The following is a 115029-nucleotide window of genomic DNA, read 5'->3' on the forward strand; positions in this document are numbered from 1 at the left end:
GACTTTATTTTCATTTTTATTTAGGTCATTTTCTAAACCTTTTATACTAACTTCATTAGTCCTTAGTTTTTTATTATTATCTTCTAATAAGATTTCATATTTATTTTTAGTCGATTTTAATTCTCCTAAGTCTAAATCGCTAGCTTCTTTTTCTACTATTTCTAAACTTTTACTTAAGTCTTTCTTTTGACCTTGTAAGTTTTGTAGTTTATATGATAGGTTTGCTATTTCGTTATTAGTATCATTAATTAACTTTTTCAGCCCTTCAAAATCTGTTTGATATTTTTTCTCTTTATTAGCCAGTGCATTTTTAGATGATATTATCTCGTCTAATTTTTCCTTTGCCTTGTCATTTTCACTCTTTAAGAAATTTATTTTTTCCTTAGTTTGATCAATTTTTTTATTACGATTAAGTAAGTTTGTATTGGTCTTTTTATTTTTATTTGATCCTGCAACCATAGAGCCCCAGCTATTTATCACATCTAGGTCTAGGGTTATGATGCGATAGCCCTTTATCTTTTTTGATAGATTTGTTGCATCATCTATATTTTTTACAACTACAGTTGAGCCTAAAAAGTGATTTATAATACCTGCATATTTAGGATCAAAATCTAAAAGTTCATTGGCCATATCAATTACTTCTGACTCATTTGGCCTTGATTTTTCGTAGGATTTTATGGAATCTACTGGTAAAAATGTTATGCGACCAATGTTGTTTTTATTTACAAAATTAATAAGTTCTTTACTATCATCCTTGGTACGAGTCACAATATTTTGCACAGCTTGGCCCATCAAATTATCAATAATTTCTTCATAACCATTTTTTACATTTATAAGGTTTGCTAGGGTATCTTCGTACAAGTGGTCTAGCTTATTTGCCTTTGTTTTATTTAAAAAATTTTGTACCGAATAAAAATATCCTTCGTTAGACTCTACCAAATTTTTGTTAAACTTATATTCATTTATAGCTGTTTTTAAATTAATATTGATATTATTTAATTTTTTTTGATAGCTTGATATTTCCTTATCAGCCTTGGATAAATCAGCTTGGATATTTTCTAAAGACTTACTTAACTTATCACTAGCTTCTAAGTCTTTGATTTTTTTTACTGAGAGTTGGTCAATATTTTTATTAACATTTTCTATTTCTAAGTCTAAATTTTTAATTTTTTCTTGATTTTCACTTAGTTCTTTAGATCTTCTTTCTTTTAAAAGCTCATTTGTCTTAGCATTTATTTCTAAATCGTAAATTTGCCCAGCTATTTTTTCACTTTCTTTTTTTATAGTTCTTATATCTAAGCCTAGCTTAGTATTTTTTTCTTTTAAAGACTTTATCTCCAAATTTAAGTTTTCTATATTTCCCTTAGACTCATTTAAATCAATTTTTTTATTTTTTAAATTTTCCTCATCAGCAGCTAATCTTTCATTGAATGTTTCATATTTTTTTTCATTTAAGGAAAGATTTTCTGTAATTCTTGCTAGGTCTTTTTTATTATAAGTTAACTCTTTTTCGTTTAGTTCGATCTTATTTCTATTATTTTCAATTAACTTTTTATTTTTGGATAATTTACTTTCTATATTTTCCTTTTCACTTGATAAGGATTTGAAGTGTTCGTTAAAGGGATTAAGGTCTGCTTTTATATTTTCTAGGCTATTAGTTTTTTTATTTATATCATCAGAAAGATTTTTAATTTCTGTGATTAACTGCTCTTTTGAATTAAGCAAGTTTGTAGATTTTTCCCTAACATAGCCGTAGGCTTTTTTATCCAATTCTGTACTTAACCCCTGCCATTTTTCATAATTTTTTGCCTCATTGGCAAGTTTTTCTAAATCTTTGGACTTGTATTCCCACTCACGTTCTATAATTTCAAGGTCATCAGTAACTTTTGTAAGTTTTTTACTAGCTTCATCTCTTCTGTACTTATGTTTTGAAATTCCACTAGCTTCTTCAAATAAGGCCCTTCTTTGTAGGTTTGATGAGCTAATTATTTCATCAATACGACCTTGACCTATTAAAGAGTAGCCTTCTTTACCAATACCAGTATCTAAAAATAGTTCTCTAACATCTTTTAGTCTTACTTTTTTACCGTTAATCTTGTATTCATTTTCTCCATCACGGTAAATTCTCCTAGAAATGACTACTTTTTCATAATCTAGGGCTAGGGCATGATCTTCGTTTGAGAAATTTAAATTTACCTCTGCAAGATTCATCGAATTTTTACCGCCTGCACCTTGAAAGATTACATCATTCATTTTTGATCCACGAAGGGATTTTACGGATTGCTCACCTAAAACCCACCTAATGGCATCAGAAATATTTGACTTTCCAGAACCATTTGGGCCTACTATGGCTGTAATTTGTTTTTCAAAAGGGATTATTGTTTTGTTTGCAAAGGACTTGAAGCCCTTAAGTTCTATACTTTCGAGTCTAATAGTAAATCACCGCCGTAGTTTTCTCTTACATAATCTTCTATAAATTTATCTATATTAAAATCTATTTTTATACCTTCATATAAAATATAATTACTATCACTTGCTTTAAAGTTTAATTTTATCCTATATCTATCATAAAAATATTTTTTATTAGCCTTATTATTTCCAGCTATTAAAGAAATATTTCTGTTATTTGTATAGATAGTAAATTCATTAGATATATTATTTTTATTTATAATTTCTTCTAGGTATTTTTTATAAATTTCTGCTTCAACCAGCTGCCTAAAGGCTGGGTGGAAGGGGCCTGCTACCACATCCGCCCCTTCATTTATATTTTCTGTTGGTTGGAGACCTATTCTTATAATATTAACTCCCGCATATTTATAAAGCATAGCAGCTTCAGCAGAAACTTTAATCGCCTCATCTATGGTTAGTGGATGATAAATCCCGGCATCATAGAGCATTTCTAGTTTTGTATCTTTTATCACAAGAGTTGGATAAATTCTCACTAGATCTGGTCCAATGTTTATAGATTTTAAAACTGTATCTATAGTTTTTTCGTAGGTATCATTAAAAAGTCCAGGCATTATTTGATGACCTAGGGTAAAACCATAATCTTTTATAAGCTTTGAGGCTTCATAACTTGCCTTTACACTATGGCCACGCTCGTTGGCATCTAAAACTTTTTGGTCTAGAGACTGAATACCTAATTCTATGATATCAACCTTATATTCTTTTAATGTATCAAGAATGAAATTATTTATATAATCAGGTCTGGTTGAAAGTCTGATTCTATCAATAATTCCCTTCTCTTTATATGATTTTGCAATTTCTAGATAACCTACCATTACATCATAATCAAGCCCTGTAAATGATCCTCCAAAAAATGCAATTTCTTTTATATTATCATTTTGAGGAAAATAAGAAAGATTTTTCTCTATCTCACCTATGACCTTGCTAGGATCCATTTTGTCCTTATAGTTGGTAATTTTTATCTGATTACAAAAAGCACAATCATGGGGACAACCTAAAAATGGGATAAATATTGGTATAATATATTCTTTTTTAGTCATTTTTTATTCTTTCATAGGCATTTTTTGCTGCATCTTGTTCTGCTTTTTTCTTATTTTTGCCAATACCAGTCGCAAGAACTTTATTACCAGCTTTTACTTGCATAGTAAATATTTTATCGTGTTCTGGCCCTTCTTGGGCTATCAAAGTGTATTTTAATATTTTTTTATCGTGGGCATTATGGTATTCTTGTAGCTTGGTTTTATAATCGTTAAATATAGTATCATCATTTATAATTTCTTTGGCATCTTCGGTATAATTTTCTACTAAAAAATTATATAAATAGTTAAAACCCGCATCAAGATAAATTGCTGCACATACTGCTTCAAAAGTGTCTGCTTTTACATGTTTTTTAAGCTGACCACCGTGTTGTTTTTCTCCCCTACCAAAATTTAAATAGTTAGTTAAATTATATTTTTCGCTAGCCTTTGCAAAGGAATCTGTACACACTAAACGAGATCTAGTTTTTGTAAGCCAGCCTTCCGGTTTGTTGTTGTAATTTTTAAATAAAACCTCACTTACAACTAAATCTAGGACACTATCTCCTAAAAATTCTAAACGTTCATTTGATTTTGCCTTAGTTTTTGCTTCATTTGTGTAGGAAGAATGAGTAAAGGCTACATCTATCAATGATTTGTCATTGAATGTGTAGCCAATCTTATCTTCAAATTCTTTAATTTGTTCTAAACGTACTTGTGATATCATCAAAGTTTGCTCTCTATAAGACTTGCTATATCATCTAAGCTTTCGATTTCATCTAGCTCATCTTCTTCAAATTCTATGTCGTACTTTTCTTCTATAAGCATGATAAAATCAAGCATATCAATAGAATCTATATCAAGGTCTGATAATTTTGTATTTATATCTAAATCACTTGTATTTATGTCAAGATTTTCACTTGCTAATTTTGTTAACTCATCAATTATCATGTAATTCTCCTTCAATTTTTTCTATTACATTCATATCTATATAGTTTAATAGGCCTAGGATAGCATTTGAAAATGCAGTTTCGTTGGTATTACCATGGGCCTTATATACATAAGATTTTACCCCAAGTAATGGTGCTCCTCCAACTTCATCTGGGTTAAATTTCCCCGCTAATGATTTGATATCATTTTTTAACATAGCACCTGCAAGTTTATTTTTTGTAGAACTATAGATGAGATTTTTTAGCTCTAATCCTAGGGTCTTTAAAACACCTTCAGTTGTTTTTATTGCAATGTTTCCATCAAAACCATCTGCAACTATTACATTAACTTTGCCTGTAAATAAGTCCCTAGCTTCTAAATTTCCTGTAAAATTCATATCAGAATCATTTAAAATCTTGTAGGTTTCTTTAGTTAAAGCATTCCCTTTATGTTCTTCTACCCCTACATTTAATAGACCGATTTTGGGATTTGAAATATGCATAGCATTTTCTAAAAATACCTTACCCATTAGGGCAAATTCGTATAAATATTCTGGCTTACAGTCCATATTTGCACCTGTATCCATTAATAAAGTTATATCATCATTTATTGATGGGATACTTGCAGCAAGGCAGGCTCTTTTTATGCCAGGGATTCTACCTGCTATAAATAACCCACCAGCTAGTAAGGCTCCTGTAGATCCTGCTGATATTAGGCCATCATAGCCTTCTTCCTTTAATTTATTATAGGCTAATACTATAGAGGCTTCTTTTTTCTTTCTTATAGCTCTAACAGGATCTTCATTATTTGAAATAAATTCATTTGTAGGAATTATTTCATAATTTTTTATCCTATCACGTACTAAGAGTTTAATCTCCCTATCATTTCCAACAAAAACCGGTGTAAAATCTCTTTTTTCTAAGGCTTTTATAGTACCTTCTATAATAGGATTGGCTCCAGCATCTGCTCCAAAAGTGTCAATTAATATTCTCATATTTTTCCTCATTTTTTGTATAAAAAAAGATAGTGCATTAACACTATCTTATTCTACATCAATTCTTGCTTCGCCTTTATATTCTCCACAGTTTGGGCAAACTCTGTGTGGAAGTTTTGGCTCGTGGCAATTTGGACACTCAACATAGTTTGATCTGTTCAAAGTATAAGCTGAGGCTCTTCTTTTATTTTTTCTAGTTTTAGATGTTCTTCTTTTTGGTACTGCCATCATTACACCTCCTCTTATCAGATTTAGCAATCTTTTATATTATATATTGACTTATCCTCTATGTCAAGGTAATTATTTTACTAATTCTTGTGTATCCCTTGCAATCATAAGCTCTTCGTTTGTAGCGATTACCATAACTTTTACTTTTGAGTCATCTGTTGAGATTATGTGTTCTCCACCGCGTACTTCGTTAGCTTTTTTATCAATTTTGATACCGAATTGTTCAAATCCTTTAAGGATGTCTTCTCTCATATCAATTGAGTTTTCACCAATACCACCTGTAAATACGATAGCATCTGTATTTTCTATTTCAGCCATATATCCTGCAATGTATCTTTTAGCTCTTGTTGTAAACATATCAAGGGCAACTTGTGCTCTTTCATTGCCATCTTTAGCTGCATCTTCTAGGTCTCTAAAGTCTGAGCTTACGCCTGATACTCCAAGTACACCAGATTCTTTATTTAAAATGTTATTCATATCTTCTGGAGCAACTCCATCTTTTTCTTCAATGTATGTTACTACAGCTGGGTCTAAGTCACCAGATCTTGTTCCCATTACAAGACCTTCTAATGGAGTAAGTCCCATAGTTGTATCAAATGATTTACCTTCTTTAACAGCTGTAATTGATGAACCATTTCCTAAGTGAGCTGAGATGATGTTTGTATCTTCTACTGATTTTCCTAATAAATCAGCTGCTCTACCTGTGATGTATTTGTGGCTTGTTCCGTGGAAACCATATTTTCTAATAGCATCTTCTTCATAGTATTTGTAATCAATACCGTAAAGATATGTTTTTGCTGGCATTGTTTGGTGGAAAGCTGTATCAAATACTGCTACATTTGGTACACCTGGTAGTAATTCTTCACAAGCTTTAAGTCCCATTAAGTGAGCTGGGTTATGAAGTGGTGCAAATTTAGCAGCTTCATTGATTGCATCTTTTACTTCATCTGTTATTAGAGCAGATTTAGTCATTTTTTCTCCACCGTGAACGAATCTGTGTCCTACAGCATTGATTTCTTCAAGACTATCGATTACTCCGTTTTCTTTGTCTAAAAGTGCATCAAATACATGTGATACTGCTTGTGTATGGTTTTCCATAGCTTCTTCGATTACAAATTCATCTCCGTTGTTTTTTTGAACTAAACGGCTCCCTTCAATACCAATTCTTTCTACAAGACCTTTTACCATTACTTCTTCATTTTCCATGTTGAATAATTGGTATTTAAGTGATGAACTTCCGCAATTAATTACTAATATTTTCATTTTTTCTCCTTATAATTTAATACATACATTATTATACCTATACCCTAATATTATAAAAGTTAGTAGGTATATTTTGCCATTAATTTTATATCTTTTTGACCTGAATTTCCCTCAGGATCAATTACTTTAAAGATAGCCTCAGCTCGTGCAATGCTATCTCCTACTTCTATTTTACTAGTTTCTATCCTATATACATCCGAAAGTTTCGCTTCTTCTTTTCTATACATATAGGCTATTTTAAAATAATAAGTTTTTCCATTATAGATTACCATCTCATCTTCTGAAATCCAGTAGGATTCATTTTTATTACTTCTATATGATTTTTCATCATTTAAAATTTTTTCTTTTATATTTTCATAATTTTCATCTATATAGATATTTAAAACAGTTTCTGCTAGGTACTGGGCTTGTTTTTTATTGTATAGATCACTTATATACTGGCTAGTATTTTCATTTTGCTCGTAGATAAAACTTGTAGTTAAAGTTAGAGCTAAAAATATTAACAAGGTAAGGATGGATATAAAACCTTTTTTCATAGCCTATCTCCAAGAAAAATTTTACTTTCTTGTTTAAAATTTGTATCCTTATTTAAAATCACAGTAACTATATCAGTTCTCCTGTCATAATAAAGATATAAATCATTACAATTAGCTATTCTTATAGTACCATTTCTTACACTTTTATTACTAATATTGTCTCTAACAGCCATTAAATATTTTTTCTCATTCTGAGATTTAGATGTTTTAAAATATACACTTGATATTTCATGACTGTTTTTATCTAGAACATAGGCTTTAAAATTAGTTTCCCCAGTATCATCTATAAATTCTATTTTATAAGCACTTTTAATAATATTATCTATATACATCATAGCAATACTAGATTCTTTATAGTCAATTTCTTTTTGAAAAATATTTTTATTAGCTTTTATATTTATAGAAAATATACCCATAGCAGCTGTAACCAGCAGAGATATTATAGCAATAGTTGCTAAGAGTTCAATTAGAGTGAATCCCTTTTTTCTCATGATTTTCCTCTATAAATTCTAGCTTATAACTATTATAACTTGCTGTGATTTTATCCAAACTCTCACTATAAGAGTGCCTATCTATTCTTATATCAAAATCATTTATTTTTTCTATTTTAGTACCATACAAAGGGTAGTCATTTGCCTTTTCATTTTCGATAGCTGCTTGTATAGCAAATATAATTTCACTCTCATTTTTCAAACTATTTGAGCTAACAATTAATGTATTTAAAGATGGCAAAAGAAAACTTGCTATCAAACCTAAAATACCAAGGGCAAATATTGTTTCAATCAAAGTAAACCCATTCTTTATTTTTTTCAATTCTAGAATGTCCTCCTGCCACAGTTACTACAAGTTTGTAAACCTTATCTATATCAAGCCCGTCTTTTCTTTTTATAAAAACCGTTCCAGCATTATTTACACTTCCACTTGCCGTATAGGTAATTGTTTTTGAAAAGTTATTTTCATCAAAACCTATATCAAGATATTTTAAATCTTTTCTTATAACCTGATCTTTACTTTCTTCTCCTAAGGGTTTTATTATGTAAGAATTATTAGTTAAAACTAAATTATAGGGTCTACCCGTAGATAAGGCTTTCATCTTAGCAAAGTTTACATCATTTATCATAGTTTGGATTTCATTTCCTGCTTTAAAGTTATCGATAATATTAAGTTTAAAAACTCCTATACCCATAAAAATCGACATAATAGCTAAAACTGCTATTAGTTCTATTAAAGCAAAACCACGTTTTTTCATAAGTTAACCCCAAGGTAGAGAAAAAATAAGAAAGGCCATAAAAATATAGATACAAAATGGGATTTCTATTTTAGTAGACTTATTTTTTATAGCTATAAATATTCCAGATATTGCCCCAAGCCACAAGGATGTCAAAATAAACCACAAAAGTTTGTCATTTGGCAAAAATAAGAATAAAGCTAGGTAATAGTAAATATCACCATCGCCCAAGCCACCCTTAGAGAAAAAATAAATAATCTCATAAATAAGGATAAATATTAAAATGTTTTGGATAAATAAAAAGTCTAAGCCTATAAATATTATCCTATATATAAACCCAATAATTGCTAAATATAAAATTTGTACCATATAAATATCATAGGTTTTAAAATCTATTACTGCTATTACTAAAGCAAGTATTATTCCAAAATATAGAAAGCTAGACTTTAAAATATTGCTAGGATCAAAAAATATAAGCAGAAGTAAGCCAGAAATAATTTCTACAATCAAATTTTCTCTAGAAATTTTAGCCTTGCAATACCTACACTTACCTTTTAAAAATAAAAAGCTAAAAATAGGTACTAAATCTAATGGATATAGCCTGTGTTCACAGGAATCACAGTGGCTGGGTGGACTTACTATGCTTTCTTCTTTGATAGTGCGATTTATTACTAGATTTATAAAAGATCCGAATATTGTTCCTAAGAAGAATATATAAATATATATCACTATTATTTTGTTAAATCCTCTTCTGAAGGGCTTATTTCAATGTTTGTAGAAGAGATTGTTACAGTGTAAGTTTCAGGAACATCTTTATTATTTGTCGATTTTAAACCAGCTGGAACTTTTGGCCATTTTTCTACATAACCTTTAGAACTTTCTACACTATTCCAAGTTATATCCGGATCACTAGAACTCATTTCATTTTGTTTAACAAGTGCAGCAGATTTTAACATCTGCACATTGCTCTTATGGGCTGCTTCTGCTGCTGCAAGTCTTGAGTTATTGTATTTTGGCAGAGCAACTGCAGCTAAAATTCCTATAATTGCTATTACTATAACAAGTTCTATTAAAGTAAATCCCTTTTTCTTTTTATTTTTCATATTTTCTCCTAAAAGCCGACCCCATTAACAGATTCAAAAATCGGTAGGGCTATGGCAAATACTACAAAACCCACTACCACACTCATAATAATTATCATAAGTGGCTCGGCCATACTAGCTATATGTTTTAGTTTATAGATATAGTCAGTTGCAAAATAATCACGTGATTTTTTTAAAGCTTGTGTCATTTCACCCGTATCTTCGCCGATTTTTACCATGGATATTAGGAGAGGTGAAAATATGCCTTTGCTAGCTAAACTATTACTTAGCCTATAACCTTTTTCTAAATCATAGCTGATTTGACCAAAAACCTTTTTTATATATGTATTTTTAAATGATTCTTTAATAATCTCAAGACTTGTTACAATATCAATATCTCCTGCTTTTAAAATATATAGCAAAGAAGTAAACTGATATTCTAGACTTAACCTCCTGTATTTTAAAAATGGAAAATGTAAATAGTTAAACTTATCTAGTTTAAGACGGACAACCTTATCTTTTCTTAAAATAAAAAAGCAAATTATAGACAAGAGAACCACCAAAAGAAGAATAACTCCATAATTTGTAAAAAATTCTGCTATCTTTAAAAGTATTTGGGTTATAAGTGGCAAATCTTTACCATACGAGTCAAAAATACCTACAAAAGTTGGCAAAACAAAGTTAATTACTATTATATTTATGATGATCATTACAATTACAATCATAATTGGATAAGTTAATGCTTGCTGGATTGTCTTTTTGTTTTTACTTTCCTCATTTATATAAGTTGAAAGCTCGTCTAATACCTCTGCCATGCGCCCACTTTTGCTACCACTTTTTATAAAAGCTACTAGCATTGGATTAAAATATTTTTGATGACGAATAAATGTCTGATCTACCGCCATTCCCTTTGCTAAATCTAAATTTATTTTATGTAAGGCTTGGCTTAACTTTTTATCTAATTTTTGCTCTTCTATTATCTTTAAACTCTTATCAAGAGGAAGTCCTGTTCCAATTAATAAAGATAATTGCTTTAAAAATAAGGACATAATCCTACTATTAATTTTGACAGAGGATATATCCTTATTTAAAAAGTCTTTTATTTTATTTAAATCTAAATTAGCCACATTACACTGTAAGTAATTCTTGATTTTTCTTATCAGCTGCTTGTTCTAATTCGTTGATGTATTTATCTGTGATATTTTGAAGTTCTTCTTCAAGTGAAAATCTATCATCTTCAGTGATATCTCCAGATTTTTCACTTTTTTTCACTTCATCCATAGCATCACGTCTTTTATTTCTTATAGAGATTTTTGCATCTTCAGCGTATTTGTTTACTTCTTTTGTATATTCTTTACGTCTTTCTTCAGTAAGAGCTGGGAATGGAAGTCTGATTACTTCCCCATCATTTTGTGGGTTTATACCAATATCAGCTTTTTGAATAGCTTTTTCAATTGGTCCTATATTTGTTTTATCCCATGGCTTGATTACTAGTAGTCTAGCTTCTGGGATAGTTACAGTAGCTGCTTGGTTGATTGGTGTTTCTGTTCCAAAATAGCTAAATGTAATACCATCTAAAACTGATTCTGAAGCACGTCCAGCCTTAATATTTGCAATTCTTCCCTCAAATGATTTTACAGCTTCCTGCATCTCGTTATTTGCTGTTGATTTAATTTCTTCGTAATTCATTTAAAATTTCTCCTTTACAATTGTACCAATGTCTTTATCGTCAGTAAAAATCTTCACCATATTTTCTGGCTCATCTATACCAAAAGCAATAAGTGGCATCTCATTATCCATAGCCAAGCTTGTTGCAGTAGTATCCATAATTTTAATTTCTTGTTGTAAAATTTCTTTGTAAGTTAGCTTATCATATTTTACTGCATCATCAAATTTATTTGGATCCTTATCATATATTCCATCAGTACCAGTCTTGCCTAAAAGGATTACATCTGCATCAATTTCTAGAGCTCTTAAACTAGCTGTGGTATCTGTTGAAAAATATGGTAAACCAGTTCCAGCAGAAAATATTACTATACGATTTTTTTCTAGGTGTCTTATAGCCCTGCGTCTGATATATGGCTCTGCTACTTCTTTCATATCAATAGCAGTCATAAGTCTAGTATCCATACCCATTTCTTCAAGGCTACCTTGGATTCTTAAACCATTCATAACTGTTCCAAGCATCCCAATAGTATCAGAGCTTGCTCTTTCTATTTCTACCCCAGAACGGCCTCTCCAAAAATTACCTCCACCAACGACTATAGCTATCTCGACTCCTAGTTCGTGAAGTTCTTTTATAGATGAACAAATCTTTTCTATAACTTGATCATCAAAACCAAAACCCTTATCACCTGCAAGGGCTTCTCCACTTAATTTTAATATAACTCTTTTAAATCTTTGCAAAACTTCCTCCTATTAATATAAATTATAACCTATTTTAAATTTATAATAAAGATGGGTGCTAAGAGTTTTTTAAGTTTTTCTAAAAACTTATCTATTATTAATTATAACATACCCCACTTAAAAAGACAGAAAAAAAGAAACCTTCTAAATGGTTTCCAAATAATTGCATCGTTAACTGGTTGGTAACAATAAAAAAAGAAACCGTTGAACTAACAACGGTTTCTAATATCTATTGGTGCGGGATAAAGGAGTTGAACCTTCACGAGAAATTCTCACTAGATCCTAAGTCTAGCGCGTCTGCCAATTCCGCCAATCCCGCATGGGGTGAGTAGTGAGATTCGAACTCACGGCCTCCTGGGCCACAACCAGGTGTCTTAACCAACTGGACCATACCCACCAGGTCATTACCCTATATATTATATAACATATAATTTGTTTGTCAAGTTTTTTTAATATATTTTTTACAAGAACTTAACATTCAGATTATAGCCATATTATAAGGCCTTCCATGCATTTCTCAACTGCAAGAACTATTATAATACTTCCTGCTATACCTTGTCAAGCTTTTTTTTGAATTCTTTTAAAAAAGTTTTTCTAATGTATTTTTTTGTTTAAATAGTAAAATAAATTAGAGGTGAATTTGATGAAAAATAATAAGACTATACTTAAAATTTTTGCTATTATTATAGCTATTGCCATGGTTGCCCCAATTCTTTATAGCGCTTATGCTTCATTTGCTGGTCTATGATTATTGAGGCTATTGATTATTCGGATAAGTACAATTTAGTAATCCTGACCATATCTGGTGAGGATTTTTCTATATCCTATGATTTATATAATGATTTACTTTTAAATATAGATGATGAGCTAAGCTTTGATACTTATAAAGTAATTTTAGCTGATGATGAGGTTAATAGGGCCAAAAATCTTGCTCTTAGTAAAATATCCTATGCCCAAAAAACAAGTTTTGAAGTAGAAAAGCTTTTAAAGGAAAATGACTTTTCTGCTGATACTATTGAAAAAACTATAGATTTTTTAAATGAATATGGGATATTAAACGATGAGATTTATGTAAAATCATATGTGGCTGATAAGCATAATATTTCTAGATGGTCAAAAAATAAAATAAGATATTCTCTAAAATCTAAAAAAATAAACGAAGATTTAATAAATATATATCTAGATCAGATAAGTGATGAGGATGAATACGAAAATGCCTATAACTTTGCAGTAAAAAAGGCTCGTAATGATTTTTCTATAGAAAATAAGCAAAAAGTTTATAGGTACTTAGCTGGTAAAGGATTTGATTTTGATATTATAAATAAAGTTGTAGGTGAACTTTTCAAATGACTTATGGATATGTTTATATATTAAGATGTAAGGATAATTCTTTATATACTGGCTGGTGTGTCGATTTAGAAAAAAGACTAGCCTTACATAATTCTGGAAAGGGTGCCAAATATACTAGGGCCAAGGGACCTTGTAAGCTAGTTTACTACGAAGAAATATCAAATAAATCTGAAGCCTTAAAAAGAGAAATAGCTATAAAAAAATTATCTAAGGCAAAAAAAGAGGACTTAGTTAGAAGTTTTAATCTAACTTAGTCCTTATTTTTATTTTCTAAAGCTTGCTTTCAATTTTTCAAAGAAACCTAATTTTGGTATATCTACTGCCCTATCAGCAACTAGATTTTCAATAATATTTTTAAAGTACTCACCATTTTTAACAGAGCCAAGATACTTACTATTTTTACCATCAATGGTATCTTTGTAATTTCTTATATCAAAATCTTCGCTTACTTTATTTATGAAAAAAGCATCACTGTCATTTACAAGGTTTAATTCATTTTCCCCAATTATATCTACTGAGGTTTTATTAGAGATGAGATTTTTATCAACCCCATCTATAATTACATAATCATAAGCTACATTACTTAAAAGATTGTTAATATCATTACCTGTAATTTCATATTTGTCTTCTAAAAGTGGACTTATAATGAAATCTAGGTTTTGGTTTTCATGGACTATAACTGTTTCAAGCGGTACTAGTTCTGTAAAATAGTCTGCCAAATCATACGTTATCATCCCATCTTTTTGAAAATAATCTTCTATATTAGATGTTGTAGCTCGTTTTCCTTGCAATAATAAAACTTTATTATTTTGTTGTAAAAATTCAGCTAAATTCACTGAAAAATCTGTTTTACCAATGGCTTTAGGGCCATTTATTACATAAACTTTCATTTTTCTTCCTTTAATTTGGAGTGCCGTCAGCTCCAACATTTTCTTGTTCTTGATTTGTTTCAGTTTCTTTTTCTTCTTCTAAGACTGCTGGCAATTCCTGATCATCATTTGTTACAGAATCTCCAAGTTCTGCTATATCAGCATCTTCTGGAGTATCTCCTGAATTTGTGATAAATACATCTAAGTCAAAGTATTTAGAAATCACATCACGCATAATTGGTGTTGCATTGTAAGATGTATCTCCTTGAGTTAGTACAATACTTATTGCAATTTCTGGATCATCATATGGTGCAAAACCTACCATCCATGCATAAGAATCGTAATCAGAACCATCTAGATTTTTACCTTCTACTTCAGCTGTACCGGTTTTTATACCAATATCTACTGGCATTTGATTTAAAATCTTATTATTTTGAGAAACTAAAAGTGTACCGTATTTGATATCTTCTAGATATTTTCTATCCTTTAAATCAATTCTTTCTCTTTCGGGAACATTATTAAATAATACATCACCAGAATCATGATTAGTTACCTTATCTACTAAGGTAAATTTATTTAAATAACCACCATTTGTAAGAGTTGCAATAGCCCTATTCATCTGAATTGGTGTATAAGCGTTTTGTCCTTGCCCGATAACTATATTTAGCATATCTGTAACATCCCATTCAGCTTGGTTAAGATAAGTATATTTTATAGTATCTGCAAGTCCAGCTTTGTCTTCGCCTAAGGCAGCTTCTGCGTTATATCCTTTTTCATCTAAAAATTCTATGATATTCTTTCTAGTCCATTCACTAGGATTTGTGGTCATTTTGACTATTTCTAAAACATCATTTTCAAATTCGCTTCTGGACTTTTTAATACCATCTTTTAGATAAACTGGTAATTTTTCTTCTAGGTAAGTTTGTAACATCATTTTGGTAATTTCTACTTTTTTACCAACTGATGGAATATTACCAGTTGTTTCTTTTGGTATATTTACTTCAATACCTGTTGGTTGATCTAGTCCTAATTTTTCTGCTGCAATCCTAATATCATTTAGGTCTAATTTTGTACCTATAGACCTACCATCATGTGGGTTTTCTCCAAGAGCTAATACATAAAAGTAATAGTTACATGAATCTCTAATAGCTCCGTATAAGTTTTCTTCCCCGTGGGTTGTTCCATATTCTGTCCATACCAAATCGTTGAATCTTCTATTACCTACTTCTACATAACCATAATCTGTTATAACTGATTGTGGATCAAGGCCGCTTTCTAAAGCTGCAAGGCTTGTTACAAGTTTAAAAGTAGAACCTGGCATAACTGCTGTTTGACTAGCTATATTTAGCATAGGACGAGGTACAAGTGGTCCACTATCTTCTTCAACTTGTAAACTCTCCCAGTCTGATTGGGAAATACCGGTTGAAAATAAGTTTGGATCGTAATCTGGGAATGATGCCATTGCTAAAACTTCACCAGTTTTTACATTTGAAACTACTACCGCTCCACTTGATGCATGAGGAGCTGGTCTAAGTGGCATAAAGCTTCCATAATCTGATTCGTATTGGCGACCTTTGCTAATAGCTTCTAAAACTCCTTGAAGGGATTTTTCAGCTTGTTCTTGTAAATCAGCATCAATCGATAAGTATAAATCATCGCCTGGCTCAGATGGAGTTTGAGATATGGTTTGACGTCTGTTACCAGCTGAGTCAACTGTTACTAATGATTTACCATTTTTTCCTTTTAGGTTATCTTGGTAGGATTCTTCTATACCAGTTTTCCCTATAATTTCATCGCGCAAATAATCACGCTCATTTACATATTTATCAACTTCTTCTGTAGTAGCAATAGGTCCCATATATCCTAAAATATGACTTGCAAGATATCTATTTGGATATGACCTAATAGGTATAGTATCTACCTGAATACCTGAAGTTGCATCTATATTTTCTTCTATTTTTAAAACGGTAGATTCATTTATATTATAAACTAAGTTTATAGGGCGATAGCCATAGTTTCCTTGGCGGTTTATTTTATTATCTATAGTTAAGATACCTACCGCTTCCGCATCTGAATATTTTTCTAAGTTGCTAATCTTTTTTAGATAATCTAAGATAGCCTTAGCATCTTTTTCATTTTCTAATACAGATACTACTTTCTCAGTATCATTTACCTTATCTTTTGAAGCATAATAAGTATAAAAATTATGCTTTTCAATATTAAAAGTATAATCCCAATCCTCTGGATCTTCTTCTGAGATATCTATAGATGGATAAATATTATTTAAAGTATTGGCATTTTGAGCCATATACTTTATATCTTCTGATAATATTAAAGGTTTTAGTAAGCCATTTTCATCGGCAATTCTTGCTAATTCATCTACAGGAGAACCTGCTTGAGGGTTTTTGAAATTTATATTTACAGTATATGTATTCCTATCATCCTCAGTTTGTGTTATTACTTCTGTCTCAAAGTTTGCATATATACCCATATTTTCAAGTTGTTGGATAAGAATATCCGCAGGGATTATATAAGATCCATCTTCATTTATATTTGCTTTGGTTAGAACATCATTTATAGTAGAAGTTTTTACAATTTCATAAAAATCATCGCTTGGTTGACTTTTTAGAGAAATTTCTGGATATACTTTGGAAAGTTTTGCCTTTTTCTCTATCATATCCTCATTAGCTTTTACTACATAAGGCTGCATAGTAATACTTCCAAGCAAATTATTAGCCTTTAAAATATCATAGGCTAGGATTCTAGCATTTGAATTTTGTAAGATAGATAGTAAAACTGACCTATCATTTCCTACTGATTGCACTACAACATCTATTGGATTATCATTTTCATTAAAGCCTACTGCTTCTAGCTTACTTTTTGAGTTATCTCTATAAGATACTTTTAATTTGCCATCTTCTTGGCTAACGTTAGCTGGAATATCTACTCCACGTTTTTTTAAAGCAAGAAGGGCTGTACTCATAGTCTCATATTCTATATTTTCATCTTTATAAACTGATGTTAAAAATTCATCTACTAAACCGTTATCTATTAAGGTAGAGACTACAACTTCTGTAGGCATTTGTCCTAAAATAAAGTAATCTTCATCTCTTTTGTATACAAATGAATTTAATTTTAAAGCAAAATCATCTGTATAATTCACTCCATCAGCCTCTAGAATATTTACTAATTTAGCTAGATTTTGAGTTTTTTCTTCTGGTTTCTTTTCTAATAACTGGTCTTTATAAATTTGAACAGCAAAGGATGGGATACTTGTTGCTAGGATTTTTCCATTTCTATCATAGATATTTCCACGGCTTGCTATCTCATCTACTTCTTTAACTTTTCTATTATCCGATAAGTCCCTGTAATAGTCTCCCTGGCCTATCATAACTGAAAAAAGCCTTCCAATTATTATAGCCATTAGGAGGATAACAAGAACTTGTATTGCTACTAAACGTCTTTCCTTTTGTTTTTTCACAGATTTTACTCCTAAATTCTATAAGTTGGAATATACATTATCTTTTTAATCAATCTGTAATAAATAAAATAAATTAGTGTATTTAGTACAGATTCTACTAGAAGTGGTAGTGGAAAATAATTTGTAAAATTATTAACTCTAATAAAGATATAGTAAATTAAACTTAAAAACAAAAAATTAAATATACTTGCTAAAAATGTCATAATAAGTCCAGTGGATCTATCTTTAGAAAAGTTAAATCTATCACTGGATACAAAGGATCCGATTAAAAAATATGACAAGGCACGAGGACCTATTAAGCTTGTAAATAAAAAATCTTCTACTAAACCTGTAATCATAGCACCATAAGGTCCTATTTTATGGCCGAGTATTTGTGACACGGCAATTAGTGCAGGCAGTATAATATTTATATTTGCACCAAATATATCAATTTTTGAAAATATAGTCGTTTGAAGGATAAAGGTTATTAAAAATACTAAAAAAGTTTTAAATTTATTCACTTACACTCTCCTCCCCTTCAATTTCGTTAGATTTCTCATCAGTTTCATAATCTTGATTGCCTTTTAAAACTAAAACTCTGTATATGTGTGAAAAATCTACTGGTGAATCTACTGTAATATTTTTTCTAAGACTATCTTGGCTCATAGAAACATTGCTAACTGTTCCTATATAAATTCCGTATGGATATACTCCTCCTAGCCCACTAGTCATTAATACATCTGAATTTTTAGCTTCACTTTCTACATCTAACATATATCCTTGAATAGTTCTTGATGTAAATTTATCAATAACTCCATAGTCACCACTACGAGTATTTATAAAAGAAACATCATTGGCTTGATTATTTATTGTTTCTACTCTAGCAGTTGTATCATAAACTTCAGTAACTTTTCCAACAAGACCTGTGTAGTATTTACTATCTCCTATTGCTTGAAGGATAATATCATTTTTCTTAATTCCATCTTTCTTGCCCTTATCAATAGTAAAATTGCTGGTTAAAGATGTAACATCAGAATTTACGACACTTGCCTTTATAAATTCATTTGGAGAATTTTCTATAGCCTTGGCTTCATTTTTTAAAAAGTCTTCCTTGTTTATAACAGATAAAAGTCTAGCATTTTCCATAACTAGAGATCTATTTTCTGATTCTAATCTCATAACCTCAGATCTAGTTTCTTTAGAACCTACTGTTCTTTCTATTTGATTCATTATTTCTGATGAAACAGAATAGGTAAGGCCTTCTATTGATTTAAATATAGTATTAGCAAGATTAGATCCAGCTCCTGATAGGGATTCAGTTTGAGATGATATGCCTATGGTTAAAAGTAATGCTAAAGTTGTTATTAAAAATGATTTATTAGATTTTTTTCTTCTTCTATATGCCATTTTTACCTACTTACGATATTTAAAAAATCTATCTGGATTATCTAAAATTTGTCCAGCACCTAAGATTGCATCTGTTTGTGGATTATCAGATGTATATGATGTTAAATGCAATTTATTTTCTATATACTCACGTAGACCCTTTATCTGGCTAAGACCACCCGTTAGAGCAAAGCCATCTTTTTTGATATCTGCTGTAAGTTCTGGTGGTATTTTTTCAAGAACTTCATAAATCATATTTACAATTTCATCTGAATATGGCATGATGCATTCTACTAGGTCCTTACTTTTTATTTCTACTGACTTTGGTGCAGCTGATACTAAATCTCTACCATCAACTGTCATAGAATTTTCTGCATCTTTTACTCTTAAGCTTAGCAAATTATTTTTAATCTCTTCTGCTGTTGCCTCTCCTATGTCCAATTTTCTTTTTTCTCTAAATAAATCTATAATAGCATCATCTATGTAATCTCCACCTTTATTGATAGTTTTGCTTGTTACAATGCCATTTAGAGAAATAACACTTATCTCACTTGTGCCAGCACCTAGATTTAATAATAAAATACCACTTGGATCTTCTGGAGTAAGGCCCATGCCAAAAGCTGCTGCTAGGGATTGTTCTACTAAAATAATATCACGGCTACCAGCATGTAAAGCTGCATCTTCTATTGCTCGAGATTCTATGTCTGTTATTCCACTTGGAACACAAATTACTATTTTAGGTTGGATAATAGCAGTTCCAGAGTTTACTTGGTCAAAAAAATGTTTTAATAAAGCTTCTGTAAGGTTAAAATCTGTTATAACCCCATTTTCTATTGGTTTTACAACGTGGATGTTTCCAGGAGTTTTTCCAATCATTTCCTTTGCTTCTTTTCCGATAGCCAAGACCTTTGTATTATTTTGGTCTAGAACCATCATAGAAGGTTCATTTATGATTACTCCTTCATTTTTTTTGTAAACTAAAATATTGCTAGTGCCAAGATCTATGGCAAAGTCTGTAGCAACCATTTTTAATCTCATTTGTAGTACTCCTATAATAAATTCTCTTTTTTAAAGCTATAATAACCATCCTTACCGATTATTATATGGTCTAAGACTTTTATATCTAAAATATCTCCTGCTTCTACAAGTCTTTGGGTAGTTTTAAAATCATCATTAGATGGAGAAAAGTCTCCACTTGGATGATTATGAACAAAAATAATTGATTTTGCCGATTTTTTAACAGCAGGCTTAAAGGCTTCTCTTGGATGGACTAGGGATGCATCAAGAGTACCTATACTTATTACTTCTTTAGATATTATAACATTTTTAGTATCTAAAAGGATAGCATAAAAGTATTCGTTTTTCTTATCAGCAAGTTCATTTTTAAGATAATTATAGATATCTTCACTAGAAGAAATCTTTGTTATCTTTTTTTCAATTGTCTTTTGAGCAATTCTTTGACCAAACCTAAGCGAAGCTACAATAGAGCTTGCCTTTGCAGATTTAATTCCCTTGATCTTTATAAGCTCGCTAACCTCGATATCTGAAAGATTTTCATAAGAAAATGTTTCTAATATTTCTCTTGATAGTTCTATAACATTTTTATCTCTAGTTCCTGTTCCAATTATAATAGCAAGAAGCTCCTCATCACTTAAACTAGCTGCTCCCTTGCTTATAAGTCTTTCTCTAGGCCTATCCTCTAAATCAAAATCTTTAATCGACTTTTTCATTTTTTTAATCCCCGATACCAATTTTTTCCATATGACTAGCTACATAATTTACACTAAGACCTACAAAAAAACTTGTAAATACTCCCATCATTACAAGGGCAGGAAAGTAAATTAGCATTTTTATATTGCCCATAAAGACTGCTGCAACTAATATTTGACCTAGGTTATGAAAAAATGCACCTATTTCACTAATACCTATAAAGGAAGAAAATTTATTTAAAAGCTTCATAGAAGCCGCCATACCAATTGATGCTAATACAGCTCCTGCGAATGAATAAAAGAATGCAGTAACAGATCCTGTTATAAGCATTAGTAAAAATGATTTTAAAACTCCAACTAAAAGGGCTGATTTAAAACCATAAAAATATAGACTTAGTAAAATTATCATATTAGAAAAACCAAGCTTGGCTCCAGGAATAGGAACAGGTATAGGAATCATATGTTCTATTAAAGAAATAGCCAGGGCCATAGAAGTCAATAGTGCAATACTTGTTACTTTTTTTAAATCTTTCATCTATTACCTACTTATTCTATCTATGTCATCATCGTTTGATTGGTCAGTATCAATTACTTCTAGAAAAACTCTATTTGGCAAGCAAATTATAGTCTCTCCATTAATACTTATCGGTGGCATATGAGTACAAATCTGATCTCTACAATTTGCCTCTTCCATATAAGCTTCACCATCTTTTATGACTACCTTATTGTAGTGAACCCCATCATCTATTTCTATTACTTTGTCTTCATTTAAGGAAAATTCCCCATACAATTCAGAATTATGTTCAATTCTTACTATTTTCCCACTTGTTTTTGGTCTACTATTTGAAATCCCAAAGGCCATTACTATACTTAAAAGTAATAGACTCAGGGAAATAATTATATCACCTTTTTTAATTTTCATAAAAAACACCTCATTATATGAGTTTACATTTAATAGTTTTTATTGTCAATTTAGGGCAAAATATGAGTTTATAAAAAAATAAACCGGCAAAACCGGTTTATCTTTATACTATTAATTAAAAACTTCTATACATTTGTTTGGACATTTATCTGCTGCTTGTTGTAATAACTCTACATCAAGATTTGGATCAATGTTTTCAACTGATAGGTTTTTCTTCATTTCAAAACCTTCTGGATAAGTTTTGGCACAAAGTGTACATGCTATACATGCCTTATCACATTTTTTACGTGCATCCTTACCTTTTTCTTGATTAGAACATAAAACAACAGCCTTTTGGTCGTATGGTACTAAAGTAATGATATCTTTTGGACAAGCTGCTACACATTTTCCGCAAGCTACACATTTATCACGGTCTACTTTAGCTACTCCATTATGTACGTGTATAGCATCGAATGGACAAGTTTTTTCACATGTACCACATCCAATACAACCGTAATTACATTCTTTTTTACCACCAAATAATGCAATTTGTGCCCTACAATCTTCAAGTCCTGAATACTCAAATAAATCTTTGGCACTTTCGCAATCTCCATTACATTTAACAACTGCTACTTGTCTATTATCACTTGAAACAGCTTCTACTCCCATAGCCTCAGCCACTGCTTTAGTTGTTGTTGGTCCACCGATTACACAAGCACTAACTGGAGCTTCACCTTTTGCAATAGCTTCTGCACAGCCATCACAACCTGGATAACCACAGGCTCCACAATTGGCACCTGGTAGAGCATTTCTAACTGCTTCTTCAGTAACTGATGTTTCTACCTTAAATTTTGAACTTATAAGTCCTAGAGCTACAGCAAATATAAAACCTAATGCTCCAAGAACTATAACTGGTAATAATATTTCATTCATAAATGACTCCTATAATCCTGCAAAGCCCATAAATGCTATAGACATAAGTCCTAGAGTAATTAAACTCATTGGTGCACCTTTAAAAGCTTGTGGAGTATCATTTTCTGCAATTCTTTCTCTTATGTATGCAAGGATCATCATAGCTAGCATAAATCCTAGTGATGCTGCTAGAGCATAAACAATCGTTTGAAGCAAATCATATTGGTTTGTAATTGTTTTTATAGCTACGCCCAGTACTACACAGTTAGTTGTAATAAGTGGTAAAAATACCCCCAAAGCTCCATATAAGCTAGGCATATTTTTCTTCATAACAGATTCTACTGATTGAACCAGAGATGCTATTACTAAGATAAATACTACGGTTTGTAAATATTCGATGTTTAAAGGTTCAAGTAAATAATATTGAATAAACCAAGTTACTGTAGAAGCAAGTGTTATTACAAATATTACCGCAAAACTCATTCCTCGCGCTGTTTCAACTTTACTTGTTACACCTAAAGTAGGGCAAATCCCTAAGAATTGTCCTAATACATAGTTGGATACAAATATTGCTCCAATAATTATTGAAATTAATTCTGACATATTCCCTCCCTATTTAGCTAAAGCTGCTTTACGTTCTTTTTTATTATTATAAGCTGCATATGCTGCGAATAATAATCCTAGAACTATGAAAGATGAAGCGGGTTGTTGTAAGAATCCAATTGTGTATTCTGCTGGAATAATAGTTTTTCCAAATACTGTTCCTGCTCCAAATAATTCTCTTACAAAAGCTAAAACTGAGATAGCAAGAGTATAACCAAGTCCTTGACTAAGTCCATCCACAATAGATGCGATAGGACCATTTTTTGAAGCAAATCCTTCTGCACGAGCAAGAATTACACAGTTTACTACAATTAGTGGGACAAATATACCTAAAGATTTATATAAAGAAGGTACATACGCCCTAAGTACTAGCTGAACTATAGTTACAAATCCTGCAATAATTACGATAAAAGCTGGGATTCTAATTTCATCTTTAATAAAATTTCTAAGTAAAGATACTACTAGGTTACTCATCACTGTTACAAATATAACTGATAATCCCATACCAATAGCATTTTTCATAGTTGATGAAACCCCTAGGACTGAGCACATTCCTACTAATTGTACAAAGACTGGATTATTTTTAAATATACCATCGGAAAATACCTTACCTAGGCTTACTTTCTGTTTTCTTTTACTATCTACCTTTGTATTTTCGTCTACAAGAGGTCTGTCTATTTGTTGTTCCATAATAACTCCTAATTTAGATTAGCTAGTACTTCTCTAGCATCATTTATACCATTTACAATAGTTTGAGTTGAATATGTTGCTCCAGAAATACCTACTATTTCATTTTCGCCACCAGCTTCTGAATAGCCAACTTCATTATCCATATTTACTCCAACCATTCCCTCTTTAAAGAAATCTTGTTCCATTTCAGCACCAAATCCTGGTGACTCTAAGTGAGCTAATGGAGCAAATCCTGTTATGTTATGGTCTGGATCAACACCAATTAGGTATTCGATGTCCCCACCATAACCACCTGGAGAATTGATTTGGAATACATACCCTTCTCCATCACTTGTAATTGCTTTATAAACATTTTCTATTGTTTCTGGTTTATCCACTTCTAATTCTTCATAAGAATCTGCAGGATAAACTACAGATAGAGATTCTTTTAATTCTTTTGCTTGATTTTCTGCAACTACTGGAGCTGTTAGACTATTTGTAAAAGCAAGTGCTAAAGCTACTACTGCTGTGATGGCAAATAATCTTAAACCTAATTTAAAATTATTCATTTTCCACTCCTTTTTGTTTGCTATAATCTACACCAAATACTTTTGGTCTAGTATATTTTTCTATAATTGGTACAACTAGATTTGCAAGTAAGATTGAATAACTTACCCCTTCTGGATATCCACCAAAAGCTCTAATAATCGCTGTTAGTAAACCTGCAAGAACTGCATAAACTATTTGTCCTTTTGGTGTTACTGGGCTAGTTGTATAATCTGTTAGCATGAAAAATGCTCCTAGAAGCATACCACCTGACAAGATATATTTAAGTATATCATCAAATCCTTGGAATAATCCACCTAAAACTGTTGCTGTCACTATGTATATAAGAGGCATTTTGATATTTACTACTCTTCTTGCTAGTAAGTATATAAAACCAATTATTAAAGCTAGGGCTGAAACTTCACCTAAAGAACCTGGGATATTTCCTAAAAATAAATCCATAAGAGAATATGTTCTTGGTTCTGCAAGTGGTGTTGCAGCTGATAGAGCTGAAATTGTGCTAACTGATTTTAAGGTTGCTACTCTTTGTGGAGGTACAAATGTAGACATAGTTTCTGACCAAGAAGCAAGTAAGAATGCTCTTGCAGCTAAAGCTGGGTTTACTATATTTTGTCCAAGACCACCAAAGGCCATTTTTGCAACAACAATTGCAAATATTGCACCAATTACTAATTGCCATACTGGTAATGTAAATGGTACGTTAAAAGCAAGTAATATACCTGTTACCACTGCTGATAAATCTTTTATAGTTTGTTTTCTTTTTGTAGCTTTATTAAATAAATATTCTGATAGTACACAAGCGATTACTGAGGCTAGTATTAAAACTAGGGCTCTGTAGCCAAAGTAATATACTGCTGCAATACCTGCTGGTATTAAGGCAATTATTACATCTCTCATCTCACTTTGAACGGTTTTTTTGCTTCTCACATGAGGAGAAGATGTGACTAATAATTTTTCTCTAATTTCCATTTATCTACTCCTACTTACCTTTTCCTGCTTGTCTTATTTGTCTTTTACCAAATCTAATAGCTTCTACTAGTGGTCTTTTTGAAGGACAAATGTAAGAACAAGATCCACATTCTATACAATCCATAATTCTATAATCTTCTGCTTGGTCAAATTTCTCATTTAACGCAAATTTATGGATATATAAAGGCATAAGATTTACTGGACAAACATCCACACATCTTGCACATCTGATACATGGTTCAATTTCTGCTGGTATAGCTTCTTCTTTTGTTTGTACTAGGATACAGTTAGTAGCTTTTTCTACAGGATTACCAGAATTTGGTTGGGCAATACCCATCATAGGTCCACCACTTATAAGTTTTCCTATTTCTCCGTTAAGACCACCTACCGCATCAATTGCATATTCAAAAGAAGTTCCTACTTTTACAACCACATTTTGTGGATTTTTTACATTATGACCTGTAACAGTCATCACTCTTTCATAAAGAGGTTTATCATAGTAGATTGCTTCATAAACTGCATTTACAGTTGAAACATTGGATACTATAACTCCTGCATCCATTGGAAGACCACCAGATGGGACAACTCTATTTAATGTTGCATCAATTAATCTTTTTTCATCCCCTTGTGGATATTTTGTAGCAAGTTTAACTACTTTTAGATTAGGTTTGTTTGTAGAATTGTTTGCGTAAGTTTCTAGATATGAAGAGATTGCTTCAAAAGCTTTTGGCTTGTTATCTTCTATTGCGATAATTCCTTCTTTAGCTCCTGATGCTACTACTAATATCTCTAAACCTTTTACAATATTTTCTGGTCTATTTTTTAATATAAAATCATCACATGTTACATAAGGCTCACATTCTGCCCCATTTACAATAACTGTATCGATTTCCTTTGCAGGTGTATATTTGATGTGAGTTGGGAATGCAGCTCCCCCCATACCAACTATGCCTGCTTCTTTTATCTTCGCTACGATTTCTTCTTTATTTAAGCTTACGTTTTCATTTAATATGTACTCTTTTTCTTGATCGTAGCCTTCTGTGTCTATAACAACTGCTTGAGAATTTTTACCAGATGCTGTTTGAATATCTATTATGTATTTAACAACCCCATTTACTGATGAATGGATATTTGCTGAAAAGTTACCAACAGCTTGGCCGATTAAATCTCCAATATGTACTTCATCTTTTTTGTTTACAAGACATTTACTTGGTGCACCGATATGTTGAGTTAGTGGGATTACTACCTCTTGTGGTGTAGGAAGGTTGAGTAATTCACTGTTTTCAGAAAGTTCTTTAAACTCTTCAATGTGGACACCCTTTTTAAATGTCAAAGCATTTCCTGCCATATACATCTCCTTAATATTTTTTATGTTCTTTTTTATTATAAATGAAATTTAGACATTCATCAACAACTAAGCTATATTAAAAAATAGCTCGTTGATGAATGTCATAAAATTATTATAGCTTAATTGTCCTAAATCAGATAACTCAGTATTTGTAGGTAGCCCGTCCTTATAAAAAGTTTTGTAAACATCATAGGTTGATTCTACCTTTGTCACATATTGTCTTGTTTCTTCAAAAGGAATTTTTGATATATCTGGATTTTCTTTATCAAGGATACCATCATTAATCCATTTATCGACATTTCCTACACCACCGTTATAGGCTGCTAGGGCTAATTTTTGGTTATTATAATATTTTATTAAATAATTATAATAGCCTACCCCTAGTTTTAGGTTGTAATCAATGTCATTTAATTTTTCTGGATAATAATCCATGCCTATTACTTCTGCTGAGTGTCTGGCTGTATCATCAAGAAGCTGCATTAACCCTTGAGCTCCTTGGTGACTTTGGGCATCATTATCAAAGTCTGACTCAACTTTTACAATAGATGCTGTTAAAAGCGGATCTATATTAAAATTTTCTGAAGTTTCAGTGATCTGATCTTGGTAATTTATTTTCGTTCTTGAAGTCTGGTAGGCAATTATACCATAGGATAATACTATTGCTAAAAGTATAGCAAGGAGAATATATCCTATAACTTTTCCTATAAATTTTAAAACTTTCATAATAAATCCTTTTGTTTTAAAACAATTTCTAATTCTTTTCTTAGATTTTCTATACTTGTACTATTGTCAAAGACTACATTACTATTTTCTTTCATAGTAAGCAGTTGGTCTTGACTTTCTATTTTCGATTTTGCATACGCCCTATCAATATTATCGCGTGTCATTAGCCTTTGTAGCTGAGTTTCATAATTAGCTACTACCAGCCAAACCTCGTTAGCAACAAACTTTTCTTCCATTTGAAAGAAAAGTGGAATTTCGATAAAAACTACACTTTCATCTAGTTTTGCAATTTGATTTTCTATCTCATCCAGGATATTCCTATGGGTTAGCTGGTTTAATTTTTTTAATTTTTGAGAATCACTAAAAATTATTTGAGCTAGGGCCTTTTTATCAAAGCTTTCATTATTAAAAGCTTCATCAAATTCACCCGAATTTTTAATTGCTTCAAAATTTTTTGACCCAGGTTCTAGTAAAGCTCTATTTACCTCATCTGCGGAAATAACCTTATAGCCCATTTCTTCTAAAAGCTTACACAGGGTAGATTTTCCGGAAGCAATTGTACCTGTAATTACAATTTTACTTGGACTCATACATGCTTTCCCCAGTATCAATATCAACTAATAATGGTACTTGTAGTTTTGCCGCTGACTGCATAGAATCTCTTAAAATTTCCATGGCCTTATCCTTATCTTCTATAGATGATTCTAGGATAATCTCATCGTGGATTTGTAGGATTATTTTTGCATCAAGGCCAGCATTCTTTAGATTTTCTTCAGTCTTTATCATAGCGATTTTTATAATATCTGCTGCTGTTCCTTGAATTGGTGTATTTAAGGCAACTCTTTCACCAAAGCTTCTTACATTAAAGTTTTTTGAAGTAATTTCTGGTATATATCTTCTACGGTTAAATAATGTATCGGTGTAGCCAAGCTCTCTTGCCTCTTTTATGATATTATCCATATATTTTTTTACATTTGGATAACCTTCAAAGAATCCTTCTATATATTCTTTGGCTACAGGTCTAGGAATATTTAAGTTTTGAGATAAACCATAATCACTTATCCCATAAATTATACCAAAATTAACTGCCTTAGCATTATATCTTTCTACTTTTGTGACCTCATCTAGGGGTCTATCAAATACTTCCGAAGCTGTTTTTGTATGGATATCAACACCATTTATAAAGGCATCTATCATATTTTGATCATTTGATAATGAAGCAAGGATTCTAAGTTCGATTTGAGAATAATCCGCATCTATTAAAATTTTCCCCTCACCTGCCTTAAAGGCTTTTCTAATTTTTCTGCCTTCTTCTGTCCTAATTGGTAGATTTTGTAGGTTTGGCTCTGTTGATGAAAGTCTTCCAGTTGATGCAATACTTTGCTTAAATGTTGATCTGATTCTGCCATCTTCATCTATAGAATTTTCTAGCCCCTCTATATAAGTAGAACGAAGCTTGTACATTTCCCTATATTGTTCGATTTTTGGGATTATTTGATGTTCATCACGTAGTTTTTCTAAAACTGACGCATCAGTGGAAAAACCGGTCTTTGTTTTTTTGATAACTGGTAAATCTAAGTCCTTAAATAAAACTTCTCCTAGTTGTTTTGGAGAATTGATATTAAATTCTGATCCTGCAAACTCATAGATTTCTGTAGTAAGGCCTTCTAAAACATCATCAATTTCAGCCTTTAGTTTTTCCAAAACATTAATGTCAGTTACAAAACCACTTATTTCCATATTAGCTAAAACTTTTGAAAGCTTTATTTCTATATCTTTATATAAATCATACATTTCTAAGTCTTTAAGTTCTGCTACTAATTTTTCCTTAGAATTTTCTATGGTATAAAGAATAGAGGCAAAATAAGGATTTAACTCGTCTTGGTCAATTTCTTCATATTTTTTAGTTTTTTTGCCTTTGCCAATTAAATCTGCTTCACTAATCACTTCAAAATTTGAGTAAGTTTGGCTTAATGTTCTTACATCATAAGATGATCTAGATGGGTCGATTAGATAATGCATCAACATTAAATCATCATAAGGTAAGGCTAATTCGATACCTAATTTATCAAGTAAAACCACATCTTCTTTAATATCAAAAGAATTTTTTATAATATCTTTATCAGCAAATATTTCTTTAAAACTAGCTATAAAGTTTTCATCTGGTTTTATGATATAAGTATCTGTGTCAGCTGTTTTTATTGCTAGTTTGTAAATTTTAGAATGGATATAGTTTTCTCCATCATAAAATGATTTAAAAGTAAATTCTTTATTTTTCTTTATAGAATTTATCAAATCATCATAACTATTAGCTTCCACAAAATCAAAGTCCATATCTATGTCGGTATCTGCTACATCACCCTCTATTTTTTCTAGAAATTTATTAAAGTTATACTTAGAAAATTTTTCTTTAAGGGCTGGATAGTCTGGTTCAGTAAGTTTTAAATCATCTAACTCTATATCAACTGGAGCATTTTTAACAATAGTTCCTATTTTTTTACTCATATAGGCAATAGCTTCACTATCAATTAAAGTTTGCTTGGTTTTTTTACCAGAGATTTCATCTATATGCTCATATAGACCCTCAATTGAACCATATTGTTGGATAAAGCCAATAGCTTTTTTAGGCCCAATTCCATCTACACCTGGGATATTATCTGATTTATCTCCTTCAAGACCCTTTACATCTATTAATTGCGCTGGAGTAAGTCCATATTCTTCCTTTATAGAATCAAGATTATACTCAACCATATCAGAAATACCTTTTTTGGTTAGGTAAACTGTAATATTTTCATCAACAAGTTGTAAATAATCACGGTCTCCAGTTATAACAACTACTTCATAGCCTGATTCTTGACCCATTTGTGCATAAGTTCCTACAATATCATCTGCTTCAAAACCATCAAGGTCAGTGTAGGCTACTTTCATAGAATCTAATATGTCTTTTAAAATTCCAAACTGGTAGGAAAGCTCGCTTGGCATCTTATCACGAGTTGCCTTATAATCTTTAAATTCCTCATGGCGGAAGGTCTTACTTGATCTATCAAAGGCCACCAGTACAGAATCCGGTTTATATTTATCAAAAGCATTTTGGTACATAGTTAAAAAGCCATACACACCGTTGGTCATGACTCCATCGTTATTGGTAAGGTTTGGCAGGGCAAAAAAAGCCCTAAAAATTAAACTAGAACCATCAATTAGCATAAGTGTTTTACTCATTTGTCACTCCTTAGTTATAGTATAACGTAAAATGGGGATATTTGAAAGAAACAGATGAAAAAAGCTTATGGTCTTTAAGAGGATAGAAAATTTAGAAAAATAAAAAAAACTCGCATTCTAAATGACTACGAGTTTTTTATATATTAATTTTATACACTTTTAAACCTAATCTATTTTGGTCTTGCCATAACTTCTAGACTATAGATCACAAGAATATATCTAAGATGAACTGAAAAAATATCATCAAGCACGGTTGGTAACTGATTGGTTACAAGCAAAAAAGAAACCGTTGATAGTTCAACGGTTAAAGTTAGCTTTTGGTGCCGGTGGAGGGGATCGAACCCACACGCCCTAATGGACAACAGAGTTTGAGTCTGTCTTGTCTGCCAGTTCCAACACACCGGCTTAATGGTTACCCATTAATTATAGCACAGTTGGTTAATTTTGCAAATATTCGACTGGCAGCATTTTCCTTAAGTTTTTATTAAAATATATCTTTATTGCAAGGATACCGAGGAAAAAACCTATGATAGAGCCCACTAGGACATCTGTTGGGAAATGGACATATAAATAGAGTCTACTAAAAGCTATTAAAAAAGATAGAACCCCTGTAAATATTTTTAATGATTTTGATTTTGTCATAAATAAAATTATGGCAAAAAATGTAAAGGCATAGGAGCTATGGCCTGATGGAAAAGACCCGTCTTTTAAAGGTGGTATAAGCAAGTCAAAGTTTCCCACCACTACAAAGGGTCTTGATCTATCAAAAATATTTTTTAATAATAGATTTACTATTATGATATTTAAAATAAAACCTATTATCATCACCTTGCCCACTCTTTTGTACTCTTTAGTGGATAAAAAGATAATAATAAAGGCTAACCATAGGATGGAAAAATTACCCAAGCTTGTTATATCTACCATCGTTCTATCTAAGATTGGCGTTGATATTTTTTGAATGGCATCTAAAATCCCTAATTCAAAGCTAGTCCACGGCCCCATTAATTATCTACCTCGCTTGTTATAGTTGCTGTGGTCGCATCATAAGCTTTTTGTATCCTATCCCTTTGATTTTGGTCTACCTCATCATAGTATTTTCCACCTTCTAGGAAGTCTTCTGCAATATAAGTTCTTACACTGCGTCCATAATCATCATAGGTCATGCCAACCCAAAGTGGGTAAGCCTCAAATTTATCTATAGATGTTGATCCATCAGCAAAATCTTTGCTAAGTTCAAATTTATACGCAACAGATTGCTCAGTTCTAATATCATTTACGGTTTCTAGATTTTGTATACTAATGAAATTTCCACAAGCATACGCTATAAAGCCTTTTCTACCATCTTCATTCTCATATTCTTCATATGGCTCTACAACGTGCGGATGATTTCCTATTACTAAATCTGCACCCCAGTCTATCATTTTATGACCCAGTTCTACTTGGCTAGGATCTGCTTCAGAACGTAATTCTATGCCCCAGTGAGGATAAACTACTACAAAGTCTGCCCCTTCGTTTTTAGCATCTTCTATATCTTTTTTTATTTCATCTTCGTGTAGATAATTTACTTGATCCACTTCCTCACGAACTTGAAATAAGTCTTCTATGCCATTGCAACCATAGGTATATGATAAAAATGCAATATTTATATCATTTACTTTTTTTATTATAAATCTACTATCATCACCCTCAGCACGTGTACCAACATGGTCTAAGCCTGCATCTTCAATTGCAGCAATAGTTGTATCTATTCCCTCGAGATCTGTATCTAAAGAGTGGTTGTTGGCAGTTGTAACCACATCAAAGCCCGCCTCACTTATAGCTTCCAAATACTCTCCCGGTGCATTAAATCTTGGATGGCCTGCGTAAGGTACATTTGGATTTGTAGTTGTTTCATAATTTGCAATAGCAATATCAGCATCTTTTATAAAATCAGAAACGTACATAAATGAGTCAGAGTAGTCGTAATTTACTCCACCCTTATTGTAAGCATATTCAGTTTGCCCCATATTTGCCATCAGGTCTCCACCTGCTATTAAAGTCACAGTTTCAGTTTTTTCTTCTGGCTGGTCCTTATTTTCTGTATCCTCTGTTTTTTCATTTTCCTCTATGATTTCATTATTGTCTATGTCATTTTCTTCACTAACAGAGACTTTTCGATCACCATTTGTCCTAATATTTTCTATTAAGTCTACTGTTCTTAAAGGCTCTTTTGCTACTTCCTCTTTTACTTCATTTGCCCCACAAGCTGTTAGGGCTGCTAGGCTTAATAGTAAAGTAAAAGTTATTTTTATCTTTTTCAAGGGTTCCTCCTAATTTATTACTCCTTCTATTGTAACCTATAAACTTAAAAATAAGCAAAAAAAACACCTATTACTAGGTGAATTTTTAAAGTAGATTGTTATAGGCTTCTTTTTTACCCTTGCTATAAAGAATAATAAATACTGCAATAGCTAATATTAAAATCAATATAGAATTAAAATATTTATTTGAATTATCTGGTATAAGACTTGCTTGTGTGTGGATTAGATAATAAATAAATGGTACGAGTATGATTAGTAGGATAGATATAATTACATCTTTCCTAAAGTTTTTCCTAATAGATTTTTGTTCTAAATCTATAAATTCTACTGCTGCTACTGTGTACTTGCTAAGTTGCTTTTCTTTTAATTTGTTTCTTGCTATATTGCTAGAAACTGCCATTACAAGTCCTACAATAGCAATTATAATAGAAGGTAGTATCCTATTTTCTACTTTTGGAGCGGATATAAGTAGGTATGGTATTATAGAAATTATAATAACAAATATGCCTAGGGCAAATAATAAAGAATAAATATTATACTTACTTACATATTTTCTTACCGCTTCGGTATCTTTATAATCAGATTTATAATTATCTTCCATTTTTATCTCCTTGAAGAATTTATACCCCAAACAGAGCTAAATCTTAATTATAAACTGCAATTTTCCCGTAAGGACCATTTACTATATTGATACTTGTATCAAAAATTCTGCTAAGTCTTTTACCATCCATAACTTCATCGACAGATCCTTCACATATCAATTTCCCATTTTTCATAGCAAATATCCTATCAGAATATTGGGCAGCTATATTTATATCATGAATTACTAGGACAAAAGTTTTATTTAAAGTATCACATGCGCGTCTTAAAAGTTTCATCATTGAAACTGACCTTGCTACATCAAGATTATTTAAAGGCTCATCTAAGAGGACATATTCTGTTTCCTGAGCTAAGACCATGGCAACATAAGCCCTTTGCCTTTGCCCACCAGATAATTCATCTAGGTATCTATCTTCTAAACCTCTTAAATCGAAAAAATCTATATATTTATCAATAATTTTTATATCTTCTTCTGTAAGCCTACCTTGACTATAAGGAAATCTCCCAAAGCTGATAAGCTGTTTTACAGTAAGTTTGCTAATAAAATTATTTTCTTGTTTTAAAATAGAAACAGTTTTAGCCATTTTATTTGGATCTGTATCATCGATATCCAAGCCACCTATAGAAATTTTTCCACAATCTTTTTGCAGCAATCTTCCTATCATCATAAGAAGGGTAGACTTACCGGCACCATTTGGGCCAATAATAGAATTGATCCCACCTTCTTTTATATCAAGATTAACTGGTCCTATACTTACTTCATCATTATATTTCTTCTCTACATTTGTTAGACTTATCATAATTTTTCTTCCTTAAATATTAAAATTAGGAAGGCTATTCCTCCTATAAGTTCAATTAAAACAGAAACCACTCCATTGGCATTAAATATGTGATTCATTATAAAATATGATCCAGATAAAATTACAAAAGCAAGTAATATAGCCATTATAAAGATATATTTGTGGTCATAAGTTTTTGCAATTTCATAAGTTAAAGTAGCTATTAAAAATCCATAAAAAGTCATCGGTCCTACTAAAGCAGTTGAAATACTTATTAAAATTGCGACTGCAATTAAGGATAAGAAAGTAACTTTTTTGTGGTTTAAACCAAGATTTGTAGCAACATCTTTACCAAGGCCTATTACATTTATCTTGTTAGTATTTAAAAATACAACTGTTATAACTACAAAAATAATAGCTATAGATAGGGTGAAATATTCTGGATCTGAGTTATTTACTGATGCAAAAAGTTTTGCTTGTAATATATCAAACTCAGATGGTGAAAGAAGTCTACGCATAAAGGCTGATATAGACCTTAACCCTTGGCCTAAAATCACTCCTATTAAAAGCATCAGCTCAATATTACCATCTCTTTTATTAAATATTCCTATAAAAAGTAAAAGACAAATGCCTACCATGAGGATAATTTGAAATATAAAAAATTCTTTACCGCCTATAGCCATAAAGCCGCCTATACCTAAAATATACATGATAGCAGTATTTACAGTAGAATAAATAGCTTCAAAACCTAGGATAGATGGAGTTATTATTTTATTATTTGTTATACTTTGAAAAAGAATGCTACCAACTGCCTGGCAAATAGCTGCTATGGCCATGGCAATGATTGCATTTTTCCTACGTTTTACCACTGGTAAAAATGAGGGTGAATCAATGGACACTGGATTGTTATATACTAAAAGTCCGTAAATAATTAACATGGAGAGTAAAGATAAAATTATTAAAGCTAGTATATAAGATTTTCTTTCCTTATCCGATCTAAAACTACTTACCATCAAAGATTTATCTTTCATATTTTAAATTTCCTTTGGTTTAAAAGAATTATAATAAATATAATCGAACCTGCACTTCCTAAAATTAGTGAAACTGGCAATTCAAAAGGAGCGATGATTATCCTAGATAAAATATCAGCAACAAGCATTACTATCATGGATACTAGACATACCCAAGGGATATTTGCCCTTAGATCATCTCCCCTGTAAAGAGAAACCAGATTTGGTACAATGAGTCCTAAAAAAGGAATATTTCCTATAACTGCAGCAACTATTCCACAGGCTATGGCAATTAAAATATTAGCCCTTAAAATAATTTGATTATAATTAAGACCAAGGTTAGTTGTAATATCTTCTCCAAGTCCTGCTATAGTTAGTTTATCAGCATACCTATAAATAGCGATAGTTATAAGAATTATTACAAATAAATACTCATAACGTCCGCGCTGAACTGGGGCAAAAGACCCTTGAAACCAAACTTCAATAACTTGGGTCATATTAAACTCAAGCCCTATAAATGTAGATACTGCTGATATTACTGCGCCAAGCATAATTCCAACAATTGGGACAAATAGAGATGATTTGAGTTTTATATTTTTTAATAAATAAAAAAATACCATTGACCCTATAAAGGAGGCTATAATTGCACCAGTCATTCTTTGAAATAAGCTAGGACTTGGGATTAGAATGTAAATTAAAACTAAGCCTAAGCCCGCCCATTCGATAGTACCTGTTGTAGTGGGCTCTACTAATTTATTTTGAGAAATTAATTGCATCACTATACCGGATAAGCTCATAGCAACTGCAGCCAGCATTAAAGCCAGAGTTCTAGGAATCCTAGTGATAAATATCATCTGAGATGAATTGCCCTGTTTAAAAATGTCATAAGCTCCTATAAATATAGAAGCTATGGCAAGGACAATCACAGTAGCAATTGCTGCAATAAATGGTTTTGTAAATATTTTTTTCTTAGTATCTTCCATTTTATTTACTAAATAATTCTGCTAGGCCATTAAAGATTTCTGTGTAGGTTATGATTGATTCATTGGTATAGGTGTCATTTGGAGCGTAATAAATCTTGTCATTTTTTATAACATCTAAATCCTTAAGAGCTTGTGATGCTTCTAAAACTTCTTTGGCTGGTTTTGCACTTTCTTCAGTGCTTATACCTGCATCCCTATCTAAAACCATTAGATAGTCTGGTTTTGATTCCGCTATTGCTTCTACAGAAATATCATCACCCTTGTGGTCTGAAGAGTCATTATTTACTTCTAAAGAAGGTTCTAGGTTTAAGATTTCGTAAATAGGACCCCATACTCTGCCGTATTTTGGAGCTGAATATCCAATTTCACCACCTGATGTTATAACTCCCATAACAGAACCACCTTTATAGGCATTTTTAGCTTTTTCTATAGATTCTTCTAAATCTGCAATTAATTCATTAGCTTTTTCTTCTTTATCAAAGATTTCTCCAAGGATAGTAGTTGAGTTTATAAAGCCTTCTAATAAATTATTGCCTGGTGATTCTGCTTCTTCTGATACATCAGTATTTAGATCGATTACAGATGCATTTGGAACAAGCTCTTTTATATCATCATAGTAATCACCAAATCTTTGACCGACAATAACTAAATCTGGATCAGCTGCTGCAATTAACTCTAAATTTGGCTCTCTATGGTTACCAATATTTTCAACTTTTTCATCATTTATGTATGAACTAGTTGCTGGCATTACATCTTTTGGAGCTGCTACTAAGTCTACACCCATAGCTTCTAATACTTCATAATTTCTACTATCTAAAGCAACTACTTTTTCAGGGTTTTTTGGAACTTCTACTTCTCCATGGATATCAGTAATTGTAACTTTTTCTAAGTCTCCCTCATTTGTTGTAGAAGTTTTATCCGTAGAGTCATTTACTACCTTTTCGCTAACTTCATTTTTATTTGTAGCCTGATTTGCCACTTCACTAGTTTGGCTTGCGTTATTTCCACAAGCTGTTAAAGCCATTAAAAATGCGGCTGTTAAAATAATTTTTGTTTTTTTCATACATACTCCTTAAATATATTATTGATATTGATTATCGTTAGCAAAGTATAACATAGGCTAGCAAACTAGTCAAGATTAGTAGTTAAAGATAAACAATATTATTAAACAAGTATTTTTATTAATATATTTTAAATACAACTAAAATTTTACATAAAAAAACTTCTTAATCCAATTAAGAATTAAGAAGTTAAATTATTTATTAATATAATTTTGCCCCTGCTGGGATATTGTTACCTACGATAAGAACATTTAGTTTTTCTTCACCATTTTGTTCGTGAACTGCTGAAAGAATCATACCTTGTGACTCTTCTCCCATCATAGCTCTTGGTGGTAAATTAACTATAGCAACTAGGTTTTTGCCGATTAGTTCTTCTGGGCTATAGTGTTTTTTGATACCAGATAGGATTGTTCTTGGTGTGTCTGTCCCATCATCTAAAGTAAATTTAAGAAGTTTATTTGATTTTGGAACTTCTTCACAATCTATTACTTTTACAACTCTAAAGTCAGATTTTGTAAAGGTATCAAAGTCAATATCATCATAGAAGTCTTCTGTTTCAACTCCTGTAAAATCTACTACTTCATTTGTTTCTTTTACAGTTTTTGTTGGTGCTACTTCTTGACTTTCACCAGCATTTTTACCAGTTGGTTTCATAGTTGGGAATAATAATACGTCACGGATAGAGTGTTGGCCTGTAAGAAGCATAATTACTCTATCGATACCTATACCAAGTCCACCTGTTGGAGGAAGTCCTACTTCTAGAGCATTTACGAAATCGTGGTCCATCATTTGTGCTTCATCATCACCTTTTTCACGTTTAGCAACTTGTGCTTCAAATCTTTCTCTTTGATCTGCTGCATCATTTAGCTCTGAGAAGGCATTTGCCACTTCTTTACCATTGATAAAGGCTTCAAATCTATAGGTTAATGACTTATCATCATTTTTTCTTTTAGCTAGTGGTGATATTTCTACTGGATAATCTATGATAAATGTTGGTTGGATTAGTTTATCTTCTACAAACTCTTCAAAGAATTCTGAGATGATTTCACCACGAGTTTCTTTTACTTCAACGCCTTTTTCTTTTGCAATTGCTACTGCATCCTCATAAGATGTAATTTCATTAAAGTTTATTCCGGTTTCATCTTTGATAGCATCAATCATTGGAATTCTTGCCCATGGAGCTTTTAGTTCGATTTCTTGCCCATCATATTCGATAGTTGTTTTTCCTAGAACATTTTTAGCAACTGTTTCTATCATATGTTCTGTAATTTCCATCATATCTTCATAATCAGCATAGGCTTGGTATAATTCCATAGCGGTATACTCAGGGTTGTGAGTAGCATCCATACCTTCGTTTCTAAACATTCTGCCCATTTCATAAACTTTATCAAAACCACCTACGATTAATCTTTTTAGATAAAGTTCGTTGGCAATTCTTAGATACATATCAATATCTAGAGTATTGTGGTGAGTAATAAATGGACGAGCAGTTGCACCACCTGCAATTGTGTTTAGGATAGGGGTTTCTACTTCCATAAATCCTCTACCATCTAAAAATCTTCTGATTTCAGAAATAATTTGGCTTCTTAGGTAGAATACTTCTTTTACTTCTGGGTTTACGATTAAATCTAGGTATCTTTGTCTATATCTTAGGTCTGGGTCTTTTAGTCCGTGCCATTTTTCTGGTAATATTTGTAAAGATTTTGTTAGTAATTGAGGTGTTTGGGTTTCAATAGATATTTCACCTTGGTTAGTTTTAAAAACATTACCTTCAATACCAACTATATCCCCTATATCGTATTTTTTTACTTGTTTGAATTCATCACCGATAACATTTTTACGATTTACTATTTGGATTGTGCCAGACTCATCCTGGATATCCATAAAGCTCATGTTTCCATGGCCACGTTTGGCTCTAATACGTCCTGCTATTCTTACTGATTTGCCATCGTAATTATCAAAATTATCTTTAATTTCACTTGCAGGTATACGGTCTTTAAAATTTACAATTTCGTGTGGATCTCTGCCTTCTTGCTTAAGTTCTTCAAGTTTTTCTCTTTTTATCTTAAGCATTTCATTTAAATCTTTATTGTTATCAGTCATCATTTCTCCTTATTTAATGTCTTTAATAGTAAAATACATTTTGCCATTTGGAGTAGTAACTTCTACTCTATCATTAACTTTTTTTCCTAATAATGCAGCACCTACTGGTGATTCATTTGATATAAACCCTTTTACAGGATCTGACTCTGCAGTTCCTACGATTTTGTAATCCATTGTTTCATCAAATTCTTCATCATATACTGTCACTGTATTTCCTACCCCAACTTCATCAGAATTTAAGTCTACTTCGATAGTTTTTGCATTTCTTATCATATCTTCGACTTTTGCTATACGACTTTCGATTTCACCTTGTTCATTTTTAGCTTCATCGTAGTCAGCATTTTCTGATAAATCACCAAAACTTCTTGCAATTTTAATTTTTTCTGCAATCTCTGGTCTTCTTTTAGTTTTTAGGTACTCTAATTCGTCTTCTAATTTTTCTAAATACTCTTTTGAAAGTATTACTTCTTTATTTTCTGCCATTTCATCCCTCTAAAACATTCTTATATTCATCTAATAAATCAAATATTTTTTCTTTTGTTTTTAATTTATTAACTTCATCACGGACCTTGCTTGAGTCCTTAAGTCCTTTTATATACCATCCTACGTGCTTTCTCATCTGATTTACTACTAGCTTTTCATCTTTAAATTCTAAAGATAGGGCATACTGCTCTTTGATTTGATCAATTATTTCACTCGGGCTTACCTTGCTATAAGTTCCAGTTTTTAAATAATCTTTAATATATTTAAACAAGAATGGATTGCCCATAGCACCCCTTGCAAGCATAACTCCATCAGCATTAGTAGTTTCTATGATTTTTATAAAATCATCTACAGAAAAAACATCTCCATTTGCTATTACTGGTATAGTTAAAGCTTCTTTTAATTTTTTAATATCATCCCAGTTTGCGCTTCCGCTATATTGTTGCTCACGAGTCCTGCCGTGTAGGATGACATAATCTACACCATTATCCTCGCAAATCTTACCAATTTCAACAAAATTTCTACGTGTATCATCTACACCTGATCGAAATTTTACATTTACTTTTTTATTAGTAGAATTTACCAGCGTTTTAGTTATCTTATCAACTAAGTCTGGTTCTTTCATAAGAGCTGAGCCTTCTCCATTTTTATATATCTTTGGAGCAGGACAGCCCATATTAAAGCTTAAGTCAGTAATAGTATCAATTGGATTTATCTTTTCTTTTATAGCTCTTTCAATTTTTTCTGGGTCTCTGCCAAAAATTTGGATATTTGCGTGTTTTTCTTTATCAGCTATATAAAGAATTTCATCGGTTTGTTTGTTATCATAAATCATGGCATTTACACTTGCCATTTCCGTAAATGTTTTATCCGACCCGTATTTTTCGCAAATTATCCTAAAGGCTACGTCTGTAACTCCTGCTAGGGGAGCTAACATGATTTCTTTATTTTTTAATTCTGTCATAAATAATTTTTAGCCCATCTAACATCAAATCAGGTTCGATACGGTTAATATATTTTGATTCACTTGCAATTAATTCAGAATAGCCACCAGTTGCTACTACCTTTATCTCATCTGTTATCCCATAGTCATTTATAAGTTCATTTTCAATTTGACTTATAAGACCATCTATTAAGGCAATATATCCGTAAACAATCCCAGCATTCATACTTTCTGGTGTAGTTCTTGCTATTGCTGTTTTTGGATTTCTAAGTTCAATTTTTGGTAACTGAGCAGTCATGCCAAAAAGACCATCTTGGGCGATGCGGATACCTGGTGCTATAGATCCACCTAAGTATTTTGCATCTTTTGTTATGACATCAAAAGTAATAGCTGTTCCCATATCTACTATTATAGCTGGTCCGCCATATTTATTGTAAGTTGCAACTGCATTTACAATTCTGTCTGCCCCAACATCTTTTGGTGACTCATAGTCATTGGTAATACCTGTATCAGTCATATAATCAATAACTATAGGGTCCTTATCAAAAAGTTTGCGGTTACATGATTGCCATGCATACATGATATCAGGAACTACTGATGAAATAATGGTATCATCGATACATTCTTTATCAATTTCATGAATTGTAAACATATTAAAAAGGGTAGCTACTAATTCATCGCTGGTGCGTTTTAAATTTGTAGCCACTCTATATCTGAATTCTAATTTATCTTTGTTGAAAACACCTAGAACAGTATTGGTATTTCCTACATCTACTACTAGCAGCATCGTATCTCCCTTTAAGGTTTTAGTAAATAAAATTTAACTCTAATATAATACGATAATTTCCTCTTTAATTCAACTATTTACCTAGTTTATATTTTCTTATAAGTCTGTTAACTTCTACTATATCTAAAGACTTTACTTTTGTTGCTTCATTTGTATTTTGCTTATCTTTTTTAGCTTGGATTACAAAGTCATTTTTTTCCTTATCAAAGCCCCATTTTTTTATTTCTTTGTAGGTATAAAAAGTGGAATTTATAAGAATTCCATTTTCTGCAATATACAATTTATTTTGTTGGGATAGGGCAAATACAAAGGCTAATATGACCATAACAATAGACATCATAATAGCATTTTTATTATCTTGCTTAAGTCCTGCTACCAGATTAAATACACCTGTTGCTAGTAAAAAGGCTAATAGCACCCACTCAAAAGTAGTAGATGGTCTATCAAATCTATTTACTTCTCCTTGTAATAACTTTTTATTTTTTTGTGCTTTGATAAGTCTATAAGCAAAAAATACAATAATTGCTAAATACATTATCAAAACAAAACTATCTAAATTTCTATCCATAATAACTCCTCACATAAAAAATAGGTCTTATGACCTATCCTTCATAAACTTCTCTTTTTAATACACCTATAAATGGCAAATTTCTATAACTTTGGTCATAGTCTAGTCCAAATCCTACTACAAATTCATCTGGTATCTTAAAGCCATACCAGTCTGGCTTTATATCAATTGTTCTTCTTTCTGGTTTATCAAGTAGGGTTACGATTTTAATATCTTTTGGATCTCTTTTTTCTAAGTTAGTTTTTAGTTTATATAAGGTATTTCCTGTATCAATTATATCCTCTACTAGCAATACATTTTTATCTTTGATATCAGTATCCAAGTCCTTTAAAATTTTTACATTTCCAGTTGAAGTAGTACCTGCTCCATAAGATGATACTGCCATAAATTCTAGGTTTGTATCTACCTTAATATGTTTTGCAAGCTCAGACATAAACATTACAGACCCTTTAAGAATCCCTACCATTATAAGAGTATCTTCATTCTTGTAATGATCATTTATATATGAAGCTAATTTTTTTATTCTAAGGTTTATACTTTCTTCATCAATTAAAACTTTTTCAATTATATCATTTGTATCACTAATCATTTGCCACCTCTATTTTCAATATACTTTTTGTGTTGCTATTAACCTTATAATCCTCAGATATTCTATATCCTGTTATCCAAATTATTTCATCATTTGATAAAATTATAGGAACTTCATTACGGATATTTTTATCAACCTTTTGATCTATAAAAAAATCTTTTAGCTTTTTATTATGACTCATCCCCAAGGGTTTAAATCTGTCCCCATTTCTCCTAGTCCTAACGGTAAGAGGGAAAGAAATCTTATCTAAGTCAAAATATCCTATATTTTTATCATTACTACTTTTTTTTAAAACTTTATCAGCCCTTATACTATATCCATTAAAATTAATTTCTTGGCCAAGTTCAAGGCTAAGAATATTATAAGAAAGTTTTTTATTTGTAATAATTTCTAAATCATAAGACTGATAATTTTTTCTAAAAATTATATCATCTTTAATAATTTTTTTACCCGTATCAAGGTCCACAAGTCTTATAAATTCATCTACATTTTCTCTTGATAAATCTTTTATCTCACCCTTAAGTTTAAAAATAGCTTTTCTAATAATTCTAGACTTTTTATTATAAGAAAGATTTTCAAATTCCTTTATATCAAATTTTATATAAGTATCTGCTTCACTTAGCGCAATAGACTTATATATGTCTTCTATAATTTCATCTATGATTTCTAAATCATTTTTTACAAGGTCTGATAAGTTAAAAAAGTTTGATTTTACATTAGAGTTTATTTTTTCTAGGCTTGGGAAAATCTCATTTCTAATATAATTTCTGGTATAGTCATTTTCTAAATTTGTCGAATCTATAGCATAATCTATATTATTTTCTTCTAAGTAAGAGAGGATTTCTGACTTTTTAAAGGATAAGATTGGTCTTATTATCCTGCCATTTTTATAATCCATGGCAGCTAAACCATCTAAGCCAGTACCTCTTATCATACGAAATAGCATGGTCTCTGCCTGATCATCCATATTATGGGCAATAGCAATCTTAGAATTTTTATTTCCATTGGCTAATTGATTAAAAAAATCATACCTTAACCTGCGGCCAGCATCTTCGACAGATATCTTATTTGCTTTTGCAAAATCATCCATGCTAGCTCTTTTGACTTCTACTTTCATACCTAGTTTTTGCCCAGTTTCTTTTACTAGGTTTTCATCAAAAGATGCTTCTTTTCTATGTAGGTGGTTTAAGTGGGCAAGAATAATATTTAAATTATATTCTTCTTTTATTTGATTAAAAAGGTAGATTAAAAATTGGCTATCTGGGCCACCACTTGCACCAATTATTATGGTATCATTTTTTTCTACTAGATTATATTTTTTTATATTGGATAAAAATCTATTGATTATCGTCATTACTTGTTTCTGGTTCTAAGGGTTCTTCTGATTGTTTTTCTTTGTTTATAGTATCTTCTTGATTATTTTTGTCCTCATCTTCTTCTGTTGACTTATCTTCTTTATTATTTTTTTCATTAACTTCTTCTAGTGACTTATCTTCTTGTTTACTTTCAGTATTACCCTTTGTCATACCCAGTCTTTCTTGGGCAATTTTTTCCTTAAATTGATCAGTATTTCTTATTTCATAGTCTTTTTCTAGACTAGTAATTTCTTTGTTTACATCATCTAGCTTTTTTTGAGTAGAAGAAATTTCAGTATCTAACGAATTTATTTCTGCCTTCATCATTTTATTTAGAAAGATATAAGAAATTACTGATATAAGCAGGACTAAAAATATGGTTAATAAAAACCTTCTATTTTTAGCTTTTCTTCTTCTCTGATATGATTTAGCTTTCGCCATCGATAACCTCATACATTTCACCGGCAGTAGACTTCTTTGCTCCATCTATTAGGTCAGTTACTTTTACTTTTAAGTTACTTTTTCCAAAAGCAATCTCTATTATATCGTCTTCTTCTACTATAGAGCCTGGTTTTGCAACATTTCCATTTATTAATACTCTGCCATTTTCACATGCTTCTTTTGCAACTTGCCTACGTTTTATTATTCTTGAATTTTTTAAAAATTTATCTATTCTCATAGGCTTATTTTACTCTAATAACGTACTTATAGCTAGCTAAAAACAAAAGCCCAGGCTAAGCCTGGGCTAAATAATTTTTATCTTATAATAGGTGATCTTCGTCTGAATCTACTTCTTTAACATCACCATTTTCAACAACGTCTAATCTTTCTTTTCTTACTTGATCAGAAACTCTTTGGTTTTCAGTAACTGTTTCAGTATTTACATCTACTTCTTCTGATACGTAAGCTTCTTTATCTACAGATACTTGTTCTTCGTGGATTGGAATTCTGATTTCATCAGCTGTTTCATCGAAGTTGTATCCATCTACTGCTTCACCTTCTACAGCGTGTCTTTCAACAGTAACTCTTTCTTTTTCTACTGGAACTTCGATTTCTTGAGTTTCTGTTACAACTTCTTTTTTAAGTCCAATTTCACCAGTTTGAACTCTTTGTTTGTTTACTCTTAGTCTTTCTTCGTGAAGTCTAATTTTTTCATTTTTTGATAGGTCATCTCTTTCAAGAATATCATTGTCGATGTAGTCTTTTCTTTGTTCATAAGCTGCATCTACATATTCTGGATCATCTAAGAAACCATCTCTTTCGATAGCTAATACATAGTTACCATTTTCTACTGCACCTAGTGCTTCGTCAGATACGTTTCTATCAAATCCGAAATCACCAAAGTATGTTGGATCTAAATCTTCACCTGTGTAGTAAGCATAGATTCCGTTGTAGTCTGGGTCTAATGTATCTCTATTAGCTCTATCTGAAATTCCGTAATATCTTAGATTGTCATTATCAAATTCATTTGCAGAAATTACTTCTAGTTCGCTATCGCTAAATCCTTGAGCTCTAAGTTGATCAATTCTTGCTAAAAGTTCATCTTCTGTTCTAAATGTTTCAAAATTTGCCATTATAATCTCCTTTTTAATTGCTAGACTTATTGTCTAATTTGTTCTAGTAGGTATATACCCCCTAGTAATTTTTATTAAACATAAATATAAAAATTTTTTTAAATTTTTACAAATATTTATATTTATTGTTCAATATTATCAAAATTTAGTTTACTATCATCAACTGTAATAATCTCTTTTCTAACTGGAACTCTAATAGTTTGCATCTCTATATATTTTTCTCTTCTTATTACAAGCTCTTCTACAACTTTTTTTTCTTTTCTAACTGTTACTCTTTCTTCATGCAAAGGAATAACTATAGTTTCGCCTCTTTTTAGCTTTTCTAGATATTCCTCATTTAAATCATCTTTTAAATTAGTCATCTAAATCATCCTTTCACACTTTTTTTATTTATACCCACAATTTAAAAAGTATAGTAGTATAGGTGATAATATGAATAATATTTTACATATAGACTGCGATGCCTTTTATGCATCGTGTGAAGAAATTAGAAATCCTAAACTTAAAAATTATCCTCTTGCAGTGGGAGGACTTACTAATAAATCAATAATTACAACAGCAAATTATAAGGCTCGTGAATATGGCTTGCACTCTGCTATGCCAGTTTTTATAGCCAAAGAACTATGTCCTCATGTAATTTTAGTGCCAGTAGACCATCCATATTATAGGAAAAAATCTGAAGAAGTTTTTACTATTATAAAAAAATATGCCAAAAATTTTGAGCAAGTTTCTATAGATGAGGCCTATCTTGAAGTAGATAATAAAAATCCTTATGCTTTAGCAAGACATATCCAAGATGAAGTGTATAAAAAGACCCAAATTAATGTTTCTATAGGTATTTCTTACAACAAATTTTTGGCAAAACTTGCAAGTGATTGGAATAAACCCCATGGTTTAAAAGAAATAAATAAGGAAGATGTCCCTGATATCTTGCTTGATTTTGATATAAAAAAAGTACACGGATTGGGCAAACATGGAGTAGAAAAATTAAATACTATTGGTATCTATACTATAAGGGACCTATTAAGACTTGATGAAGAATTTTTGATAGATTTATTTGGAAAACAAGGCTCTTACATCTATGGGGTTATCAGAGGTGAGGATAAAAGAGAAATAAATCCAAGTAGGGTAAGAAAATCATTGGGACGAGAAAGAACTTTTAGGAAAAATACCAATGACATTAATATTTTAAATAATTACTTAAAAGAAATTGCAGAAAAAATCGAGTTTGATTTAGCAAATAAGGATTTGCAGGGAAAAACTGTTAATTTAAAACTTAAAAATAGTGACTTTAAAACGACAACTCGTGCTATAACCTTCCAAGAACCTATATACAAGAAAGAAAATATATATGAGGCTGCAAGTGATCTATTAAATGAAGTTTATAAGGGCGAATATATTAGATTAATAGGCATCTCTTTATCAAAATTATCAAACAGAAATAGCAACCAATTATCGTTTTTGTAATAAAAAAGTACTGAAATTAATCAGTACTTTTTATTTTTATTCTGTATCTAGACTTTGTTGACCCTCTTTTTCTTCATCCTCAAAAAGGTCTGGATTTTCTTCATCATCTCTTAGGGTTGCTCTGATTTTACCTTCGATTTCATTCATGATATCTTGGTTTTCTTCTAAATATGTTTTTACATTTTCACGACCTTGACCAAGTTTTTCTCCATCATAAGAGAACCATGATCCAGCCTTATCAACTATATCCATTTCTACTGCGGTATCTAAGATTACCCCAGATTTTGAAATACCAGATCCATACATGATATCAAATTCTACAACTTTAAATGGAGGTGCAACTTTATTTTTTACAACCTTTACTCTAGTACGAGATCCTATAGAATTATCTCCTTCAGTTATAGTTTTTATCCTGCGGATATCAAGTCTAACTGATGAGTAGAATTTAAGGGCACGTCCACCAGTTGTAGTTTCTGGTGAACCAAACATAACCCCAACTTTTTCTCTTAATTGGTTGATAAATACTACTGTAGTATTTGATTTTGCAATAACACCTGTAAGTCTTCTTAGGGCCTGACTCATAAGTCTAGCTTGTAAACCTACGTGGCTATCTCCCATTTCCCCTTCAATTTCTGCTCTTGGTACTAGTGCTGCTACTGAGTCAATGATAATTAAATCTACTGCTCCAGAGCGAACTAAGGATTCTGCTATATCTAATCCTTGTTCACCAGTATCAGGTTGGGATAGGATAAGATTATCTATATCTACTCCAAGATTTCTCGCATATTCTGCATCCATAGCATGCTCAGCATCTATAAATGCACACATATTTCCTTCTTTTTGATCTTCTGCAATCATATGAAGAGCAAGGGTTGTTTTACCAGATGATTCTGGTCCAAATATTTCTATTACCCTACCCCTTGGGATACCGCCTATTCCTAGGGCAATATCAAGATTGATAGCTCCAGTAGGTATAGCTGATACAGCTACTTTTGGTGCTTCGCCCATTTTCATTATGGACCCTTTCCCATATTTTTTCTCAATATTTTTAAAGGCTTGGTCTAAGGCTTTTTGTTTGTTATCATCCATAAAAATCTCCTATATATTTTCTAAGTCTAAGACTTCTTTGTTCTTTATTATATAATCTAAGCCGGAAATGATAGTTAATATTACTGCTAGGTAAAATACATAAATACCTATTTGATTTAGACTAGTATTATTAAGTAAAAGTAATACTAGGGCCACCATTTGGCTAGTAGTTTTTAGCTTTCCCCATTTGCTTGCTGCAATGGTTATACCTTTATCGGCTGCAAGGGTTCTAAAACCTGTAATAATCAATTCTCTTGCGATAATAATTATTACCGCCCAAGCAGGTATTATACTTCCTTCTACTAAAACAACAAAGGCCGCCATAGTTAATATTTTATCCACTAGTGGATCGACAAATTTACCAAAAGTTGTTACCAAATTGCGGCTACGGGCTAGATGACCATCTAGGGCATCAGTAAGAGATGCCACCACAAAAACTATTGCGGCTAGATTGTTAGTTGACCCATAAATATAATATAAGACTAAGAATACTGGTATTAAAAGTAATCTTAAAACTGTAACTTTATTAGCTATATTCACCTTGCTCTCCTTCAATGTAAGTTCTATCTACTAAAACTTTTCTTGGCTTACTACCTTCATAAGGACCTACTACACCTTTTTCTTCAAGCTGGTCTATTATCCTACCAGCTCTTGCATAGCCTACCCTTAATTTTCTTTGTAGAAGTGAAACTGAGGCAGTATTTTCGTCTATAATAATTTTTATTGCCTCATTAATTAATTCATCTTCATCATCGACTTCTTTTACTTGAGAATTTTCTTCAACTGTCTCTATGGCCTCTTGGTCATAGTTGGTCTTTGTTTCTTGTTTTATATAATCAACTACATCTAAAACTTCTGTATCAGAGACAAAGGCTCCTTGGATTCTAAGTGGTTTCATTGAATCACTTGAAGCATAGAGCATGTCACCCTTACCTAAAAGTTTTTCTGCTCCTGCTGCATCCAAAATAGTTCTAGAATCTGTTTGAGATGTAACTGCAAATGATATTCTAGATGGAATGTTCGCCTTTATAGTACCTGTAATAACATCTACAGTTGGTCTTTGCGTTGCAATTACTAAGTGAATACCACAGGCCCTTGATTTTTGAGAAAGGCGCATAATATAATCTTCTACTTCACTAGCTGCTGTCATCATTAAATCTGCAAGCTCGTCTATAATTACTACTATATATGGTAAGTTTTCCATAGATTCGTCAGATTCTGCTGCCTTTTTGTAGCCTTCTATATCACGGACATGGTATCTTTGGAAGGCCTTGTATCTTTTTTCCATTTCAGAAATAGCCCAAAATAGGGATGAACTAGCCTTTTTAGGGTCTGTAATTACTGGCATAATTAAATGTGGAATGCCATTATAAACAGAAAGTTCTACAACCTTTGGGTCAATCATTAAAAGTTTTACCTCATCTGGTGAATGTTTGTATAAAATACTCATTATTATAGTGTTGATACACACTGACTTACCTGAGCCAGTAGCTCCCGATACTAATAAATGTGGCATTTTTTCTATACCAGATACTACAGGATCTCCTGCTATAGATTTTCCCATAGCGAAAGGAATTTTTGACTTAGCATTTGCAAATTTGCTAGTAGATATTATTTCTTTAAAGCCAACTATTTCTTTACTATCATTTGGTACTTCTATTCCTACATGGCTTTTACCAGGAATAGGGGCCAAAATTCTAATCCCACTGGTTGCAAGTGATAAGGCCAAATCATCTGCAAGATTTAATATCTTACTTACCTTTACCCCTCTTTGTGGTTTTAATTCATAGCAAGTTACAGTCGGTCCGATGTCAATTTGAACTACCTTTGCTTCTATGCCAAAACTTTCTAAGGTTTCTTCTATAGCTAGGGCTTTTTCTTTGATTTCGCCCTCATCTATAGATCCTGCATCAGACCTATCTTCTAAAAGATCAATTGGTGGATAGTTATAATCATCAAAGTCTTTTTTAAAAGACTCATCTAAATCTCTCATTTCAATTTGCTTTGATTTATAGCTTCTTACTTCTATTTCTTCATCTTCTTTGAAATCATAGGTTTTAATTGGTTTTTTCTTAGGTGTTTCAACTTTCACTGGCTCTTCTGAAACTTTTTGAGTTAATTCGGTATTTATTGGTTTTTCTTCTAGAATTGCTCCTAAGTCCTTATTGTCTTCTAAAATTATCTCTTCTTTGTCTTTCTCAGACTCTTTTTCGATATAAGAAGCATCTCTTTTTTCTTTAATCCCTCTAAATAAATTAGATGTTTGCCCACCAATATAGATTAAAATGTCCTTAACCTTTATTAAAAACTCCCCATAAGTCATAGGACTAATGCCTACTACAAATAAAAATATAGAAAGGCCAAATAAAATATCAAGACCTAGAGTTCCTAAAAAACTTACTATATAATAGGCAAAAAATCCGCCAAATATTCCACCAGAATCTTTTGCATTTACAATATTGTAATCCATAGTCCAACTTAAATCATTTCTCACATAGGATTTTGACATAAAGGCTAGGGTCATTGTAAATAGCAAATACAAAAGCAAAAAGTTTTTGATATTTACCTTATACTTATCCCTATAAGCAAAAAGAAAACTTATAAAAACTATAAGAGGAAATAACAGAGCAAGTTTTCCAAATGTATTGGTAAAAGTGCTAGTAACTATATTTCCAAGTTTGCCTGTATTTGATGAAAGTATAAATATAAAGAAAAATAAGGATAGACCCATCATTACTAGGGAAAATATATTAAAGTTAAAGGTCCACTCTCTTTTTTTTGTTGGTCTTTTCTTATTTTTTTGAGGTTTGCTTGTAGATTTTTTTCTTATTCTATTGTCATTTTTACTATTTGCCATATCTTACCTCACTATAAATTATATTATATCAAGGCTAAAAAATAAACTGCCAGAAAATGGCAGCTTATCTATTAAATTTCTATTATTTATTTCTTGGGTCTTCATCAGCAGGCCATGCTTCTGCTTTTGAATTATTTTTGTAGTCTTCTCTATCTTCTCTTTCAGGTTTTTCTAATAGAGCTTTTCTAGAAAGATTTATTCTTCCTTGTCTATCTATTTCAGTAACTTTTACTGTTACTTCATCACCTACAGATAAGACATCTTCTACTTTATCAGTTCTAGCATGGTCGATTTGTGAAATGTGAAGTAAGCCTTCCTTACCAATTGCAATTTCTACAAAGGCACCAAAGTTCATAATTCTAGTAACTTTTCCTGTGTATACATCTCCCACTTGTGGGTCAGTTACAATGGCACGAATCATTTCGATTGCTTTTTTACCACTTGCTCCATCAGTTGATGCAACTGTAATATGTCCATCATCCTCTGTTTCGATTGTTACTCCAGTTTCATCGATAATTTTATTAATTGTTTTACCACCTGAGCCTATTACATCACGTACCTTTTCTGGATCAATATCAATTGTGAATAGTCTTGGTGCATAGTCAGATATATCTGCTCTTGGTTTTTCAATGGTCGATTCTATTAAATCTAGAATTTGCATTCTAGCTTCTTTTGCATTATCTAGTGATTCTTCTAGGACTTCACGAGTAATTCCTGCAATTTTCATATCCATTTGTAAGGCTGTAATACCATCACGAGTACCTGCAACTTTAAAGTCCATATCTCCTAGGTGGTCTTCTAGGCCTTGGATATCTGTAAGAATTGAAATTGAATCTTCTTCTTTGATAAGTCCCATTGCTATACCTGCAACTGGTTTTTTAATTGGCACACCTGCATCCATTAGTGAAAGTGTAGATCCACAAATTGAAGCTTGAGAGCTTGATCCATTTGAACTTAAAACTTCTGATACAACCCTAATTGTATATGGGAAGTCACTTTCATCTGGAAGTACTGGTACTAAAGCTCTTTCTGCAAGGTGACCATGTCCAACTTCACGACGGCCTGGTGCACGAAGTGGTTTTACATCTCCAACACTAAATGGTGGGAAATTGTATTGGTGCATGTATCTTTTTTGAATCTCTTCACGATTAAGTCCATCAATTATTTGAACATCAGCTGGTGAACCTAAAGTAGTAACTGATAATACTTGAGTTTGTCCACGTTTGAATAAACCTGATCCGTGTACTCTAGGTAAAAGACCCGCTTCAGCTGAAAGTGGTCTGATTTCTTTTAAATCACGGCCATCTGGTCTAATTTTGTCAATAGAAATCATACGACGAACTTCTTTTTTCATAATCTCATCAATTACTCTGTGAATTTCATCTTCTGTTTCTGGATATTCTTCTAAGTATTTTTCTTTAGCTGCTTCTTCTATATTAAAGATAGCTTCGCCACGTTCCATTTTATCAGTTGTTCTAATAGAGCCTTTTATATCTTCTGAGTAATCTGCTATGATTTTTTCTTCTAACTCTGAAGGAACAGTTACTTCTACTAGTTTTTTTTCTTTACCAATTTCATCAATGATTTCTTGGATAAAGTCAGAAATATGACCTATTTCTTCATGAGCTATTAGCATTGCTTCTAGCATTTGTGCTTCAGTAAGTTCATTTGCACCTGCTTCTACCATGTTGATAGCCTCTTTGCTACCAGCAACTGTTAAGTCAAGCTCAGATTTTTTTCTTTGCTCTTCATTTGGAAATACAACAAATTCTCCATCAACAAAACCTACTGAAACAGCTCCAACTGGTCCATTAAATGGAATATCTGAAGTACCAAGGGCAATACTTGCACCAATTGTTGATAAGCAATCTGGCTGATTATCTTCATCCATTGATAAAACTGTGGCAATTATTTGCACATCATTATAATAATTTTCTGGGAAAAGTGGACGCAAAGGTCTATCCATTTGGCGGGAAATAAGGGTAGCTTCATCAGATGCTTTACCTTCTCTTTTTAAAAAACCACCTGGGATTTTTCCTACTGCGTATAATTTTTCCTGAAAATCACAAATTAGTGGAAAAAAGTCTATTCCCTCTCTTGGTTTTTCGCTAGCTACTGCAGTCACTAAAAGAGAAGTGTCTCCACTTTTTATGTAACATTCGCCATTAGCCTGTTCTGCAAATTTTCCTATTGTTACATCAAGCTCATAACCATGCTTTGATGTATAAGTATATTGTTTCTCCATCTTTTCTCCTAAAAAATAAGGCGGGATAATACCCCGCCAATCAACTAACCTCTGATGCCTACTTTTGCGATAATTGCTCTATATCTTTCGATATCATTATCTCTTAAGTAGTTTAATAACCCTTTTCTACGTCTAATCATTTTGAAAAGTCCTCTTCTTGATGAGTGGTCTTTTGGATTAGCCTTTAAGTGTTCTGTTAAATCTTTAATTCTGTAGCTTAAAATAGCTATTTGTACTTCTGGAGAACCTGTGTCTCCTTCTTCTAATTGGTATTCTTTAATAAGTTCTGTCTTTTTTTCTTGTGATAACATAATTTTCCTCCTATATGTTTATATGCCTTTGACCGTGTAAAAGTCGAGGTTGCGTTTACAAAGCCAAGGTACCTAAGGTATTATACCAATAAAAAAAGCATTTGTAAAGCTTACAAATACTTATTATTTATCATATCAATCGCTTGTTTTTTGTCCATTTCCATTTGCTTAATAAGATCATCAACTGAGTCAAATTTCATATCGTCACGGAAAAATTCTAAAAACTCAATTGCGATGTTTTCCCCGTATATATCCTCATTAAAATCTAGAATATATGTTTCTACTTTTCTAAAGTCATTTTCAAAAGTTGGATTTGAACCTACATTGCTTAGGGCAAAGTGATTTTTGCCTCCTACATTAACGCGGGTTAAATATACTCCATCCTTAGGAATGGTATAGGAAAAATTCATTTTTAGATTTGCTGTTGGGAAATTTAGCGTACGGCCTCTTTTATGACCATCTACTACTTCTCCTCTAATTTTATAAGGCCTACCTAAATAAGTATTTGCCTTATTTATATCACCGTTTTTTATAAGATTTTTTATAGTACCAGAGGAGATTTTTTCTCCATTATCAAGTTCAAAATCAACTACTTTTGTTTGATAGGCAAATTCATCTTGCAAGGTCCTTAATTTTTCAATATCTCCCATAGCATTTTTGCCAAAGCGATAATCTTCTCCTACAACTATATATTTAGTATTTAATTTTTTATACAAAATCTTAGCTATAAAGTCTTTAGGACTAAGCGATCTAAATTCTTCATCAAATTCTAGAATACAAAAGGTATCCAAGCCCATTTGAGCAAGGATTTCTATTTTGTCATCTAAACTTGTTAAATAGTCTTTTTCATCTATCAAAGTTTTTTTACTATTTTCTTTAAAAAGTAAAACTGAAGGGACCAAATTAAGTTGATGGGCAAGCTCTATATTTTTTTTGATTAATTTTTGGTGACCTATATGGATACCATCAAAATTACCCAAGGCAATGGCCTTGGGCTCAAAATCAGTCATGCCCCTATCTAGGTCATAAATTTTTATATTATTTTTCATAAAATACTTTCTCCATTTTTAGAAAATATTTGTCACAACTTTTGTGGGCTTTGCCTAGGCCTATAAATTCATTTTCTACATAAACCCTATGTAGGCTATTTGTATCCATACTCTTAACCGCCATAGTCATACCATTTGTAGCCTGTTTTAAATAAGACTTGTCTAAAATAATTTTGGGATAAGTTTTTAGGGCATAATCAACTGGTTTTAATTTATCAAGTACTTCTTTCCTGCTCATATTTAGTAAGTCTTCAGAATTTATTGCATCTTCTATATAAAAATCGCCCACCTTAGAACGGGTCAAACTATTTACATAAGCAAAAGAGCCTAGATTTTCACCTAAATCGTCGATTAGTGTTCTAATATAAGTGCCCTTTGAACAGGTGATTTTAAAAGTAGCCTTTGGAAAATTAAAATCAACTATCTTAAAAGAATAGATGTTTACTTGACGTTTTTTACGTTCCACTTCTATACCTTTTCTAGCCAAATCATAAAGTTTTTGGCCATTTACTTTTATAGCTGAATACATGGGTGGTATTTGAGTGATCTCTCCTATGAAATTTTCCATTTCTTTTTCTAAATCTTCTCTAGTAAAAGTTACATCAGAAGTTTCTACTACTTCTCCATCATAGTCTAGGGTGTCCGTTCTTTTACCAAAAATTGCCTCTGTAATGTATTCTTTTCTTTCATCCATTAAAAAGTCTGAAACCCTAGTTGCCTTACCAATTACTATTGGTAAAACTCCACTTGCTTCTAGGTCTAAGGTTCCAGTATGTCCCACTTTTTTGGTATTTAATGCTTTTTTTACAAGGCTGACACATTTATTAGAAGATATGCCCACTTCTTTGTTTATATTTAAAATTCCACTAATCATTATATATTTTTAAGGATTTCATAAGCTTTTTTAGCTGCTGATTCTAGGCTATCATCAAATATAGAAAAACCACTAGCATTAACGTGGCCTCCACCGCCATTTTCGCGGGCTACTTTTGCAATGTCAATCCCCTTAGATCTCATGGATACTTTATATTCTCCATTATCATATTCTTTTAAAAGCATAGCCACTTCTATACCTTCAAGGTCTCTTAGGATATTTACAACATGCTCACTATCACCCATTTGTACGCCAAATTCATCTACCTTATCTTTAGAAGCTATGGCAAAAACTTTATTCTCAATAAATTCTGCATTAGCAATTAAATCTGTCTCAAATTTTAAAGTTTTTATTGGCTTATTTTGATATAAGGCTTGGTAAATAAAATCTTTATCGGCACCAGCATCTATTAACTTTCCAGCAACATCGAAGGTTTCACGATTCGTATCATAATACATAAACCTACCAGTGTCAGTTACAATTCCTGTAAACAAGAGGCCTGCTGTTTTTTCATCTAAGGGTAGGTCTAGTTTATTAATTATTTCATAAACTAATTGACATGTAGCTGGAGCATCTGGGTGGATAATATTTAAGTCTGAAGTAATTTTACCGCCTAAATGGTGGTCAATTACTGCAGTTTTTTTAGAATTGTGGGCTACTGGTTGAGCATCACCTATACGGTCAAATTCTGAAGCATCTAAGATTAATAATAAATCATAAGAATCTTTATAGTCATTTTTATAATATTCTAAATCAGGTAAAAATTTTAAATAATTATCAATAGTATCATGACCTAAAACTTCTACATCTTTTCCATAATTTCTTAATGCACGAGCTAGACCCAAAGAAGATCCCAAGTTATCTCCGTCTGGATTTACATGGGATACTACTCCGATCTCATCTGCCTGATCGATTAGACTTTTTAATTGTTCTAAGTTTTCTCTACTAATTGTCATCTTCTTTATGAGCCCTCTCATCTTTTGCAATGGTTTCTTTGATAAGTTTTTCCATGTATGCCCCATATTCGATAGATTCATCTAATTTAAATCTAAATTCGGGCATGGAACGTAGTCTCATCCTATCTCCAATTAGCATTTTTATATACCCTTTTGCTTGATTTAGAGCATCTAGGACATCTTCTTTTTTTCCATTATCTCCTAGTACTGATATATAGCAATCAGCAAAAGAAAGGTCGTTTGTGACCCTTACTTCTATTACTGAAACTGTTGCTGTATCTGATAGTCTTGGATCATTTAAATCATCTCTAATTATTTTTGATAATTCTTTTTGGATTTCTGCTCCAATTCTTTCAGTTCTAATTTTTCTCATTCTAGTCTCTTTCTTTTTCGACTACTTCGTAGGCTTCCATAACATCGCCTACTTTTATATCATTAAATCTATTTAAACCGATACCACCTTCATAGCCGTTAGCAAGTTCTTTGGCATCATCTTTAAATCTTTTCATTGATGAAATATCCCCATCAAAAATTACTACGTTATCACGAAGTAGTCTGATTTTTGCTCTTCTAGGTACTGAACCACTTGTTACCATAACACCTGCAATTGTACCAACACTTGGTACTTTAAATGTATCACGTACTTCTGCACGACCTAGTACTTCTTCTACAAATTCTGGATCAAGCATACCTTTTATAGCATTTTCTACATCTTCAATTGCTTCATAGATTACGCTATAAGTTCTTATTTCAATATTATTATCTTTAGCTCTCTCCATTGCTCCTTGAGTTGGACGAACGTTAAATCCGATAATAATTGCGTTTGAAGCTTGGGCTAATAATACATCTGATTCTGTAATACCACCAACAGCACCTGCAACTACTGAAACTTTTACTTCTTCATTTGATAGTTTTAAAAGTGATTGGCTTACAGCATCCACAGTACCTCTTACGTCTGTTTTTACTATTACATTTAATTCTTTTAACTCACCTTCGGCAGCTTCGCCTGATAAATCTTCAAGGCTAGCTCCCTTGGCCATAAGTCTTTCTTCTCTTTTTTGCTCTTCTGCACGTGCTGCATAGGCTCTTGCAGTTTTTTCATCTTCTACCGCAAATAATTTATCCCCAGCTTCTGCAACATCTGATAAACCTAAGATTTGTACTGGAACAGATGGGCCCGCTTCTTTGATAGCATTTCCTTTAGAGTCAAACATTGCACGAATTCTACCTGAAGCTGATCCTGTAAGAACATTATCTCCTTCATGTAGAGTACCTTTTTGTACTAAAACTGTAGCAACTGGACCACGGGCCTTATCAAGTTGAGCTTCAATGATTAGACCTACAGCATCCCTGTTTGGATTTGCTTTTAGTTCTCTCATTTCTGCAACAAGTAGAACCATTTCTAGTAATTCTTCTATGCCTTGGCCTGTTTTTGCAGAAACATCAACTGTGATTGTATCTCCACCCCAATCTTCTGAAACAAGACCATATTCCATGAGTTCTTGTTTTACTCTATTTGGGTCAGATTGTTCTTTATCTACTTTGTTTACTGCAACTACTATTGGAATTTCAGCAGCTTTTGCGTGGTTAATAGCTTCTACAGTTTGTGGCATAACACCATCATCTGCAGCTACAACTAGGATTGCAATGTCTGTTGACTGAGCCCCTCTCATTCTCATTTCTGTGAAGGCTTCGTGGCCTGGAGTATCTAAGAATGTGATTGCTCTACCATTTAAATCTACAGAATAAGCACCGATATGTTGGGTAATACCACCAGCTTCACCACTTGTTACGCGGGTATTTTTAATTGCATCTAATATAGAAGTTTTACCATGGTCAACGTGACCCATTACTGAAACTACTGGTGCACGTGTTATTAAATCTTCTTCATTATCTTCATAATCTAGATCAATTTCTTGCTCTTCTATGGCAGAAAATTCTTGTTCTAAGCTAATTTCTTTACCAAAGTCCATAGCAATTAATTCTGCTTGTTCAAATTCAATAGTGTCATTAAGGCCTGCCATTACTCCAAGTTGGATTAATTTACCAATAACAGCATTAGAATTTTCGCCAATTTTTTCTGCAAAGGCACTTACTGTAACTACTTCTGGAATTTCTATTTTGCCATTTTCATTATTTTCTTTGGCTGGTTGGTTGTTTGCCTTATTAGATTTTGATTTTCTATTTTTCTTCTTACGATTTTTGTTAGATTTGTTTGGATTAAAATCTTCATTATCGTCATTGTCGAAATTTTTCTTTGATTTAGCTTTATTTTTTACTTTATTTGATTTACCGATTTTTTGTTTTGATCCGTGCATGCTTTCATCATCATCGTAATCATCCATCTCATCGTAATTTACTTTATTATTTTTTTTCATATTTGCTTTTTGTTCTTTTTGAGTTTCCTTATTTGATTGTTCTTTTTTTTGCTCTTTTTGATTGGTTTTCTCATCATCATTTGAGCTTTCAGTGAAGAATTCCTTTATTAGCTCTAGGTCATCTCCGCTTACACTTGACATATGAGATTTTATTCCTAGTCCAAATTCCTCATTTAAAAGTTCAACCATTTTTTTTGCTGGCATTCCTTGTTCTTTTGCTAGTTCGTAAACTCTAATTTTATCAGCCATCTATTTCACCTCATTTTACTTCATAAGCTTCTAACTCCTCGTAAAGTTTATCATCTATTTTTTGTTTAAATACACGATTGAGCTTATTATTTTTCCTAACATCAGCTAGGCATTCACTATTTTTACAAATGTATGCTCCGCGTCCGTTTAGTTTTCCTGTTTCATCTATTACAACGCCTACTTCTTTGTTGTTTACAACTCTTAATAGGTCGTTTTTATCATAAAGATTGCCACAATTTATACATTTTCTTTGGGGAATCTTTTTTGTTTTTTTCATTTTCTACTGATCCTCATCTTCATCATCACTTTCCCTGTGTGGTACAAGGTCAGATTCATCAGTATATACATCTTCAAGTTGACTTTCATCAACATCTATTTGACTAGTTAAAGAATCATTTTCTTTATCATAAAGTTCTTCTAATGTATCGCTTGTGATATCTTCTACTTCTTCATCAGATAAATCATCGCTTGCTTCATCTATGATTTCTCTATCTTCACTAGCCATCTGATCAGTTATTTCATCTGGATTTTCGACTAATTCCTCATCTATCATAATTTCTTTATTCTCTTGATTTAATCCTAAAATTTCATCAATTTCTTCATCAGTCATCTTATCAAAGTCTTCTTTTGATTTGATATCTATCTTCCAGCCTGTAAGTCTTGCAGCAAGCCTTGCATTTTGACCTTCCTTACCTATTGCTAGGGAAAGTTGTTGGTCATTTACTACTACTAAGGATTGTTTATTTTTTTCATTTGTTAAAACTTCTATAATATCTGCTGGAGATAGGGCATTTGATATAAATTCTTCAATATCTTTGTTATAGTTTATGATATCTATTTTTTCATTTTGCAGTTCTTCTACTATTGAATTTACACGAGAGCCTTTATAGCCTATGCAAGCTCCTACTGGATCTATTGCTTCATCGTTTGAGAAGACCGCAATTTTTGTACGAGATCCTGCCTCACGAGCTAGAGAATATATTTCTATTACCCCCTCAGTTATTTCTGGAACTTCTAGTTCAAAAAGTCTTGTTACTAGATTTTCACTAGAACGAGAAAGGATAATTTGTGGTTCTTTGGATGAATTTTTAACATCTTTTATTAAAAATTTCATTCTTTCATTTGGAATATATTCTTCATTTACCACTTGTTCTTTAAGTGGAACTATGCCCTCGATTTTATCAAGATTTACATAAAGATTGTAGTTATCTTGCCTTTGGATAGTTCCTGTTATCATTTCATTTTCACGGTCTAGGTATTCACCATAAACTGAATCTCTTTGGGCATCTCTTATTTTTTGGATTACAATATTTCTTGCAGTTTGTGCTGCAACTCTACCAAAGTTTTTTGGAGCAATTTTTATTCTTGCTACATCCCCTATTTCTAGGTTGCTGTCAATTTCTTCTTTTGCTTCTTTTAGAGAAATTTCATTGATATTATCATTTACATCATCAACTACTTCTCTTAGGGCAAATACTTCTATATCTCCTGTTTGCTTATCTACTATAACATCTACATTTTCTGCATTGTCATAATTTTTTTGATAGCTTTTTACAAGAGCTTTTTCAAGTGCATCTAAGATAACATCTTTATCAATATTTTTATCTTTTTCCAGCTCCTCTAAGGCTAGTATAAACTCTTCATTCATCAGTTCTCCTTAAAATACAATTTCTATTTTTATTTGTTTGATATCTTCTTTTTCTACTTCAAGACTTTCTTTATCATTTACATCAAAAACAAGGCTATTTTCTTTTATTTCTTCTATAAAGCCTATAAAAACTTGGCCATTTTTTAGAATTACTTTTAAAGGCTCGCCTGCATTTCTTTCAAGATCTCTATCAGTTTTTAAAGGTCTTGATAAATCTTGTGAGCTTACCTCTAAGTAGTAATGACCTTTTACTAAATCTAGTTCATCTAATTTTTCATCTAAGTAGGTGCTTACCTTCTCACAATCATCGATTGTTATCCCATCTTCATTATAAATAAAGAAGGTTAGTGTCTTACCTTCGTGTGTAGTTTTAAACTCTATATCAACTAATTCGTATCCTAAGTTTTCTATATCTTCTTCAAAGGTTTTTTTAAGGGTTGTTATTAAATCCATTTTACCATCCTTTGGCTCTACATATTAAAAGAGCGGATAACTTGCCCCACTCTTTGATAAAAATATTATACTGCAAAGCTTGCTATAATCAATAAATTTAAAACAAGATAGCTTTATAAAAACATTTGATATTTTTTTTACAAAAAATTTGCTTTTATTATCTTAAAAAGTTTATAATATAGCTAAATAATACATATTTTTTATTAGGAGGTTTATATGATATTATTCTTAATTGGTATTTTCATCCTTCTAGTTGGCGGTTATTTTTATTCCAAATATGTAGAAGGCCAACTAAAATTAGATGATAGACCAACACCAGCTGTTGCAAAAGCTGACGGTATTGATTTTGTTGCTATGCCAAAATGGAAAAACTGGCTAATTAACCTATTAAATATTGCAGGTACTGGCCCTATATTAGGACCTATCCAAGGTATACTTTTTGGAAAAATTGCCTTTTTAGCAATTCCTATCGGCTGTGTTATAGCAGGAGCTACTCACGATCTTTTAGTAGGTACTATGTCCATGAGAAATGGTGGTGCCCAAGTTCCAAGACTTGTTGGTAAATATTTAGGTAACGCTACTAGAAAAGTTTACAATATTGTAATAGGAATCTTACTTCTTTTAACAGGAACTGTTTTTGTCTACACTCCTGGGGACTTACTGGCAAACGATGTTTTAGGCCTAGGTGATGGATCAAAGGGTATTTGGATTATATATGCTGTTATTTTTGCTTACTATATCCTATCAACTGTTCTTCCAATCGATCAACTTATCGGTAGAATCTATCCATTATTTGGTGCATTTCTAATTATTTCCGCATTTGGTGTACTTATTGGGGTACTTACAAAAGGTGCTAGCCATCTAGAATTCGCTGGAGCAGGATATTTTAGCGAACACCCATTAGGTCAAAGATTTATTCCAGCTTTCTTTATTACAGTTGCATGCGGTATTCTATCTGGTTTCCACGGTTCTCAAGTAACATTAGTTTCTAGAACTATTGCAAGTGAAAGAGAAAATAGAGCAACATTCTACTCAACAATGATTGCTGAAGGAATCATCGCAATGATTTGGGCTGCTGGAGCTATGGTAATATTCTCACAAGGAATCGTTCCATTAGATACAAGAGCAACCTTAATGGTAGGGGAAATTTCTAAATACTTTATGGGTAATATTGGTGGACTTCTTGCCATTATTGGAGTAATCGTTCTTCCAATTACTTCAGGAGATACAGCATTTAGATCACTAAGACTTATCGTTGCTGAAGAGCTTAACATAGACCAAAAAGTTCCAGCAAAAAGAATCGCTGTTGCTTCCGTTTTATTTATTCCAGCTATTTTAATTCTTGTTTGGGCTAAAAATGACCCTAATGGTTTTAACTTATTATGGAGATACTTCGGCTTTACTAACCAATTAGTGGCAATATTCGCACTAGCAACTGCAACAAGCTATTTATTAAATAATAATGGTAATTACTGGATTGCCTTAGTACCAGAATTGTTCTACGCATTTATTGTATTCTCCTTTATTATTTCTGATAAGGGAGTAGGATTTGGTGCAGATTATAACATTGCATATATCTTAGGAGCAATAATTAGTATAGTAATAGCTGTATTAACAGTTAGAAAAGCTCGTAAGAATCAAGATAGAATTGCAAATATAATATTAAATTAAAATAAAAATTGGGGAGAACTATTCTCCCCCTTTTTTAAAGGATACAAAATGAGATTTATATATACAAAAAAAGCAAGAGATTATATAAAGAAAAATAATATAGAAAAAATCTTTATAAGAGAAGATATCGAAAGAGGAATGGGTTGCTGTGATTTAGGATCTATAAAGTTAAAAATAAGTCAAAAGGGATCTAATGAAGATAAATTAAAAAAAGAATACTCCAAGATAGTAACCACTTATTATGATCCAAAACTTGATTCCCTGCTTATGAACTATCCAGAGGTAGAAATATCAGTTTTTGGCATAGGTAAGAGAAAAAGTTTTTATACAGCAACAGAGTTTTCACCTTTAAATTCATAAAAAAATTCCATTTATAATAAAATGGAATTTTTTATTTACTATTTATTTATATCTATAATTCTATCGCATCTTTTAGCTATATCCATATCATGGGTTACAATCAATATAGTTTTATTATAGGCACTTCTTAAATTTAAAAGTATAGAAAAAACTTCATCACTCATAATAGGATCTAAAGAGCCAGTTGGTTCATCTGCCAAAATTAAATCTCCTGGTTTTAGTACACATCTAGCCAAGGCCACTCTTTGAGCTTCTCCTCCAGATATAGTATTTATTTTTTGCTCTATTATATCTAAGATATCAAGCTTATCTAAAATTTCATTTATTTTTGTAGATTTTTCTTCATCTTTTATATCTACATACTCCATAGCAACTAAAAGATTTTCTCTAACAGTTTTTTCATTTATCAAAGCATTTGTTTGAAAAAGATAATTTATTTCATTTCTCCTTAATAACGTAGCTTCTTTACTATTAAGATTAGGAAGTTTTTCTCCTTTTAGTAAAATCTCTCCACTATTATAAGTTTCTAAAAGTCCAATCATATTTAAAAGAGTTGATTTGCCTGAACCACTTTTTCCAACTATCGCTACTATCTCATTTTCATCTATTGAAAATGATAAATCATCTATTATTTTTCTATTACCATAAGACTTAGAAATATTATTTAATTCTATATGTTTCATTTTTATCCCCTATTTTAAAAACTCTACTAACATCTCAAACTGATTTTTATTGGTAAACTTTCTTAATAGTATAAGCTCAATTAAAGCAAAAATGATACCAAAGCATATACCAAATATTGACCCATTAAATATTGCAATTATTAAGTTTATAATACTTGCAACTATAACCATTATATAAATTGGCTTATATATTTTTTTATTATCATAGCCTAAGAATTTTTTGATATTTACTTCTTCTAGGTATATCTCCCTATAAAGGTTTATGAGTGCAGATAATATCGCTGCCGATATCCCAAAAAACAGTAAGCCAACTAATAAAAATGTAAAGATAGCTTGGGTTAGACTTCTAATCATGCCACCTATCAGTTCTCTTATCTGAACAAATTCAGGTTTATTATCATCAATATCATATTTTTTATAGTATTCATTATTTGCAAACTTATCATAGGCTTCTTGACTTAATTTTATTTCTGAACCAGTTTCCCCACCAGTTATTAAGTTTAATGATTCAATAATACTCATATTGTTAGTATTAACATAGTTTATAACTGGATTTGTAGATGTAGAAGGAAATTTTTCATTATACCTTTCATCATCAATATTATTTGGATAGGCAAAATAATCTTTATTATTGTTATAGATAAAAAACTTAATTCCTTTAAAATTTATATCAAAATTTTCCCTGTCTTTATCATCAGTCATATCAAGAAACATTTCTTCATCCATCTCTTTTAATGCTGTCTCTAATGACTTTCTATCTTCTTTTGAAAAGCTTTCAGGTATTAGATAAACTCTGTAGCCTTCGTTAGCTAACTTTTCCATTTCATTTGTTATATTTACCTGCATATCATCTTCTATATAATTTTTATTGGCAGTAAATAAAAGATATGAAAAATCTGGCGCATTGTCATAAAAGCCCATTTCTTTCATGTATTTACTCCATTCTTTATAACGGAAGTCTGTATATATAAATTTAACTCCATGCTCATTTTCTATAGACTGATAAAATCTATAAAAGTCTCTATGAAAACTCATAGGCGTAATAGAGTAGTCACCTTCAAAATCGTCACCATCATAAAAGCTAGTGGATACATAATAATCGGATACATTTTCCCATTCTTTTTTAGTAACTATCTGATCTTTTAGTTCAATTATCATATTATCTATATCCAAAAAGGATAAGGCACTTGTCGAAGTATTAAATATCATAAATAAAATTATGCCAAAAATAAGTAGGCCCTTTTTTGATGTCCTGCCATGGATGGCATCTATAGGCTTAACAGTCCTTAGTATAAGTGATGTTAATAATTCAAAAAATAAAAATATAGCTAAATTTATCATCCCAGCTAGTAAAAATACCGAGTAGAATTTTAAAGTATTAAAGCTTCCCTTAGTTAAAATAAAGCCATAAGGAATAAATAAAAGTGGTAAAAAATATGCTATTTTATTAATAGGCCCGTATATACTTTTTATATAAGATTTTTTAGACCAACCTTGTAGCAGGTAGACTCCCATATTCTTTAAGGATGAAACTGTTGTGGTGGTTAAAATTGTTATAATTATTAAAGTTAATACTGCATAGATAATTATAAAGCTGAGGGAATATCCGCCTTCCATTATAGCCGAGCCACCATTTGATGTTTTAATCTCATCTACACTTAGTCCAGTTACTTTAGATAGACCATCATAAAATCTATTTACACCTTCATCGTCTAGACCAATTAGCTTATATTCACCATTAAAGCCTCCAATTTTTCCAGTACCAGTTAAATTTATAAAAAAGTAACTATCTCCTAAAATGAACCTAGGAGTGGGCTCTATCGTGCTATAATCTCCATCTAGCAAACCAATAGTCCCACCCTTATCTAAGTTTTTAAAGCTTTGATCTGAAGCATACTGCTTGTCTAGAAATTCTAAATTTAATTTTTCTTTATTGGTTTCATAATCACCACTCATCCAATAACCATGAACTAATTTTTTTCCAGTATAGTCAGGACCTTCTACTTTTTTTACCATCAAGGCCTGGTTTTCCTTTAAAAAATTCGTTATGTAATCTCCTACTTCATTGCCTTTAGTTATATCAATATTATTTATAGAAACTTCTTTGTAATCGTTGGCTAAATTATCAAAGTTTTCCTTATATTTTTGATCTAAATATAGGCTTGTTGCTATAGCAAAGATTATTGATTGTAGGACTATCAATACTATAAGCAACTTCTCACTTGTACTCCTTTTCATAATGACCTCCAAATTTATCAAGTTTAGTGTTATATGTTTAGTATAACACCTTACTTATTATGAGTCAATTATTTATGTCTTTAATAATTAATAGTTAATATTAAATAATTTTTAATAAATTTAAACACAAAAAAACTGCTATTTATAAAAATAGCAGTTTAAAATCAAAACATCCCATCAAATAAACTCATTTGATTTTCTTCCTGGATGCCGTCTATAATACCAAAAGTTTTTAAACTTTCTAGGGCATTTTTATTAACTTTTGTTCTTTTATTAAAGTCTTCTATTGATATAAATTCTCCTTTTTCACGTTCCTCTACAATATCTAAGGCCATGGCCTCTGATACGTTATCTACGGAACTTAAAGGTGGAATTAAGTAACCATTTTCTTTATTTAAAATAAACTTTGTAGCATCTGATTTATATAAATCAGCCTTATCAATTTTTATATCACGAGCATACATTTCTTCTGCAACTTCTAATACTTTTCTGATATTTTCATCCCTAGCCGTTAAATCAAATCTTTGCTTATAGCTATTTAGGGCTGTTTGGATAGACTCTAGGCCATTTATTATTATAGAATAAACAAAATCATTAACTTTTGTATTAAAATATGTCGCATAAAAGGCTGCTGGATAATAAACCTTATAATAAGCTATACGATAACTCATCAAACAATACGCTACCGCATGGGCTTTCGGGAATAGGTATTTTATTTTAAGACACGATTCTAAATACCACTCTGGTACACCATTATCTCTCATGTAGTCAACTTGTTCTTCTGATAAGGCCTTACCCTTTCTTACAATTTCCATGATTTGGAAAGACTTTTTCTTATCAAGTCCTTGCTGGATAAGGGAGTTCATTATATCATCACGGGTTGAGATTATTTCATTAAAGTTTGCAGTTTTTGACATGATTAAGTCTCTGGCGTTATTATTCCACACATCAGTACCGTGGGATAAACCTGATATACGAGTCATTTCCGAAAATTTTGTTGGATAGGTTTCTTTAAGCATGCCACGTACAAAGTTTGTACCAAATTCTGGGATTCCCAAAGTACCTATTTCGTTATTTGAAAAATCATGTTTTATGTCTAATGGCTCAGTTGATGAAAATATCTTCATTACTTTTGGATCACCCATTTTTATTTGTAATGGATCAGTACCCGTTAAATCTTGTAAGGCACGGATAATAGAAGGCACATCATGGCCCAGCAAATCAAGCTTCAACAAAGTTTCATGCATCATGTTGTAGGTGAAGTGTGTAGTTTTAATATCACCTGCAGGGTCATCTGCTGGATACTGGATAGGTGTTATATCAAAAATATCTATATCATTTGGCACAACAATTAGCCCCCCAGGGTGCTGGCCTGTAGTTCTTTTTACATCTTTAAGTCCTCTTTGAAGTTTTCTGATTTGAGCATTAGTAAATTCTTCATGGTACTCTTCAGAATATTTTTTAATATACCCAAAGGCCGTGTTATCTTGGATAGCTCCTATAGTTCCTGCACGAAATACCTTGCCCTCACCAAATAATTCTTCTGTAAACCTATGGATAGTTGGTTGGTATTCACCAGCAAAGTTTAAATCTATATCTGGTTCCTTGTCTCCTTCGAAACCTAAAAATACTTCGAATGGAATATTATGCCCATCTTTTCTTAAAGGAGTGCCACATTCTGGACAATTCTTGTCTGGATAATCTATACCAGCCCCTAATCTATCTTCTTCAAAAAATTCACTATATTTACATTTTGGGCAGACATAATGAGGTGACAATGGATTTACTTCTGTAATATCAGCCATAGTTGCTGCAAAAGATGAACCAACAGACCCACGAGATCCTACTAAATAACCATCTTCATTGGATTTTCCTACTAGGTCTTTGGCAATTATATAAAGAACTGCATATCCATTTGATATTATAGAATTTAATTCTTTATTTAATCTATCTTCTACAATCTTTGGTAGAGGATTTCCATAGATAGAATGCGCTTTTTCAAAACAAGTATTTCTTAGTTTTTCATCTGACCCTTCTATAACTGGAGGAAATGTTCCAGGTGGGATTGGCCTAATATCTGCAATTTGTTCTGCAATTTTTTTAGGATTTGCAATCACTATCTCTCTTTGTTTATCTTTATCGAGATATGGAAAACCCTCTAGCATCTCATTTGTAGTTCTTAGATAATATAAAGGTTTATTTTCATGGTATCTTACAAACTGTCCCTTATGAAGGATGTTTCTTAGAATATAATCATCTGCCTTAAAATATCTAACTCCTCCAGTAGCGACAACTAATTTATTATTTTTTTCAGCAAGGTCGATTATTTTTTTATTAATTTCAATAATTTGGTCAAAATTTCTTAGTTTTCCCTTTTCAACCTCATCTTCAAAAATGCCCAGAGGTTCTATTTGTAAAAAGTCATAAAGCTCTACTAGCTCATCTATTTTACTTTGAGGATAATCATTTAATAAATATTTAAACAATAGACCATCATGGCCACCGCTACCAATTAAAAGTCCTTCTCTATATTCTTTTATAAGTGAAATAGGAGTTTTAGCTTCGGTACTAAAGTTCTCCATTCTTGATCTTGATATTAATTTATATAAATTTTTAAGACCTACTTCATCTTTAGCAAAAACTAAAGTAGAAAAGTTTTCAAATTTTGCCTTTGGATAGTGGGTTTCTAGTTTATTTATGGAAGATAAACCAAGATCTTGCTCCATTATCATGGCATACATTTTGATAAATATCTGAGCAGTAGCTCTCGCATCATCGCTAGCTCTATGGTGGTTAAAGGCTGGAATATTTAATTTACGAGCAATTTTATCTAGGGAAAATCTACCCATATCAGCAAATAAGGCACGGGCCATTGGCAGAGTATCCATATAAATCGGTGCAAAATCAAGATTAAGGATTTTTGCATTTTCCTGCACAAAGCCAATATCAAAGTCAGAGTTTTGACCAACTAAGATTGAATCACCTGCAAATTCTAAAAACTTAGGTAAGATTTCATTTATCTTTGGCTTATCCATTACCATTTCATTGGTAATTCCAGTAAGTTCTATAACTTTTTCAGGTATCATTTGCTCAGGATTTACTAGTTCATTAAATTCTTCTACTATTTCTCCATCTTTTACCCTTACTGCCCCTATTTCTGTAATCTTATCAGCAAATCTAGAAAGGCCAGTGGTTTCAAGGTCAAATACGACAAACTCTTGGTCTTTTATATCTTTTGTTGTAGGAACTGAATTTGAAGAAAGATTTGTTAAAATTCTTAGTTCATCTTCTACAAGTAAAAGCTCAGCCCCGGGCAGCATTTTTTTGCCCTTTTTGTGGATAGCATCGTATAAATCTGGCAACCCTTGCAAAGTTGCTGTATCAGTTAGACCGATAGCCTCCCAGTCCCAATCATCTAATACTTTTAAAATATCAGCATTATCTACAAAACCATCAAGGTTGGTCATTTTTGTATGAAGCTCTAACTCTATTCTTTTTTCGTAAGCTGTATCTATTTTTTTGCCGATAATAGCATCTTTTAAAGATCTAGCTGTAAAGATTTCCTCATGGGCATAATCATCGTAGTTTAGGACACCTTCAACTTGGACTGCTACACCATTTCTTAAAAGTCTTAGCTTATCCTTATTTTTTTCTGATGAGAATATCTTACAAGAAATCGCATCTGTGCTATCTTCTATATCAAAAGTATAAATAAAATAGTGGTTTTTAGTTTCAAATACATCTAGATTATAAACTGTACCCATAAGAGAAACTTGTAGCCCCTTTTTATCATAAATTTCTGCAATAGGAATTACTTCATTTTTTATTTTTGGACCATAATCTAGGCCATCTATAGGCTCAGCAGGCTTTTTTTCTTCTTTACTATTGCTAAGATTTATGGCATGGCTAATGCGAGCTTGGAGATCTTTTTCTTTTTGATCCATTAATTCTTCTAAAGAATCAGTCTCACAATTTTCTTCATTACTTGCTACAACTTCACGTGTCTTTAAATCTAGGTCCTTATCCTCTATAATCTCCACTTCATTTATATCAGTTTCAATTTCATTACCACAAAAATCTTCTTCTATATCTGGAGTTAAATTTATAAATTCTATTGTAAGAGTTACAAAAGATAAAAAATCATCCAAATCTGACCTTACCTTATCGTCAAAGTGGTCTAGGTCAGATTCGATAGTTAATTTTAATTCATTTTTATTTTTGTTATAAATAGCATTTGTTATTGTATATTCATTTTCTTTAATGTCGACAAAGTTGCTTAAATCAATCTTCATTCTTATAGCTTTCTTTTAAAACATCTAAAAGTGTATCTACTATTTCATCTTCCTTAACTTTTTTTATTGTCTTTCCATCTCTAAATAAGAATCCCATACCATTTGCAGCAGAAATTCCATAATCAGCTTCTTTACTTTCGCCAGGTCCATTTACTGGGCAACCCATAATGGCTACTTTGGCATCAATATTTAATCCATTTGCTTTTTCTTCTACTTCTGCAACTATCTCTTCAAGGTTAACAGTAGTTCTTGAGCAGGTTGGACAAGAAACTATATCGAGGCCATCACGACGTAAATTAAGTGATTTTAAAATTGCTTTACCAGCTTTTATTTCTTCTACCGGATCACCCGTAATTGAAACACGAATGGTATCTCCAATGCCATCTTTTAGTAAAGATCCAATACCTATTGATGATTTTACAAGGGCTTGGTAAAGTGGTCCTGCTTCTGTAACTCCTAAGTGAAGTGGGTAATCTACTAATGAAGACAATTTTCTATAAGCATCTATCATAGTATTTACATCAGATGATTTTACAGATATTTTCATATTATAAAAGTCCATGTCTTCAAGGATTTTTATCTCTTCCATAGCACTGGCTACAAGACTATCAGTATTTACTCCGCCAAATTTATCTACTATTTCTCTGGAAATAGATCCAGAGTTTACACCAATTCTTATTGGTATATTTTTTTCTTTACATGCTTCTACAATTTCTCTAACCTTATCTTCGCTACCAATATTTCCTGGGTTGTATCTTAAACAATCACAACCATTTTCAACTGCTGCTAGGGCAAGTTTATAGTCAAATTGTATGTCAGCAACAAATGGCAAATTAGTTCTTTTTTTTATTTCACTTATTGCTTTTGCATCATCCATATCATTTATGGCTGATCTTGAAATATCACATCCCGCTTCTTCTAAAGCATTGATTTGTTTAACAACTGCATCAATGTCACTAGTCTTTGCAGTGGTCATTGATTGGATAGAAATAGGAGAGTCACCTCCAATTGCAACATCTCCTACATAAATTTTTCTAGTTTCTTTTCTCATTACATCTCCTTAAAAAAGTGTAAATATATCTTTAATTGTGATTATTAATATTAAACTGATTAATATTATAAAACCAACAATAGTAACTTTTTCTTCAATTTTTTTGTTGACCCTTTTTTTAGTAATCATCTCATAAAGATTGGTTACAAGTTTTGATCCATCAAGGGCTGGGAATGGTATCAAGTTAAATACAGCTAGATTTACGCTGATATATGATAAGAAATAAAGGACACTCATGGCTCCATTTTGAGCTTGGTTGCCTATTTCTTTTACAACACCAACTGGTCCTGAAAGCGCACCAAAGGATAATTTGCCAGTAAAAAGCATACCTAAGATATTAAATATCATTTTGACATTGCGCCAGGTTTCTTTAAAACCTAAGCCAATAGCTTCGACAAAATTAACATTTTTCATTTTTGAAGAAACCCCTAAAATAGGAATATCATTTTCAAAAGTTGGTGTAATATTATAAGCTTTTTCACTTCCTTCAGCTGTTTTTGTAACAACTTCTACTGGACTATCTTTAGCATTTTTTCCATAATAATCTGCTAATATTTTAGAAATATCAGTAAATTCTTCAATATTTTGATTATTTATAGCTACTATCTGATCATCAGTAGATATGCCCGCTTCTTTAGCAGGTGAATTTTCAGAAAATCCTCCTACAAAAGTAGTGCTTGTTCCAGTATTAAAGGCTACAATTGTAAAAACTATAACGGCTAAAAGTAAATTCATACCAGGGCCTGCTAGGATTGTTAAAAATCTTTTAAAAGCTGGCGCATTGTCATAGCTACGTGGGTCTGATGATGATTCATCCTCTCCTTCCATAGCACAATAACCACCTATTGGTAAGAGTCTTAAAGAATATTTAGTTTCTCCACTTTGCTTACTAAATATTTCTGGTCCCATGCCGACTGCAAATTCATTTACTTTTATATCTGATAATTTTGCCACAATAAAATGTCCAAACTCATGGATGGTTACCAGAGCTAAAAACATAATCATGGCAATAATAAATGTTCCCATTATTTCTCCTTACAAAACAGAAAATAAATAAAATAACGGAGCTATAAATATCATAGAATCAAAACGATCCATAATACCTCCATGACCTGGTATAAGATTTCCAAAGTCTTTTATCCCTGTTTTTCTTTTTATATAAGATGCCACCAAGTCCCCTATTTGTGATAGAATAGCACCTAAAGCTGCAAAAATAATTATTAAACTTATATTTAGATTTAATATAGCATAGTTATTGTAAATTAAATTTAAAATAACTGCCCCTAAAACTCCACCTATTGATCCGGCCAAAGTTTTATTTGGACTTATGTGACTTACAGCTGCTATTTTTTTCTTACCAATAAGAGAGCCTGTTAGATACGCAAAGGTATCAGAACCCCAAGATGTAATATATAGCATCCATAAAAATTTAATTTCGCGAGTCCTTACAATAGACCCCATTAGCCCTGCCACATAAAATAAAATAAATATATGGGCAAGGATATCCTCTAACTTTGTATGCTGATCAAAAATTAAAATTCCAAAAATAATTGCAAATGATAAAATTAAGCCAATAGCAAATAATTCTTTTTTTTCATAAAAACTTGCTGCCATGACTATAAGGTCGCATATATATAATAAAGCTTTATTAAATCTAAAATCTATATTAGAAAAGGCATCTGTCAATTCTTTTATAGCTATTAGGGAAAATATAGTAAAACCAATAGCTAGGCTAGTTTTTCCAAAATAAGTTATAGCTATTAAAATAAATAAAATTAAAGCTCCCCCAAGAGTTCTTTTAATCAGATTCATCAAGTGCTCCATATCTTCTATTTCTATTTTTAAATGCTTCTAAGGCCTTATCAAGCTCATCTTGATCAAAGTCTGGCCATAATACATCTGTAAAATATAGTTCAGAATAAGCTATCTGATAAATTAAAAAATTTGATATTCGGATTTCTCCCCCTGGCCTGATTAATAAATCTGGATTAGGGATGCCAGCAGTATACAAATTATCCGCTATCAAGTCTTCAGTAATTTCTTCTGGCCCATAGCCTTTTGCAATAATTTGTTTAACAGCATGGACTATTTCATCTCTGCCTCCGTAATTTAAGGCTATATTAATAACTAAAGACTTATTATCTTTAGTTTTTTCAAGCGCTTGTTCAACTGCTTTGCGAGTTGGTCCTGGTATAGCAGATAAGTCTCCTAAAAAATTTAGCTTACAGTCTTCTTTCATTAATTGATCTATCTTTTTTTCTACAAATTTTATTAAAAGTTTCATCAAATAATCCACTTCACTTGCTGGTCTTTTCCAGTTTTCTGTAGAAAAAGCATATAAAGTAAGGTATTTTATCCCACGTTTTTTTGCATGAATTGCAATATCCACGACATTTTCTGCCCCATTTTTATGGCCAAAAGTTCTTGGTTTATTTTGTCTTTTAGCCCAGCGGCCATTACCATCAAGGATTATTGCAAGGTGATTTGGTGTGTTTGTATTTTCCATAATTTCCTCTTTTAAAAGTCTAGGCTTATTATACCATTTTTTAAAGATAAATTATTAACAAAATGTGTCCGTGTTTACCCCCTATAAAGCTTATGATATAATCAAAAAAAGCTCTTATATATTTTAGGCAGGATACAATTGATTCTAGCTTTTTAAAAATATATAAAAGTTTTGTGTTTTAATCATAAGAACGGTATCTATAATGAACCGTATCAGGAGGTAAAAATGAATAAAAAAACTCTATCCAGCAGAAAATTGGTTACTGCTGCAGTTCTTGGTGCCATTACAATTGTACTTGGCCTTACTCCACTTGGTCTAATTCCCCTTGGAATAATAAATGCCACTACTATGCATATTCCAGTAATTATAGCAGCGCTGGTAGAAGGGCCAGTTGTTGGAGGGCTGGTAGGCTTTATTTTTGGAGTATTTTCTTTAGTAAACGCAATAACAAGACCAACCCCAGTTTCTTTTGTCTTTTACAATCCACTTATTTCAATTGTTCCTAGAATTTTAATTGGGATTACTTCTTATTATGCCTATAAGGCTGTTAAAAAATTAGATGATAAAAATTTAAAATCACTTTCCAAAATTCTTTGGGCTCTAATTTTATTATTTCTAATTTATTTACTTTATAGAAATATTAAAACAGGAGAATCTATGGCAAATATTATCTTAGTACTTGTTTTAATAATTGCTTCTATAGGACTTTTAGTCTATTCTATAAAAAATGAAACTAAAGATTTCCCAATAGCAGTAGGGGCTTTTATTGGCTCTATGACCAATACAATTTTAGTTTTAGGTGGGATTTATTTAATCTATGCTCAAAAATATGTAGAAGCTTTAAATATTCCTTTAGAAAATGCAAGATCAGCTATACTTGGAGTTTCAATAACATCTGGTCTACCAGAAGCTTTTTTATCAATAATTATTACAACTGGAGTTGTAAAAGCAGTTAGCAAAACGAGGAGATAAATGTTACTAGCAATTGATATAGATAATAAGTTTACTAAATTTGGAATTTTTGATAATGAAAATTTACTAGTAACTTTTAATCTTGTAAGCGATAAAAATAAGTCCATTGACGAAATAGAGGTATTTATCAAGCTTATATTAAAGGATAAAAATATTAATATCTGCAATATAAAAAATATAATTATTTCAACTGTAGTACCAGAATTGGCTTTAATTTATGAAAAAATTTCTAAGTCCTTAACTGGTACAAACCCTATTTTGATATCAGCAGGAGTTAAAACAGGATTAAATATTAAGTGTGAAAATCCCAAAGATGTGGGATCTGATAGGATTGTTAGAGCTGTTGGAGCAAAAGACTTAGATGATAATCTAATAATAATTTCTGCTTCATCTATTACAACAATAGATCTTATTAACAATAAAAATGAGTTTAGGGGTGGAGTTATATTTCCAGGTATAGATTTATATGCCAAATCTCTTTACCAAGAAAGTTCAAAATTGCCCCAGGTAGAAATAGAAAAAACTAGGGAAGTTTTAGGGAATAACACAAAAAATGCCATCCAAAGTGGCATATACCACAGCTACAATTTTGCAATCATTGGTATGGTAGAAAAAATCATAGACCAATACGATCTAGACAAAGCTAATTTATCCATAATTATAACCGGGCCACACGCAAACCTGATAGAAAATAATAGTTACAAATTTAAAAATATCCCTAATCTAGGGCTGTATGGACTTAAAAATATTTTTGATATAAACAAAGAAAAACTGCAGAAATAAATCTGCAGTTTTTTATACTAAGCCTTAAAGTCTGGTTCTGGGTTTTCTGGACCTCTTTTTCCAAAGTTAAAGTCTTCTTTATTTTTACCATAATCTACCATTACTTCTGGTGAATCTTCTTGGTGCATATAAACTGTAATGATGATTCCTTCATTTACATCATCAAGAGTTTTTAATATTTCTTCAAGTTCTCCTTGAGTTCTTGCTTCAGCAGTTTTCATATTAGATTGACCTTTACTGAAAGCTTGTGGTAGTAATGAGTAATCCCATTTTGGAATATCATTATAGTCTCTTTTCATCCCCATTATATAACGTTCAATTGTATATCCGTCATTATCAATTAGGAAAATAATCGGATTTTGCTTGTTATAAATCATCCTAGAAAGAGCTTGGGCACTTACTTGGAATGATCCATCACCGATTAATAGGATGTGACGTTTTTCAGGACTTGCAAGCATAGCCCCCATTTGCATTGGTAGCATAGCTCCAATTGATCCCCAAATTTGGCTTCTTACAAGTTTTACTCCGTCAGGAATTTTTATTTCTGTAAGCCCGTGGCTTGCTGTACCAGTTTCACCGTAAACCACATCATTTTCTTTAAAGTATCTTGCAATTTGTGCGTAGAAATCCTCTTGTCTGATTAGTTTATCAGCTTCAAAGTTAAATTCTTTTTCTTTTGTTTGGTTTACACTGTCAATTTTTTCTCTTTGAGAGACATTTTTAAGACCTAGATTTACTAAATCTTCTACATAAACTGCTTCAAAAATATCATCGCCTACTTTTGTATAGTCAGCCTTTATTATTATAGAATCTTCTGGGAGTTTAGATGTAAATTCACCATTATTAGCTTGCATGAATACTGGCTCAATGGAGATTAAGAAATCAGAATTTTCTATCTTTTCTTGAACTCCCTCATCTGATTCATCTCCTTGGTAAATTCCTAGATATAAAGGATGAGATTCATTATAATATGCTTTTGCTGTAGCTAAAGCTGCAAATGGAACTTGGGCTCTTTCGATTAATTCAAGTACTTTGTCAGCTACATCATATCTATCAACCGCTTCATCGATTAAAACTATAGGATTTTTAGCATTTTCAAACCTTTGAGCAATTTTTTTAGCAGCGGCTTCTAACCTTTCCTCATCTGAATTAGTTTTCTTTTTATCAATAGGTTTTAAATCATCTTCTATTTCTATATCAAGATATGCAATATTTGATGGTAATTCAATATTTACTGATTTACTATATCTTACTGCTCTTTCAATAAGTCTATCTATTTCATATCTGGCATTTTCATGAGTAATTAAAACTGAATCATCTACAAACTCATTCATTGCACGACGTACATTTTCATAGTCTCCATCGGCTAGAGTATGGTGGGTCATTTTTCGCTCTCTCATAGCAAATAAAGGTGGCGTACCAGAAATGATTATAATTGGTCTGTGTTCTGCAACAGATCCTGCAATCCCGCCTAAAGCATTTAGGTCCCCTACACTGTAAGTAGTCATAAGAGCAGAAATACCATTTTCATTTGCATAGCCATCTGCAGCAAAGGCAGCATTTAGCTCATTGCTCATACCAACAAATTCAATTTCATCATCTTCTGAAATTTGCTCTAGAAACTCTAGATTAAAGTCACCAGGCTCTCCGATAATGTGTTTAATATTTAATTCCTTAAGTCTTTTAAGGATATAATCCCCAATAGTAATTTTCATTATTATTCCTTTCTTTTTATCCATTTTGTGGAGTCATTAAGATATATACCCAGAACTAAAAAACTTTACCAAAAAAAATCAAGATTTTAAATCGTTATAAAATCCACTAGTGAGCTAGTAGTATTTGTAATCAATAAAAAAAACTCCCAAATTTCTTTGGAAGTTTTAAAATCATTTATACTTCAAATAAAGGAAGCTTTTCTAAATAGATTATATCTTCTCTATCAGCCGCATCTCCTTCTGCAAGGATAGCAAGTTTTTGAACTACCTTACCACCTGCTTTTTCCACCAAGGCTTCTAAGGCTGCTATAGATTGACCGGTTGATATTACATCATCAACAAGGGCCACTCGTTTTCCTTTTATTTTTTCTGCATCTTTTAAGTCTAGGTACAATTTTTGGGTATTTGTTGTAGTTATAGAATTTACCTCTACACTTACCGGCTTATCCATATAAGCTTTTACTGATTTTCTTGCTACTATAAAAGATTTTTCTCCTTTGCTTTTGGCTATTTCATGAGCTAGCTCTATGCCCTTAGCTTCTGCAGTAAGAATAATATCGCAGTCAACTTTTTTGCTAAGTTCATAGCCTGCTTTTGCTGCAAGCTCAGCATCTCCTAATAGTACAAATGATGCAATCTTTAAATCATCAGATATTTTAATAATAGGTAAATCTCTTTCAAGCCCACATATCTTTAATTTATAATAGTCCATAAAGTCTCCTCAAAAATTATATCTGATCATACATGACCCTTACTATCTCATCAAAGCTAGTAGTTCCATTAAGAACCTTGCTTATACCACTACTGGCCATAGTTTTAAAGTTATTTTTAGGTGCGTATTGGCTTAAGCTTACTAGATCTATATCACCAACCCTTACCTTATCACGAAATTCATCTTTATTGAATGATACGTTGTAAAACTATTTACATATAATAATATTACTTAAATATTTTAGAATAATGTCCTTTAGAGGTATAAGTAGTAAGACTTTTATTACTCTATTTAATATATTTCCAATAGTCTTGTAATTATTTGAAATAGTAACAAATAAATTTTTAACTTATTTGATACACAATTATTATATCCTATATAGACTATTTAGGTAGTCCTAACCAAATAGCAAAAATAATTAAGATTAATCCTATAAAAATTATAGGTATACTCAAATTTTTATTATCTTTCTTTCTTATAAATCCTAAAGCAATAAAAAATATACCCACAATAAAGGATAATATCATTATAAAAAATCCCATTTATACATTCCTTTCAAGTTTAATTACTCTATCGTGTTGACTAGCTATATTCATATCATGTGTTACAGTTACTATCGTAACATCTTGCTCTTTATTCATTTTAAACAAAAGATTCATAATCTGTTGCTTATTATACTCATCTAAAGAAGCAGTCGGTTCATCACATAAAATAAGGGATGGATTCATTATTATAGCTCTAGCAAATATAGCACGTGATTTTTCTCCACCAGAACATTCGAGAGGCTTCTTTTTTAATATACTTTCAATTCCAATCTTATTTAAAATCTCATTGAATCTTTCCTCCTTGAAAATATATTCTGAGTCAGCATACTGTAAAGGCAGCTTTATATTCTCCTCAATGGTTATAGAGTTAATCAGCGCTGATTCCTGAAGTACAAAACCAATCTTTTGATTTCTCCACTTAGCTAACTGTGTAGATTCCATGTTATTAATTAAAGAATCAAAAAGCATATATTCTCCATCATAATCAGTATCAAGTAGTCCAAGAATGTTTAATAAAGTTGTTTTTCCCACACCAGATCTTCCTACAATAGATACTTTTTCACCTTTATTAACATTGAGTCTAAAGTTATTTAAAACAGATGTTAATTGTTTTTTATTTCTGTAAGCTTTCTCATTTATTTTTAAATCAATAACTTTTTTCATTGTAACACTCCTAGTGAAATAGGTACTTTCTTAATTTTATGTAATAATATTTCAACAATAAGTACTCCTATTATTAAGTCAAATATGATTACTCCAATTAATGCCAACCAGTCCATATTTGTTAATCCTAGTATACCAAAGCTAACCGATAAAATCTCTTTCCTTAACCAATATCCACGATTTGAAAAAGCAATTATTGCATATAAAATAAGTAGATTTATAACAAATAAAATTCCATAATATCCGTATAATATCTTACGGAGTTTCTTATAGCTTAATCCAGCAAATAGATTAATAGTAAAATCTTTAATCATCATGTTTATACCTGATAATGAGCACCAAATAGTAATCAAAATTAAAACTAATGATATAATCATACTAACTATAAGTATAGATCTTAAAGAGTCTAGATAGTATTCTTTAAAATATCCAAAATTTTCTTCTTGAGTAAAGAAGTTGTATTTTAAACCTGTATTTTCATATATAGTTTCCTTTAAGCTTTCAATTTTATTCTCAGACGTATCTAGAATTATCATATCTGAAAGTCCTTGATCTTGAAGCCCAATGTTAGATTGATCAATGAATTCTTTATTAGCTGGTATAATAATAGAAAAATTATAATATTCTTTTGAGTTTAATGCATATATATTAGAACGATGGTAATCCTGTTCTAGTATACCTTTAACTCTTAAAGTAATATCTTTTGAAAGTGCTGGATCTACTATTTGTATAGTAGAATCTAAAGGATAGTCTTTACTTAATCCGCTACCTATAATAACAGGAATTTCTGAATCTTCTTTTAAGTCATAATCAAATTCTAAACCTGTACCCTGTGATAATCTAAATTTATTTAATCTATAGTAAGTTTCATTTATATACGCACAAGAAGCTTCCATATTATAAGAGTTTGGAGGGGTAACAATAAAACCATTTGCAAACATCCCATAAGAAAAATTTTCATCTAAATAATCATATATTCTTCGAAAGTCAGACTCACTGAATGCCCCCATATCAAAATTTGACTCTGGATCTAAGTTAGATATAAAACTATTTTCTTGATTTAGATGGCTTACTTCCTTATATCCTTCTAATGTTGATAATGCAGAACGCATAGCTGTAAAAACTAAGTAATTACTTAAGAAAATCATCAAGAAGACACCTATAGCAACTAATATTTTCTTTAAAAATATTTCTTTTATAAAGAATTTAAAAACTTTCAAAATTTCCTACTTTCCGTGAACTAAATAATATATATATAAGTAAAGGACAACTCAAATAAATATTATTAATAATATTCAATCCTAATGCAAAAACTATAATATATGATAGTATAAAAGCAATAAACCATACTAGTAAGCAATCTAAAGCATATTTACTAGCAATAGATTCCAAATTACCCCCTACAATATATCTACAATAAATCTCATTCTTTTTTGAATTTAACATTTTATAATGAAAAATTATAAGAATAAATGATATTGCAAACATTATATAAGTCTGATAGTCATAGAATTGCTTTAAATAAATCTCTAAAAGAAGTGAATCTACAGGTAATATTCTTATATAATCAAATAGTATATTAAACGCATAGCAAATAAAGTAACAAATAAATAACAATAATCTTTCATACCATCTAAACAAAGATTTGGACATAATAATCCCTCATACACTTTTTTAACAATTTTTATTAGAAATTATAGCTACAATATTATAATTTAAACTAAGTTAATATTTTTCTAATAAAAGCGATTATCCATGATTCCAATAGAATTTCGTTGTATAATTTTTACCCCAACGTACCAAATCATCCCATACGCTTCCAGTCACTTTTCCTTTTTTAGCAGTTCTTTTAAGTAAAGTTTGTCCATTTCTGGTATAGGTAAAGGATGCCCAATTATATCCTGAACCTGAATAATTCCAAGCAGCTCCATTATATTGTACTTGACCAACTTCATAGTTTGATGCTCCATTCATACTATCTCCGTATCTTTCAGCATAAGCAACATTAGCCACTCCTACAATTAGAGTTAATGCCAATAAAAACTTTACAATTTTTTTATAACTTTTAGATTTTATATTCATAATTTGATTCCTTTCTTGTAGCTATAATCCCTGTATTTATAATAACATACCCCCAACTTTTTACAACCATTTTGTTAAATTTTTTACGAAACTATAATATTAAATATAATATCAAATAAGAAACTTAAAAAATGAGTCAAGTCCATAATATTGCGTGAAATTTACTAGCACAATATTATGGACTTGACTAAAAAAAGTTAGTTACTTAATTTAAATATATTATTTTGTATAAAATTAGACGAAAATACTACTTATCTTTGTCTAAATAAACATAAAATACCACTTCTGTAAAATCATATCTGATCATACATAACATTAATAAGTTCATCAAAGCTTGTTGAACCTTCAAAGACTTTAACTAGTCCATTGTAAACCATAGATTTAAAGTTGTTGGTTTTTGCATAGTCACTTACACTTACTAAGTCTATTTGATTGTTTCTAACCATATCCCTAAACTCATCTGTAAGAATAAAAACTTCTTCACAAGCTTCTCTTCCCCTATAGCCTTCGTTGCAATTTGGGCAACCATTTGGCCTATAAATTTCTTTATTTCTATCAATATCTATATATTTTTTAGCCAAATTATATTCTAAGTCTGTCATTTTATCTGGTATTTTGCAATCACAAAGTTTTCTTACTAGGCGTTGACTAGCAACTGCATTGATAGCAGAGGATAATAAATAATTTTCTACTCCCAAATCTTTAAGTCTAATAATAGATGATAAGGCATTATTAGTATGAAGGGTTGTTAAAACTAAGTGACCAGTTATAGCAGCCCTAATAGCAATTTGCGCAGTTTCGTAATCTCTTATTTCCCCAATTAAAATTATATCTGGGTCCTGCCTTAAAATGGAGCGCAGAGCCTTGGCAAAGGTAAAATCTATCTTTTCATTTATATTTATTTGATTAATACCTGGGATATTATATTCCACAGGATCCTCAACTGTGATTATATTTTCAAAATCATTATTTAGGTTTTCTAAGAGTGAATAAAGGGAAGTTGACTTACCAGATCCTGTTGGTCCTGAGAAAATAAGCATGCCAGAACGATTTTTTAAAGCCTTATCTAAAGCTAATTTTGATTCTTCGCTAAAACCTAAAAGATTTGCCCTTTGCCTAAATTTACCTAGAGATAAGATTCTTATTACCATCTTTTCTCCGTTGATAGTTCCAATTACAGAAACTCTAAAATCAATGTTGGGATAGGCTTTTAATTTTAAATTTTGGTCTTGGGGTCTACGACTTTCACTAATATCCATATTTGCTAAAAGTTTTAGTTTTGAAACTAGCATTTCATAATTTTGCCTAGTTATCCTTAAAACTTCATCAAGTCTACCATCTATTCTAAGCCTAATTCGGCCATAATTTTCTTCAGGCTCTATATGAATATCACTTGCCCTATAAAAAAGTGCATAGTCGAATAAATCATAGATAAATTTATCAATATTTCTTACAATATCTCTTTGATCAACCATTATTCTCCCCAGTATTTCCCATCAAGGGTCCTATATCTAATTGCTTCTAGCAAATGCTTTTGTTCTATTTCTTGACTATTATCTAAATCTGCTATGGTTCTTGCCATTTTTATAATTTTATTAAAACTTCTTACAGAAAAATTATATTTATTAAAGGCCATTTTGGCTATTTTTTCTACATCTGGGCTAAGTTTTATATATTTTTTCATTTGAGCTGTAGAAAGTTCTGAATTTGCAGATACTTTTTCATCTTTGTAACGGTCTTCTTGGATTTTTCTAGCTCTTATTACTTCTTCTTTTAATTCTTTTGAAGATTTGGAATAAGCCGTACTTTTTAAATCATCATATTTTACAGGAGATATTTCTATATGGATATCTATCCTATCTAGAATCGGTGCAGAAATTTTATTTAAGTACCTTCTAATCTCATTTTGCGAACAAGTACATTCCTTTAATGGATTACCATAATTACCACATGGGCATGGATTCATAGCTGCTATTAAAATAAAATCGGATGGATATTTTAAGCTTGCTTGGGCACGAGAAATATTTATTTCTCTGTTTTCTAATGGTTCTCTTAAAGCTTCTATAGTTTTTTTATTAAATTCTGGAAACTCATCTAAAAATAAAACTCCTCGGTGAGCCAGAGAAATTTCTCCAGGTTTTGGTATAGAATGTCCTCCACCAATTAAAGCTACTTCACTTGCGCTGTGGTGGGGTGCTCTAAAGGGTCTTTCATTTACAAGACCTCCCTTATCAAGAAGGCCCATTATAGAATATATTTTAGTTACTTCTACTTTTTCATCAAAACTCATATCAGGTAAGATTGTTGGCAAATGTTTGGCCGAAAAAGTTTTGCCACTGCCTGGTGGGCCTATCATTAATAGATTATGGTTACCTGCTGCTGCAATTTGTAAGGCACGTTTTAAGCTTTCTTGGCCCTTTATATCTGCAAAATCTAGGTCATAGGCTACTTCATTATTTACTTTTGCTAGGTCTATTTGATATGGTTTTACTTCTGTTTCTTTATTTAAAAAATTAACTATCTCATTTAAATTTTTAAAAGGAAGTATGTCCACATCACTTATAATTGCACACTCATCCTTATTTTCATCCGCTATTATAAATTTAGTAAAGCCAAGCTCACGCATAGAAATAACCATGGCAAGAGCTCCTTTTACTGGCATGATGCGTCCATCAAGGGCTAGTTCTCCTAAAAATATGTAATCTTCATATGGATAAGTTATAACTCCCATGGAACTTAAAAGAGAAATTGCTATAGGTAAATCCAACTGAGTTCCTTCTTTTTTTAAATCTGCTGGAGATAAATTTACAGTAATTCTTCCGGGAGGAAAGGAATAACCAGAATTGCTAATAGCAACTCTAACTCTTTCCTTGGATTCTTTTATAGAAGAATCTGGCAAACCTACAATTAAAAATGCTGGCAGGCCAGAAGTAATATCCGATTCTACTTCTACTAAGTTTCCAGCAAGCCCTATTAAAGAGCAAGTATTTGTTTTTGAATACATCTTATTCTCCAAGTCCTAAGACATTTTGATATTTTAAAAAAGTTTCGTGAGGCTTGGCCTCAAAGCTTACATAGTCTCCATTTTGGTCAGTAAATCCCAAGTACCTACAATGTAGTAATTGATGGTCTAGGTTAAAATTGGTTTTTACATTGCCATATACAGGATCTCCTACAAGTGGGTGGTTTAAATGGGTCATGTGGACTCTAATTTGATGGGTGCGACCGGTTATAATGTGAATTTTAACTAAAGAAAAACCTTGCACTTCTTTTATCACTTCGTATTCACTTATGGCTATTCTACCTGAAGGTCTTACTGCCATTTTTCTACGATCTTTTATATCCCTATCCATATAATTTTCTATCCTTCCCGATTTTTTATCAAAATTACCATGAACTATGGCGATATATTCCTTATCCACTTTTCTTGTTTCAAAAAGAGTTTTCATATATTTATAGGACTCATTATTTTTTGTAATTACCATTAGCCCTGTTGTATCCTTATCTAGCCTATGGACAATGCCTGGTCTATCATCTCCACCGATGTGAGATAAACCTTCATAGCCATATCTATCTAAAAGACCATTTACCAAAGTACCAGTTATTATGGATCCTGCAGGGTGAACTATTACATTTTCATCTTTATCTATTACTGCATAGTCATCATTTTCATAAACTATTTTTAAATCCATTGCCTCTGGCTTTATTTCTGGAACCTCAAAAAGCTCATCGTCTATTTCTATTTCATCATCTATTTCTAGTTTATAGCTTGGTTTTATAGCCTTATTATTTACTTTTATTTTTTTATTCTTTATAAAAGTTTTTATCTTCTCACGAGGGATTTCTTCAAACTCATCGGAGATATATTTATCAACTCTTATACTTTCAAATGCTTGTAATTTCATAATTTTATTATAGCATAGATTTTTGCACAAAAAAATGCAGGATAATCCTGCATTTTAAATATTATTTACTTTTCTTTTTTAACCAACCTGCACTAACTGCCATTACTCCTAAAAGTGGAGCTACTGGTGTGACACCTGTACCAGGATTATTTTTTATTCCATTTACTGTTTTGTTTTCTTTATCCTTATTTTCTTCTTTTTTTACTGGCTCAGTTTTTGTAGTTTCTTTTTTATCATTTTTTTCTACTTCTACTGATTCTTCTTCATTATCTGTATCTTCTTTTTCTACTTGGGTTACTTCTTTAGCTGGCTCTTCTACTTCTTTTCTCATCCATTTTTCGATTTTTTCAATCTTTCCTATTTTACCATCTTCATCTTCATTATAGGAGATTAAATACCTATCTCCTACTTTAGGATTTGTATCTTCAAGAATATCGATAGATTCTTCATAAGACTTACCACTTTTTGTATCTTTTAGTACTAATTTTTCGCCTTCTATAATTTGTACTATTTCAAATTCATTAGTTACTATATTATTTTTTAAAACCTGGTTTAGCTTTTCTACCCTGTAAATTTCTCCAAATTGACCAGGATATGATTCCATAACTATGCCATCCCAATAAATTTTATATTTATCTCCTACTTGAGGTGCTTCATCTCTTAGGTCATCAAAACTTATTGAATAAACATTATCTTTATTGCCAGTTTCAAAAACATTTGCTGATGTATACATAGGGTCATTAGCAAATACTTCACCTACTTCTACTTCTATAGTTTCAGTATTTTCTGGTAGCTTATCTATATCCATATTTACAGGTTTTTCGTATTTTTGGATTAAAGATAAGTCTTCTTTTTTGATATTATCCTTGTTTAACTCATGGATATTTTTATCAGTTTTGATTTGGTATTCATCTTTTAAGCTAACATTATCTTCAAAAAACTCTTTTCCCAAGGTAATGTTGCTATACTGATCATCTGTGCTAATTTCTACAGCATCGTCACGATTTTCCCCGGCATATGAAAGGGTAACTTGGCTTTCACTTATATTTGTTACATTAAATATATAGCTATGTTCTTCGTTTTCTGATGTTTGTGTTAATTCTTTATCAATTTTTATATCATTGTCTGCGTATGTTTTAGGACTTATTGCAAATAAAAAAGTAAAACTAAGTCCTAGTGCTAAAATTTTATTTTTCATAAAATCCTCCTTTAGCTTCCTTTATGTATATTACCCAAAATAGTGATATAAACATCAAAAAAAGCACCCTTGGGTGCTTGATTTTAGTTATTATAGGAAGTAATGTCCCTATATTTTTTGACATCATTGCCAAAGAATAAAAATTCTTTTTCTACATACTTGCCATCTTCTAATACTAAGGCGTGGACTACTATATTATTTCCTTCTATAGGATCTATCATGCCCATTTTTACATCTTCATAATCTTGGGCCAATCTTTTGTTATATTCAATAAGCATTTGCCTATAGACACTTGCTACACCGTGGTAAAAACCATCTGGTTCATTTTGGGCAATATTATCAGCATCATTTAACATATCTTCCATAGCTCTTAGCTGAGCTTCATTGATTGCTTCTATATTCTTCTTACTTGTAACTACTCTTAGATCATCTAAAAGATAATTAAGATTATCTATTACTTGCCCGTAACTTTCTACTAGATTAGATTTATCTCTTTCATAGCCTTCCAAAAGTTTATCGTATTTATCAATAATATCATTATATATATCCATACCTTCTTCAGTTACAAAATAGCTATAGTAAAAGGTATCTCCATCTTCATTTTTAGTATCTATTTCAATTAAGCCCTTATCAACTAGAGAAAATAAAGTTTTTTTCATAGTTGGATAATCTTGGTTTGCTATAAAAAAGTCTTGATTACCAACCCCACTTGATATAAGCCCATGTCTAAAATATGCTTCTCTTATTAGCATTTCAGTTTCTTTTAAATTTAGATCATAAAAACGGCCTAGCTCTCCCCAGCCAATCTCTAATGATTCTTTTATATAGTTAAACCTTTCCAAATAATCATATACACTTGAAATGATTTCTAAACCATGTGAATTTTCCATAAGACCTCCTTAGTTTTTAAAAATATTTACCTATATTCATTATATCATCTAATGCTTTAATTTTGACTAAACTTGCAATAAAACCTAGTAACTTTTATAATGATTTTATAACTTACCCCAGTAAAGGAGATTAATTTGAAATTTATTTCATGGAATATAGACTCACTAAATGCGGCTTTAACCAGTGATTCAAATAGAGCTGTCATGACTCGTGAAGTTTTTGAAACTATAAAAAAAGAAGACCCTGATGTAATTGCTCTCCAAGAGACTAAATTACCACAAACAGGTTTATCAAAAAAACATAAGGAAAAGCTAGCAGAATTTTTTCCAGATTATAATTATGTACATGTAAACTCTAGTGAAGGAGCCCGCAAATCCTATGCTGGTTGCATGACACTTTTTAAAAAGGAATTAGATATTAATAGTAATTTCCCTATTATAGATGCACCAGAACCTATGGATTTAGAAGGTAGAATGGTTACCTTAGAATTTGATGATTTTTACTTTACCCAGGTTTATACACCAAATGCAGGAAATGAACTAGTTAGACTAGATGACAGGCAAGTGTGGGATAGAAAATATGCAGCTTATCTAGCTAAACTTGATAAGGAAAAACCAGTTATTGCTGCTGGAGATTTTAATGTAGCTCACACTCCCATTGATCTTGCTCATCCTGAAAATAATCATAGGTCACCAGGTTTTACAGATGAAGAACGTGAAGGATTTACTCATATTTTAGGACATGGTTTTATAGATACCTTTAGATATATTCATGGTGATGTAGAAGGTAAATATACTTGGTGGGCTCAAAGAGTAAAAACCAGTAAGATAAATAATTCAGGCTGGAGAATAGATTATTTTTTAGTTAGTGATAGGATAAAAGATAAAATTACACGTTCAGATATGATTGATTCTGGCAAACGCCAAGACCATACACCAATAGTTTTAGAGATTGATATATAAAAAAAGCCCTTGTGAAAATCACAAGGGTTTATTTTTTAATATTTTTTAATATTTTTTAGTTTTTTTAGCTAAGATAGATGCTGCTCCAGCTGTTCCTAGGACTCCCATGGATGAAAGAATACCAGTTTTTGGATTTGCTCCGCCCTTTCTATCTGTCATAGAGTTGGTAACTACATTTTTATTTGGTAAAGCTTGGTCTTTTTTCTCATCGCTTTTAGCTGGTGTAGTATTATCTTTTGAATCTGTTGACATTTTTGCATCAGATTTTTTAATTTCTGCTGGTGTTTTACTGTTATTTATTTTTTTGATTTCAATATCACCTACAAACTGAGCAGGAATTGATCTAGTTGCTAGGCCTGTGTGAGTTATTTCTAGTTCATCTCCCACAGCAAGATCCATGTCTGCTACATCTTCTTTATTTATAGAATATTTATTTTCCTTATCAGATTTTTTATAAATAGTATAACCACCATCCGCTACTTTTTCTACTATAAAATTTTCAGTTACTTTTTCGTCTTTCTTTTCATTATCTATATCTTGGTCATCATATTTTTTTACTTCAAATATCTTTCCAAATTGAGCTGGATAAGATTCCATAACTACTCCATTGTGGGTGATTTCTAATTTATCACCTACATTTAAGTCCACATTTTTTGCATCTTTTTTGCTGATGATATATTTATTATCATTGTTTTTTATATCTGCAATAGTATAGCCATCTTCATTTACTTTTTCTACCACAAAATGATCTTTAATTTTTTCTTCTTTTGTTTCATTCTCTGTATTGTCAGCTTGGTCATCTTTTTCAATTGAATAAATTTTACCAAATTGGGCTGGATTTGATGGCATTATTATGTCATCATGGCTGATTTTATATCTATCACCTACATCTATTTCCTTATCGGCAAATTTTTCTTTTGGAACATTAAATTCTGCTCCATCATAAGATGGAGTCATATTTCCATCTAAAGCCTGTACAAATTTTAATGTAACTGTACCTTCAAAAACCTCAGTTACTTCATAAAGGTCAGTTTGGATTTCTTTTTCATCTTTACTTTCACTAGTCATTTCAATTTTTGATTGGTTATTCATTTGATCATTTTCACTAGCTGCAAATGTATTTGCACTTGGTAAAACAAGTATAGCCAGTGCTAGGGTTGCTAATTTTTTCATATATACCTCCTATCGTGCTTTTATAATAACAAAGGAGATGTTAAATTCGTGTTAAATTTTATTTTAATGTTTTAAGAGCCCTATCTACTAGTTTTTCTGACTCTTCTACAGATGGTTTTAGAGTTTTTTCTATAGATTTGGCGATATTTGGATAGTCATTTAAAAGTTTTCTACCAGCATTTGCCATTATCATGTTGTCATAGATAGAAAGTGCTAGTTTTTTATCCTTTTCCGCTTCAAGTTTTTTGCCATACTTAATTTGGATAACTTTTATAATAGCCTTTGAATTATCATCTGCTTTTCGCTCTTCTTCTGTTAGTAGAGCCTTATATCCTCTTTTAATAATTATATCTGATTCTTTTATAGAATCTTTCAAGCTTTCTCTACTTGCTACATCTAAAGAATGAATATTTTCTACAAGGATTGCTGCTGCTTCTGATTCTACTAAGTTATCAAAAAGTTTATTTGCTAAAATTTCTGTAGAGGTCATATTATTGTCTGGCACTTTTTTGGTAATTTCAGATTTATATACTTCTGGTATAAACATCTCTTCATAACCATTAGTTGGGAACATATGCCAGATTTTAATTTGATCACCTGGTTTTAAATCTATATTATCAAAATTTGATAAATCTGCTATATAAATAGACTTTGAAAGATTTTTTTTAACATAATCATTACCTGCTTCAACAGTTTTAAATCTAATTTCATTTTTTGCTTTATCTACTTTAACTACTTCATAGGTTGCCCTATATACTTCTTCTGGAATCTTATCTTTTGGATAATCTTCATTTGTATATATCCCTACAAAGGTATCCTCTTCTACTAAAACAGTATTAGGGTCTTCTCCCCTTTTGTATTTAATATCTTTTCTAACACCAAAGCTCTTATCATTTATCACACCATCATAATCTGGATATATTGGAGAAAAACTAGTTGTATATCCGCTAGGCCTGTATAATTTTCCATCAAGGGTAAAAGTATGTTGTTGTTGATTTAAAACAACTGAATCATTATTATCTGCTGGTGCTGCTTGACTAACTCCTACTGGCATAGCTATAAGGGACGCTAGTAAAAATGCTTTAGTAATCTTTTTCATATGTACCTCCTTAATTTGTTCTTCTATTTGAAATATACCCAATTCTTAAAATAAAAAGAAACCTCCCTTATATAAAGGAGGTTTTAAATAATTGAGGACTGTTATATGAATTTTGTTTGTATACTATTCAGCTATTTCGCTTGCTTCTTCTACTGGAGTTTCTTCTTCTGGCTGAACTTCTTCTGTTTCAGCTTCTAGTTCTTCTTCGATTTCTTCATCTTCAGCAGTTTCTTCATTAACAACTGGTACCTCTACAGAAGGTGTTTCGTCATTTTCTTCAACTTCTTCAACTGGAATTTCTTCAGCTTTTTCTTTTGTCTGAACTTCTTCAAGTTTTCCTAAAGCTTTGTTAGTAGCCGCTACAATAATTTCATCTGCAGCTTCTACTTCATTTATTGTTGCTCTGCTGTTGTTTAATACTCTATTAGCATCTGCAATTTCTCTATTTAGCTCTTGGATAACTTTTGCATCTACTTTGCCTTTTAAGCTAAAGTCACGTAGGTTTTTTGCAGCTTGTATGTCTTTTTCTAGGGCTAGTTTTGTAGATTTATTTGCAGTTTTTTCACCTTCTGGGATAGATTTGTAAGCTTCTTCTGTCTTAGCAACTAATTCTTCACTGATAGCTTTTACTTCTGCTACTGTTGCAAAGTTATTTCTTCTTACATCTGTAGCTTTTTTTATTAGTAAATCAAATTCTGCTAGTTCATTTGGATCTAGTTTATTTTTTAATTCTTTATTTCTAGCTTCTTTTGCTCTTGATAAAGCTCTGTCTAATTGTTGAAGGGTGTAGTGAGTTCTTTTTGAATCATCTGTTAGTTTTGGAATCTCACGAGCTTTTTCTAATGAAGCTGTTAAGTTTTCAGAAGCTTTGTTTAAGCCATCTTCTTTTTCAAAGATATTTGTTGCTTTTAGGAGAGCACGTGTTACAGAAAATCCTACAATTACGTGAGCTTGTTGTTCGCTATCCGCTAGCTCTGTTGCATCAGCTGTTATTGTTTCTGCTACATTTATTAGTAAATCAATTCTTGGGATAACACTTTTTGTTAAATCAGATACACTGCCGATAGCACCGTTTAATAATTTACTTGTTAGTTCATAAGCACGTTTTAATTCTTTTAACCAGCTTAATGGATTGCCAGAAAGGCCACCAGCTATATTTTCAAGCCCTTCAATTAGACTACCTAGATAGTTTAATTTATCTTTTGCTTCTTTTGCTTGACTTGATTCTTCAGCAGCATATGCTACACTTGATAATGTTGGAGTTTTTTGAGCCATTTTTGTTGCTGGTAAAACTGTATTTGATAATAGTGCTATGGATAATGCGCTTGCTAAAACTTTACTTTTTTTCATAATTATCTCCTTACTGTGTGCAGAATATAATAGATAAAAGCTATTTACTAAGGAGGTAAACTAGATAATTAATTATCTAATTGCTTCTATCTACAAATCTTTTTTCTATACTTTTAATTGCTTATGTTTCAATACTCTTACGCTAGATAAAGTATATCGATAATGTGATCATCTAAATTATCAGCTACTTCTTGATTTCCTTTATTTAGGTTTAGACTAAAAGTTAAAATTAATAAGAAAGTTACTACGATTGCTTTTTTTAAATTTTTCATATTCCTACCTCCTTGTTGACTTAATAGTAGCATATAGAAAAAATGATTTAAATACACACTTTTGTGGATTCTTATATTATATATTATTTATTTTTTAGCATTAAATTATCTATTTCACTAGATAAACTTGTTATTATTATATCTGATGCAAAAATATTAGTTAAAATTTTACAATAATCAAAGCTTTCTTTTGCTTTATCATACTCATACAAATACAAATGATTCAAACCTTTGGCATAATAAATCATATTTAAATAGGTTGTATCTTCTATTTTCCTTGCATTTGCTATTGCTTGCTTACATATGTTTATAGATTGCTCATATTTTTCATTTCTAGTATAAAAAATTGCAAGGTTATAACAGAATAAAAAATAATTATCTATAGAAGTATTTATATAAGCATTCATTTCCGCCATGATATCTCTATAAAGGTCAAAATTTCCCTTTTTGTATTCACTTGTTGCAAGAGCTAGTAGAATCCTAAGAGAAAAATCATCATATTTATAATTCTTAAACTTATTTATTTTAAATCTTGAATTTAAATCTGACAAAGCATTTTCTAGCTCTTCAGAAGGATTTTCTTCCCTCTCATTATTTTTTATAGCTAGTAAACCATTAAAATAATGCTTTGTGGCTTTTAGTTCCCTTTCTCTGGCTAGATTATTAGAAAAATCAAAATCATCCAGACTTTTTATCAGTAGCTTAGCCTTATTTACAGAAGCATTATTTAATAAGTTTCCTATATCTTTTCTTAATGATAATAAATTATTATATTCAAATTGCCTATCGCTTATTAAATCCTTAATATCAACACCAATATAGTTACAAATAGGCACTAAAGTAGAAATTCTAGGGTCATTGTCCCCCTTTTCTATCCTTCTTATAGTCTCTTCAGAAATAAATATATTTTCAGCTATTTCCTTACGAGTAATACCTTTTGATTCTCTAATTTTTCTTATATCAGATCCAATAAATCTATAGTCGTTTTCTATTATCATATATCAATCTTTCATAAAAATTAAACTTTTAGCTTAGTTTCCCCGTTATATACTTCATCAATAATTGCAGATCCTATACAAACTTCATCCATATAAAATACGGCTGCTTGGCCAGGAGTTACTGCCTTGGTATCATAATATACTATACTACTTTGATACAATTGTCATACTATAAGATTAATATTTTTAAATATCAAAATTTCATATTATTTTAGAATTTAGTTATTATATTTTACATGAAATATACTCAAATCTAGCAAATTTAAATATAAAATTAGTTGTTCATATTTTTCAATTATGAATAATTTCTCAACTAATATTTACGTAATTTCTAACTTAAGAAATCCATAGATAAAGTCGCACAATCATAGTTGTATAAATTAAATTTTAAATTAAAAATTCTCACGTTACTTTCACGTGAGAATTTATATTATAATATCATGTATAGAATTTTTTATATTACTATACTAAGTTAAGATTTGGTAGTAAGTTTACCTTCGCTCATATAGTAAACTTCATCACAAAGTTCTTCAATGATTTCCTTTTCATGACTAGCTATTAAAATAAGTTTACCTTTATTCTTTTCATTTTTTATAATTTCCTTAAGAACAATAATTCCTTGCTCATCAATAGCATTTGTAGGTTCATCAAATATTAATATATTTGGATTTTCCATTATTACATTCGCTATAGCAAGTCTCTGTTTCATACCAAGAGAGAATTGTTCATACTTTTTATCTCTGGCTTGACTTAAGCCTACAATATCAATTACATCATCAATTCTTGAATCATCTACAACCCTTCTAATACTTGCTATCATTTTAAGATTATCATAAGCGGATAAACCATTTAAAAAAGATGGATTTTCTAAAAGCAGCCCTATATTTTGTGTAATTTCATTATCGCTAGTTTTATTTCCATTAATTATTATCTCACCCTTATCTATAGTTATTAGACCGCAAATAGCTCTAAATAGCATAGTTTTCCCAGAACCATTTCTGCCTATAAAGCCATATACAGACCCATCTTTTAAATTTAAATTGATGTCATCTAGTATTAACTTTCCTGAAATATACTTATACAGGTTTATTATTTCTATCATTTTTCATCTCCATAAAAATTGTACTTACTAAAATAAAAATAAGAAAATATAACTGTTATAGCTAATACTACTAGTAAATATATTATATTATTAGTTAACTTAAATTCTCCCCCTAAAAAGTCTTGTTTATATCCTAAGCTTGCTTGACCAATTATGTATGGAAAATTAGTAAGCATCGCTAATGATGAATTTAATAGCAAGAAAAATAAAGAAAATCTAGTAGAAAATTTTAACGCAACTAGCACCCCTAAAAAAGTAAGTATTATATTTTCTAATATTAAACAAAACATAATTCTTGTAAAAAATATTGTATATTGTTGATTGTAATTATTACTAAATTTCTCCCATATAAATAAAACCACTATAAATAAAGTAATTAAAATTAAATTAATAATTGATGATGCGATAATTTTTGAATAAAAGTAAGTAGTTTTATTCTTTACTTTTATTAAACTATAAATACCATTGTCATAATGATCTTTAATAATTATTAAAATCAAACTAGATACTGGAATAAGATGCAAAAGTAGCCAGTGACTAGGTATAAAAAATTCATTTAAGTTTCTAACCATACCTACATCTATAAATGAATACTTAAAAAAATGTTCAAATATTGATGAACCATCAGCATACATATTCGCAAGAAATATCATAAACGAATAAATTAAAATCATAGCCAATGTAGTGAATTTAATCTTTTTTATTTGATATTTAAGATCTCTAATAAGTAAGTTCATACAATCTCTTCTTTAGACTTAATTTTTAAATATACAATTGGCAAAATAAATAATATTAAAATATAAATCCAATTTATTATATTATCTGGCAAAACACGATTAATTACTAATTCTTTCAAACCTAAAAAGGACACTGTGTAGTTTTTAGTTTGAAATACATATATTTGATTTAAAATTGATGCTATTACATCCAAAATAAGGATAACTATGCCACCGACATAAAAACTATTAAACTTATCATTTATTATTAGTGATAAACTAGATATAATACCACCAGTTAAAAATACTAAAAATAAATGTACTATAAAGAACATATATGGTGATTTTACGAACAAGTCTGCTAAGAACGCTTGATTAATTAAACTAGCACTCATGTAGTTCATAGCAAATAAAGGTCTTACCATCATCCATAGCATGAGATTTATAATTAATGGAAATATCAAAAATAAACCTCCAAATAAAAAGTTATAAAAATATATGTTCTTATAGTAATTACTTTTGCTTACTCTCAATAAAATTTGATTCCTCAATCCACTTTTTCTATCCTCTACTAAAATATCACTAAGTGGTAAACTAGCCATTAAAAAAGATAGAAACATATACAGCATACCACCAATAGTAGACTCTCCTGTAATCATCATATTCATATTCCATGCTGATTGAAGAGGAACAAAATTTACAAAGGTTTGCTCATTATTAACATTCAAAAAATTTAGATAATTAATTAATATAGTTGCGAGTAAAAGTATAAATAATCTGTTTCTTTTGAAAATTCTAATTAGAATCGCTTTGTTCATATATATTTCCTAGATTTATAATTTTATATAAAAGTGTACCGTCGTTTAAATATTGATTAAAATCATTAGCATAGAGGCTATTATCTATGTATACAAAGTTATTATATTTTTCTGTATCTTTTAATAAATAATAATTGAAATAAAATATTTTATTTTGTCTTGGTTTTAATACTAATTCATCTTGATTATAGGTGTTTTTAAATTGGCTATTATCAAATCCCAAATTTATATTTTGAATATCAGCTTTATCGTAATTCGAATACAAAGATAGCTTATTATAAATTTCTGATAAATCAATATCTTTATTTGTTTTATTTTCTATGCTATAACTAATAGATGCAATAGGGAAACCCTCTGGATCAATACTCTCTATTTGGCTATTTAAAATTTTTATATTTACATCATCACAATTTACTTCTTCATTTATATTCACAGCCTGGATAAAGTCTTTTTGAGGAAAATTTCTATTTACTATATATACTCTAAAAATAAATAGAAGTATGCAAATCCCTATTGAAAATAATATAATTCGCTTCTTATTCATTTTCAGTTACTTTCCCTACATCATCTGTCTGTGTCATATTTTCAATTACGTGAAAGTATTTATCATAAGATTTCTCTACATCTGAATCATAAGACTCCAAAATTTTAATAAGTAACATTCCTTCAGATGAAAAGGTTTCTTCAATGAGATTTAAAGAATTTGCATCATACTTTCTATAGTCTCCATTATCAAATTCTAGGGTAATATAATTACTATTACTTACTAAATCAAATTTACCTTTTTGATACAAATCATTATAAAAATTACTATAGCTATCATCATTTTCTAAACTATTATCACTTAATATATTCTCATAGTATAGATTATTTTTACTATTTGCTATTGTCGAACTTTTCTTATCTCTAAATTGATATACTTCATTATTATCAATTCGAAATTTATAGTCATCGCTTTCACCGTATACTTCATCAGAAATAACCGTTCCATTATCTTTATCATAAGTTGTATAATGGTAAACACCATTGTCCTTATGTTTAGCTAATCTCTCTAATTCATTTTTTTCATCTTCATCTAAATCATGTATAACTTCACTTTTATTATGTTCACTCTCATTATCAGTTTGGTTGACGGAACAGGAAGAAAGTGATAAAGTTAAAAATATTAAGAATATGCTTTTTTTCATATTGACCTCAAAAAAATTATTTATATTTAAAGAAGGCAAGAATTATTATAATTTATCTATAAGAATCAGGAGACCAAACCCCAGATATATCTGCGGATCCAAAAGTTTCGTATTTTTGACATCTAATTCTTGCAGTACTTATGGAAGATCTTCCGCTATTGAAGTCTTCTCTGATGTAACTACTTAAATAGTAAGTTCCTGGTCTATAAACATAAGTTACTGGGGTATATTTTGATTCTTTATAATCCCCTCTAACAGCTGCAAGTTTGACACTTTTAGTATTGAGCTTAGCTGCGTCTACCCTGCAATAAATTGGTGTTGTTTCGTTCTTAACTCTACTAGTAGTATACTGTGTAAAGTTTGTCGCTCCCATTGTAAAACTGAATCCATAATTATCATGACTTCCTGCAAAAGCTGTTAAGCTTGGGATTAAAAGTAAGCTTAAAGTAGCAGCTGAGAATATTTTTTTTATTTTATTTTCCTCTTAACTTGCCTTCTTAAGCAAATTATAGCACCTCCCCCCAAAAATACAATAGTTTTTTATTAAAAATTTTAATAAATAATACTACAATTTTAGTTTTTTGTTATCATTATATACTTCATCAATAATTGCAGATCCTATACAAACTTCATCCATATAAAATACGGCTGCTTGGCCAGGAGTTACTGCCTTGGTATCATCATATGTCACTTCGACATGATTGTCATCTAAAACTTTTACATGGGCATTTATATCTTTTTGGCGGTATCTAAATTTAGCTGTGCAGTCAAATTCTGTTGGGATTTTTTTATCTGTGAAGGTAGAAAATTCACTTGCATGAAGTTTATTTGAAAATAAAAGTGGATTGTCTGCTCCTTGGCAAACTATAAGTTCATTTTTATCTAAATCCTTACCACAAACAAACCATGCTGCACCATCTCCACCTATACCAAGACCACGTCTTTGGCCAATAGTATGGTACATAAGTCCATCGTGTTTACCTAAAACATTGCCTTCAGTATCTACTATATCTCCTGGTTGAGCTGGCATATAGTTGCTTAAAAATTCGTTAAAGTCACGCTCTCCTATAAAGCAAATCCCCGTAGAATCTTTTTTATTTGCTGTTGCTAAATTATGTTTTCTTGCTATTTCTCTTACTTCAGATTTTTCTAATTCTCCTACTGGAAATAGGACATCTTTGATTTGGTCTTGGGATAATTGGCTTAGAAAATATGTTTGATCTTTGTTATTATCAACACCACGTAGCATTACTGTTTCATCCCCTGACCTATCTACTCTTGCATAGTGGCCAGTCGCTACATAGTCAGCTCCAAGATTTTTGGCATAGTCTAAAAATGCCTTGAATTTTATTTCTTTATTGCACATGATATCAGGGTTTGGTGTCCTACCTTTTTTGTATTCATCTAAAAAGTAGGTAAATACCCTATCGTAATATTCTTTCTCAAAGTTGATTGAATAATATGGGATACCTATTTGGTTGGCAATGGCTACTGCATCTTCAAAGTCTTCTTCCGCAGTACAAACACCATTTTCATCCGTATCATCCCAGTTTTTCATAAATATTCCAACTACATCGTAGCCTTCTTCTTTTAAAAGTAGGGCAGCTACTGAGGAATCTACCCCACCGCTGATACCTACTACTACTTTTGTATCTTTTTTTTCTTTCATGGCCCCTCCTTGTATACTAGAGAATTACTATACTTTACTAAAAGCTGATTACAAAGCCATTTTTATAGTAAACTTTCCAGTTATGAAGCTCACAAATTTTTTTAACATTTGATAAACCCATGCCACGAAGTTTTTCTCCTTGGCGGCTAGAATCTTCGGTAAAAAGTGGGTCAAAAATATTTTCTATATTTTTAGGGTCTATGCCCCTACCATTATCCTTTATGATAAGTTTGTCATCTATAAAATCAATTGAAATTACAACATTTTCTTTATTATGATCTATTGAATTTTGTAATAAATTTTGAAGTACTCTTTGAAATAATTTTTCATCCACGCAAGCAAAAAATTTATCATTTTCGTCGAAAAGTATTTCTACACATGCATTATTATCTAAAAAATATGAGTAATTATCTCCAACGTATCTACGAACAAGTTCTAAAATATCTTTATTTTCTTTTTCTATCGTAAAGTTATCAATACTTGAAAATTCTAAGAGCTCATCTACTCTATCATTTAAAATTGCCGCATTTCTTTCAATGCTCTTAAGATATAATTCTCTTTTTTCATTAATAACTAGGTTTTCATCCAAGGCCTTAGTGTAAGATAATATAACTGCTAGGGGGGTTTTTACATCATGGGCAATACCTTTAAATAAAATATCCCTATCTCTTTCTTGCTTTTTATAGATTTCTGCTAATTCATTATTAATTTTATAGGATAGCCAGCGGACTATTAAGTATATTATTAAAATATAGGTACTAACAATTAGCAATAAAAATACTAATACGTTTGTTTTAAGAGTACTTTTGCCCTTATTTAGGTTAAAATTTACCGTTGTGGAAACTTTATCATTTGGATAACTTAAAAAAAGCTTGTTTCCATCATAGGTATTGAAAACAAAGGTACTTTGACCCTCCTCGCCAAGAGTTACAAAATCTAAAAGCTGAGAACTTGAATATTCTTTGTTATAATTTTTATTGTAAGTCCTTATTACCTTATTGCCATCAACTACAAAGCCAGACCCATCAAGTTCTGCTATTTTTTCCCAATTTAATGAACTTTCATCAATCTTATCAGAAGTTGGTATATATTCACCAAAAACATTATCAAAGGTATTATCATTTAAAATTTTTGATAGGCTAGTAAAAAATAAGGCCGTTGCTACTATAAATACTACTATAAAAATAATAGAATTTTTGAAAATATTTTTTTTCGTACTCATTCTTCTTTCCTAAGCATATAACCTAGACCCCTTATGGTAATTATTTTTGTCGGGCTTCTAGGATTATCTTCTATTTTTTCTCTAAGATTTGATATGTGAACCATAATTGTATTATCGTCCTCAAAATAATATGACTGCCACAAATTTTCATAAATTTCTTGCTTAGTAAATACTTTACCAGGAGTGGTCATAAACATTGTTAAAAGTTCATATTCTTTAGATCTAAGATTTAAAATATTTTTATTTTTATAAATAAGCCTTTTATCCTTATCCCAGCTTAAACTCCCTACTTTTATAATATTATTAGACCTGCGGTTATTTCTTCTTAAAAGCGCAATAACCCTTGCCACCAGCTCTGCTGGATCAAAGGGTTTTGCTAAATAATCATCCGCACCAAGATATAAACCTTCTATCTTATCCTTTACACTGGATTTGGCTGATAAAAATATTATAGGAAAATCTCTGTCATTGCCAATAGATTTTAAAACTTCTATCCCATCCATTTCTGGCATCATTATATCAAGTATCATCAAAGAGATTTTATCGTTTTTTAAAAATTCTAATGCTTCTTTTCCATTTTTAGCTTCAAATACCTTAAAACTACTATTTTCTAGATAAAGAGTAACTATATTGCAGATTTCATCATTATCATCAACTACTAAAACTTTCTCATTCACAAATTATTTCCTTTTTTAAACATTTGATCAAAATTATTCTTTCTACTAAAATCTAAATTCTCTTTCCAGCTTGAATAATGTTTATCCAATATTTTAGCCTTTAAAGAGCCTTTCGAGTAATATGACTCATCAATACTGTTAAAAACTCTATCACTATATTTTATATAAGGGTCATCTGCTATAGCAACCATGTATTTTTCCTCTACAAATCTTGCTGTTCCTTCTATAAATTCCTTATAATTTTCCATTTCTACAAAATAATTATATTCACTAGGAAAATTTGTTTTTACATAAGATAAACGCTTATCTTTTGCAATTTTATATTCGCTAGCATCTTTATTTTCATACAAAAATAGCAAAGCCTTATACTCATCTTCCCAAAGTTTTTTATAAGTTTTATCTTCATTTAATTTCTTACATACCGTTATAAATTTATCATAAGCTGGGTTATTATAATCAATATTATTATCTAGAATATCTACCACTTCACTTAGTCCATGATCCATTTGAAAGCAGTGAAAGGATTCATGAATTATAACTGATTTATATTTACTTTGTAGACTCGCTTTTGTAGAAGCTCCTTGGTCAGTAATATCTCTAAATTTTTCAAAGGGCACAGCCTTTATTAATGGTTTATTTCCTTCTTTTAAAGCTTCAATACTTGCTACTGGTTGGTCTGGAGTTTTTTTGATAATTTTCCCATGGTCATATCTAAACTCTTTATTAAAATTATACCTAATATCTTTCATATAATCTTTATTTTTAAACTCTGGCCATAGCTTTTCAGTATTATAAGTATTTACTTCCTCTATTAAATCTAGGGTAGTTTCATCAATGGTAGTTATGCGATTTTGATAGTTAAAAATTATTAGGAAAGCGCCAACTAAGAAATAAATTATTTTATTTTTCATCTCCTACCTTCCATTTCTTTACTAAATAATATATACCTACTAAAATCCATACATAAAGCAAGCATTGCCCTAGTAATCTCATATTAGTAAATTCCCCTAAAAATAAATCACGAGCAATCTTTCCAAAATCATCTATAGGTGGGAATATATATAAAACCCTAACCATAATTTCTGCAATAATGCCACCTTGCATTTCTAAAATAAAAGTTAACAATCCTCTAAGTACACCAATTATTACAAAAAATATTCCAAATAAGGCCCCAGCTGCAGGATTAAATAGTAAATTTAAAATGCCCATCAATAAGTTTACTACAAATATAGTAATCAGATAAATTAATATGGCTAGTAAAAAACCAACAGGACTTATTTTGGGTTTTTGTATTATAATATTTATAAGCATTCCGATTAGAAGCAGTATGCCCATAACCATACTTATAAAGACATCCGCTTTAAATATTTGGCTAATTTGTTTTTTAAGCTTTAATCCATGGACACTTAAGATATCTGGTAAATCACTTGTTAAATATTTTTTAAAGCTTCCTGTAGATAGTGTCACTGCAGCCAAAGAAGATATTAAACTTATAATCGTCCATTGAATTCCGTATTTTCCGATATCTCCACTAGTATTCATTCCTGGAGCAGTAACTTCCATTCCTCTAGCTAAAAATGTTATTATTAATCCTATTATAGCAAAAATTATAAATGATGATTTGCTTAAATTTTCTTTTATATGTAACTTAGTGAGGTTCATAGCCTATCTCCTTTGCAAAGTCTAAAAATATTTGGGAAAGTGGTTTTTCCTTAAAATCATCCCTAGAAAATTTTTTAAAATTATTAGGTCCCATAATTATAAGACCTCTGTCTGCTATTTTTTCTACATCATAGAGTAAGTGAGAGTTTAAAAGTATAGCCTTATCTGATGATTTTAGGTCATTTATTAAATCTTGCATGGCCATTTGTCCAAAAAAGTCTAGTCCACTTGATGGTTCATCTAGTAAAATTACATCTGGATTGCCAATTAATGACTGCGCTACTGCTAGTCTTTGTAGCATCCCCTTGGAATAATTTAAAATTTTAGTATTATTAGCTGGATTTAAACCTACTTTTTTCATCAATTCATCAATATTATCGTTTGATTCATGGTGGTATTTGATAAGGTCTAAAAATTCTTTGCCTGTTAAGATTTCTGGAAAGTTTGGAGTTTCTGGACTATATCCAATTTTATATTGGCCTTTACTAATCTCTCCTTCATAGGATATATCAAGTCCAAGCATCATGCGGATAAGTGTGGTCTTTCCAATCCCATTTGGCCCTATTAAAGCAAATATTTCTCCTTTTTTTAATTCGAGATTTAAATTTTCATAGATAATTTTTTCATCAAAATTTTTATTTAAGTTATTTACTGTTAGCATATTTCTTCCTCCTTATAAGTATTATAAGCTACTAACATTTGCTTAAACTTAAACTAATCTTAAATCTTCCTTAAATATCTGCACAAAAAAATCAGCCCTAGTGGCTGATCTTATAAATTTGATAAAACTTCTATGACCTTATCTATCTCTTCTTTTTCATTTTGATATCCAAAGGAAAATCTTATGGAATGATTTGCCCTATTTTCATCATACATATTTGTAATGACATGGCTAGGTAAAAAACTACCTGCTCGACAAGCTGATCCTGCTGATGCACATATCCCGTTCATATCAAGATATGTTAGTAAAAAGTCTGACTTATAATCGGCAAAATAAATATTTAAAATGTGGGTAGAAGTTTTTTCTATATCCCCATTTAACTCGAAATTTATGTCAGTTTCAGAAAGTTCTTTTACAAAGTATTCTTTTAATTCTCTGATTTTTTCTCGTTCTTCTATCATTTTTGGAAAACTTTCTGCCATGGAGTAGGCTCCTGCTACAAAGGATGTTCCAGCACGACGATTTTTTTCTTGTTCTCCACCTTTCATAAAAGATGGCAGGCTTTCTCTTAAGTACATGGCTCCGAATCCATTTAGTCCACCTATTTTATGACCTGATATAGCTAGTGAATCACATTTTAATTCTTCAACATCAATATCTACATGGCCATAAGCTTGCACAGCATCAATATGAAACCATATCTCTTTATCAGATAGATATTCTCCAACCTCTTTTACTGGTTCTATAGATCCTGTTTCGTTATTTACAAACATGATTGCAACAAGTTTTGTTTGATCATTTATTTTATTTTTTAAATCCTCTAGGGAAATTTGTCCGTTTTTATCAACGTTAAGTAAAATCGCTTTTTCTCTGCCTATGCTATTTAAAATAGAATCATGTTCTATGGACGTTGTTATTATTTCGCTATCCTTAAAGGCATTTATTACTGTATTATTTACCTCAGTTGCCCCAGATGTAAATATTAAATTTTTAGGATTAGTACCAATAGAAGCTGCTATTTTTCTCCTAGCTTCTTCTAAAATCATCTTTGCATTTCTTCCCATAGCATGGGTGCTTTCTGGATTACCATCAAAGTCATTTGTATTATCTAATATATATTTTATTATCTCTTCTCTTTTTATTGCAGTTGCTGCATTATCCAAATAAATCATTATATCACCTAACTTTAAATATACTCCAAAAGCTTGATATTTAAAACTTTAGATAAGAAAAACCTTAAGAAAATTAATTCTTAAGGTCTCTTATTTATTCACCAAATTCTTCGCTTAAAACGTTAAAAAGTACTTCTGCTTCTTCATTAGTTAGGGTCACACCTTTTCTCATTCTTGTGTGATCTTCGTTCCAATCACGGATATCAAATTTTGGTTCGCGATCATTCCAACTTACAAGATTTAATTCTTTAGTCCATCCCTTGCCATTATCAGAAAGTACTCCTAAAGTTTCAACTATATCATATTTAATTTCTGCCATTATTTTCTCCTTTTTTATGAATTAGCCAGTCTATGGTTGACTGCATTTTGAATTATATTGTAATTATACCCAGCATAGGTGAGTCTTCTTTGTCTTTCCGCTCCTACACCCCATTTACCAGCTAGGATTTCATCAATTAATATATACATCGGCTTTTTTGAAATACCTTTTATCATATATGGATAGTCTTTGTATAGGACACTCATATCAATATCACCATTATAGCCACTTACTTTTCCTTTATGGGTATATTGCCAAGAATCAAAGTCTGATTGGTTATAAGTTGTAAAATGTTTGGAATCATAGTCTGCTACCCAAAATTCATATTTATTTCTTACATCGCGAGTCAAATAGTTTTCGGCAAACCATGGGTAAGAATATATACCTGCTATATAACCTCTTGATTGCAAGGATTTTACAAAGGTTTCAGCTACACTTGATATTTCTCCCTTGCTGGCCTTAGTTTGCCTCTTATTATCCTCTATATCTATATAAACTGGTAAGGATACATTTTTACTTTTTATAATATTATATACATAATCTGCTTCTATTAGAGCTTCTGCTTGATTTATAGCTCTTGAATAGTGGTAAAAACCTATAGGTACATTTCTACTATTTAGTTCATTATAATGTCTTTCTACATTATAATCTTTTCGAATTTTTAAAGTTTCAGCATCTGTAATTGATGTTCTTAAGATTGCACCATCTATGTCATTTGCAAATTTATTATAGTCGATTTTATTAGGATCTTGGTGCTCAGATACATCTACAACCTTTTTATAAACAGGAGTTTTTGAATAAATAGGCGCAGGATTTGTGTCCTCAAGATGAGTTTCTTTAGTTATTACTTTTTCTACATTTCCCTCATCATCTACTCCAATTTCTTCAGAGATAATTACTTCTTCTACTTCATAATCAGGTGCTATATTATTATTAGAATCAGTTAAATACTCCGCCTTTCTTTTTTCAACAGCTTCTTTATCGTATTCAATATTATTATCAATAAATACTTGATCTAAGTCACTATCATCATAATTTATTACATCTGAAGCATAGGCAATACTTGGAAAAACAATTGTAAAAGCAAGTCCCAACCCAGCCCATTTTATTTTAAAACTAGCCATAAGATATTCCTTTCATTAGTAGCTACATTATAAAATATATAGCAAATATTTTCAAATTTATAGGCCTAAATTTATAAGATGTACTACTCAAAGAATTAAAATTTATAATATGGTAAAATATTAGTTATGGGCTATTTTTTAGTATTCCCTAAAATTTATAAGCCTAAGGGGTTAGGACTATAAATTTTATAATTACATATTAGATAAAAATAATGAACGATTATGGAGGGTTTATGTCAATTAATTATTTTATCGGGTTGCTAGGAGGACTTGCCATATTTTTATATGGCATGGAAATGATGAGCAATGGATTAGAGCTAGTAGCAGGAGATAGACTAAGAGTCATCATAGAAAAAATGACTTCCAATTTCTTTAAGTCTATTCTAGTAGGTACTATTGTAACAGCTATCATTCAGTCTTCATCAGCAACTACAGTTATGGTTGTAGGTTTTGTAAATGCAGGACTTATGACTATTTACCAAGCAGTTGGAATAATAATGGGTGCTAATATTGGTACAACTGTTACAGGGCAACTTGTAGCTTTAAATATTTCAGCAATAGCGCCAATTATTGCCTTCATCGGCTTTACATTGCATTCATTTTCTAAAGATAATAAAAAAGCATCCTTAGGTCAAGCAATAATGGGGATTGGATTCTTATTTATGGGTATGGAGTTTATGAGCAATGCTATGCAACCTTTAAGAGAATATCCAGGTTTTGTTACAATGATGACAAAGTTTGAAAATCCATTGCTTGGAGTACTTGCAGGAACATTAATTACAGCTATTATTCAATCATCATCTGCAGCTCTAGGTATATTACAAGCTATAGCAAATCAAGGTATTATCCCATTTAAATCATCGATGTATATAGTATTTGGTTTTAATATCGGAACTTGTATTACATCAGTGCTATCAACCTTAGGATCATCAAAAAATGCAAAAAGAACTGCCCTTGTCCATGTACTATTTAATATTATAGGGACAATAATTTTTATAATTCTTTCAGTATTTGTGCCAATAGATAAAATAGTACTAAGTTTTTCAAGAGACTTGCCAGCAGCACAAATTGCAAACTTACACACCCTATTTAATGTGGCAACAACTATAATACTTATGCCATTTTCTAAAAAACTTGCTGAGCTATCTATAAGCTTAATTCCAGGAAAAGACAAAGAACAAGAAGAAATGAGCCTACAATATATCAATAAAAGTGTGAGTAAAGATGCACAGGCTACATTCACAGATGTTAGAGCAGAAATTAATAGATTACTAGATATAGTTAGTAAAAATTATCAATATGCTATGGATATTTTAACTAACTTTGATGATGACAAATATGATGAGATTTTCCATACAGAAAAAGTAGTCAATCATTTAAATAAAGAAATTTCAGCTTTTATAATAGATGCGCTATCCTTGCCAATGGATGAAGAAACATCAGCAAACTTCGTTTCCTACCTTAGAATTTCACGTGACTTAGAAAGAGTAGGCGATCATTCTAAAAACATAGCAGACGTAGCAAAATTAAAAGAAGAAGAAAAACTAAATTTTACAAATATAGCCTACGAAGATTTACAAACTTTAAATTATACTATAGAAGGAATGTTAGAAGCGATGCTTAAGGACATATCAAAGGAAGAAAGAGTAAAAAACACAGGCATATACTATAGAAAAATGCAAAAAGATATTGACAAATTTAGGCTAGACCATATGCTTAGAATGAGAGATAGGACATGCGATCCAGAAAGTGGTTTACTATACGAAAAAACACTAACAGCAATGGAGAGAATATCTTCGTATCTTTCAAAGGCAGCTAAGCTATCAATTTAATATTTTAAAATGAGTAAACATGGTGTTAGACACTATGCTTACTCCTTTTTTTCGTTAAAAATAATTATTAAATTTACTCTATCTTTCCTCCATAAGGGGTTTCAATTATTCCATAAGCTAACCGTCGTTTTATTTTGGGTCTAATCTTAATAATATAGCATTAATTGCAACTATGACTGTTGATACAGACATTAGAATTGCTCCTACTGCTGGACTTAATGTGAAGCCAATAGGGGCCAAAATTCCCGCAGCTAGAGGGATAGCTATAAAGTTATAGCCGGCTCCCCAAAAGAGGTTTTGTTTCATTTTACGAGTTGTTTTGTGTGCTAATTCAATGAATGATTCAATATCTCCTGGATCAGATTGAGTCAATATGACATCTGCTGAATCCAATGCAACTTGAGTTCCAGCACCGACAGCTATACCAACGTCTGCCATGGCAAGAGAAGGGGCATCATTGACACCGTCACCTACCATGATAACTTTTTTTCCTTCATCTTTAAGTTCTTTTACTAATTCATACTTGTCTTGTGGAGATTGATTTGATCTATATTCAATCCCTAAGTCTTCTGCCGCTCCTTGAGCTGCTTTTTCATTATCACCTGTTGCCATAATTGGTTGTATATTGTTATTTTTAAGAGCTTGTATTAACTCTTTGCTGGTTGGTTTTAATTCGTCTCCTAAAGCTACAGCACCAATGGCATCATCGTTTTCTGTTAATATACTGAGAGTTGCTCCTTTTGGAATATCCATACCCAAATTACGTCCGTATGCTTTTTGGCTGATTAATTGGTAACTATGGCCCTTGGCTTTACCTTCTACACCAGCACCGGAAATCACATCAATTGAATCAAATGATACTGGACTTATACCTTGCTGCTTAGCGAAACTAATAATTGATTGAGCAATAGGGTGACTAGACCCTCCTTCAATACCTGCCAATAAGGCAGTGATTTCTTCTTTTGTATATTTGTTATTAAGAAGTTTTACATCTAATACTTTAAACTCACCAGTTGTTAAAGTGCCTGTCTTATCTAAAATCATCACATCTGCATCTTGAGCTATTTCTAAAGATTCTCGGTCTTTTACTAGTAAGCCACGACTTGCCCCTAAGCTTGTGCTACGGGCGGTTACCAATGGAATAGCTAGACCCAATGCGTGCGGACAAGCTATAACTAATGTTGTGATAGCAAATTTTACTGCCGTTGGAATATCCGCTATAAGCATCCATACTACAAAAGCTATTAGTGCGGCAGTTACCGCAATATAGAACAGCCATCCCGCAACTTTTTGAGCAATATTTTCTGCACGAGAAGGTTGACTTTGAGCTTGGCTGATTAAATCCTGTACTTGAGAGATAAAGGACTTATCACCTGTCTCAAGTACTTTAATATAAAGAACCCCTTCTCCATTTGTTGAGCCCCCGATTACTTCATCGCCAGGTCCTTTTTTAATTGACTTAGATTCCCCAGTCAAAAGAGCTTCATTTAGACGTGATTCTCCACGCTCGATAGTTCCATCTGCTGGCACATTTTCTCCAGCTTGAACTCGAATTAAATCACCTACCTTTAAGTCAGCAACTGGTCGTGTTTCTATTGAATCGTCATCTAATACGACATGAGCATCTTTCGGTACTAGCTTAGCCAATTCTTCTTGTGCATCTCCTGCTTCTCCAATAGCTTTCATCTCAATCCAGTGACCTAATAACATGATTAATAGTAATGAAGCAAATTCAAAGAAAAAGTCCATGACCTGTTCACCCGTTACGTAGCTAGTGATAACAGTATAAACACTATATAAATATGAAACACTTATACCTAAAGAAACGAGTGCCATCATTCCAGGTTCTTTTTGTTTAAATTCATCAACTGCACCTTGATAGAATGGACGTCCACCATAAATAATTAATATGGTAGATAAAATAGCTACTACAATATCAGAATATGGAAAATTAAACTGGAATGGTAGGTCAAACCCAGCCATAGGGGATAAGAGCATAATAATGATTCCTAATGGCAATGACTTTATGAAAAGTTCCTTAAAGTTTCCATGATGATGATGCTCATGCCCACTGTGCCCACCGTGGTCATGGCCAGCATGATGGTCGTGATGTCCGCCGCGCTCATGATTAGCATGATGATCGTGATGTTTATGATCTCCATGTTTTTCCGTTTTGTTATTGTTGTGTTTTAAGTGATCCATATCGCCGTGATCATGGTGATTGTGGGATGAATGTTTATTGTTATTCTTCATTTTTAATTCCTCCTTATGCTTAATGATGATGTAAATGACACTCGCATTGTCCTTCTGGACAATTGCAATCCACTTCTTCTACTGCGAAAGCTTTTTTCTTCTCTAATATTTCTTCTAATCGATCTATATCATCGAAGCTTAAGACATGATCTTCAATGATGTTTCCTATTACATTTCCGACTTTCTTTCGACAAATACGGTTAAAAATATCCTCTGTGTAATCCCTTACAGCTTCTTTCTCTTCAATGTTAGAAGTGTAAATAAACTTTCTACCATCTTGTTCTGAATTTAGTACGCCTTTTTCAACTAATCGACCTAAGATCGTTTTGATAGTGGATTGTGTCCAGTCCATTTTTTCTTCCAATACGGAGATGACTTTTTTACTAGTTACTCGATCATTTGCCCAAACTACACGCATGACTTCCCATTCAGCATCTGTGATAGAAGTATTAAGTTCTATTGTGCTCATTTTCCTTTCCTCCTTGTTGTTTACAGATGTAAACGAATATGTTCAAAATAAGTCTACTATTGTAAACGAAATATGTCAAGTCTTTTTTATAAATGTAACCATCTTGTTTTTTAAATAAATATAACAACTATTATTGCCTTTGTTTTCCTATCTTTACCCAATACTAATTATAAGGTTACCATTGATTTATTTTTATTGATTTTAGAATTCCTTATTTTTAAAATTATATTTTCTAAATATGATGAACACTATTGAGCAATTTAATTGTTTATCGTATTTAGGAAATCAAGAATTGAGAAAAAGCGGAAAAATAGAAAAAAACCTATACACACGGAAATTATCAAATCTTTTGTTCTGTTGTTCTAAATATTCAATTTTACCGACTATTAATTGTCTTAATTTCATGTCTTATTAATATCCTCGAGTTCAAGTATCTAAATATAGAAAAGGTAAACTGCTACAATACCTAGTACCCATCTATTTGATTTCCTACTATTCGGAAAAAGCCATTTCAGCTTTTCTATGAGCAAGGATTTTAGCTTCAAGTCTTCTTTCTTCCTTGAGATTTTCTAAGGACTTAAGAAGGTACGCTAAAGGGGATTCACTGTCATAGGATATTCGCTCAATAACGTTAATTATTTCTCGACTTGTTATATAGCCGTCAGAGAGGTATTGTCCTATCATCATTTTTTGTTTATGAGTTAGACTATAATTTTAAAACTCACCAGTGAATAAATCTTGTTGGCAAAATTTACCGTTATATCCATCAGCAATTACCTGTAGGAGAGAATAATATTGAGGGTCAATATATTTTTCGGATTTTTCAATAGATGAGATATTATCAGCTCTAGTAGACGAAGAAAATTCTTTAGAATTTTTTGAGCTCTTTCTAGAACTAGTATATTCACTTAAATAAGTCTCATTGTCTTCAGTATCATTAGGGGCTGATTTTGACACTAGCCTCGTGTTATTTTGACATCCTCCTGGTATAAATTTGACACCACTCTAGATTCTACATGGGAATCTTCAACTTTTTTGTTATTTTGGGTAAGGAAGTTATCCTTCAATTGACCTAGATATATACGATTTTCCAAGTTCCCAGTCTTGGTCGTTGATTGTTGAACGTCATAAATTAAACCAAATTGTGTTAATTCTTTTTTCATTCTTAACAGAGTAGACTTAGAACAATTTAAAATATCCATCAGTTTAGAATTGGAATAGACTAAAAACACATATCCATCTTCATCAATCCAATTATTTTTAAAAGACAAACTTAATCTATCTTTTAATACTGCATAGAAGACTTTGGCATCTAATCTCATTTCTTTGTAAAGATCACTCTCAAAAAGTATTTTAGGCAATGCATAGAATCTTTCTGAAGTTTGATATTCATCGACACTTATTAAATTAATATTTTCCATATTATTTTGCCTCACCTACTTTTAACATCATCCCACCTGATTCGGGAAATTTAATTAAATTGAATTGCTAAAGCTCTTTGAGAGACTCTTCGACTGTGGGAGCATTATGAAGATATAAAATATTATTTATTATTCTACTTTAATTTGTCCCATCATACCTGCTTCTTCATGTTCAAGAATGTGACAGTGGTACATATAAGTACCCTTCTTATTAAACTTAACTATAAGTCTTACTTTTTCGTTAGGCTCAATATATACAGTATCTTTCCATCCGCTCTCCTCTGGAGAAGGCGCATTACCGTTTCTTGATAGAACTTGAACCTGTGTGCCATGAATATGGAATGGGTGCCCCATTTCATGCATCATAGATCCTAGGTTTGTAATTTCCCAAATCTCTGTATCTCCAAGCTTCACTGTTTCATCAATTCTATTCATATCAAACTTTTTACCGTTTATTGATACCATGTGACCCATACCTTGAAGCTCAAAGCTTCTTATCTTAGTAGCTTGTGCTTCTGACATTCTTTCTATATTCGTTAAAGTGCTAGGTACTTCAGTATCATCTTTCCCATCGCCTTTAACATTAAAGGTCATAATGGCTTCCTTATTACTCATAAGTGATAGCTGCGTTCCCTTTTCATACTTTGAAAAGTCCACTATTATCTCTGCTCTTTCCCCAGGTGATAACATAATATTTCTCTTGCTAACCGGTTTTTCTAAAAATCCACCATCAGATGCTATTTGATAGAATCCATCTCTATTATCTAACTTCAAATTAAAGTTACTTGCATTAGCACCATTAACTATTCTAAATCTCATCTTGACTCTATTAACCTCTAAATTAGGTTTAATAGCTCCGTTAACTATGATAGTATACCCTGTTGCTCCATCCATCATATTTGTATTATAAATAAAACTGCCGTCCTTGCCAAAGCTTCTATCTTGAATTACTAAAGGTATATCATTTACTCCATATTCCTTAGGAATATTTAAGCTTTTTGATACTTCATCATCCACATAGAATAGTCCTGCTAAACCTTTATAAACTTGGGTAGCAGTATTTCCTCCAAAGTGCGGATGATACCACAATGTTGCAGCCTGTTGATTTACTGTAAAACTAGGCCCCCAAGTTGTTCCTGGTTCAATTCCTTGATGAGGGCCCCCATCCTTTTCTCCTTCTACCTCTAGTCCATGCCAGTGAACTGTAGTTGCTTCTTTGAGCTTGTTATTTACGTGCACATTTACTTGCTCACCTTTACTTACTCTGATGACAGGGCCTAAGAAGCTTCCGTTGTAACCCATAGTTCGTGTCTTGGTATTTGGTAAAAATGAAGTTTCTCCTTCTTGAGGTTCTAAAGTAAAATCCGCAATATTAGGATCTGGATTTTTATCCTCTAATAGTGGTGGTATAGGAAGCGTACTTTTTGTTTTACTTGTTTGAATATCTATATTAACTGCACTCTGGTTTACTTTAAAATAACTAATCATTGGTTCTAAAAATGTAATATATCCAACTGCAGTTAATACGACTGTAAGTCCAATACCTAATAACATATGTTTATTCTTACTCATTTTTATTCCTCCTTATGTTAATGATGATGTAAATGGCATTCGCATTGTCCTTCTGGACAATTGCAATCCACTTCTTCTACTGCGAAAGATTTTTTCATCTCTAATATTTTTTCTAGTCGATCTATATCATCGAAGCTTAAGACATGATCTTCAATGATGTTTCCTATTACATTTCCGACTTTTTTTCGGCAAATACGGTTAAAAATATCCTCTGTATAATCCCTTACGGCTTCTTTCTCTTCAATATTGGCAGTGTAAATAAACTTTCTACCTTCCTGCTCTGTATTTAGTACGCCTTTTTCAACTAGTCGACCTAAGATCGTTTTGATAGTGGATTGTTTCCAGTCCATTTTTTCTTTCAATACGGAGATGACTTTTTCACTAGTTACTCGATCATTTGCCCAAACTACACGCATGACTTCCCATTCAGCATCTGTGATATGAGTATTATATACTATTGCATCCATTTTCTTTCCCTCCTTTTCGTTTACAATTGTAGACTTAATACTTAAAATAAGTTTACTCTTGTAAACTAACCTTGTCAAGTATTATTTACATATGTAAGCATATATCATTACTTTTATTTTCTATTTTACTCAATACTAATTATAAGCTTGCATTGATATACTTTTATTAATTTTAGAATTATAAGCAATTAAGAAAAAAGAGAGAAACATAAAATGAAGAAAACAAAAAGGCAAAATTAAATAAAACGTCACTCTTGAATACAGATTATATTCCAGTTAAGACGTTATAAATTTATTACGTGTTTCGAGATGCAGTTCAAAACTAAGTCTCATTTAGTCACCATCCCATGAAGCCATCAATATGTGGGATGAGTGCTTTCCTCCATCAGCTAGATGAACTTGTTTTCTGCGTTCGGCATATATAAACATACCAGTTGATTTCGGGTCCAGTATCTCAGACACAATTGTTTATGCTGAAAACTGAGTGCGGTAGCACGAGAGAGTTTGCGAAGCAAACGGGTTTTCGTGAGCAGATGTTTAATCAATAAAAAAAGAACTAGTAGTAAAAATCTAGTTCTTAGTTATTCAGCAGCTTCCTACTCTACCGGGAGGTCAGTCCTAAATGAAGCGGACAGCTAGTTACCGAGTACCATCGGCGTTGCTAGGCTTAACTTCTGTGTTCGGTATACATAAATATGCCTTGACTTGGCATATTTGCCCCGGAAAGTAGCGTGGGAACGCGGATAAGCCTTCGTAGAAGGCGACTTTCCGTGACAGGTGTATCTTTATACTAAAAAAGACTCAGTCAAATGACTAAGTCTTAATTATTTGGCGATTTCTTACTCTACCGGGAGGTCACCCTCCGAGTACCATCAGCGTAATGAGGCTTAACTTCTGTGTTCGGTATGGGAACAGGTGTATCCCTCATGCCATCATCACCATATTTAATTTTTGAACCTTTAAATAGCAGACAATATTTCCAGTCAAGATTAAAAGTATTAGTATCCATTAGCTAAATGC

General features: G+C 31.2%; 116 protein-coding genes, 3 tRNA genes, 1 rRNA gene and 1 pseudogene (1 of these 121 only partly in view). 9 read left to right on the forward strand and 112 right to left on the reverse strand.

All coding sequences use genetic code 11. The annotated features are described in order from the left end of the window. The 18 genes from smc to ACCQ40_RS04045 all read right to left on the reverse strand — a co-directional run. A protein-coding gene (smc, locus tag ACCQ40_RS03960) for a chromosome segregation protein SMC (RefSeq protein ID WP_410032801.1) crosses the window boundary here: on the reverse strand, positions 1 to 2433 show its 5' portion. It extends 1086 nt beyond the left edge of the window; the window shows 2433 of its 3519 coding nt (coding positions 1–2433); the start codon lies at positions 2431 to 2433; the stop codon falls past the left edge of the window. Then, positions 2415 to 3506 (reverse strand): elongator complex protein 3, encoded by a 1092-nt coding sequence (locus ACCQ40_RS03965; RefSeq protein ID WP_394020244.1) that lies wholly within the window; start codon positions 3504 to 3506, stop codon positions 2415 to 2417. Before ACCQ40_RS03965 ends, smc begins: the two co-directional genes overlap by 19 nt. After that, entirely contained in the window at positions 3499 to 4212 is a 714-nt protein-coding gene (gene rnc / locus ACCQ40_RS03970) for a ribonuclease III (protein WP_410032698.1), read from the reverse strand. The genes ACCQ40_RS03965 and rnc overlap by 8 nt, the downstream gene beginning before the upstream one ends. After that, positions 4209 to 4433 carry an acyl carrier protein gene (locus ACCQ40_RS03975; protein WP_394011789.1) on the reverse strand — a complete coding sequence of 75 codons (225 nt, stop codon included), beginning with the start codon at positions 4431 to 4433 and terminating at the stop codon, positions 4209 to 4211. The genes rnc and ACCQ40_RS03975 overlap by 4 nt, the downstream gene beginning before the upstream one ends. After that, positions 4423 to 5406: a phosphate acyltransferase PlsX gene (gene plsX, locus ACCQ40_RS03980; protein WP_410032700.1), complete on the reverse strand. Its 984-nt coding sequence runs from the start codon at positions 5404 to 5406 to the stop codon at positions 4423 to 4425. The genes ACCQ40_RS03975 and plsX overlap by 11 nt, the downstream gene beginning before the upstream one ends. Before the next feature lie 48 nt (positions 5407 to 5454). Continuing rightward, a complete protein-coding gene (rpmF, locus tag ACCQ40_RS03985; RefSeq protein WP_394012234.1) occupies positions 5455 to 5634 on the reverse strand; it encodes a 50S ribosomal protein L32 in 180 nt (59 codons plus the stop codon). Positions 5635 to 5706: 72 nt separating this feature from the next. Then, on the reverse strand, positions 5707 to 6897 hold the full coding sequence (locus tag ACCQ40_RS03990; protein ID WP_410032701.1) for an acetate/propionate family kinase: 1191 nt from the start codon (positions 6895 to 6897) through the stop codon (positions 5707 to 5709). A 59-nt stretch (positions 6898 to 6956) separates the two neighbouring features. Next, positions 6957 to 7433 (reverse strand): hypothetical protein, encoded by a 477-nt coding sequence (locus ACCQ40_RS03995; protein ID WP_394011792.1) that lies wholly within the window; start codon positions 7431 to 7433, stop codon positions 6957 to 6959. Continuing rightward, complete coding sequence (locus ACCQ40_RS04000; RefSeq protein WP_410032702.1) at positions 7430 to 7924, reverse strand: type II secretion system protein; 495 nt, start codon at positions 7922 to 7924, stop codon at positions 7430 to 7432. Before ACCQ40_RS04000 ends, ACCQ40_RS03995 begins: the two co-directional genes overlap by 4 nt. After that, positions 7896 to 8246: a competence type IV pilus minor pilin ComGE gene (gene comGE, locus ACCQ40_RS04005; protein WP_410032703.1), complete on the reverse strand. Its 351-nt coding sequence runs from the start codon at positions 8244 to 8246 to the stop codon at positions 7896 to 7898. The genes ACCQ40_RS04000 and comGE overlap by 29 nt, the downstream gene beginning before the upstream one ends. Beyond that, a complete protein-coding gene (locus ACCQ40_RS04010; RefSeq protein WP_410032704.1) occupies positions 8212 to 8682 on the reverse strand; it encodes a Tfp pilus assembly protein FimT/FimU in 471 nt (156 codons plus the stop codon). The genes comGE and ACCQ40_RS04010 overlap by 35 nt, the downstream gene beginning before the upstream one ends. A gap of 3 nt (positions 8683 to 8685) precedes the next feature. Next, positions 8686 to 9390: a prepilin peptidase gene (locus ACCQ40_RS04015; RefSeq protein WP_410032705.1), complete on the reverse strand. Its 705-nt coding sequence runs from the start codon at positions 9388 to 9390 to the stop codon at positions 8686 to 8688. Positions 9391 to 9392: 2 nt separating this feature from the next. Beyond that, positions 9393 to 9764 carry a type II secretion system protein gene (locus ACCQ40_RS04020; protein ID WP_410032706.1) on the reverse strand — a complete coding sequence of 124 codons (372 nt, stop codon included), beginning with the start codon at positions 9762 to 9764 and terminating at the stop codon, positions 9393 to 9395. 8 nt (positions 9765 to 9772) lie between these two features. After that, positions 9773 to 10792 (reverse strand): type II secretion system F family protein, encoded by a 1020-nt coding sequence (locus ACCQ40_RS04025; RefSeq protein WP_410032707.1) that lies wholly within the window; start codon positions 10790 to 10792, stop codon positions 9773 to 9775. 79 nt (positions 10793 to 10871) lie between these two features. After that, positions 10872 to 11432: a ribosome recycling factor gene (gene frr, locus ACCQ40_RS04030; protein WP_394011800.1), complete on the reverse strand. Its 561-nt coding sequence runs from the start codon at positions 11430 to 11432 to the stop codon at positions 10872 to 10874. Next, positions 11433 to 12149: a UMP kinase gene (gene pyrH, locus ACCQ40_RS04035; protein WP_394020226.1), complete on the reverse strand. Its 717-nt coding sequence runs from the start codon at positions 12147 to 12149 to the stop codon at positions 11433 to 11435. A 233-nt stretch (positions 12150 to 12382) separates the two neighbouring features. Continuing rightward, positions 12383 to 12468, reverse strand: a tRNA-Leu gene (locus ACCQ40_RS04040). A gap of 1 nt (position 12469) precedes the next feature. Beyond that, a tRNA-His gene (locus tag ACCQ40_RS04045) sits at positions 12470 to 12546 on the reverse strand. 347 nt (positions 12547 to 12893) lie between these two features. Between ACCQ40_RS04045 and ACCQ40_RS04050 the strand changes: the two genes are divergently transcribed. Together ACCQ40_RS04050 and ACCQ40_RS04055 are read left to right on the forward strand one after the other, a co-directional pair. Then, positions 12894 to 13499: a regulatory protein RecX gene (locus ACCQ40_RS04050; protein WP_394011804.1), complete on the forward strand. Its 606-nt coding sequence runs from the start codon at positions 12894 to 12896 to the stop codon at positions 13497 to 13499. Next, on the forward strand, positions 13496 to 13753 hold the full coding sequence (locus tag ACCQ40_RS04055; RefSeq protein WP_394011806.1) for a GIY-YIG nuclease family protein: 258 nt from the start codon (positions 13496 to 13498) through the stop codon (positions 13751 to 13753). Before ACCQ40_RS04050 ends, ACCQ40_RS04055 begins: the two co-directional genes overlap by 4 nt. A 9-nt stretch (positions 13754 to 13762) precedes the next feature. Here ACCQ40_RS04055 and ACCQ40_RS04060 read toward each other — a convergent pair whose 3' ends face one another. The 36 genes from ACCQ40_RS04060 to ACCQ40_RS04235 all read right to left on the reverse strand — a co-directional run bounded on the left by ACCQ40_RS04060 (position 13763) and on the right by ACCQ40_RS04235 (position 46331). After that, positions 13763 to 14389 carry a P-loop NTPase family protein gene (locus ACCQ40_RS04060; RefSeq protein ID WP_394011808.1) on the reverse strand — a complete coding sequence of 209 codons (627 nt, stop codon included), beginning with the start codon at positions 14387 to 14389 and terminating at the stop codon, positions 13763 to 13765. 10 nt (positions 14390 to 14399) lie between these two features. Then, positions 14400 to 17849: a penicillin-binding transpeptidase domain-containing protein gene (locus tag ACCQ40_RS04065; protein WP_410032709.1), complete on the reverse strand. Its 3450-nt coding sequence runs from the start codon at positions 17847 to 17849 to the stop codon at positions 14400 to 14402. Positions 17850 to 17860: 11 nt separating this feature from the next. Further along, the gene (gene mreD / locus ACCQ40_RS04070) at positions 17861 to 18349 is read right to left on the reverse strand and encodes a rod shape-determining protein MreD (RefSeq protein WP_410032710.1); all 489 of its coding nucleotides are present in this window, start codon (positions 18347 to 18349) and stop codon (positions 17861 to 17863) included. Continuing rightward, positions 18342 to 19235: a rod shape-determining protein MreC gene (gene mreC, locus ACCQ40_RS04075; RefSeq protein WP_410032711.1), complete on the reverse strand. Its 894-nt coding sequence runs from the start codon at positions 19233 to 19235 to the stop codon at positions 18342 to 18344. The genes mreD and mreC overlap by 8 nt, the downstream gene beginning before the upstream one ends. Positions 19236 to 19241: 6 nt before the next feature. Further along, positions 19242 to 20252: a rod shape-determining protein gene (gene mreB, locus ACCQ40_RS04080; protein ID WP_410032713.1), complete on the reverse strand. Its 1011-nt coding sequence runs from the start codon at positions 20250 to 20252 to the stop codon at positions 19242 to 19244. 11 nt (positions 20253 to 20263) lie between these two features. Next, positions 20264 to 20944 carry a RadC family protein gene (gene radC, locus ACCQ40_RS04085; protein WP_410032714.1) on the reverse strand — a complete coding sequence of 227 codons (681 nt, stop codon included), beginning with the start codon at positions 20942 to 20944 and terminating at the stop codon, positions 20264 to 20266. A 4-nt stretch (positions 20945 to 20948) separates the two neighbouring features. Continuing rightward, a complete protein-coding gene (locus tag ACCQ40_RS04090) occupies positions 20949 to 21458 on the reverse strand; it encodes a Gx transporter family protein (protein WP_410032715.1) in 510 nt (169 codons plus the stop codon). Positions 21459 to 21461: 3 nt separating this feature from the next. Beyond that, positions 21462 to 21845: a NusG domain II-containing protein gene (locus ACCQ40_RS04095; protein WP_410032716.1), complete on the reverse strand. Its 384-nt coding sequence runs from the start codon at positions 21843 to 21845 to the stop codon at positions 21462 to 21464. Positions 21846 to 21956: 111 nt separating this feature from the next. Further along, positions 21957 to 22757, reverse strand: coding sequence for an RnfABCDGE type electron transport complex subunit B (locus tag ACCQ40_RS04100; protein WP_410032718.1), 801 nt, complete (start codon positions 22755 to 22757; stop codon positions 21957 to 21959). Between the two features lie 9 nt (positions 22758 to 22766). Beyond that, on the reverse strand, positions 22767 to 23339 hold the full coding sequence (locus ACCQ40_RS04105) for an electron transport complex protein RnfA (RefSeq protein WP_410032719.1): 573 nt from the start codon (positions 23337 to 23339) through the stop codon (positions 22767 to 22769). Positions 23340 to 23348: 9 nt separating this feature from the next. Then, entirely contained in the window at positions 23349 to 24029 is a 681-nt protein-coding gene (gene rsxE, locus ACCQ40_RS04110; protein ID WP_410032720.1) for an electron transport complex subunit RsxE, read from the reverse strand. An 8-nt stretch (positions 24030 to 24037) separates the two neighbouring features. Continuing rightward, positions 24038 to 24577: an FMN-binding protein gene (locus ACCQ40_RS04115; RefSeq protein ID WP_410032722.1), complete on the reverse strand. Its 540-nt coding sequence runs from the start codon at positions 24575 to 24577 to the stop codon at positions 24038 to 24040. Continuing rightward, positions 24570 to 25544 (reverse strand): RnfABCDGE type electron transport complex subunit D, encoded by a 975-nt coding sequence (locus ACCQ40_RS04120; RefSeq protein WP_410032723.1) that lies wholly within the window; start codon positions 25542 to 25544, stop codon positions 24570 to 24572. Before ACCQ40_RS04120 ends, ACCQ40_RS04115 begins: the two co-directional genes overlap by 8 nt. A 10-nt stretch (positions 25545 to 25554) precedes the next feature. Next, positions 25555 to 26892, reverse strand: coding sequence for an electron transport complex subunit RsxC (gene rsxC / locus ACCQ40_RS04125; protein WP_410032724.1), 1338 nt, complete (start codon positions 26890 to 26892; stop codon positions 25555 to 25557). Positions 26893 to 26958: 66 nt separating this feature from the next. Continuing rightward, on the reverse strand, positions 26959 to 27615 hold the full coding sequence (locus ACCQ40_RS04130; RefSeq protein ID WP_410032726.1) for a lytic transglycosylase domain-containing protein: 657 nt from the start codon (positions 27613 to 27615) through the stop codon (positions 26959 to 26961). Continuing rightward, positions 27612 to 28205, reverse strand: a complete 594-nt coding sequence (gene coaE / locus ACCQ40_RS04135) for a dephospho-CoA kinase (RefSeq protein ID WP_394020198.1) — start codon at positions 28203 to 28205, stop codon at positions 27612 to 27614. The genes ACCQ40_RS04130 and coaE overlap by 4 nt, the downstream gene beginning before the upstream one ends. Continuing rightward, positions 28192 to 30834: a DNA polymerase I gene (gene polA / locus ACCQ40_RS04140; protein ID WP_410032727.1), complete on the reverse strand. Its 2643-nt coding sequence runs from the start codon at positions 30832 to 30834 to the stop codon at positions 28192 to 28194. The genes coaE and polA overlap by 14 nt, the downstream gene beginning before the upstream one ends. A gap of 318 nt (positions 30835 to 31152) precedes the next feature. Then, a tRNA-Leu gene (locus tag ACCQ40_RS04145) sits at positions 31153 to 31239 on the reverse strand. Between the two features lie 33 nt (positions 31240 to 31272). Continuing rightward, on the reverse strand, positions 31273 to 31836 hold the full coding sequence (locus ACCQ40_RS04150; RefSeq protein ID WP_410032728.1) for a phosphatase PAP2 family protein: 564 nt from the start codon (positions 31834 to 31836) through the stop codon (positions 31273 to 31275). Next, positions 31836 to 33134: a CapA family protein gene (locus ACCQ40_RS04155; protein WP_410032729.1), complete on the reverse strand. Its 1299-nt coding sequence runs from the start codon at positions 33132 to 33134 to the stop codon at positions 31836 to 31838. Before ACCQ40_RS04155 ends, ACCQ40_RS04150 begins: the two co-directional genes overlap by 1 nt. Positions 33135 to 33219: 85 nt before the next feature. Next, positions 33220 to 33735 carry a hypothetical protein gene (locus tag ACCQ40_RS04160; RefSeq protein ID WP_410032731.1) on the reverse strand — a complete coding sequence of 172 codons (516 nt, stop codon included), beginning with the start codon at positions 33733 to 33735 and terminating at the stop codon, positions 33220 to 33222. Positions 33736 to 33778: 43 nt separating this feature from the next. Beyond that, complete coding sequence (locus tag ACCQ40_RS04165) at positions 33779 to 34534, reverse strand: iron ABC transporter ATP-binding protein (protein WP_410032733.1); 756 nt, start codon at positions 34532 to 34534, stop codon at positions 33779 to 33781. After that, the gene (locus tag ACCQ40_RS04170) at positions 34531 to 35544 is read right to left on the reverse strand and encodes an iron chelate uptake ABC transporter family permease subunit (protein WP_410032734.1); all 1014 of its coding nucleotides are present in this window, start codon (positions 35542 to 35544) and stop codon (positions 34531 to 34533) included. Before ACCQ40_RS04170 ends, ACCQ40_RS04165 begins: the two co-directional genes overlap by 4 nt. Beyond that, complete coding sequence (locus tag ACCQ40_RS04175; protein ID WP_410032735.1) at positions 35541 to 36506, reverse strand: ABC transporter permease; 966 nt, start codon at positions 36504 to 36506, stop codon at positions 35541 to 35543. The genes ACCQ40_RS04170 and ACCQ40_RS04175 overlap by 4 nt, the downstream gene beginning before the upstream one ends. A 1-nt stretch (position 36507) precedes the next feature. After that, a complete protein-coding gene (locus tag ACCQ40_RS04180) occupies positions 36508 to 37569 on the reverse strand; it encodes a siderophore ABC transporter substrate-binding protein (protein ID WP_410032736.1) in 1062 nt (353 codons plus the stop codon). Between the two features lie 199 nt (positions 37570 to 37768). Next, entirely contained in the window at positions 37769 to 39670 is a 1902-nt protein-coding gene (gene lysS, locus ACCQ40_RS04185) for a lysine--tRNA ligase (protein ID WP_410032737.1), read from the reverse strand. Between the two features lie 9 nt (positions 39671 to 39679). After that, positions 39680 to 40153, reverse strand: coding sequence for a transcription elongation factor GreA (gene greA, locus ACCQ40_RS04190; protein ID WP_394020164.1), 474 nt, complete (start codon positions 40151 to 40153; stop codon positions 39680 to 39682). A 1-nt stretch (position 40154) separates the two neighbouring features. Beyond that, positions 40155 to 41117, reverse strand: coding sequence for a tRNA dihydrouridine synthase DusB (gene dusB, locus ACCQ40_RS04195; protein ID WP_410032739.1), 963 nt, complete (start codon positions 41115 to 41117; stop codon positions 40155 to 40157). Next, the gene (locus ACCQ40_RS04200) at positions 41098 to 41883 is read right to left on the reverse strand and encodes a type III pantothenate kinase (protein WP_410032740.1); all 786 of its coding nucleotides are present in this window, start codon (positions 41881 to 41883) and stop codon (positions 41098 to 41100) included. The genes dusB and ACCQ40_RS04200 overlap by 20 nt, the downstream gene beginning before the upstream one ends. Before the next feature lie 73 nt (positions 41884 to 41956). Then, positions 41957 to 42451 carry a DUF5673 domain-containing protein gene (locus ACCQ40_RS04205; protein WP_410032741.1) on the reverse strand — a complete coding sequence of 165 codons (495 nt, stop codon included), beginning with the start codon at positions 42449 to 42451 and terminating at the stop codon, positions 41957 to 41959. Between the two features lie 34 nt (positions 42452 to 42485). Next, a complete protein-coding gene (gene hpt, locus ACCQ40_RS04210; protein WP_394011869.1) occupies positions 42486 to 43040 on the reverse strand; it encodes a hypoxanthine phosphoribosyltransferase in 555 nt (184 codons plus the stop codon). Continuing rightward, positions 43033 to 44394 (reverse strand): tRNA lysidine(34) synthetase TilS, encoded by a 1362-nt coding sequence (gene tilS / locus ACCQ40_RS04215; RefSeq protein ID WP_410032742.1) that lies wholly within the window; start codon positions 44392 to 44394, stop codon positions 43033 to 43035. The genes hpt and tilS overlap by 8 nt, the downstream gene beginning before the upstream one ends. Then, positions 44378 to 44836 (reverse strand): FtsB family cell division protein, encoded by a 459-nt coding sequence (locus ACCQ40_RS04220; RefSeq protein WP_410032743.1) that lies wholly within the window; start codon positions 44834 to 44836, stop codon positions 44378 to 44380. Before ACCQ40_RS04220 ends, tilS begins: the two co-directional genes overlap by 17 nt. Beyond that, positions 44823 to 45074: an RNA-binding S4 domain-containing protein gene (locus tag ACCQ40_RS04225; RefSeq protein ID WP_394020152.1), complete on the reverse strand. Its 252-nt coding sequence runs from the start codon at positions 45072 to 45074 to the stop codon at positions 44823 to 44825. Before ACCQ40_RS04225 ends, ACCQ40_RS04220 begins: the two co-directional genes overlap by 14 nt. An 82-nt stretch (positions 45075 to 45156) precedes the next feature. Beyond that, entirely contained in the window at positions 45157 to 45969 is an 813-nt protein-coding gene (locus ACCQ40_RS04230; protein WP_394011877.1) for a YsnF/AvaK domain-containing protein, read from the reverse strand. Positions 45970 to 46091: 122 nt separating this feature from the next. Beyond that, positions 46092 to 46331: a DUF2382 domain-containing protein gene (locus ACCQ40_RS04235; RefSeq protein ID WP_394011879.1), complete on the reverse strand. Its 240-nt coding sequence runs from the start codon at positions 46329 to 46331 to the stop codon at positions 46092 to 46094. Between the two features lie 70 nt (positions 46332 to 46401). Between ACCQ40_RS04235 and ACCQ40_RS04240 the strand changes: the two genes are divergently transcribed. After that, a complete protein-coding gene (locus ACCQ40_RS04240; RefSeq protein ID WP_394020148.1) occupies positions 46402 to 47436 on the forward strand; it encodes a DNA polymerase IV in 1035 nt (344 codons plus the stop codon). 36 nt (positions 47437 to 47472) lie between these two features. Here the strand turns inward: ACCQ40_RS04240 and recA are convergent, their stop codons facing one another. The 13 genes from recA to ACCQ40_RS04305 all read right to left on the reverse strand — a co-directional run bounded on the left by recA (position 47473) and on the right by ACCQ40_RS04305 (position 61545). Next, positions 47473 to 48525, reverse strand: coding sequence for a recombinase RecA (recA, locus tag ACCQ40_RS04245; protein ID WP_394020146.1), 1053 nt, complete (start codon positions 48523 to 48525; stop codon positions 47473 to 47475). Positions 48526 to 48534: 9 nt separating this feature from the next. Continuing rightward, positions 48535 to 49065 (reverse strand): CDP-diacylglycerol--glycerol-3-phosphate 3-phosphatidyltransferase, encoded by a 531-nt coding sequence (gene pgsA, locus ACCQ40_RS04250; protein ID WP_410032744.1) that lies wholly within the window; start codon positions 49063 to 49065, stop codon positions 48535 to 48537. Beyond that, on the reverse strand, positions 49052 to 51382 hold the full coding sequence (locus ACCQ40_RS04255; RefSeq protein WP_410032745.1) for a DNA translocase FtsK: 2331 nt from the start codon (positions 51380 to 51382) through the stop codon (positions 49052 to 49054). The genes pgsA and ACCQ40_RS04255 overlap by 14 nt, the downstream gene beginning before the upstream one ends. Before the next feature lie 82 nt (positions 51383 to 51464). Next, the gene (locus ACCQ40_RS04260; RefSeq protein ID WP_410032746.1) at positions 51465 to 53627 is read right to left on the reverse strand and encodes a polyribonucleotide nucleotidyltransferase; all 2163 of its coding nucleotides are present in this window, start codon (positions 53625 to 53627) and stop codon (positions 51465 to 51467) included. Positions 53628 to 53671: 44 nt separating this feature from the next. Beyond that, positions 53672 to 53938 (reverse strand): 30S ribosomal protein S15, encoded by a 267-nt coding sequence (gene rpsO / locus ACCQ40_RS04265; RefSeq protein ID WP_410032747.1) that lies wholly within the window; start codon positions 53936 to 53938, stop codon positions 53672 to 53674. Between the two features lie 110 nt (positions 53939 to 54048). Continuing rightward, positions 54049 to 54987: a bifunctional riboflavin kinase/FAD synthetase gene (locus ACCQ40_RS04270; RefSeq protein WP_410032748.1), complete on the reverse strand. Its 939-nt coding sequence runs from the start codon at positions 54985 to 54987 to the stop codon at positions 54049 to 54051. Continuing rightward, positions 54977 to 55861 (reverse strand): tRNA pseudouridine(55) synthase TruB, encoded by an 885-nt coding sequence (gene truB / locus ACCQ40_RS04275; RefSeq protein ID WP_410032749.1) that lies wholly within the window; start codon positions 55859 to 55861, stop codon positions 54977 to 54979. Before truB ends, ACCQ40_RS04270 begins: the two co-directional genes overlap by 11 nt. Further along, positions 55861 to 56817, reverse strand: a complete 957-nt coding sequence (locus tag ACCQ40_RS04280; RefSeq protein ID WP_410032751.1) for a DHH family phosphoesterase — start codon at positions 56815 to 56817, stop codon at positions 55861 to 55863. The genes truB and ACCQ40_RS04280 overlap by 1 nt, the downstream gene beginning before the upstream one ends. Continuing rightward, the gene (gene rbfA / locus ACCQ40_RS04285; RefSeq protein ID WP_410032752.1) at positions 56807 to 57190 is read right to left on the reverse strand and encodes a 30S ribosome-binding factor RbfA; all 384 of its coding nucleotides are present in this window, start codon (positions 57188 to 57190) and stop codon (positions 56807 to 56809) included. Before rbfA ends, ACCQ40_RS04280 begins: the two co-directional genes overlap by 11 nt. 1 nt (position 57191) lies before the next feature. Beyond that, positions 57192 to 59444: a translation initiation factor IF-2 gene (gene infB / locus ACCQ40_RS04290; protein ID WP_410032753.1), complete on the reverse strand. Its 2253-nt coding sequence runs from the start codon at positions 59442 to 59444 to the stop codon at positions 57192 to 57194. 10 nt (positions 59445 to 59454) lie between these two features. After that, complete coding sequence (gene rnpM, locus ACCQ40_RS04295; RefSeq protein ID WP_410032754.1) at positions 59455 to 59721, reverse strand: RNase P modulator RnpM; 267 nt, start codon at positions 59719 to 59721, stop codon at positions 59455 to 59457. 3 nt (positions 59722 to 59724) lie between these two features. Continuing rightward, positions 59725 to 61092 (reverse strand): transcription termination factor NusA, encoded by a 1368-nt coding sequence (gene nusA / locus ACCQ40_RS04300; RefSeq protein WP_410032755.1) that lies wholly within the window; start codon positions 61090 to 61092, stop codon positions 59725 to 59727. Positions 61093 to 61101: 9 nt separating this feature from the next. Continuing rightward, on the reverse strand, positions 61102 to 61545 hold the full coding sequence (locus tag ACCQ40_RS04305) for a ribosome maturation factor RimP (protein ID WP_394011906.1): 444 nt from the start codon (positions 61543 to 61545) through the stop codon (positions 61102 to 61104). A gap of 216 nt (positions 61546 to 61761) precedes the next feature. Between ACCQ40_RS04305 and ACCQ40_RS04310 the strand changes: the two genes are divergently transcribed. Together ACCQ40_RS04310 and ACCQ40_RS04315 are read left to right on the forward strand one after the other, a co-directional pair. Beyond that, entirely contained in the window at positions 61762 to 63216 is a 1455-nt protein-coding gene (locus tag ACCQ40_RS04310) for a carbon starvation CstA family protein (RefSeq protein ID WP_394011908.1), read from the forward strand. A 48-nt stretch (positions 63217 to 63264) separates the two neighbouring features. After that, positions 63265 to 63576 carry a hypothetical protein gene (locus ACCQ40_RS04315; RefSeq protein ID WP_394011910.1) on the forward strand — a complete coding sequence of 104 codons (312 nt, stop codon included), beginning with the start codon at positions 63265 to 63267 and terminating at the stop codon, positions 63574 to 63576. Between the two features lie 38 nt (positions 63577 to 63614). Here the strand turns inward: ACCQ40_RS04315 and ACCQ40_RS04320 are convergent, their stop codons facing one another. The 7 genes from ACCQ40_RS04320 to ACCQ40_RS04350 form a co-directional block, all read right to left on the reverse strand. Further along, the gene (locus tag ACCQ40_RS04320) at positions 63615 to 64259 is read right to left on the reverse strand and encodes an ABC transporter ATP-binding protein (protein WP_410032756.1); all 645 of its coding nucleotides are present in this window, start codon (positions 64257 to 64259) and stop codon (positions 63615 to 63617) included. Positions 64260 to 64268: 9 nt separating this feature from the next. Next, on the reverse strand, positions 64269 to 66497 hold the full coding sequence (locus ACCQ40_RS04325) for a hypothetical protein (RefSeq protein ID WP_410032757.1): 2229 nt from the start codon (positions 66495 to 66497) through the stop codon (positions 64269 to 64271). A 164-nt stretch (positions 66498 to 66661) separates the two neighbouring features. Then, a complete protein-coding gene (locus ACCQ40_RS04330; protein ID WP_410032758.1) occupies positions 66662 to 70789 on the reverse strand; it encodes a PolC-type DNA polymerase III in 4128 nt (1375 codons plus the stop codon). Beyond that, positions 70779 to 71840: a flavodoxin-dependent (E)-4-hydroxy-3-methylbut-2-enyl-diphosphate synthase gene (gene ispG / locus ACCQ40_RS04335; protein ID WP_410032759.1), complete on the reverse strand. Its 1062-nt coding sequence runs from the start codon at positions 71838 to 71840 to the stop codon at positions 70779 to 70781. Before ispG ends, ACCQ40_RS04330 begins: the two co-directional genes overlap by 11 nt. Positions 71841 to 71849: 9 nt before the next feature. After that, the gene (locus ACCQ40_RS04340; protein ID WP_410032760.1) at positions 71850 to 72866 is read right to left on the reverse strand and encodes a M50 family metallopeptidase; all 1017 of its coding nucleotides are present in this window, start codon (positions 72864 to 72866) and stop codon (positions 71850 to 71852) included. 9 nt (positions 72867 to 72875) lie between these two features. After that, positions 72876 to 73652: a phosphatidate cytidylyltransferase gene (locus tag ACCQ40_RS04345; RefSeq protein WP_410032761.1), complete on the reverse strand. Its 777-nt coding sequence runs from the start codon at positions 73650 to 73652 to the stop codon at positions 72876 to 72878. Further along, positions 73639 to 74394 (reverse strand): isoprenyl transferase, encoded by a 756-nt coding sequence (locus ACCQ40_RS04350; RefSeq protein ID WP_410032802.1) that lies wholly within the window; start codon positions 74392 to 74394, stop codon positions 73639 to 73641. The genes ACCQ40_RS04345 and ACCQ40_RS04350 overlap by 14 nt, the downstream gene beginning before the upstream one ends. A gap of 177 nt (positions 74395 to 74571) precedes the next feature. On the opposite strand from ACCQ40_RS04350, the gene ACCQ40_RS04355 reads away from it, so the two are divergent. Then, positions 74572 to 75318: an ECF transporter S component gene (locus tag ACCQ40_RS04355; RefSeq protein ID WP_410032763.1), complete on the forward strand. Its 747-nt coding sequence runs from the start codon at positions 74572 to 74574 to the stop codon at positions 75316 to 75318. After that, positions 75319 to 76101: a type III pantothenate kinase gene (locus ACCQ40_RS04360; protein ID WP_410032764.1), complete on the forward strand. Its 783-nt coding sequence runs from the start codon at positions 75319 to 75321 to the stop codon at positions 76099 to 76101. It begins immediately after the preceding gene. Between the two features lie 17 nt (positions 76102 to 76118). On the opposite strand, the gene ACCQ40_RS04365 is transcribed toward ACCQ40_RS04360, so the two are convergent. From ACCQ40_RS04365 to ACCQ40_RS04410, 10 genes are all read right to left on the reverse strand, one after another. Next, complete coding sequence (locus ACCQ40_RS04365; protein ID WP_410032765.1) at positions 76119 to 77816, reverse strand: alpha-keto acid decarboxylase family protein; 1698 nt, start codon at positions 77814 to 77816, stop codon at positions 76119 to 76121. Between the two features lie 175 nt (positions 77817 to 77991). After that, positions 77992 to 78528: a phosphoribosyltransferase family protein gene (locus ACCQ40_RS04370; RefSeq protein ID WP_410032766.1), complete on the reverse strand. Its 537-nt coding sequence runs from the start codon at positions 78526 to 78528 to the stop codon at positions 77992 to 77994. Between the two features lie 542 nt (positions 78529 to 79070). After that, a complete protein-coding gene (locus ACCQ40_RS04375; RefSeq protein ID WP_410032767.1) occupies positions 79071 to 79736 on the reverse strand; it encodes an ABC transporter ATP-binding protein in 666 nt (221 codons plus the stop codon). Beyond that, on the reverse strand, positions 79733 to 80956 hold the full coding sequence (locus tag ACCQ40_RS04380) for a peptide ABC transporter permease (RefSeq protein ID WP_410032768.1): 1224 nt from the start codon (positions 80954 to 80956) through the stop codon (positions 79733 to 79735). The genes ACCQ40_RS04375 and ACCQ40_RS04380 overlap by 4 nt, the downstream gene beginning before the upstream one ends. 529 nt (positions 80957 to 81485) lie before the next feature. After that, a complete protein-coding gene (locus ACCQ40_RS04385; protein ID WP_410032769.1) occupies positions 81486 to 81773 on the reverse strand; it encodes a hypothetical protein in 288 nt (95 codons plus the stop codon). Between the two features lie 338 nt (positions 81774 to 82111). After that, a complete protein-coding gene (locus tag ACCQ40_RS04390) occupies positions 82112 to 83293 on the reverse strand; it encodes a GspE/PulE family protein (RefSeq protein ID WP_410032770.1) in 1182 nt (393 codons plus the stop codon). Continuing rightward, the gene (locus ACCQ40_RS04395) at positions 83293 to 84822 is read right to left on the reverse strand and encodes a YifB family Mg chelatase-like AAA ATPase (RefSeq protein ID WP_410032771.1); all 1530 of its coding nucleotides are present in this window, start codon (positions 84820 to 84822) and stop codon (positions 83293 to 83295) included. Before ACCQ40_RS04395 ends, ACCQ40_RS04390 begins: the two co-directional genes overlap by 1 nt. Before the next feature lies 1 nt (position 84823). Next, on the reverse strand, positions 84824 to 85723 hold the full coding sequence (locus ACCQ40_RS04400; protein ID WP_410032772.1) for an RluA family pseudouridine synthase: 900 nt from the start codon (positions 85721 to 85723) through the stop codon (positions 84824 to 84826). 61 nt (positions 85724 to 85784) lie between these two features. Beyond that, the gene (locus ACCQ40_RS04405; RefSeq protein ID WP_410032773.1) at positions 85785 to 86921 is read right to left on the reverse strand and encodes a hypothetical protein; all 1137 of its coding nucleotides are present in this window, start codon (positions 86919 to 86921) and stop codon (positions 85785 to 85787) included. Between the two features lie 83 nt (positions 86922 to 87004). Further along, positions 87005 to 87811 carry a hypothetical protein gene (locus ACCQ40_RS04410; protein WP_410032774.1) on the reverse strand — a complete coding sequence of 269 codons (807 nt, stop codon included), beginning with the start codon at positions 87809 to 87811 and terminating at the stop codon, positions 87005 to 87007. Between the two features lie 135 nt (positions 87812 to 87946). Here ACCQ40_RS04410 and ACCQ40_RS04415 point away from each other — a divergent pair, with 135 nt between their 5' ends. Then, positions 87947 to 88774 carry an exodeoxyribonuclease III gene (locus ACCQ40_RS04415; RefSeq protein ID WP_410032775.1) on the forward strand — a complete coding sequence of 276 codons (828 nt, stop codon included), beginning with the start codon at positions 87947 to 87949 and terminating at the stop codon, positions 88772 to 88774. Positions 88775 to 88819: 45 nt separating this feature from the next. Here the strand turns inward: ACCQ40_RS04415 and ACCQ40_RS04420 are convergent, their stop codons facing one another. The 21 genes and pseudogenes from ACCQ40_RS04420 to ACCQ40_RS04520 form a co-directional block, all read right to left on the reverse strand. Then, complete coding sequence (locus ACCQ40_RS04420) at positions 88820 to 89947, reverse strand: hypothetical protein (RefSeq protein ID WP_410032776.1); 1128 nt, start codon at positions 89945 to 89947, stop codon at positions 88820 to 88822. A 58-nt stretch (positions 89948 to 90005) separates the two neighbouring features. Next, on the reverse strand, positions 90006 to 91046 hold the full coding sequence (locus ACCQ40_RS04425; protein WP_410032777.1) for a hypothetical protein: 1041 nt from the start codon (positions 91044 to 91046) through the stop codon (positions 90006 to 90008). A gap of 123 nt (positions 91047 to 91169) precedes the next feature. After that, entirely contained in the window at positions 91170 to 92396 is a 1227-nt protein-coding gene (locus ACCQ40_RS04430) for a CAMP factor family pore-forming toxin (protein WP_410032778.1), read from the reverse strand. A 137-nt stretch (positions 92397 to 92533) separates the two neighbouring features. Continuing rightward, positions 92534 to 92668 (reverse strand): hypothetical protein, encoded by a 135-nt coding sequence (locus tag ACCQ40_RS04435; protein ID WP_394011952.1) that lies wholly within the window; start codon positions 92666 to 92668, stop codon positions 92534 to 92536. Between the two features lie 83 nt (positions 92669 to 92751). Continuing rightward, the gene (locus tag ACCQ40_RS04440; RefSeq protein ID WP_410032779.1) at positions 92752 to 93666 is read right to left on the reverse strand and encodes a helix-turn-helix domain-containing protein; all 915 of its coding nucleotides are present in this window, start codon (positions 93664 to 93666) and stop codon (positions 92752 to 92754) included. 20 nt (positions 93667 to 93686) lie between these two features. Further along, a pseudogene (locus ACCQ40_RS04445) lies at positions 93687 to 93812 on the reverse strand (aminomethyltransferase beta-barrel domain-containing protein); the annotation flags it as partial. Between the two features lie 326 nt (positions 93813 to 94138). After that, positions 94139 to 94768 (reverse strand): ABC transporter ATP-binding protein, encoded by a 630-nt coding sequence (locus ACCQ40_RS04450; RefSeq protein ID WP_394011956.1) that lies wholly within the window; start codon positions 94766 to 94768, stop codon positions 94139 to 94141. Further along, positions 94765 to 95505, reverse strand: a complete 741-nt coding sequence (locus ACCQ40_RS04455; protein WP_410032780.1) for a hypothetical protein — start codon at positions 95503 to 95505, stop codon at positions 94765 to 94767. Before ACCQ40_RS04455 ends, ACCQ40_RS04450 begins: the two co-directional genes overlap by 4 nt. Beyond that, a complete protein-coding gene (locus ACCQ40_RS04460) occupies positions 95502 to 96302 on the reverse strand; it encodes a hypothetical protein (RefSeq protein WP_410032781.1) in 801 nt (266 codons plus the stop codon). Before ACCQ40_RS04460 ends, ACCQ40_RS04455 begins: the two co-directional genes overlap by 4 nt. Continuing rightward, on the reverse strand, positions 96280 to 96846 hold the full coding sequence (locus ACCQ40_RS04465; RefSeq protein WP_410032783.1) for a hypothetical protein: 567 nt from the start codon (positions 96844 to 96846) through the stop codon (positions 96280 to 96282). Before ACCQ40_RS04465 ends, ACCQ40_RS04460 begins: the two co-directional genes overlap by 23 nt. Beyond that, entirely contained in the window at positions 96839 to 97489 is a 651-nt protein-coding gene (locus ACCQ40_RS04470) for a hypothetical protein (RefSeq protein ID WP_410032784.1), read from the reverse strand. Before ACCQ40_RS04470 ends, ACCQ40_RS04465 begins: the two co-directional genes overlap by 8 nt. A 52-nt stretch (positions 97490 to 97541) precedes the next feature. Continuing rightward, positions 97542 to 97862: a hypothetical protein gene (locus ACCQ40_RS04475; protein WP_410032785.1), complete on the reverse strand. Its 321-nt coding sequence runs from the start codon at positions 97860 to 97862 to the stop codon at positions 97542 to 97544. A gap of 192 nt (positions 97863 to 98054) precedes the next feature. Continuing rightward, complete coding sequence (gene mnmA / locus ACCQ40_RS04480; protein WP_410032786.1) at positions 98055 to 99158, reverse strand: tRNA 2-thiouridine(34) synthase MnmA; 1104 nt, start codon at positions 99156 to 99158, stop codon at positions 98055 to 98057. Between the two features lie 37 nt (positions 99159 to 99195). After that, positions 99196 to 100380: a sensor histidine kinase gene (locus ACCQ40_RS04485; RefSeq protein ID WP_410032787.1), complete on the reverse strand. Its 1185-nt coding sequence runs from the start codon at positions 100378 to 100380 to the stop codon at positions 99196 to 99198. Then, on the reverse strand, positions 100377 to 101057 hold the full coding sequence (locus tag ACCQ40_RS04490) for a response regulator transcription factor (protein ID WP_410032788.1): 681 nt from the start codon (positions 101055 to 101057) through the stop codon (positions 100377 to 100379). Before ACCQ40_RS04490 ends, ACCQ40_RS04485 begins: the two co-directional genes overlap by 4 nt. Beyond that, the gene (locus tag ACCQ40_RS04495) at positions 101054 to 101968 is read right to left on the reverse strand and encodes a hypothetical protein (RefSeq protein ID WP_410032789.1); all 915 of its coding nucleotides are present in this window, start codon (positions 101966 to 101968) and stop codon (positions 101054 to 101056) included. Before ACCQ40_RS04495 ends, ACCQ40_RS04490 begins: the two co-directional genes overlap by 4 nt. After that, a complete protein-coding gene (locus ACCQ40_RS04500; RefSeq protein WP_410032790.1) occupies positions 101958 to 102719 on the reverse strand; it encodes a hypothetical protein in 762 nt (253 codons plus the stop codon). The genes ACCQ40_RS04495 and ACCQ40_RS04500 overlap by 11 nt, the downstream gene beginning before the upstream one ends. Continuing rightward, positions 102706 to 103380 carry an ABC transporter ATP-binding protein gene (locus ACCQ40_RS04505; protein WP_410032791.1) on the reverse strand — a complete coding sequence of 225 codons (675 nt, stop codon included), beginning with the start codon at positions 103378 to 103380 and terminating at the stop codon, positions 102706 to 102708. Before ACCQ40_RS04505 ends, ACCQ40_RS04500 begins: the two co-directional genes overlap by 14 nt. A 110-nt stretch (positions 103381 to 103490) precedes the next feature. Then, positions 103491 to 104552 (reverse strand): cysteine desulfurase family protein, encoded by a 1062-nt coding sequence (locus tag ACCQ40_RS04510; protein WP_410032792.1) that lies wholly within the window; start codon positions 104550 to 104552, stop codon positions 103491 to 103493. A 94-nt stretch (positions 104553 to 104646) separates the two neighbouring features. Next, entirely contained in the window at positions 104647 to 104871 is a 225-nt protein-coding gene (locus tag ACCQ40_RS04515; protein WP_394011972.1) for a YdbC family protein, read from the reverse strand. A gap of 14 nt (positions 104872 to 104885) precedes the next feature. Continuing rightward, positions 104886 to 105995 carry a GH25 family lysozyme gene (locus ACCQ40_RS04520; protein WP_410032793.1) on the reverse strand — a complete coding sequence of 370 codons (1110 nt, stop codon included), beginning with the start codon at positions 105993 to 105995 and terminating at the stop codon, positions 104886 to 104888. 233 nt (positions 105996 to 106228) lie between these two features. On the opposite strand from ACCQ40_RS04520, the gene ACCQ40_RS04525 reads away from it, so the two are divergent. Continuing rightward, on the forward strand, positions 106229 to 107827 hold the full coding sequence (locus tag ACCQ40_RS04525) for a Na/Pi cotransporter family protein (RefSeq protein ID WP_410032794.1): 1599 nt from the start codon (positions 106229 to 106231) through the stop codon (positions 107825 to 107827). A 129-nt stretch (positions 107828 to 107956) separates the two neighbouring features. On the opposite strand, the gene ACCQ40_RS04530 is transcribed toward ACCQ40_RS04525, so the two are convergent. From ACCQ40_RS04530 to rrf, 7 genes are all read right to left on the reverse strand, one after another. After that, a complete protein-coding gene (locus ACCQ40_RS04530) occupies positions 107957 to 110080 on the reverse strand; it encodes a heavy metal translocating P-type ATPase (RefSeq protein WP_410032795.1) in 2124 nt (707 codons plus the stop codon). Positions 110081 to 110099: 19 nt separating this feature from the next. Then, entirely contained in the window at positions 110100 to 110549 is a 450-nt protein-coding gene (locus ACCQ40_RS04535; RefSeq protein ID WP_394020061.1) for a CopY/TcrY family copper transport repressor, read from the reverse strand. A 714-nt stretch (positions 110550 to 111263) separates the two neighbouring features. Continuing rightward, positions 111264 to 111506 (reverse strand): hypothetical protein, encoded by a 243-nt coding sequence (locus ACCQ40_RS04540; protein ID WP_394020059.1) that lies wholly within the window; start codon positions 111504 to 111506, stop codon positions 111264 to 111266. Next, a complete protein-coding gene (locus ACCQ40_RS04545) occupies positions 111506 to 111970 on the reverse strand; it encodes a replication initiator protein A (RefSeq protein WP_207635482.1) in 465 nt (154 codons plus the stop codon). Before ACCQ40_RS04545 ends, ACCQ40_RS04540 begins: the two co-directional genes overlap by 1 nt. A gap of 129 nt (positions 111971 to 112099) precedes the next feature. After that, positions 112100 to 113542, reverse strand: a complete 1443-nt coding sequence (locus ACCQ40_RS04550) for a multicopper oxidase family protein (protein WP_410032796.1) — start codon at positions 113540 to 113542, stop codon at positions 112100 to 112102. Positions 113543 to 113559: 17 nt separating this feature from the next. Next, the gene (locus ACCQ40_RS04555; protein WP_410032797.1) at positions 113560 to 114009 is read right to left on the reverse strand and encodes a CopY/TcrY family copper transport repressor; all 450 of its coding nucleotides are present in this window, start codon (positions 114007 to 114009) and stop codon (positions 113560 to 113562) included. An 826-nt stretch (positions 114010 to 114835) separates the two neighbouring features. After that, positions 114836 to 114952: ribosomal RNA gene (gene rrf, locus ACCQ40_RS04560) — 5S ribosomal RNA — on the reverse strand. Positions 114953 to 115029: the final 77 nt, after the last annotated feature.

The sequence above is a fragment of the Anaerococcus cruorum genome (assembly GCF_046365495.1).
Classification (GTDB): Bacteria; Bacillota; Clostridia; order Tissierellales; family Peptoniphilaceae; genus Anaerococcus; species Anaerococcus cruorum.

Excerpts from the sequence above, each read along its gene's own strand:
- ACCQ40_RS03965 (WP_394020244.1), bottom strand. The coding sequence starts at position 3,506 with ATGACTAAAAAAGAATATATTATACCAATATTTATCCCATTTTTAGGT.
- ACCQ40_RS03975 (WP_394011789.1), bottom strand. The coding sequence starts at position 4,433 with ATGATAATTGATGAGTTAACAAAATTAGCAAGTGAAAATCTTGACATA.
- plsX (WP_410032700.1), bottom strand. The coding sequence starts at position 5,406 with ATGAGAATATTAATTGACACTTTTGGAGCAGATGCTGGAGCCAATCCT.
- rpmF (WP_394012234.1), bottom strand. The coding sequence starts at position 5,634 with ATGGCAGTACCAAAAAGAAGAACATCTAAAACTAGAAAAAATAAAAGA.
- ACCQ40_RS03990 (WP_410032701.1), bottom strand. The coding sequence starts at position 6,897 with ATGAAAATATTAGTAATTAATTGCGGAAGTTCATCACTTAAATACCAA.
- ACCQ40_RS03995 (WP_394011792.1), bottom strand. The coding sequence starts at position 7,433 with ATGAAAAAAGGTTTTATATCCATCCTTACCTTGTTAATATTTTTAGCT.
- ACCQ40_RS04000 (WP_410032702.1), bottom strand. The coding sequence starts at position 7,924 with ATGAGAAAAAAGGGATTCACTCTAATTGAACTCTTAGCAACTATTGCT.
- ACCQ40_RS04010 (WP_410032704.1), bottom strand. The coding sequence starts at position 8,682 with ATGAAAAAACGTGGTTTTGCTTTAATAGAACTAATAGCAGTTTTAGCT.
- ACCQ40_RS04020 (WP_410032706.1), bottom strand. The coding sequence starts at position 9,764 with ATGAAAAATAAAAAGAAAAAGGGATTTACTTTAATAGAACTTGTTATA.
- ACCQ40_RS04025 (WP_410032707.1), bottom strand. The coding sequence starts at position 10,792 with ATGTCCTTATTTTTAAAGCAATTATCTTTATTAATTGGAACAGGACTT.
- frr (WP_394011800.1), bottom strand. The coding sequence starts at position 11,432 with ATGAATTACGAAGAAATTAAATCAACAGCAAATAACGAGATGCAGGAA.
- ACCQ40_RS04050 (WP_394011804.1), top strand. The coding sequence starts at position 12,894 with ATGATTATTGAGGCTATTGATTATTCGGATAAGTACAATTTAGTAATC.
- ACCQ40_RS04055 (WP_394011806.1), top strand. The coding sequence starts at position 13,496 with ATGACTTATGGATATGTTTATATATTAAGATGTAAGGATAATTCTTTA.
- ACCQ40_RS04060 (WP_394011808.1), bottom strand. The coding sequence starts at position 14,389 with ATGAAAGTTTATGTAATAAATGGCCCTAAAGCCATTGGTAAAACAGAT.
- mreC (WP_410032711.1), bottom strand. The coding sequence starts at position 19,235 with ATGGCATATAGAAGAAGAAAAAAATCTAATAAATCATTTTTAATAACA.
- mreB (WP_410032713.1), bottom strand. The coding sequence starts at position 20,252 with ATGAGATTAAAAATGGTTGCTACAGACTTTGCCATAGATCTTGGCACT.
- radC (WP_410032714.1), bottom strand. The coding sequence starts at position 20,944 with ATGAAAAAGTCGATTAAAGATTTTGATTTAGAGGATAGGCCTAGAGAA.
- ACCQ40_RS04090 (WP_410032715.1), bottom strand. The coding sequence starts at position 21,458 with ATGAAAGATTTAAAAAAAGTAACAAGTATTGCACTATTGACTTCTATG.
- ACCQ40_RS04095 (WP_410032716.1), bottom strand. The coding sequence starts at position 21,845 with ATGAAAATTAAAAAAGGTGATATAATTATTTCCCTGAGTCTATTACTT.
- ACCQ40_RS04100 (WP_410032718.1), bottom strand. The coding sequence starts at position 22,757 with ATGAATGAAATATTATTACCAGTTATAGTTCTTGGAGCATTAGGTTTT.
- ACCQ40_RS04105 (WP_410032719.1), bottom strand. The coding sequence starts at position 23,339 with ATGTCAGAATTAATTTCAATAATTATTGGAGCAATATTTGTATCCAAC.
- rsxE (WP_410032720.1), bottom strand. The coding sequence starts at position 24,029 with ATGGAACAACAAATAGACAGACCTCTTGTAGACGAAAATACAAAGGTA.
- ACCQ40_RS04115 (WP_410032722.1), bottom strand. The coding sequence starts at position 24,577 with ATGAATAATTTTAAATTAGGTTTAAGATTATTTGCCATCACAGCAGTA.
- ACCQ40_RS04120 (WP_410032723.1), bottom strand. The coding sequence starts at position 25,544 with ATGGAAATTAGAGAAAAATTATTAGTCACATCTTCTCCTCATGTGAGA.
- rsxC (WP_410032724.1), bottom strand. The coding sequence starts at position 26,892 with ATGGCAGGAAATGCTTTGACATTTAAAAAGGGTGTCCACATTGAAGAG.
- ACCQ40_RS04130 (WP_410032726.1), bottom strand. The coding sequence starts at position 27,615 with ATGAAAGTTTTAAAATTTATAGGAAAAGTTATAGGATATATTCTCCTT.
- coaE (WP_394020198.1), bottom strand. The coding sequence starts at position 28,205 with ATGAGTCCAAGTAAAATTGTAATTACAGGTACAATTGCTTCCGGAAAA.
- polA (WP_410032727.1), bottom strand. The coding sequence starts at position 30,834 with ATGAGTAAAACACTTATGCTAATTGATGGTTCTAGTTTAATTTTTAGG.
- ACCQ40_RS04150 (WP_410032728.1), bottom strand. The coding sequence starts at position 31,836 with ATGGGGCCGTGGACTAGCTTTGAATTAGGGATTTTAGATGCCATTCAA.
- ACCQ40_RS04160 (WP_410032731.1), bottom strand. The coding sequence starts at position 33,735 with ATGGAAGATAATTATAAATCTGATTATAAAGATACCGAAGCGGTAAGA.
- ACCQ40_RS04165 (WP_410032733.1), bottom strand. The coding sequence starts at position 34,534 with ATGATAAGTCTAACAAATGTAGAGAAGAAATATAATGATGAAGTAAGT.
- ACCQ40_RS04170 (WP_410032734.1), bottom strand. The coding sequence starts at position 35,544 with ATGAAAGATAAATCTTTGATGGTAAGTAGTTTTAGATCGGATAAGGAA.
- ACCQ40_RS04175 (WP_410032735.1), bottom strand. The coding sequence starts at position 36,506 with ATGGAAGATACTAAGAAAAAAATATTTACAAAACCATTTATTGCAGCA.
- ACCQ40_RS04180 (WP_410032736.1), bottom strand. The coding sequence starts at position 37,569 with ATGAAAAAAACAAAAATTATTTTAACAGCCGCATTTTTAATGGCTTTA.
- lysS (WP_410032737.1), bottom strand. The coding sequence starts at position 39,670 with ATGACTGATAACAATAAAGATTTAAATGAAATGCTTAAGATAAAAAGA.
- greA (WP_394020164.1), bottom strand. The coding sequence starts at position 40,153 with ATGGCAGAAAATAAAGAAGTAATACTTTCAAAAGAGTATTTAGAAAAA.
- dusB (WP_410032739.1), bottom strand. The coding sequence starts at position 41,117 with ATGACAGAATTAAAAAATAAAGAAATCATGTTAGCTCCCCTAGCAGGA.
- ACCQ40_RS04200 (WP_410032740.1), bottom strand. The coding sequence starts at position 41,883 with ATGCTGCTAGTAGTAGATGTAGGAAATACCAATACTGTTCTAGGTGTT.
- ACCQ40_RS04205 (WP_410032741.1), bottom strand. The coding sequence starts at position 42,451 with ATGGATAGAAATTTAGATAGTTTTGTTTTGATAATGTATTTAGCAATT.
- hpt (WP_394011869.1), bottom strand. The coding sequence starts at position 43,040 with ATGATTAGTGATACAAATGATATAATTGAAAAAGTTTTAATTGATGAA.
- tilS (WP_410032742.1), bottom strand. The coding sequence starts at position 44,394 with ATGACGATAATCAATAGATTTTTATCCAATATAAAAAAATATAATCTA.
- ACCQ40_RS04220 (WP_410032743.1), bottom strand. The coding sequence starts at position 44,836 with ATGGCGAAAGCTAAATCATATCAGAGAAGAAGAAAAGCTAAAAATAGA.
- ACCQ40_RS04225 (WP_394020152.1), bottom strand. The coding sequence starts at position 45,074 with ATGAGAATAGATAAATTTTTAAAAAATTCAAGAATAATAAAACGTAGG.
- ACCQ40_RS04230 (WP_394011877.1), bottom strand. The coding sequence starts at position 45,969 with ATGGCAAATTTTGAAACATTTAGAACAGAAGATGAACTTTTAGCAAGA.
- ACCQ40_RS04235 (WP_394011879.1), bottom strand. The coding sequence starts at position 46,331 with ATGACTAATTTAAAAGATGATTTAAATGAGGAATATCTAGAAAAGCTA.
- ACCQ40_RS04240 (WP_394020148.1), top strand. The coding sequence starts at position 46,402 with ATGAATAATATTTTACATATAGACTGCGATGCCTTTTATGCATCGTGT.
- recA (WP_394020146.1), bottom strand. The coding sequence starts at position 48,525 with ATGGATGATAACAAACAAAAAGCCTTAGACCAAGCCTTTAAAAATATT.
- ACCQ40_RS04255 (WP_410032745.1), bottom strand. The coding sequence starts at position 51,382 with ATGGCAAATAGTAAAAATGACAATAGAATAAGAAAAAAATCTACAAGC.
- ACCQ40_RS04260 (WP_410032746.1), bottom strand. The coding sequence starts at position 53,627 with ATGGAGAAACAATATACTTATACATCAAAGCATGGTTATGAGCTTGAT.
- rpsO (WP_410032747.1), bottom strand. The coding sequence starts at position 53,938 with ATGTTATCACAAGAAAAAAAGACAGAACTTATTAAAGAATACCAATTA.
- ACCQ40_RS04270 (WP_410032748.1), bottom strand. The coding sequence starts at position 54,987 with ATGAAAAATAATATAAAAATTTATGACCTAGATAGGGGCATGACTGAT.
- truB (WP_410032749.1), bottom strand. The coding sequence starts at position 55,861 with ATGATTAGTGGAATTTTAAATATAAACAAAGAAGTGGGCATATCTTCT.
- ACCQ40_RS04280 (WP_410032751.1), bottom strand. The coding sequence starts at position 56,817 with ATGACAATTAGTAGAGAAAACTTAGAACAATTAAAAAGTCTAATCGAT.
- rbfA (WP_410032752.1), bottom strand. The coding sequence starts at position 57,190 with ATGAGAAAAATTAGAACTGAAAGAATTGGAGCAGAAATCCAAAAAGAA.
- infB (WP_410032753.1), bottom strand. The coding sequence starts at position 59,444 with ATGGCTGATAAAATTAGAGTTTACGAACTAGCAAAAGAACAAGGAATG.
- rnpM (WP_410032754.1), bottom strand. The coding sequence starts at position 59,721 with ATGAAAAAAACAAAAAAGATTCCCCAAAGAAAATGTATAAATTGTGGC.
- nusA (WP_410032755.1), bottom strand. The coding sequence starts at position 61,092 with ATGAATGAAGAGTTTATACTAGCCTTAGAGGAGCTGGAAAAAGATAAA.
- ACCQ40_RS04305 (WP_394011906.1), bottom strand. The coding sequence starts at position 61,545 with ATGGATTTAATAACAACCCTTAAAAAAACCTTTGAAGAAGATATAGAA.
- ACCQ40_RS04310 (WP_394011908.1), top strand. The coding sequence starts at position 61,762 with ATGATATTATTCTTAATTGGTATTTTCATCCTTCTAGTTGGCGGTTAT.
- ACCQ40_RS04315 (WP_394011910.1), top strand. The coding sequence starts at position 63,265 with ATGAGATTTATATATACAAAAAAAGCAAGAGATTATATAAAGAAAAAT.
- ACCQ40_RS04320 (WP_410032756.1), bottom strand. The coding sequence starts at position 64,259 with ATGAAACATATAGAATTAAATAATATTTCTAAGTCTTATGGTAATAGA.
- ACCQ40_RS04325 (WP_410032757.1), bottom strand. The coding sequence starts at position 66,497 with ATGAAAAGGAGTACAAGTGAGAAGTTGCTTATAGTATTGATAGTCCTA.
- ACCQ40_RS04330 (WP_410032758.1), bottom strand. The coding sequence starts at position 70,789 with ATGAAGATTGATTTAAGCAACTTTGTCGACATTAAAGAAAATGAATAT.
- ispG (WP_410032759.1), bottom strand. The coding sequence starts at position 71,840 with ATGAGAAAAGAAACTAGAAAAATTTATGTAGGAGATGTTGCAATTGGA.
- ACCQ40_RS04340 (WP_410032760.1), bottom strand. The coding sequence starts at position 72,866 with ATGGGAACATTTATTATTGCCATGATTATGTTTTTAGCTCTGGTAACC.
- ACCQ40_RS04345 (WP_410032761.1), bottom strand. The coding sequence starts at position 73,652 with ATGAATCTGATTAAAAGAACTCTTGGGGGAGCTTTAATTTTATTTATT.
- ACCQ40_RS04355 (WP_410032763.1), top strand. The coding sequence starts at position 74,572 with ATGAATAAAAAAACTCTATCCAGCAGAAAATTGGTTACTGCTGCAGTT.
- ACCQ40_RS04360 (WP_410032764.1), top strand. The coding sequence starts at position 75,319 with ATGTTACTAGCAATTGATATAGATAATAAGTTTACTAAATTTGGAATT.
- ACCQ40_RS04365 (WP_410032765.1), bottom strand. The coding sequence starts at position 77,816 with ATGAAAATTACTATTGGGGATTATATCCTTAAAAGACTTAAGGAATTA.
- ACCQ40_RS04370 (WP_410032766.1), bottom strand. The coding sequence starts at position 78,528 with ATGGACTATTATAAATTAAAGATATGTGGGCTTGAAAGAGATTTACCT.
- ACCQ40_RS04375 (WP_410032767.1), bottom strand. The coding sequence starts at position 79,736 with ATGAAAAAAGTTATTGATTTAAAAATAAATGAGAAAGCTTACAGAAAT.
- ACCQ40_RS04390 (WP_410032770.1), bottom strand. The coding sequence starts at position 83,293 with ATGGTTGATCAAAGAGATATTGTAAGAAATATTGATAAATTTATCTAT.
- ACCQ40_RS04395 (WP_410032771.1), bottom strand. The coding sequence starts at position 84,822 with ATGTATTCAAAAACAAATACTTGCTCTTTAATAGGGCTTGCTGGAAAC.
- ACCQ40_RS04400 (WP_410032772.1), bottom strand. The coding sequence starts at position 85,723 with ATGAAATTACAAGCATTTGAAAGTATAAGAGTTGATAAATATATCTCC.
- ACCQ40_RS04405 (WP_410032773.1), bottom strand. The coding sequence starts at position 86,921 with ATGAAAAATAAAATTTTAGCACTAGGACTTAGTTTTACTTTTTTATTT.
- ACCQ40_RS04410 (WP_410032774.1), bottom strand. The coding sequence starts at position 87,811 with ATGGAAAATTCACATGGTTTAGAAATCATTTCAAGTGTATATGATTAT.
- ACCQ40_RS04420 (WP_410032776.1), bottom strand. The coding sequence starts at position 89,947 with ATGAAAAAATTAGCAACCCTAGCACTGGCTATACTTGTTTTACCAAGT.
- ACCQ40_RS04425 (WP_410032777.1), bottom strand. The coding sequence starts at position 91,046 with ATGAAAAAGATTACTAAAGCATTTTTACTAGCGTCCCTTATAGCTATG.
- ACCQ40_RS04430 (WP_410032778.1), bottom strand. The coding sequence starts at position 92,396 with ATGAAAAAAAGTAAAGTTTTAGCAAGCGCATTATCCATAGCACTATTA.
- ACCQ40_RS04435 (WP_394011952.1), bottom strand. The coding sequence starts at position 92,668 with ATGAAAAATTTAAAAAAAGCAATCGTAGTAACTTTCTTATTAATTTTA.
- ACCQ40_RS04440 (WP_410032779.1), bottom strand. The coding sequence starts at position 93,666 with ATGATAATAGAAAACGACTATAGATTTATTGGATCTGATATAAGAAAA.
- ACCQ40_RS04450 (WP_394011956.1), bottom strand. The coding sequence starts at position 94,768 with ATGATAGAAATAATAAACCTGTATAAGTATATTTCAGGAAAGTTAATA.
- ACCQ40_RS04455 (WP_410032780.1), bottom strand. The coding sequence starts at position 95,505 with ATGAACTTACTTATTAGAGATCTTAAATATCAAATAAAAAAGATTAAA.
- ACCQ40_RS04460 (WP_410032781.1), bottom strand. The coding sequence starts at position 96,302 with ATGAACAAAGCGATTCTAATTAGAATTTTCAAAAGAAACAGATTATTT.
- ACCQ40_RS04465 (WP_410032783.1), bottom strand. The coding sequence starts at position 96,846 with ATGAATAAGAAGCGAATTATATTATTTTCAATAGGGATTTGCATACTT.
- ACCQ40_RS04470 (WP_410032784.1), bottom strand. The coding sequence starts at position 97,489 with ATGAAAAAAAGCATATTCTTAATATTTTTAACTTTATCACTTTCTTCC.
- ACCQ40_RS04475 (WP_410032785.1), bottom strand. The coding sequence starts at position 97,862 with ATGGGAGCGACAAACTTTACACAGTATACTACTAGTAGAGTTAAGAAC.
- mnmA (WP_410032786.1), bottom strand. The coding sequence starts at position 99,158 with ATGAAAGAAAAAAAAGATACAAAAGTAGTAGTAGGTATCAGCGGTGGG.
- ACCQ40_RS04485 (WP_410032787.1), bottom strand. The coding sequence starts at position 100,380 with ATGAGTACGAAAAAAAATATTTTCAAAAATTCTATTATTTTTATAGTA.
- ACCQ40_RS04495 (WP_410032789.1), bottom strand. The coding sequence starts at position 101,968 with ATGAAAAATAAAATAATTTATTTCTTAGTTGGCGCTTTCCTAATAATT.
- ACCQ40_RS04500 (WP_410032790.1), bottom strand. The coding sequence starts at position 102,719 with ATGAACCTCACTAAGTTACATATAAAAGAAAATTTAAGCAAATCATCA.
- ACCQ40_RS04505 (WP_410032791.1), bottom strand. The coding sequence starts at position 103,380 with ATGCTAACAGTAAATAACTTAAATAAAAATTTTGATGAAAAAATTATC.
- ACCQ40_RS04510 (WP_410032792.1), bottom strand. The coding sequence starts at position 104,552 with ATGATTTATTTGGATAATGCAGCAACTGCAATAAAAAGAGAAGAGATA.
- ACCQ40_RS04515 (WP_394011972.1), bottom strand. The coding sequence starts at position 104,871 with ATGGCAGAAATTAAATATGATATAGTTGAAACTTTAGGAGTACTTTCT.
- ACCQ40_RS04520 (WP_410032793.1), bottom strand. The coding sequence starts at position 105,995 with ATGGCTAGTTTTAAAATAAAATGGGCTGGGTTGGGACTTGCTTTTACA.
- ACCQ40_RS04525 (WP_410032794.1), top strand. The coding sequence starts at position 106,229 with ATGTCAATTAATTATTTTATCGGGTTGCTAGGAGGACTTGCCATATTT.
- ACCQ40_RS04530 (WP_410032795.1), bottom strand. The coding sequence starts at position 110,080 with ATGAAGAATAACAATAAACATTCATCCCACAATCACCATGATCACGGC.
- ACCQ40_RS04535 (WP_394020061.1), bottom strand. The coding sequence starts at position 110,549 with ATGAGCACAATAGAACTTAATACTTCTATCACAGATGCTGAATGGGAA.
- ACCQ40_RS04545 (WP_207635482.1), bottom strand. The coding sequence starts at position 111,970 with ATGGAAAATATTAATTTAATAAGTGTCGATGAATATCAAACTTCAGAA.
- ACCQ40_RS04550 (WP_410032796.1), bottom strand. The coding sequence starts at position 113,542 with ATGAGTAAGAATAAACATATGTTATTAGGTATTGGACTTACAGTCGTA.
- ACCQ40_RS04555 (WP_410032797.1), bottom strand. The coding sequence starts at position 114,009 with ATGGATGCAATAGTATATAATACTCATATCACAGATGCTGAATGGGAA.